Here is a 115,343-nt window from a genome sequence, read left to right as displayed (position 1 = left end):
AGTCATTCCATCTAAAATCTTTCCAGACTGAGGGTATGAGTGTTTCAGGATTTTCAGATTGAAGTAACTCAGACGTATTTTTCTTCTGAGCTATCTTCTGTCGATATTGCTCAGAGTAGTCCTGCCAGAATTTGGGCTCAAGAATTTGCAATAATGCTTCTGCTTCTTTACGGCGATCTATCAATGTCTTGATGAACGTTTTGACTTGGTTATTGTTGATTGCAGGTCTTTGCTTGGTGTTAGAGGCTAACCTATCTAGTAATGCAGTGACAGCGAAGTGGATAGCGAAAGTATCTCTGAGGTGCTTTTCAAGCGTGAGTTGATAATTGAGTTCGTAAAAGATAGTTTGCATCAAGCTAGACCATAAATCTGCCTTGGCATAGGTCCAGGAGTTGAAATAAATTTGATAGAGATGCCCTACATAGGGGCACTCTTCACCAAGAGTATTGTTATCCTTTAGCCCCCAGGCACGTTCAGCAGAAACAGACTTTTGGTAGATGGCCTTTAGTTGTTGACGCATTAAGTGCATCACAAACGACTTGCCGCTACCCCATCCTCCTAAAACTCCGACGGTCAATGGCGGATTAAGGGCTCTCATAGCCAATACTTCTGCCAAAGCATTGACCTCAGATTCAATACCAAGGAGATCTCTACCTTGGACCTCATCATTTCTAAAGCTTTGGGCAATGCGATTATTGCTGAGAGGTTTCTTGTTGAATATGTCTACCTTTTGCTGAGCTTGAATTTCTTCGATTAGCTCTGCTTCTAATGCCTGATCTGGTAATTCCCAGGTACGGGTTAAATTAATTGCTTCACCAAAGTTGGTACAGACCGGCGTTTGCAACTCCCCCTTCAATGCTTGGTTCACATAGTCCACCAGGGCAAAGGTGTCAATCCACCGTCCTGGCAACCGAGAAGGATTTAACCCCTCCAACAATGCTTTGGTCAGCACGCTGTACTCACTTGGTAGATCTTCCCAGGAAGTTTCAAAATCCCGAGACGACGCGACAAAACATCGATCTCGACTCTCACTATTTCCAGGATTCGCAGCACCAACATTGATAATTAGAGAGCCACTGTGACTGCAATCCAACCAAATGACTTGCTGCTTTACCTTGCTTTCCGATAATAACCACTGTAACCATCTTAACGACAGGCCAGTCCGAGGATTTGTTGGATTGGTATCACTCGCTGCTAAGTACCCCTTATCAAATCCATCTTTATCTGGAAGTCCATGACCAGAAAAATAGAACAACGCTGTTTCTGGTGCCTGTGAAAGCTCAGGACGAAATAGTTGCTGTAAGATATTCTCGAGATGTGATTGTGGGACCATATGGGTCGCTGATACTACGGGCTTATTGATATTTGCCTGACCATTTCTCTCTGGTACTCGCAGTACATTAAATTCCCCATCTTGTTCTAAACGCTGCGCAATTGCCTCAGCATTTGAAACTGAAGCCTTAAGTTTAGGCAGATATTGATAATTATTAATCCCGACGATCAGTGCATCGCGGCTCATAGAGGGCTGCTAATGATTAGATATAGTGCCAGCATAGTACCTAGCTGCTCATACAACAGCACCCGCCTTAGTCTTATTTTTACTCTTCTTTGTATGCCACACCTCAGTTAGCCCCATTCAACTCGAAGAAGGCACCGTATCTACATCGAAGTCCGCGAAACTGTCAACGCTCCCCCTACCACATCTGAAGGCCCTACCCGCATTCCCAGAGGTTCTGGCGATCAGGCCATCCGCAACTTCCAGACCATGCAGGACACCATCCGCACCTACACCGCCCACACCTTCAACGCCTTCAACGCCTTCAAAAGCATGGCCACCACCAACGTAGACAAACGTAGACAAAGTCACCCTAGAATTGGCATCAAAGTCGCTGGCGAAGGCGGTGTCCCCTACGTCACCAAAGGCAGTGCCGAGCGCAATCTCAAAATTACCGTTGAATGCTCCTTCCCCAATCAGGACTGATTTAAATTACTCACCTGATTAGCCCGTCGCCAAATCGCCTCATGCTGCAGCTGATTAATCGCAGCATGATACGTCTCCGCATGAACCGCGACACTATGTCCCATCCACCGAGCCGCAATACTATCCGGCACTCCCAGCACTGCTGACCGTATCGCCCAAGCATGACGCAACGCATAGGGAGTATGAGGAATCTTCTTGCGTAGATTGGCACTCATCCGCTGTCCCAACTGTTGGTTATCCCTACCCTCAAATCGGATATTCGGCATAACAATAGTCTTCAGATTGAACTGATGACGCCATACATCCGGCAGTGGCCACACATCTCGACGGCCCGTCTTAGAATTATCCTGGATCGTAATCTTGCCAGTCTCCGTAGCAATCCCCTTATGATTCACAATGGCAAAAGCCTCATGGGGACGTAGGCCATAGGTGGCAACCATTCCATACACCCACTCCCACCCAGACCCCTGCAGCGACTCCCAGATCTGAACAATCTCTTCATCAGAGGGCAAATCACTCGACCTTACTGGCTTAGGGCTGTATCCCTTGCCCAAGTCACTCAGATTAATAGACAGGCCCGCAAACTTGCACAGGGCACTGAACACCATCACATCATTCTTGCGGGTCCAGCTACCTGGCTCACTACGGTCCAGGATATGCGCCCGGAGCATATCTTCTGTTAATGGTTTGTCTGGCAATGACTCCAATGGAAACTGGTAGTTGCCCCGGTAGGAACTAGCTTTAATACTGGCCTGTTTCTGCTTGGCAAACTTACGGGCAATGGCAACCGCTGATTGAGCACTGCCGTCGCCGCCACTTTCTCACTCAGACCAGTTCCAACGCTCCAAGTTAAGTTCACTTTCTGCCTTCTGTGCCCGTGCAAAAGCCACCTTTACCCCATCAGGGTTGGCATAGACACCCAGGGCAATAGTCTGTTGTCGGTTACCTCGCCCCTTGCCTGGCTTCTTGGGGAACGAAGCTCGGATCGTCAGCTTGCGATCGCGACGCATAATAACCACCCGATTCAACTGGCGGTTAGCATCCTTAATCAGCTGATCCACTCTCTCAAACTCCACGCTTCCCCCTTACACACACCAGGTGGATCAAAACCACTCAAAACTCCTTGAAATAGAGGGTTAGAAGGTGGATCAACTATTAGATCCACCCCGGATCAAGCAATATTTTCATACTTGATAGATCAGAGTGTCACACTCTAACTGGCACAATAAACACCCTGAAATCCTGATCTAATTTTGATCTAATTTTTGCGTTAAATACAGCATTTTTGCCATAAAAAGCTGCCCTATCTGACAGGTCAGATAGCAACTCAAACAACGCTGTAATGCCTGAAATAACTAACGGAGAGGGAGGGATTCGAACCCTCGGAACCTTGCGGCTCACTCGATTTCAAGTCGAGCGCAATCGACCACTCTGCCACCTCTCCAGGTAAGATAGCTTGCTGACAAGCGCCAGAAGCATCAGCTAGCCATGCTAGCCCAAATTCATCACTAAGTCTAGAGGGGGGGTAGTTTTTGATGTAGAGCCATAGAGATATTCTTCAGATACGATGGTGTCTATGTTATTGACCCAAACCAAACGGACCGTCTGGACAATACCGTGTTGCAGTGTCACCAGAGTAAAGCTGCGATGCCGGCCACTGTTGATTTCAATCACCCGAGGCACCTGGGCTCCGTTGATATACACCGTGCCGTAGTCGTCTACTACTAGACGCTCTCGCAGTCGGGTTTTATCATGCCTGAGTTCGTGGTGCATATGGCCAAAGGTAACCAGGGCTACATGCCGGTTAGATTGCTGTGCATGGGCGATCGCATCTGCAAAATCCGGATCGCCATAGTCACCGCCGCTACGTTTCCAATCTCGGCCACAGATATTATGAGCCTGGCTGCCAAAACCGGCTGGACCGTTGTGCCCCAAAAAGATGAGCGTGTCTTGTCGTGCTGCATCTACTGATGCACAGATTTTAGCCGTTGAGTCGGCAAAACTTGAAATGTTGTATCGTTCTCGATAAAACCGTTTGTAACGCCAGTTCGCACCGCCCCAGCTAAATGGACGTGCACCGACTACAGTCAGATTGCATTGGGGCACCTCCAATTTGCCAAAGCCGACATGGGAGCCACCCAAAGCGTCTAGCTGCTGTTGGACACGGTCCTCTTTGGTGTGATCATAAGGACTTTTTTTGCGGTTTTGCCGACTGGCTGTGTACCAGGCGTCGTGATTACCCAGAATGACAGCCTTAGGCACTGAGACAGCGGCTATCTGGCGGACAATGTCGATCGCTTCATTGCCAAAGTCACCGACAAACAGGGCCAGGTCTACGTTCAAAGCTTGCAAAGCATGGGCATCTGCATCGTTCCATTGGTCATGGACATCGCCGATGATAGCGATGGTTGTGGGATTTGAGATCGCGCCAGCTTTATTTGCCTCTATCGGCGTCATAAATCATTGTTTAATCTAAACATGTTCTGATTGGTCCAAGGTGCTTTTAATTCCGATGACCCAGCTGATTATTTTTACCGACCTCGACGGCACACTACTCAACAGCGAGACCTATGATTACGCTGCGACCGTACCTATTATCCAGCAATTAAAGTCATTAAAGATCCCGGTGGTACCGGTCACCAGCAAAACGCGAGCTGAGGTCTCTACGCTCCGTAAAGATGTGGGGCTGACGGATCCATTTGTGACGGAGAATGGCAGTGGTATTTTTGTTGAAGTTAATCATAATCCCTTCCCTGAACCGCCAGGAGAACAGGAGGCAGACTATTATGTAGTGGAGTTGGGCTGTCCCTATGTCCAAGCGAGAGCTGGTTTACGGGTAATTGCGAATGAGTTACGTCATTCCTTACTGGGATTTGGCGATATGACGATTACCCGATTGCAGAAGTATACGGGGCTTTCGGCTAACGATGCGCAAGAGGCTAAGGCACGCGAATTCAGTGAGCCCTTTATCACCCCTAAAGCCCTGACCGCAGGACAAATCGTTGAGGCGGTTGAATCCATGGGGTTCAAGGTCGTGGTTGGTGACCGATTTTCCCATTTGATTGGACCTGAAGCTGGTAAAGGGAATGCTGTGAAGCGTTTGGTAGCACTTTACCAAAGTATCTTGCCACCTGAGGAAACCATCGTCACCATTGGCTTAGGTAATAGCCCGAATGACTTAGATATGTTAGAGCACGTGGACCATCCAATTGTGCTGCCAGGGGTTCAAGGACCCCATCCTCAACTAGGAAATCGTAGTTGGGAAATTGCGCCATCACCGGCCCCCCAAGGGTGGGTAGAGGCTGTGACATCCATATGCCAGCAGTTTGATGTGGTTTTGAAAAATTAGGGAATGCACACTTAAGCTGGGACATCTTCTGGGTTATGCGGGGGGCAGTAGTCAGTGAGGCACTGTTCTCTGGCCTCGACTGACACCTGATCCCTACTAACTCCTGATCTCTGCTCCCTATAAAACAATTGCTCTATCTTGAAACCAACTACCTATTGAGGGCTATTTAATTAAGACATACAAAAGACCCTGCTGACATTTATGGTTAAAATAACTATAATTAAGTCACGTTGCAATTAAAATCAAACTAAAACTAGGCACGAGTTTATCTCTATGTTCACAATCGCATCAGCATCGGCCACGTTACCTAAGGATCTGTTTAGGGCCATTGAAGACTTGAAAAAAGAACTCAATGCCATTGTGTTGGCCCATTACTACCAAGAGCCTGACATCCAAGATATTGCTGACTATATTGGGGATTCGCTGGGGCTATCTCAGAAAGCGGCGGCCACTGATGCCGAGGTGATTGTGTTTGCTGGGGTGCACTTTATGGCGGAGACGGCCAAAATATTGAACCCTGACAAGTTAGTGCTGTTGCCAGATTTAGATGCAGGTTGTTCACTGGCGGATAGCTGTCCGCCGACAGAGTTTTCCAAATTTAAGGCCGCCCACCCTGATCATATTGTGGTGTCCTACATTAATTGCACCGCTGAAATTAAGGCCATGAGCGACATTATTTGTACCAGCTCAAATGCCGTAAAACTTGTGAACCAGATTCCACCGGAGCAGCCAATTATTTTTGCGCCTGACCGTAACCTAGGGCGCTACGTTGCAGCTCAAACTGGACGCGATCTAGTGTTATGGCAAGGCAGCTGCATTGTGCACGAGACCTTTTCAGAGAAGAAAATGCTGCAGCTCAAAATGGAATATCCCAATGCCGAAATTGTGGCTCACCCTGAGTGTGAAGAGGCCATTTTGCACCACGCCCACTATATTGGTTCAACCACGGCTCTGCTCAAGTATGTAGAAAGCAGCGAGATTGAGCAGTTTATTGTGGTCACAGAGGCTGGCATTATCCACCAGATGGAAAAGCAGGTGCCTCATAAGTTATTTATCCCTGCCCCACCCGATGCTAATTGCCAGTGCAACGAGTGCCCCCACATGCGTCTAAATACCTTGGAAAAGCTCTACTTAGCGATGAAAAATCGCACCCCTGAAATTACGCTGCCTGCGGACATTCAGAAAAAAGCGTTGGTGCCTATTCAACGTATGTTAACGATGAGTGCTTAGCCATGGATGTTGAGGTTTAGCCCTTCAAATGTTCTCGCAGCTGGTACGTTAGCAGATCAACCACATTACTACCCTGGGCTTGATTTTGACCAAGGGCTATTTGGGCTGATTGCTCAATCCGCTGAACGGTGCCACTCGGCAGCCCTAGCAAGTCTACTAACTTTTCATAGGTGGCTTGTTCGTCTTGGTTGATCAGATCTTCATCTGGTGTTCGAGCACTAGCACTGATCACCTCATAGCCCAGGCGTAGGACAAATTCCTTTTCTGCCTGAGTTGTGATGTTGGGGACTACCTCTTCTAGGGGAATATCCTGTACTAAATAACCTTGGAGTTCCTGTTTAACGGCCTCTTGAGCTTCAGGTGTATTGGCAAAAACCTGACTAAAGTTAGTGAGCATGACATCAGCCTCTTCTTTGGCTAAGTTGCCATCAGCCCATGCCAGTGCTAGCACGATGCGGAGCAGATTCATTTGACGAGGGGTAATAGACGGAGGCAGTTGAGTACCCATGAAGCTTCACTGTGTGGCACGGCATCTTAAGTATCTGCCTAACTTTAAGAACACCTCCGTGGGGCAAGATTTTTTTCAATATGTCGCAATAATTTGTAATCAGACTGATGCATCAGGGGGCATCAATTTGAGCTGGGAGATCTTGGTTAGTTAGGGCTCAGAAATCAGAAATCAGAAGCCAGTACCCTCCTGACTCCTGACCCCTGATGGCTATTTTGTTGGGAGCTGTCCTGATGTGAGTTGATACCCTATAACTACTTCTGTGCCAGCTGAGTCAGATGATTAAACCCTTTTAACTGAAGTGTCTGGCCATTATCACTGATGACAACCCAATCCTTTTCATGCAGCTTTTCCATAATCTTGGTTGCGTCATCTTTAGGAATATTGGCAATGGCGGCTAGATCATCAATCGTCAGGTTGAAAATTTCTGGAGCAGCGTTTGTCTTGTCGCCATAGGCTTCGGCTAGGGCGACAAGGGTATGGGCTAGCTTTACCGCCATGGGCTTGCGTCGCCGCTGAAAATGACTATTGGTATGGCGTAGTCGCTGTACCATCATCTGTAGCATGCGATGATGCAGGTGATGATCTTGAAAAAGGGTGTCGATGAAGTGCTGAGCTGGAATGCTTAGTAACTTAACCGGCGACAGAGCGACGACGTCCGTGGAGCGGGGGGACTCATCCAGGATGGCCATTTCCCCAAAGAAATCGCCTTTACCTAAAACGGCTAATGTAACGTAATCGCCACCGGTGTCATGGCGTACTTTAATCCAGCCAGCCACAATCAGGTAGATAGCATTACCCCAGGAGTCTTCCATGAGGACAGTGCGACCGGCTGGATACGTAAGTTCGGTGGATGCAGATAAAAGACCCGTTAAGGTTTCAGGATTTGCGGCATTAAAGAGTGGAAATAGTTCACTTAGGAGATCGGGCCGCATGGACTTTTTCAGGGTAAGTGTAGTCATATAGTAGATCTACGCGTGAGCAGCAATGCCACAAAAAGCAGGGTGGATGTATTTTCTTAGATACTCTCTGTGTTTGTTAAAAAATCGATAAAGTTGAACAAATAACTAGGTAGGGTTACGGAAATAGCTGTTGGACATCAACGAGCGATATTCGTAATTTTCATTACAGAGGTTAGGAAATGTGACATCCCATAGTCTACCCAGCTTAAGTGCGTTATACACGTTATCTAGGGGGAGGGGTCACAGCCTCAATGGGTGAGGGCCAATTGGTGGGTATGCTAAAAAAAATACATCCTGGTTTGGTTGCTGTCAGTGTATTTAAGGATTTTATTAGCCAGTTGGAATAAACGAACCGCCAATGGCTATTCCTTGCTCAGAATTTCTAATTTACAGCAAACGCTATCCCTAAAAAAATCCCAATGAGCTAATCGGCTCATTGGGAATATAGATGACACAAACGTGTCAGAGGATTAAAAAAGGGAACACAAACCAGCCAAGTGTCAAGCAAAAAATCGATAAGATTAACTGCAAACTTGCTTGTTGTATTTATATGTCCTTAGTTTAGTCGGATAAATTAAGGGGTGTTTACGCAATATAGCTGAAGTTTTCTTGATAAAACGGCTGAAATGTTGAGTTCGAGAACAGACAATGGGATGCCAATGCTGACGACGCTACTTAAAGCCTTGCCTAGTGGGCATATTCACTCACGTAGCTGTGCTGGGTGCATTTCTAAATCAGCAACGGCAAAGTTTGCCTAGCTGCTAACTGGCAAACTCCTTTATAGATGCTTTTCTAGGGTTGCACTAAACTCGCTGTAGGGCTTGGCTCCGATGACGGTGTCTATCTGTTCCCCTTGTTTGAAGAATAGAACGGCGGGAATACTTTTGATGCCAAATCGCTTAGCAACGGGCTTATTGGCATCAATATCAAGTTTGGCAACTGTAATTTTCTCACCGTACTCTTCTGCAAGCTGATCCATTAATGGGCCAACGAGTTTACATGGACCACACCAAGAGGCTGTGAAGTCTATGACAACTAGAGGCTTACTGGTAATGAGATTGTCGAGAGCGGCTTCATCGGGGATGTAGTCGGTGGCCATGGTGGAAATGCTCCAAAGGTGCAGAATATTGCGATCGCAACTCCTATCATAACCATAGATGGTTACATTCACCTAATCACAGCTACTTTCAGCTATTCCTTGTAACATCCCTCGATGAAACCGTTTAACTGCAAGGGCTTAAACAGCCACGAAGTTCACCAATTTACCTGGCACCACAATTACCTTTTTAATCTCCTTGCCTGCAAGATGTTTTTGGGCAATGTCCGATGCGCGGGCATACTGCTCTAGCTCATCCTTGCTAGCACTGGCAGGAACGGCAATGGTGCCTCGGGTTTTACCCTTAATTTGGATCACTAGGGTAATCTCATCGGCTACCAAGGCACTTTCCTCAAAGGTAGGCCAGCTTTGGCGGTGAACCGACTCGCTAAAGCCCAACTTTTGCCACAGCTCTTCGGCAATGTGGGGCGCAAAGGGGGCCAAAAGAAGTACTAAGGTTTGCACACCCTCAGCATAGACATCACTGTCTTGTTGTTTGGCATCTTTGAGAGCGTTGCTCAGCTTCATCAGCTCAGACACGGCTGTGTTGAACTGGTAGCCTTCCTCAACATCTTCTGAGACTTCCTTAATAGCCGTATGAATAGCCCGCCGCAAGTCTTTGTCAGCCTTGTTGAGACTGCTTTGATCCACATTGGTAATCCGTCTTTTGCTGCCATGGGTCTCTGCAAAGCCGTTTACCAACAGCCATACTCGATTCAAAAAACGGAACTGACCTTCCACATCGGCATCATCCCATTCCAAATCTTTCTCAGGTGGTGCTTTAAAGAGGATAAACATGCGGGCGGTGTCGGCCCCATACTTGCCGAGCACCACACGGGGTTCCACGCCGTTATACTTCGACTTGGACATTTTTTCGTAGAACACCTGCAGTGGGTCGTCGGTTTCAGGATCTTTGGGCTCGTTTAGATCGGCGATGTCGCCAGGGGCGATGTACTTACCAGTGGTGGGGTTTTTGTAGGTGATGGCCTGCACCATACCCTGGGTCAACAGTCGCTGGAAGGGTTCGTCAATGGAGACGAGGTTGCGATCTCGCAACACCTTGGTAAAGAACCGGGAATACAACAGGTGCAAAATGGCATGCTCAATACCGCCCACATATTGATCTACTGCGAGCCAGTCATTCGCCTTGTTTTTTGCAAAGGGCAACTCTTCATTCTTGGCATCGGCATAGCGCAAGAAATACCAGGACGAATCGATAAACGTATCCATCGTGTCCGTTTCTCGCTTGGCATCTGCGCCACAGCTGGGGCACTGGCAATTAATCCAGTCGGTCATCTTAGCTAACGGTGAACCACCGCGAGCACTAAATTCCACATCCTCAGGCAAGACCACGGGGAGCTGATCGGCAGGTACGGGCACCGTGCCGCAACTATCGCAGTAGATCATGGGGATGGGCACACCCCAATAGCGCTGGCGAGAAATCAACCAGTCTCGCAGACGATAGTTGGCTGTGCCTTCCCCCTTATTGTTATCCTCTAACCACTTAATTGCGGCAGGAACACTCTGGCCTTCCCCTTTACCCGCAGGAATCCCGTCCAGAGGACCCGAGTTAACCATCACGCCATCGTGGGAATAGGCTTCCTCCATGGAGTTCGACTCCAAGGCTTCTCCCTCGGGTTGCACCACCACATGGATCGGTAAATCAAACTTACGAGCAAACTCAAAGTCTCGCTGGTCATGGGCAGGCACTGCCATAATTGCACCAGTACCATAATCCATCAACACATAGTCAGCAATCCAAATGGGAATTTTCTGGTGGTTAACTGGATTGATGGCATAGCTTCCAGTCCACACGCCAGTTTTCTCACGGTTTTCAGCAGTGCGATCCATCTCACTCATGCCTGCTGCCGTATCTTGGTAGGCCTTAATGGCATCTGTCTGGTCAACTGTAGTGAGTTTTTCCACCAGCGGATGCTCCGGAGACAGCACCATAAAGGATGCACCCCAAAGCGTATCTGGGCGAGTGGTGTAAATTTTGATATCGTCACCGTCCTCAGTGGTAAATACCACGTGGGCTCCAGTGGACTTACCAATCCAGTTGGCCTGCATAAGCTTGACTCGTTCGGGCCAGCCATCAAGCTGATCGAGATCGCTCAACAACTGGTCAGCGTAGTCCGTAATTTTGAGGAACCACTGACGCAACAACTTACGCTCCACCTTTGCACCCGAGCGCCAGGATCGGCCTTCACTATCAACCTGTTCATTTGCCAATACAGTCTGGTCGATGGGGTCCCAGTTAACAGCGGCTTCCTTTTGGTAAGCCAAGCCCGCTTCGTAAAACTGCAAGAAGATCCACTGGGTCCAGCGGTAATAGTCTGGCGAGCAAGTAGCCACTTCCCGTTCCCAGTCATAGGAAAGACCCAACTCTTTAAGCTGCTCTCGCATTTGGCCAATATTCTGATACGTCCATTTGGCCGGAGGAATGCCACGGTCAATAGCCGCGTTTTCTGCGGGTAGACCAAACGCATCCCAACCCATGGGATGAAGCACGTTATAGCCCTGCATGCGACGCACACGAGCAATGACATCCGTAATCGTGTAGTTACGCACATGCCCCATGTGCAGGTTGCCAGAAGGATAGGGGAACATGGATAGGGCATAGAATTTTTTCTGCCCTGGGTTCGCAGGTGTCTTATCTAGCCCCTGCTCTACCCAATGCTGCTGCCATTTTTTCTCGATGTCTGCTGGATTGTATCGAGACTCCACGTTTGGTTTCCCCTTCCTAATAAATGTTTTCCGTTAGATACATCTGCGGATGCCCACTTTCGGCAACCTTGCAGAATTGCATAATCAATTCTAGTCGTCTGGTGACCATCTGGATGGAATTGGAACTGCATCGAGCAAAAAAGTTTTGAGTGGTTTGGCAAGTAGTCGTTGAATGTAGGCGTTATCAGAAATGATACGTATCGGTGAGCTAAAGGCTAAAAATTGGCTTATCAGCTATATAAATGGAGGTTGTTGCCGATCCAAATCATGATTCCATCCGGCAAATTTTAAGTAGATACGTTTCAAGTAGATACGTATATGACGGGAGTGGATGATGCCAATGCGTTCACCGCCGCAATTCTGTTTTAAGGTATGCGCAATGGGAACCTTCGTTGAATCTAGGCAAGATTGGATTAATTCTATAGATGGGATAAATGGTTGAGGGTACTCATCTCCTAGAGAGAAGGGTTTAGGATGAGAGTCAAGTCAAGATTCAGATTATCTTTCAAGTAATAATCTTCTGGATTTACATGCACGATACCTTCTAAACATAAGAATGCCTTACAACCAAAATCTACATTAATTGCTCGGCTGGTTAGCCTTTATTCCTGTTACTTAGCTTTGGCCTCGTTTCCTATCTATCTATCTATGTCAGTCAGCATCAACGATCCGATCTCTAAAGTTACTTCTAATTTAGTACCCGACTACATTCAGGAGCGGCGTGCTGTAGTCTTTCTAGTCTTATCAGGCTTATTCCTTGGCACCTTGGGAATGCTGAATATTCTTGGAATTAGCCGGTTTGTCAACATTTTCACTTGGAATGATTTTGCCATTACTGTGGCCGTAGGAGCACTACCCTATCCGCTTACATTTTTATGTACTGACCTAATTTCTGAACTATATGGTCGTAATCGGGCCAATCAGGTAGTTTGGGTAGGACTGTTGCTTAACCTATGGGTTGTATTTATTGTTTGGCTGGGGGGGGTTTTACCAGGGTTTGAAGCAGTTGATCCCACCACAGGGGAATTGGTAAAGGATGCAGCTGAACGTCTTCCCATTTTCTTCGAGATTCGGAATCTTACCTTTGGCACAGTAACAGCCTCAATGATCGCATACCTAACGGCTCAGTTTGTGGATGTGCAGCTGTTTCATTTTTGGAAAGAGTTAACCCAGGGAAAATATTTGTGGTTACGAAACAATGGCTCCACATTGATCAGTCAGTTGGTGGATACGGCGGCGGTGGTGCTGATTACTCATTTTTTTGCTGGTGTCTTGCCAATTGATCCGACCCAGGATCTTTGGACTCAGCTACTGCTGTTTATTGGTTATGGCTATGTATTTAAACTGGTAGCAGCCCTATTGGATACGGGGCCATTTTATCTGTGCGTGTATTGGTTATCGAACTACCTGCAATTAGAGTCTCCGGTCTTTAGAAAATCATTTAAGTGAACAGCAACTAGTGATCCCAAGTTCACCTAGAAGACACCTGATCAGGCATCTAAATTCTTGGAGATTTCAAAGCAATCAAACGCATCACTCACCAGGGGACTCGAATATGACGATACCAGGCCATAGGGAGATTGGCGCAACGTTGGGAGTGGCAGAGTTTGAGGTGATTTTTGAGAGACCATAGACACTTAACTCACATTTTGCTAAAAAGCCCACGTAGATGGCTTGAGTGTCTATATCTATCTATGGTTACTCAAGCATATTTGAACAGATTGCTTATTAAGGGGCTGCTATTACCAGGTTTGCGCTCTTAAATGAGAAACATTAAAGCCCATCAGAAACTTTGATGAAGCTATTCTTACCTTTGACCTAAATATGCCGTCAAGCAACCATCTGCAGAGGCTTTCATAAGCACACCATCTCGGTGAATTAGATTATTGAAGAATCTCAGAGATTTGAAGAAACGCTAGGATAGCAACTAAAAAGTAAGTATCACCCTTTCGAGGATTTATCTAGCCAATTAGTTCGCATGAACTACTTCTCATTTGTCAATCAATTGTCGATCAAAGAAAATTATGGGAAAAGCTGCTCACTGAAGCGGATTATGAGGTTTTTACTGGCCTCGATCTCACTGATTTTGATCTATTGTCGTTGGAGGAAGCTACACATTTTATATAGGTTTAGCATCTAAAATATTGCCAAAAGTCAAATGGCTGTAGAGAATAAGAAGTAGGATAGAAGCCCTAACCTACTTACGAAAAGCAATCTGTGGTTAAAAAAGCATTGAAATTTATTCGCCTTCGAGATTCAACTGTTTGTAGAGAAAAAGAGAGATCAGGGAAAACTTTAATCTGTCAGTATTTTGGTGATTAGTGTTTTGAAGTGCTGAGATTGCGGTATGCTTGATTACTCTCCAAAGTCACACATTAAGACGTCAATTGACTTCATCTTTGAACTTTAGACCCCATAGAGGAAACGTAACATGTCAGTAACTGTGCTTCCTCAGCTTGTAGAAGCTGAGTCCCTTTTGTCTTCGCAAGAAGCTGCATTAATGCAACAACTTGCTGAAATTCAGGAGCAACGTAAAGGCTTACAGACAGTCATTGCAATGTTTGACTCATCAGCCGATAACGGTCAACTTGCTGCCGTGGTAGCTCCTGTTATTAAAGAAGCCATTGCATCTACTAAAGCCGAAGCTGCTGAAGAGACTGTGGCTGCGAAGCTCGCCAGGGTGACAAAATCAAAGATTGCCGCTGATGAACCAAAGCCCACCAAAGCACGGCAAACAAGCACTGTGAAAAAATCTGCTCCAACCAAAAAGGCAGATGGTCGATCAGCGCGGTGGCAACGGTATGTACTTGAGAAGTATCGCCAGCAACGGTTGCCTGATGTTGTGACTGATGTCTTAAAGACTAAGCCTAAGGATAGCTTTAAGATTACCGATGTGATGTTGAGTATTTTTGAAGAGGATATGCCAAAGCCTCAGTACTTAAAGGCACGTAGCCGCGTTTCGAATATCCTGTCGGCAGGTGCTCGTGATGGTGACTGGTATCGTGGCCGTGGCGGTACTTATAGCCTGTCTAAAAAGGCAGTTAAGACTAGATAGAGCCCCACACGCTCTCTGAATAATAGGAAACGTGCTGTCGAAGGATTTACCATCGGCAGCACGTTTCCTGTTGTAGCGGTGTATGTTTGAGTGACGTGAGAAATAGTATCTCTTTCCTCAATCCATACGTTACTTAATAATGATTGGAGAACTCATGGAAGAGGCAGTACCACTCCTTGGACTCAATGTATACGGCTACTGTGCTGTTAAAGGTAGATTTTCCAGATGGGAACCATTGATGTTTTTGTTTACGGTACGCTCAAGCCGGAAGGCATCTATTATCAGCAATATTGCGCCGCTTATTTAAAGCAATCTCAGCCTGCCCAGGTGCAGGGTCTGCTCTACGACTTACCGCATCTAGGCTACCCAACTATGACAATGGGAGATGGTTGGGTTAAAGGGTATTTATTGACCCTAGATGCAACCGCCATGGCAAGACTGGACTATTTAGAAGGTTATAATCCCGATGAGTATCAGAATATGAGCATTGATGATATTGAGGAAGAATATACACGTCAACGGACAATGGTTTTTAATTTAGCTGGTCAGCCTATTGGTGAAGCTTGGATATATTTAATGGATAAACCACCTGTAGGGGCGGTTTGGGTAGCGTCAGGAGAGTGGGAAGCGTACGCTAAATAAAGAAAATTTAACTTCTACAAATCATGATTACTAGTAACGCATCAAATTCAAAATTTGCGTTAGGGCAGTGAATCGTGGGTAATGATTAGTGATGTGTTCTTTTTATGTCATCCGCAGTCTGAGATTTTAAATTAATTCGTAAATTATGGGTAAAACAGAATGGGAAAAGATGTTAGCAAATGAGCCCTATCTGTCGACCGATCCAGAGTTGGTATCTATGCGACATAAGACACAGGGTCTTTTGCATGTATTAAACATGACCCCTCCTGATAATTTGAGGGAGCGCCAGAAAATCATTCAATCACCTTTTAGTGATCTTGGACCTGGGTTTGAAATAAATCCACCTTTTTACTGTGACTATGGCCACCATATTCGGGCTGGCAAAAATCTTTACATCAATTTCAACTGCACTATTCTCGATTGTAATTGGGTGACCATTGGTGATGATGTCTTAATGGCTCCGAACGTACAGATTTATACAGCCTATCATCCGACTGATCCGGCAGTGCGGATGACGGGTGTAGAGATGGCTGCGCCTATTACCATTGGCAATAATGTGTGGCTTGGTGGTGGAGCAATTATTTGCCCCGGTGTCACTATTGGAGATAACAGCAGTATTGGTGCAGGTAGTGTTGTTACTAAAAACATTCCGGCCAATAGTGTAGCTGTGGGTAATCCTTGCCGCGTGATTCGACTTTTGCACAGAGAGCCCTAGGGCACTGAGCAGCACTGAACTAACACCTAGCCATTGGATAGCATGCGTTTGTGTTATTGAGCAGGGGCAGGATAACGATAAGTTGCCTGATAATGGTTACTCATGAGCTCTAAATCAGGCAATGTTTGTTGACAGTGCTCAATTTCCTGTTAGAGACTAGTCTTTTAGAGCTTCCGACGCAAAAATGTTGCTGCGATTGAATGATTCAACAGCTACACGAATATAGGCTGAGATAAACTTAAACCGATTGGCAGTTTGATCAGGCACAAAAGTCTTACTAAACAGAATAACTGCAAACAGCTCATTAGATGGCAACATACCGCCAAATCCCAGAACTGATTTTACCCGATAGGGGACAACAAACTTTTTCTGCGCAGGAATATAGGGACTATTTAGAGCAGTTGGTACATAAAAAACATTAAATGCTTTATGGGGACTTTTGGTAATTAAGGAAGAATTGGTATCAACTACTGTACTGACTTTTAATCCAAACTGCTGGATCAGTTGAAAAACCATTGGTGCCTGTCGTACAAAATCTTCGTCTATCAGAGGAATAGCCTGATGACCGTTAGATTTGTATCGAGAATTCCATTGAGGCTCATCACCTGCTGTGGCCATTAATGTCAGACATTTTGTCGAAGGAGGAACATATCGTTCTTGGGCGATTGATTGCGCTTCTCTCTGGAGTTGTGGATTCAGTTCTCTAAAAGGGTGAGTTTTAAAGAAGCGAACAAGGGCCAATTCCTGATCGCCAGTGCGTGAGTCAAGAAAACTGTCGTAAATATAACGCACAATGCGATTGGCAGCATCTTCCATATTCTGTGACTCGTACTCTAGGTTGCGAAGAGCAACAGCGCAATGGGAAACATCGGCATTTGTAAAGGTTTCAAGACTGTACATTGTTTAAATGACTAAATATTTTTTTGAATATGAGCGCTTGTCTATTGTTCTTATGAACAGATGTTAACCCGGAGATTTTTTTAGAAACTCAGAGGTAGACACTAGAAACTTGTTACTCAGAATACCTATATTTATCAAGCACCTAAGACATCTACCTATTTCTCACTGACGGACCGCATAGAGACTTTTAAAATAGATGCATGGAATTGATATGATGGCTCCACAGAATTGTATAATAGGCTACCGAAATAGATATTTAGATATCTCCATTAACTTGTTGCATCTCTATTCAAAACATAGAAGTATGTCTTTGTTGTGATACTTCTATGAATACTTTCGATAGAGCTATTAATAGACCTTTGATAGGCTACCGGCTAACCAACTGAATCGGCCATGGAAAGAGTTGCTTCAATGGTTAGCATTGCAGTTGTCCTGGGAGTCGGAGCCCATGGGCTCTGGGCTTAGCTTTGTTATGGTGGCTCAAATGGAACAATCCTGTCACTGCTAGGTGCGAACCTTATCTTCGAGGCGAATCCCCCATAAAGCTGGGTGGAGACTAAGGCTCGGTAACACCAGCAATAGCCATTTGGCGAATTTAAACAAAAACAACACCCAAACAGTTATCAAAACCATTTCTCTCATACCATGCGCTTAACTTAGAGATGTGTTGAAATCGGTTAAATAGCAACAACAGTGCTCCCATTAGCTTATTAGAGAAAATATTGATAACACAATTGAGTGCTGCTTTTGATTTGACGAGACAGATTCTTGTGATTCAGCTATGTTAACCTCCTCAGCCTTTACAGGCCTTTTTGATTTAATCTGTCAGGGGAACTTTCGCTCCACCCACAATATAGATCCCTTCACCAATAGGTTGGGACTGATGAGATGAAAGTTCACAGTTGTAAGTTGTAATATATAGCTTGGCACAGCCTCTCTTTTGGAAATATGCATTCAGCAGTTTGCTATACATCTCTCCGCAGAATATGTAAGCCTCTGGAATAACCTGGGTTTGCAAGTTTGGGTGAGACTATTTTTTCACAGAGGCATAATTGTTGTGAGCTGCTTTAAGTAAGTCTTTTATTGCTGGCAAAACAGCATCAGCCTAAACCTAAGGTTAAAGCTATAGAACTCAATCAATTAATCTTGCTACAGAGATTAGTCAGTCAGTGCAACATCACACTACAATTCCACAGCTAAGTTGTTGTTTTGATAGGTAAGTTTACTCACCAGTAGACAACATTGAACTGTTCTGTAGCAACGTCGCAATTTCTGTATGGCAAGTTTGGGTCAACCTTTTAACTTCAGTATTTGAACGACTATTTCGATAGCTCGCTCTATGTTTAGCGGTTATCCATAGAGGTTGTCCAATAATCACGTGGACCTGCCGATAATAAATGGCAGGGTGCTATCCAGGTCGATGGAATAAGGGTTCAGAGGGAGCTAACCATTGGAATAATTTAAATGGAGCAATGGGGGTAATGATTTCCTTGGTAGGTGCGATCGCAACCGGTATAATTGCCAAACGCTCCATAGAAGACTGTAGAGCCAGATGAGCAAATCCTCTATGGAAAGGTCCCACTTGCCGAGTTAGTAGGGGTTGAATCATCGGTCGGGCTCCTTCAGGAAAGAGACCCACAACCTCACCGGCCTGCAATAACGGCATCGCCTTTTGGAAAAGTGCCTTGGGATGTTGCCCCGGAGGAGCTAAGGGAAAACATCCCAAGGCATTTATCACTTGCTTGATGCCCTGGGTCTGTCCCATAAAATGATGACAGGCAAACCTCACTGGACGTCCCACAGCCGTCATCAACAACGGCACATCCAGCAAACTTCGGTGGTTGCTAATAATGATCAAGGCCCCCGTTGTCGGTATTCTCCGCTGATGGTGAATAGTTAGTTGAGAGCCAGCTAGCCTGAGCAGATTTCGCGACAAAGGTAGGAGCGTATCACCTGCCATAGTGGAGCTATTCAACTACACAGGTAACCTTGAAAATTTGTTCAGACGGCTTGCTAGCAATCACCGTTTCCCAATTGAGACCCGCTAAAAATTGCTCAGGCGATGTTGTCTCTACCACATCCACACCCCACTCACCGGTTTGCAATGATGTAGGCGAAGTACCCATGGCAGGTGTGGTTTTGACACCGCCTAGTAACATCACCGTGAAACTGTCAATGCTTTTTGCCGGGTCCGCCAAACGTTGAGAGCTAAGACTCTGAGCACAGAGTGTGGCCACCTCAGTGGGAGACGTTTGCTCTGCATCAAAAAGAACTTCCACCATCCAATGGGGGTTGTCAATTAGGCTGCATGTAATATCAGTATGCACCTGAAGCCCTTTAATGAATACACTGGCAAAGTCGTCACGACTAAGGCTAGATACTTGGCCATCAGGAAGTGTGCAATTGTGAGAGAGAAGCATCCGGGTAGTCGCTGCCATATCTGCTTGGTGAAAAAATGTTACGACGTTAAATAGGATATCAGTGGTAGGTCAATCAAACTATTGATGTGGTTGAATTAATATGGCTGATTTGCCTGTATTCACAATTTATATTGTCTGGGTTTTATATTGTCTGGGTGTATTTGAGACAGGCTGATATTGATAGCCGACTATGCCACTTCAAAATGCGGAATGTGGGTTGCGGGATTTATCTGCCCAGTGGTGTTGACACACTTAGTTCAGGACACCATTTATACCTGTGCCTGACTGGGGGCAAAGCCAAGTAATCTGCTTGAAATGATGACTATGCTTAATCAAGAACTGTCCGGTGATCATTACTCCATTACTTATAACGCTGACACAGCGACCGTAAAATTCAGGGGACAGTTGGTGCTCAGGGGATATGCGGAATATACACCGATTATGCACCTGTTGCTGAAGATAGCAGCGACTCAACCCGCTGCCATAACGCTGGATCTGAGGGATGTGTTATTTCTCAACAGCTCAGGCATTAACATGTTTTCCAAATTCTTGTTAAGCTTACGCACGCAAAAAAATATTGGATTAATTGTTATTGGAGATCGAGGGATTCCTTGGCAAGCTAAATCTCTCAAGAATATGCCTAAACTTTTACCCAGAGTACAGCTAATCCTTGATTGATTAATCTAAAGGTAACTTGCCTAAGCTGATTTCATTGGCTGAACAGTTTTTGACAGGGGAATTAAACGAGAGTTAACGTTGTCACCCTGTTAAAAGAAATGTTTTTAGACAACAAAGTTTTTAGCTGTTACGTCTGTAGCAGTCACGCTCTCTAATACAACAATGGGATTGACTGTCACAAACAGAGATCAAGAAAAGATGAACATCACGCTAAAGACTGAAGCTTTTTAGATGGGCTTCATGCTTTTTACTAATGCTTCATTAAGTCCTTACTATTTTTTAGGGATGTATTTCTTTAGGACGTGCCGCTGCATCGGAGTAAGCCGGTTTTCGTCGTTTGAGTGTTTCCACCAGTAATCCGATGGTTCCATCTCTTCACCGATACACTGATGGCTGGACATATCCATTGATTGGGTTTAATCATCCCTTAACCTGATGCTGAGACCTGAAAGTTCCGTGCATTTAGATATATCCGGGGAAAAAACAGATTTTGGCAATAAACTTATCAATTCTGGCTGGAATCTTTATGAAAGCCTAGGTAAGGCGTCGAAGCTTATGAAAAGGAGCGGTTTCAAAAAATGCGATCGCAAAAATGACGGAATTCAGCCAGCTATAATAAAATTATTAATTCTGATATTAGACTTTACAGGCGGTAGATCTCAGAGATGCTGCCTGATTTTAATATGCCGGCCGCTCCTATTCCCAAAAACGATGCTGACCGCCTAGCGGACCTAAGTTATTACAGGATTTTAGATACCCCTTCTGAAGCCTCCTTTGATCAACTGACTCGTCTGGCTGGCTATATTTGTCAAACCCCTGTAAGCTTAATCAGCCTGGTTGATAAGCATCGTCAGTGGTTTAAATCTGTTTGCGGTCTTGATATTAATCAAACGCCCAGGCAACAAGCATTCTGTGGATATACAGTTCTGGGCAAAGTTCCATTCATCGTTGAGGACGCCACGGCTGATGAGCGGGTTAAGGACAACCCCTTAGTATTGGGCAATCCAAAAATTCGCTTTTATGCAGGTATTCCGCTGGTTACACCTCGGGGCCATAACCTCGGCTCCCTATGCGTGATCGATTTTGTTCCTAGAAAATTGAACCAGCATCAAATTGATGGCCTCAAAACACTGGCATCGCAAGTGATGTACTTGCTAGAAGCCCGGTTATTTTCTGAGAAGATTACCCACTATACCTGTGTTCTAGAAGAGGCTCATTTTCAGGCGCTGGAGGCGAATCAGGCAAAATCCCAGTTTTTAGCCATGATTAGCCATGATATTCGCACGCCGCTCCACGGCATCATCGGGGCATTGGACCTGCTGTCCGATACCCAACTGTCGCTAGAGCAGCAGCAGTATGTGGATACGGCCAATACCTCTGCACAAATTTTGCAGGCTATTATCAGCGATGTTCTGGATTTCTCAAAAATTGAGGCTAACAAATTAACACTCAAACCGACCCCAACATCATTGAGCAATCTTTGCACAATCATCGAAGAGGTTTTGCAGGATGAGATTTTTCAAAAACAGCTGCAATTTTCAATTGACGTTGACCCGTCCATTCCAGAAAGGCTTTTAATCGATAAGAATAGGCTCTCCCAAATTTTGCTGAATTTATGCAGCAATGCGGTTAAATTTACACCTCGCTATGGGTTGATTAATCTGCGCTGTAGTTTACAGCACATGGCCTCTGATGTTGTAACTGTCAAAATTTGTGTGTCAGATACGGGTATTGGCATTGCCAACGATCAGCAGCAAGACATATTCTCACCGTTCGTCCAGGCTAGTAACCATAATCGGCAAGAACATGGCGGCACCGGCTTAGGGTTGGCGATTTCATCACGGCTGTTGGAGCTTATGAAGTCGAAACTACACCTGAAAAGTGAGTTGGGAGAGGGCTCAATTTTTTCGTTTACCTTGACGTGCCCAATTATTCAGGCTGCTGCAATTCAGGTATTGCCCGACAATCCTCTCAAGGATGTGCGGTTGCGGCTGCGTCGTTCAATTCGTGTTTTGGTGGCAGAGGATAATCCCATTAACCAGAAGCTTTTGGAACACCTGTTGCAGAAAAATGGCTGTATTGTAAGCTTGACTAACAACGGAAAAGAGGCATGTAAACAGTTTTTAGAACATTCTTTTGATCTGGTGCTAATGGATCTTGAAATGCCTATCATGGGAGGGGAAGAGGCTGCTCAAGAGATATTTAAGTACTGTCAGAAACAACAGATACAGGTGCCTGTTTTGATGGTTACAGCCCATGCGATCTCAGAAACCCAAGAGCGGTTAATAGCACAAGGGATCGATGGCTACTTGACTAAACCGATTCGGGCTCAGGAATTGCTGGGTGCGATCGCACAAGTACTGACTTAATTGCTTGTATTCAGACCGATCCTCAAACGATGTGTGTTGGGCCAGGGCCTACTCTAGGTTAGAGTTCTAAAGCCATTGTGGTATTGCATTTTAAACTGTTCAGGCAAAAAGTGTGGTGTTACATATGGGGCTCACCAAACAACACAATAGAACAGGTCAGTTCTCGGATTAATTGAGTCGTGACATCACTTACCATCAGTCCCCCTGCGGTCCGACGTCGCATGGAACGCAGAATAACCAAATCGAAGTTGTCTGCAAGCCGGAGCAGAGTTTGGGTAACATTATCGTGGGCAATGGTCTTGATGCGATCGACCGCTTTCAGTTCATCATGGGTAACGAATGGTGCCGCCACATGGGGCAAGCACAATGACCACATGGTTAATATCTCATGCCAGCTATACCGGTACATCAGCTTAGCCAGATAGGTTCCCAGAAACTTACTGATGACCACACCACTCACGATCGCGAAGGTAATACCTAGGGATGATGTGAGCGATGAGATAAAAACTGGCAAATCAACTAAAAGACCAACATGAACAAAAAAGAATGGGATAAATAAAACACTGCCAACAAATTCAACTTTCTCTTTGATAGAGAGAACTCTCCGGCATGGATAGAAACAGAAATTGCCAGGAGTAAAAGCCCCAGAATAGCGGTAAAAATGGTGGCACCAATGGTAACGGTAATGGCTTCATTACTCATTACCCCCAGCCGATTCACAATTGGATATCCCAACAATGTATGGGGGGCAGCTCCCATCAGTAGGGCCGTATTCCAGCCAAAGCCCAGCAAGCGTCCAACAAAAAGCCCAGCGGCTAGCGAGGATACAAAAATAAATAATCCAAAGCCTTATGTTGCATGAATAATGTTTGTATCACCTGACAAGGCTTGCCGTAATGTGCAAAAAAACAACGGGTGAAGCCCCTCAGAACCCCACCCGCTGCTTTTATCCAAAAGACGTCCGTAACCCTACTCGTCGTCGTCCTCATCCTCATCATCTTGAGGATACTCAAAACTATTGGACCGATTAGTCAATACCGACTTGCCAAGGCTCAAAGCCCGCTGAGCCTGTAATTCTGCTTTACGCTTCCAAACAGCGCGGTGCATGTTGCGCTTAGACTTGGAGCGTTTCTTCTTAGGAACCGCCATGGACCTGTTGGAAAATTAGACAACCTATTGATAATAGACCAAAGTTGTGCGCAGGGGCTAGTTTCTAGTGAGGAAATTTAGGGGCGTTGTAGGGGCTGGTCTTGTACCTGCCCTGGGATATCCCTAGTCATTAGCAGGCTGGTCTTGTACCTGCCCTGGGATATCCCTAGTCATTAGCAGGCTGGTCTCAAAAATTCCCTAAAACGACGATCCCGACGAAGACTCAAGTAACGTCTGAGCCCCCCGAAAATATGTCGCCCAATATTCAGTCATCGGCTGCTGACCCCACTCCTGACGGCTGACCCGTAGGTTCAAAATAGGCACGGCAATACCGTCGCTATTTTCCGCAGTCACACTAATCATCACTTCCGTGATTAGCAAATCTTGGTCAAAACTACGCTGTGCGCCTGCCCGAGCTGCCATATTGGCCCGCGTTACCAGACTGCTGTAAGGTTCACCGTCTTCCAACGTCAAAAATAAATTTAACCGAGACGTATAGGCATAGGATGCCTTAGGCATGATCAAAGCTTCGGTTAGCCACAAAGCTCCAGAGGTCCCCAGTAAGACCGCTAACCCAAGGGGGGCGCATGAGGCGCTGAGGTGTTGCGCTAGGGTGCGCTGGCGTCGCCGTCTGGAATAGGGTCGGTAGAGGGATGTCGTAGACATGTAGATTAACAAATGCTAGGAGTAATGCCGTCCGGGTAGAACTGTAATATAAACTGCGTTCATGTACAGAATTGCGGTTTCGGGAAAACTCAAGGGTTTACTCCGATATGACAGCTAAGTAAGACTATCGTCAAACTTTCCCACTTTTGTAGCTTGAATGAACAAGAATAGCAAAGCTGTGCAGGCCACAATTTTGACTGGATAAGGAAGTCACTCAGTGATTGATCTATAAGTTGATGCCGGATCCCAACGCAAACGGCTCAACTTGCAGTAATATATGGCGCTGAAAGCTTCTGTTCCCTTCAACGTCCAATCTGTATTTGGTGGTCTCTGATGTCGAATTGCTGGGCAATTATTATTGGAATCAATCAGTATCAGGGGTTTCAGCCGCTGATGCAAGCTCAAAATGATGCGGTGGGTATTCGCAGATATCTAATTGAAGATGCTGGTTTTGCGCCGGAAAACTGCATTTTGCTGAGTGATTTGTCCACCTCGACGGAACAGGAAGCGGTTGTCCCTGACCGGGTGGCTATTCATGATTGGTTAGAGACCATTTGCCAGGGCCGGGTGCAACAGGATGACACCCTTTGGTTTTATTTCAGTGGCTATGGGGCTCAAGCTGATAACAAAGACTATTTAATGCCTGTGGATGGTGATCCGGCCCAGGTGAAACAAACTGGGATTGCGCTACAGGATGTGGTGCAATATCTCAAACAAGCACCAACTGACAACATCATGATGGTGCTGGATATGAACCGTAGTCAGAGTGCGCTAGCGGGTCAAGCCATTGGTGAACAGGTGGCTAAGTTGGCTCAAAAGGCTCGGATTCCCTTAATTTTGTCCTGTCAGCCCAACGAGTTTTCCCACGAGACATTGGCGGTGCGCCATGGGTTATTTACGGCAGCCCTATTAGAGGGCCTGCGCTACGACGGTTGTGCCACCCTCAGTCACCTGGAGCGCTATTTGGTAGAACGGATTCCTGAGCTGTGTGAGCATCATTGGCGGCCCATTCAAAATCCGGTGGTGATACTCCCTGAAGAACAAAAGTTTCAGTTGCTTTGGCATCAACGGGAAACAATGGCGGCTCAGTCAGTGGAGTCTACGGCTGTTGCTGGAGCAGCAGGGTTGGCGGCGATGGTGGATGCTCCGAATGCGATCGCAAACGATGAATTCACAGATGAATTTACAGATGAATTTACAGAGGATGCGAGCACACCAATAGACACACCAGAATACATGCCGGAAGAACCGCCTTTGATTCCTGAAACGTCAGCCATGGATGCTGGAGCCATGGATGCGGGGCTTGTTCCCGACAATCCAGATGCCGGTGACGATGGCGATCTAATCCCAGAGCCTGTACCGGAGTTTGTACTGGAAGACGAACTACCGGAGGAGCCACCACGGGAGCCGTTTTCGCTGGATACCGACACCGATGATGAGGGCGATATCTATGGCAGCACAACGGTGGATAATCTGCCAGAGGATCCACCTGCTAAGAACCGCACGGGAGGCTGCCTGGGTGCGTTAGGTGTGCTGGGGGCTCTGTTGCTATTGACGGCGGTGCTATTTCGTGATCAGCCGTTGGTGCAAAGTACGCTGCAAGAGCGCGTGCCGCCGGAATGGTTGGCTCGCATCGGTATGGATCCGGAGGGGGCTGATGATCCGGACGGAACGGTGCTGGATGATCCGGATGCCGATCCTTCAGTGGGTATCCCTGATGGCACTGAGGTTCCTGATGGATCCGATGTTGCTGCTGACACTCCTGATGCGGAGGCTACAGCGGACCCAGAGGCCGAAACGTCTGACGACCCAGATCCTGAAAACCCTGACGACCCAGAGGCGACCACCGATGCGGAGGCAGGGGATACTGGGCCAGAGGTAGACGACCCAGATGCCGATGATACAGCGGATGAGCCCGATGATACGGCAGAGACTGAGACGCCGACGGCGGCTGCGCCCAATACTGTACCTGCGGCTGGCAATACGACAGGTGATGGGTCTGACAATGGTGCTGATACGGCTGCAATTTTGGAAGAGGCACGTCGGTCACTGCGCCCAAGTCAGGCATCTCGGTTTGCAAGTGCGATCGCAACCGCCCGCCAAATTCGTCCAGGCGATCCCAACTATGCTGAGGCCCAGGCTGACATCCAACGCTGGAGTCAGGTTATCCTCGACCTGGCTGAAGGTCGTGCTGCTGAGGCTGAACTCCAGGCTGCCATTGACGCAGCAAAGCTGATTCCCAGTGAGCCTGCCGATATTTATCAAGAGGCTCAGGAACGCCTTAGCCTATGGGAAAAACGAGCGGATGCCCGCGCCCTGATTCGCGAAGCCCAATCTATTCCACGCATAGGTCAGGCAAGCACGTATCAAAACGGCATTTTGAAGCTTCAGGAAATCCCAGAAGAGCTGTCGGTTGAGTACGCCGATGCCCAAAGGTTGATTGGCGACTGGACAGGCAAAATGTTGGCCATTGCCCAGACCCGTGCTGACCAAGGCCTCTTTTTTAGTGCCATTGAGGCTGCGGAGCTGATCCCCGAGGGCACTGAAAATTACGACCAGGCCCAAGCCGAAATTCGACGCTGGACAGGCGAATAGGAGACTCTACATACAGATGCTTTCTCGACGTATTCCACCTGGTCCAGGCCAGGAGTCTGTTTGGGACTATCCACGTCCGCCCGCATTAGTGGATAGCCCCAAGCACATTAAAATTGTCTTTAACGATCAGGTAATTGCTGAAAGTAATCAGACAAAACGAGTCTTAGAAACTAGTCACCCACCGGTCTACTATATTCCTCCTGGTGATATTGCCATGGAATATTTGACCGGGGCATCTGGCACCTCGTTTTGTGAATGGAAAGGACGCGCCCACTATTACTCGCTCACCGTTGGTGAACAAATAGCGGAGCGGGTGGCTTGGTACTATCCCACCCCTACGGAGCGATTCAAGTCAATTGCTAACTACGTGGCCTTTTACCCAAGTGCCATGGACGCTTGCTACGTCGATAACGAGCAAGTTCAAGCCCAGGCTGGGGATTTTTACGGCGGTTGGATTACCTCAGATATTGTGGGCCCTTTTAAGGGCGAAGCTAATACCTGGGGGTGGTGATTTTCAAACGTCGTGTAGGGGTGTTCCATGGAACACCCCTACACGACATTGGTATTAATCTGCCAATACCATTTGTATATCCCCTAAAAGCTCCACAATGGCCTGCAATTTTGCTTCAATGGCCTGCTTCTGCTTGATCAACTGGTTGAGCCGTCGATAGCGAGCAATGGCCATACTCAACACCGGCACTTGATCGGGTGGGCATTGTTCTGTTTGAATTTGCCCGCTACTGTTCAGCCGACATAGATAATACTGGCTAAGGTTACCGTTAGCCAATGAATTAGAGGGAGATTCTGCAGCCAAACATGTGTTTGCGTTAGCCACTGCGCCATTTTCTAGCATGGCACTTTCTAAGGCTGACAGATAGTTCATCAAATCATCCGCATCGCCATGGCGAAACAAAGCAACATCCATGGCCTCTAAGGAGCGGGATGGGCTAGCGTGATCCCTTGCATAGCAGGTTTGAGCATGCTCAGAACGATTTGAGTATTTAACTGCCGCATTTAAGCTGGCTTCCGAGGCCAACCAGCCAGATACCACGGGCCCTTCCGCATAGACCTGATGAATTTTATTGACTAGCTGTCTTAGTTGTATCTGATACTTCTGGACCTGCTTGTAGATATCGGTCAAAGTATTAAGGGCAATAGCCGGATTCACTTCATAGCGAACGCTATTAGTTTCGCCATTGTCTGTGGGTGGGAGCTTGGGGACTCTAGAAGTAGACATTACATGTTCTACCAAACCGCCAATGGAATAATCTGTAGGCTTTGCTGAAGATAAAAGAGATGCTAACCCTGGCGCGCTCTAATCTTAAAACAATCAGGACAAGACCGTCGGAACGCCGGAACACTTAACAGAATCTTTGAATATTTGGAGTTTTAGCAAATTTAATTGTGATGAAGGCTTCCTCGGTGTCGATTAAGACATCCTGTGTGACCCCATATCAAAACACTACTCCGGAGTTGAGTTCAGAGAAATAAAGTAGCCAATACATGCCACTCACCATCTTTGTAATCAGCTTGAGAAATTTAGCTAACTACTTTTTTCGTCCCGAAGGGAGCTTGCTAGAACATCCAAATGGATTCCTGCCCTAGTATACTCCTGCTTTATAGAAGCGCCACAGTGAACCCAATAAACCCTGTAATATTCACGGAGAATTTTTCCCATGACATATAATCTTTTACAAGCTAACCTTTAATCTTTTACAAGCTAACTTTTGTGCTTGTGCCACTGAAGCTATCGTTACGTTTCTAAAGGCAAGATTTTTTGATACGTGCCAGCATAAAGGTGGGTACTAAATCTCTTTAGAGCGTCTGTGTTCCTAGTTCATTGTCTGCTGATTTTTTAGCTGCCCACACGATTACCATCGTTATTGGGGTCATTGACTTATGCGATTACCTCCATCTGTTCGATACTTCCCATCTCGCTTACAGGTCCTCTTAAATCCATGGCTTTGGCTTGGCATTCTAGTGACCGGAGTTGTAGGTGTATATGCCTGGGAGTATCGTCAAAACCCAGGCCAGTTACCATGGCAAATTGGTTCTACGGGGCTAGGTAGTTCCGGTGATTCCACCTCTAGTGATGTGTTGCTAGAGTCTCTGACTCCTGAGGAACAGGCCGTAGCTGCGGAACTGGACAACATAGAACTGCTGCTGGCCCAACTAGATTCAGATGTATCTGCCTTGACGTCTGGTGGTGAGCTCAGCGCTGCAGCATCGCTGAATGAGGCATTGGGTAATGCTAGCGGCGTACCTAGTGAGACAGGTGTGGAGCGTTTAACTCGCTACATTGACGAATACAGTTTCCTTGGAACTCGGGCCAGGGGCTCTAATACTCAGTCGGACAAAGGGGCAGGGGCGATACCGGTACAGCGTCCTTCTGAATCTGTTTTGACATCACAGCCTAACGCTAATCAACCCACCACTGTTTTAGCTCCCAGTGCCTTAGCTGACGCCTTGGCTCGACAAGAGGCGGAACAAGCAGCTGCAACCACATCTGCTCAGACCCCTGAGGTAGATTCTAGAGGTCTGCCTGTTTTACCTGCGAGTGATGCTGCGGCAGCTACAGAACAGAGCAATGTCGACACGCAAACATTTTCCTTTGGACAGGTGGATACGGGGGTAGTGCCTGGTAGTTTGAATGGCCTTGATCGGTCCTTTATTCGCACGACTCCCAACATGTCTCCACCGCCAGGGACAACTGGCTACACCCCCCCGGCGTCACTTTCAACATTTAATGGTGCACGCCAAGGTGCTAATAGTGCCAATCCGTTCCCAGCAGCTCAGCCCGCAACGGGGGCCTTTGGTAATCAGCCGTCAATCAATGTACCTGACCGTTCCCAGGTGTTGCCATCGGCGGATACGTCAGTGGCTGCACCTCTAGAAGTACCTACTTTTGATGGCACTTCTCAAGACACGTCGAATCAACCGCGTAATGCGTGGGAAGCCTTCTGGGATTAGATTGTCCGAGCCAAACTTATGGGTATGCCATTAGGGCGAAAGCTTGCCCTGGGCCTTTGGATTCAACCCTTATGAAGGGTAGTTTAGAGTCATGTTGCCTAGGCTGTATGCTCTAGGTCTGGCTGGGTTGAATGTTTGGGTAGAAAGGAGCACCTTAGATGGCGAAACACAAGGGTAAAAAGACAGATCAGGCAACAAACCGGGTTGTGTATTCAGAATTTGGTCAAAACCCGGCTATGGCCAGGGCAGTGCCTGACCGCCCCCCGACAGAGCAAGACCTGCGGGTGCAGGTGAGTGGTAAAGGGCGTAAAGGCAAGAAAGTAACCATTATTAGTGGGTTTCAACATGCCCCTGAGACACTGACAAAGCTGGCTAAGACCCTCAAAGCTCAGTGCGGCTCTGGCGGAACAGTGAAGGATAACACCATTGAAATTCAAGGGGAGCATGCCCCTAAGTTGGTGGCACTGCTAATTGAAAAAGGCTATCGCGCCAAGCGCAGCGGAGGCTGAAGCAGGCGAATGTCTTTTTGGGGATCTTTTTTGCGAGCAAAATTCCTGTGCTATGGGATTTTGAGTTTTTTCATTTGTGCTTGGCTTGGGTGTTTCGGTTTGGGTGTGCGGGCTGCAGACTGGCGTCAACAGCCTTGTGTTGCCACCCTTGGCCAGCGCCAAATCTTAGATACTAGTGCGATACGCCAGTCGTTTCAATCGATTTCGCAGCAGACGTTTGCTTCGGCAGTATTGGTGACCTTTCCAGGTAAGTTTGCAGCCGCTAATGAGTCGTTGGGATTGACGTTTGAGGGGGATACCGAGGTCGAGCAACTGTTGGATGCAGCCCTGGGTGATGAGGCTAATGGACAGCGGGCACTTTTGCGATCGCAAGCCCTATCCATTCTCACCACCGGTGCGGCTTTACCCTATGAATCCCAGGCCACACAGCTATTAGACGCCACATTTCGTGACAGCGCCCTCATCGCTTACGAAAATCGTGAAGGTGTGGCAGCAGCGTTAGGCCAAGGGGTGATACCGACTGAGTCCTATGGCCGAGCCTCCCAGGAACGGGTTCGTTTTTACCCCAACCGCAGTGCCACCTATGGTATGGCCGCTAATCTGTTGTGTGCGGCGAGCCCAGATCAGACCGTGGCTGCGTTGGTTCCTGATCGAGTGCAACCGGGGACCATGGCTGATGCCCCCCTGCCCGCAAGAGAGATTCGCGGGGTGTGGATGACCAATGTTGATAGCCAGGTGTTATTTTCGCGGGATGCCCTAGAGACCAGTTTGCAGCGCCTAGCCGATCTCAACTTTAATACGGTATATCCAACGGTGTGGAATTGGGGATATACCCTGTATCCCAGCGATGTGGCCAAACGGACCTTTGGCTATCAACAAGGTCTGTACCCGGATGTGGATGATACTGGGGAGCGTAATGAAGCCCTGGAAGCTGCCCAGGGCGATCGCGACATGTTGCTGGAGCTGATCAGCTTGGCTCGTCCCTTAGGGTTGCGGGTGATTCCCTGGTTTGAATTCGGGTTTATGGCTCCAGCTGATTCGGCTTTAGCACGCAGCCACCCAGACTGGCTCACTCAAAAAGCTGACGGCAGCACGGTGAAAGCAGAAGGTACCCATAATCGAGTTTGGCTCAATCCGTTTCACCCTGAAGTGCAACAGTTTATGCTCGACATGGTGAGCGAGTTGGCAGCTAATTACCCCATCGATGGCTTCCAGGTGGATGATCATTTTGGGTTACCGGCGGTCTATGGCTATGACCCTTATACCGTTAACCTGTATCGCCAAGAACACAACGGTAAGGCTCCTCCAGCAGATATCCATGACCCAGAGTGGACTCGCTGGCGGGCTAACAAAATTACCGACTTTATGGGTCGCACCTTTGAAGTGGTGAAGGCCCAACAGCCCCAGGCAATTGTGTCAGTGTCTCCCAATCCCCAGGAGTTTGCCTACAAACACTTTTTGCAAGATTGGGATACCTGGGTGAATCGAGGCTACATTGAAGAACTCATTGTGCAGCTTTATCGCAGTGATTTAGGGCGATTCGTTTGGGAAATGAACCGTGATCCTGCTCAGGATGCGCGCCGTCACATTCCAACGGCGGTGGGTGTACTTAGTGGTTTACGAGGCCGCCCTGTGCCTATGGCGCGGATTCAAGAACAGGTGACAGCGGTGCGCGATCGCGCCTATGCTGGCGTTTCCTTTTTCTTCTATGAGTCTCTCTGGTGGTCAAATACTGAGACGTTAGAACAACGTCAAAACTCTCTTCTACAGATATTTCCTGAGAAAGTGATTGCGCCTCAAATATAACAAGGACAAATATAACAAGGACAGAGGAAAGTTGTTTCCTCTGTCCTCTTCTGCTTGGCCCATGCCTTACGTATCTGGCGTATCTGGCGTATCTATTGTTAGGTCCCTGGGGGTGCGTTCACCGGCGCTGTTTGTGCCGGTGGCTCCACAGGTGGCTCAGCGACAGCGTCTGGCAGACGGTCTATTTGGACCTCAGTCTCAGGCTGGGGGACCACCTCGATGGGGCTTTCCACAATATTTTCAACGTTGTTATCGGGGGGTATGACGGCTTCAGGCGCAATCGGTTCAATGGGGGGTGCAGGTTTGTCAGGAGGTGGAATCACCCCAGGGACAGTAGGTTCAGGGGTACCTACGATGACGGGAGTATCAATCACAGGTGGTGAAGGTGCCGGTTCAGGAACGCTCGGTTCAGGCGGTGTTTGAGGCGTTGGCGCAATCGGCTCAACACCTGGATTCGGCTGAGCAATCGGTTCTCTAGGCTCAGGGGTAACGGGGGCAGGAATATTTGGTGTTGGTTGGTTAGGGGGCTCAATCGGTAGATCAGGCTTGTCGCCGCCACCAGGTGTTGGGCCACCAGGGCCACCGGGGGTCGGGCCACCGATAGGATTGGTCGGCTCAACGGGTCTAGGTGCCACGGGTGGTTTAGGCGTTGTCGGTGGATTGGGTCTAGCGGGGGGCTGAGGATTAGGGCGATCTACCCCAGGTGGGTTAGGCCGTCGTGATTCTATATCCGGTTGATTCACCGTAGCATTAACCGTATTATCAAACCGCTCATTGATATTACGCTGTTGTAAAAAGTCAGCAGCGGGCGATAAGGAAAAGTCCGGTATGGTTGTGGACGACGCTATACGGCTAGATGAATTGGCCGAAAGGAAGGCTGGATTTTGAATGACATCGTCACCATCCTCAAAACTCTCTTCTTCCAGGGCCTCATGAATTTCTTGTCTGACCGCATCAATGGCCTCATCACCTGTGGATGCTTCCGGGTTATCCAATAGGAGGCCAGTGACTAAATCGCTGGTGGCATAGAACTCGTGGAGGTCAAAAGAAAAAAGCTCTAACCTGCCATCTTCATGCAGTACCGCCATCTCTCCAGCGTAGAGCGGCTGTTGGGCAGAACCATCCTCATTAAAGGCCATCATCGGACCTTCTGGATTGTTTGTCAGGGCACCAATAATCGTGGTGTTGGTGTCAGGGACAAAGCGCACAAACAGCGCTGATCCATGGATACCAGTGACAGCGTTAGGTGTTTGGATAGTCGTCCGCCCCTGGCCAGGTGGAATTAATAGCAGGACCGTACCGTTGGACAGCCGAAAATTACGGGTATTGGGGGTAAATTGAAACACCGCACTTTCGCCAATGCGGGCAAGGGAGCCATCATTAAAACGCAACTCTGCTCGTGCCCTGCGAGCCGTGCTCAAGGCGTCGCCAACGCCAAGCACATCGGAGACCCGTGCCCTACGAGATCGACCATCGGTAAATAGCTGTACCTGATTACGTGTAAGTTCTATTCTGGCCCACGTCAAAGCAGATTGAGCACTGGCAGACCCGGGCAGAGCCAACAGTATGCCCAAGGATGCGCAGACCAAGGACAACCAGCGGCCCGTTGCCGTCACATTCAGTTTTTCCATTACAGTCGGTTAGTGAACCCGCTAAACATTAAGGACTATTAATCAGCCATCTAAGTTCACACCAGAGCTAATGGGCTAGATCAAACCGGATCTGGCTATCTGGCTACAGGAACAATAAGACAGCATTAAACCCCCGAATATGTAAAGTTCTTGATACACCCTTGAACTTATGCTACTGGCCTTGTTTACAAAGATGGGCAAGATTTGATGAAGTGTCCGCAGTTAGTTTACGTTTTTTTTGAAGATTGTGTTTGCAAAGCTATTAATTTTCCGGTGTGGCTAATCCTCAGTCGGATTTTATGTCTCCAGTTTTGGTGGGTACGCAATTAGACTGATCGGTTTATTATCCTCTGAATCAACACCGGTAATTTCCCAGTTTAGAATTCCTCCAATAGAGGACCCAAGCGATTAAGTACCGGGTCATCGGTCACTGTCACCGCATCGGCTTCTTCGTCTGGGACTGTGGCCTGCTCTGCCGGAATCTCATGATGAGTTCCCCTGTTAGGATCCCCATGCTGACTATCTGGTGGGGGAAAGGCCGCTGCAAGGCTGCTGTTATCTTCGAGGGTGGCTACACGCACATTCAATTGGGCAATCTGATGCTGCAATTCCATAAACAGCATTACCGATTGCGTGGGTTCACGGCTTAATAGATATTGATGGAGTGCCTGCTTACAGAGATCGCTAAACGATTGAGCATGCTTAGACTGGTGGTTTGCGATCGCATCCAGCAAAACCCGATCCCCATCACTATCGTCAAAGGAAACACTCTTACGGATAGATTTGGCAGGCATGATCGAGCAGCGGCACAAATAACACTGCCCCTAATAACGCATAGCTGGGGGTTACCCGTCAATCTAAGGTTCGATTAACCTTTATTAGCTGGAAATTAAAATTACTTACCCAGAAAACTACCCAGCAGCAGCTTTTAGATTAGCTAGCTGGGCCTCACCGTAGATATACTGGCCTAACGCATTAGCCTGTCGTGAAGGCTTAGCCAAATGCCCCTTAAGTCTGGCCTCTTTTAATAAAGGACGCAGATCGCTCCAGAAAAATTCACCGCCACCACCCGTCACAATCACATCTGTAGCGCGCTCTGGCAACCAGCTTAGAAAACGTTGGGATAGCTCACGGGCAAAGCTCTTTCTTAAGCTAGGCAGAATTTCATCCAAATCCGTTGGCCGAGAAGCCCCCTTGGGACGATAAAAACGCTCCCCTTCGAGATTATGTACAGCCGTAATTAAGGAAAGGGATTGACTATCAGCTCCATCAATTTGCGCCGCCACCCGCTCATAAAACTGAGCCATCCCAAACGATTCACTTTGGGACGCCCCACGGGCAAACCGGAAACGATCAATGGCCAGAAAATCCGTCGTTTGATGGCCAATATCCACAATGGCGACCGATAGATTTGGGAAATCAGGACTGGAAGTGCGCTTATTTTGAGCCTCACTCCAAATTAGACTGCCGTACCCCTCTGGCATCACCCAAACCTTGTCTATATTTATTTCCATGGACTGGCCTCGATAAACCATGACATGGGGAGATGTCAGTAAACTGATAATTTCTGACTTTTCGCTATCAAACTGCTCCTGGGAGTGATAAGGCAAACCCAATACAACGCCCAGGTTGCCCTTGAGGCCAAAGTAACCTACACAGGCCAACGTTTTCACCAGGGCATCATCTACTTTAGATTGCCCCACACCTAGATCAGCCCCAAAGTCAGCAGCCAAATGCCCAACGGCATATCCCTTGCCCTGGTATTCCAACCACATATCAAGCAACGGATCGCTGGGTTGCGATTCAAAGCCACCCCGTCGAGCTTGCTCTACTGTCAGATGGGCAACATTCGAAGGAACTAGTACCACATCATTCTGATTTCGCTTAATACAGGTTTTCGTGGCTGTACGACCCAGATCAATGCTAAGGAGCTTCATCGTAGAAGTAGGCATAACGCAAGTTGGGAGCTAAAAAACTTTTGACAACGAATAACTAACTCAAACCGATACTAACTGTGAAGATACTGCTAAGTAAAACCCCATATCAAGGTCGGCAGCTCAAGTTCTGATACATCATGCCGTACCCCTGGATAACCATGGGTCGTCTTCGTGACAAAGCTGTCATTTCAATTAAAATTAGTACATATACAGACCCAATAGCCAGTTCAATTGTACTATAAGATGTAAATCACACTCAACCTCCCGAATAACCGAGGGTTTTAGTAGCAAATAAAACCTTGAATACAGGGTTATTACATGGAGTTTGAAGAAAACCTATGAGTCCGTCCATGTTTTAGAAAATTGTGTCTACGCTGGTACCCAATGACAGCGCCAATATTACATCGTAGACACTAGGAAACAGGTTATGGCACAAAGTTTTGGAGTAATTGGACTGGCGGTGATGGGGGAAAATCTAGCCCTCAATGTCGAACGCAACGGTTTTCCGATTTCTGTTTACAACCGATCGCGCGAAAAAACCGATGCCTTTATGGCAAATCGAGCAGTTGGTAAAAATGTTGTAGCTGCCTATTCCCTGGAGGAGTTCGTTGCTTCGCTAGAGCGCCCTCGTCAGATTTTACTGATGGTTAAGGCGGGTAAGCCAGTGGATGCTGTGATTGAGCAATTAATGCCATTGCTTGATCCCGATGACATGATCATCGACGGTGGTAACTCCCTATATGAAGACACCGAGCGTCGTGTAAAGACCCTGGAAGCGGCAGGTTTTCGCTTTATCGGCATGGGTGTAAGCGGCGGTGAAGAAGGAGCCCTGAATGGTCCCAGTTTGATGCCCGGTGGTACCCGTGCTGCCTATGAGTCCATCGAATCCATTGTCAGAAAAATTGCGGCCCAAGTGGATGATGGTCCCTGTGTCACCTACATTGGCCCCGGCGGTGCTGGCCACTACGTCAAGATGGTGCATAACGGCATCGAGTATGGCGACATGCAGCTAATTGCCGAAGCCTATGATCTGATGAAAAATGTCTTGGGTTTGGGACATCAGCAGCTCCATGAAATCTTTGCCCAGTGGAATACAACTGAGGAGTTGGATTCCTTTTTAATTGAGATTACGGCTGATATTTTCACCAAAACCGAAGGTGATACGGCTCTGGTAGAAAAAATCTTAGATGCTGCTGGTCAAAAAGGCACTGGTCGTTGGACAGTGATGAATGCCCTGGAAATGGGTGTGAGTATTCCCACCATCACAGCAGCGGTCAATGCGCGGATTATGTCTTCTCTTAAGGATGAGCGGGTGGCCGCATCTACCCAGATTAGCGGTCCCGATGGCACGATCACGGATAACACCACCCTGTGGATCAACAAGATTCGGGATGCGTTGTATTGTTCTAAAATTTGTTCCTATGCTCAAGGAATGGCCCTGTTGCGTAAGGCATCAGAGACCTATGATTATGACCTGGATCTAGGCGAATGTGCCCGCATTTGGAAAGGTGGCTGCATCATCCGCGCCAGATTCTTGAACAAGATTAAGCATGCATTTTCTGAGAATCCTGCACTGCCTAACTTGTTGTTGGCTCCTGAGTTTAAGCAGACAATTTTAGACCGCCAGTCTGCTTGGCGTGATGTGGTTGCCATGGCCGCCCAATATGGTGTGCCAGTGCCTGCCTTTAGTGCATCTTTAGATTACTTCGACAGCTACCGTCGGGCTCAGCTACCCCAGAACCTCACCCAGGCTCAGCGCGATTACTTCGGTGCTCACACCTACAAGCGTGTGGACCAAGAAGGTACCTTCCACACAGAGTGGACTAAGGAAACAGCCACGGTCTAACGCTTTACAGTTCATGTAATAGTCGAACAATCTATTTAGATAAAGGGACTCATTGGTTTTGGCAGTGAGTCCCTTTTGTTTTCTGATTTGAAAAGAGACTGAATCATTTGATACAGAACTCGATCTGAGAAAAGCATTCATCCTCAAAGGCTCGGATACACCTCAAGTCAATAGAGCTAGGCAAAATTAACGCATATTAAAGTCAGTAGAACCGTACATAGTGGTATGTAATCATAAATTCAGGGTGTTTAAGTACAAATCCTGAGCCCTAATTCGTAGCTATCTAACTCTCTGTAGCCATTGGTACATCTGCCATGAACGATAAGATTGAGTTGTTTATTTCTTATTCACATAAAGATGAAGAGCTTCGTGATCAGCTGGATACTAGCCTTGCTTCTCTAAAATGGAAAGGCATTGTAAGTACTTGGCATGATCGTCAGATACCAGCAGGTAGCGAATGGAGTGGCGATATAGATAAAAATTTGAAAAAAGCAGATATTATCTTGCTTTTGATTAGTCCCGATTTTATAGCCTCGAAATATTGTTACGAGATAGAACTTCAAGAGGCAATGAATAGGCATAAAAAAGGAGAAGCAATAGTTATTCCAATTATCCTAAGGCCAGCGGAGTGGACTGATATGTCTTTTGGTATGCTTCAAGCTTTTCCAAAGGATGCGAAACCTGTAACTACATGGCCTAACAGAGATGCGGCATTTAAGAACATAGCTGCGGGTATTAGAAAAGTTGTGAAGGAGCTACACAAGAAACGTCAAGAGCTAGCTGAACAGAAAGAGGCTAATAAATCACGGTACAAGCAAAAAGTCGAGGAGCTCTTGTTGCGAACAGGAGGAGAAATAGGAATTGTTGAAAGACGCACTTTAGATGAGCTTCGAGAAGAGCTTAAATTAACCCTTCAGGAGGCTCTAAAGATTGAGAGCGAGGCTTTTTTACCTATAGAGGAATATCGAAAGAATATTCTCCTTTATGAAGATACCTTACGCGATCTACTTGAGAATGGAGAGAGTTATCCTTTCAGCGAAAAAATCAGAAAAAGCTTAGAAGGACGACAACAGGATAAAGGGATTATGCCTGTAGATGCAGAAAGAGCAAAGTTTAAGGTACTTGAAGAGTTTAATATTGAACCTATTCAAGATCAGTCTACTGACTTTGAACTGGTTAAGAGTAAAGTAGCTACAGATGTAGCTACGGAGATAAAAATAAACAATGTAGATGGATCAGGAACCAAATTAGATGAAACTGACATTCCTGTTGAACCTACAGCTACTGAGACTAAAATTGCTGACGAGATATCATCTGTTAGAGCTGAGCTGGTGGGTGAGAGGGACAAGGAAGTTACGGTAAATGGTTCTTTTTCAGTAAATGAAAGAATCAAGAACTTTGGATTGAAATTCTTTTCCAATCCAAAGAAATTAACTGTGCTTGTTTTTGGCGGAGTGTTATTGGGCGTCTATGGTGTCTTAGCAGTCTTCTTAAGAGATGTAAGCCTTGATAAGGAAATCAAACAGAAGTTTTCATCGGAATTACTAGATAGGCTAAGTTTAGATGGAAATCGTCTTCTCAAAGATTTTGACGGGCCCGTCAATGTTAATCCTGAAGAGAAAATCCACACGCAAAATAAGAAACTTGCTAATAGAGAAATATGTAACGGTAAAAGCTACACTGTAGCTGTTCCAGTACCTACTAGTGGAAAGGAACCTGGCAAGGCCGCAGAAATGCTTCGTGGGTTTGCACAAGCTCAAAATAAGATAAATGAAGAATGTGCAATTAGAGGTGGAGGTTTAAGATTGTTAATTGTTGATGATGCTGACGATCCTGAAGTTGGAAGAAGAATCAGTGAGGAAATTCTTAAGCTCAATAATATCTTAGCTGTGGTGGGGCACTGGACAAGCAACGTTAGCCTAGAAGCAGCAAAAGTCTACAAGGATGAACTCGTACTCATTACGCCGATTAGTATATTAGATGATTTAGAAGGCTATGACTACGTCTTTCGCATGAATCCTGCCAGCAAGAGAGGTGCAGAAAAATTATCCCAATATCTTTCAGATAATGGCTATATCAAAACTTCAGTGGTTTATGCGTCAGAAAATGACTACGCCAATGAACTGACCATCAATTTCAGAAATGAGTTTGAGAAGCATGGAGAGGTTATACAAGAGATATCTTTCGACTCTCTAGTAAAAGATGATGATTCAGTTCAAAGTAATGTCACGGACCCTTTTTTGCAAGATGTTAATGGAGCAGCCAAAGCTCTAGTTTTATTTCCATCAATCAGGGCCACTAGTAAAGCAATTAAGCTACTTGAATATATAGATGACAACGATTTATCAGGCGATATTTCGGTTGTTGGAGATATGGCAAATCTTTACACTCCAGATGCCCTAAAACAAAAAGCAGCTTTAGATATGGTTCTTGCTATTCCTTGGCACTTTGATAGCGATCCTTCAGGTTTTGCTTGTGAAGCATACAATTTTTGGAATAAAAAAATAGTGAACCATGCTACTGCAATGTCTTACTTTGGATTGATAGCTGTTGCTGAAGCCATTAAGGAAACTAATTCTTCTATTCCATTCTTTAACTCTCCTAGTCGTTCTTCTATTTATATGGCTCTTAAATCGGGTACTGAAGTAGATTATAGCGACTCAAAAGCTCTGAAATTTGAGCAAAATGGCGTCTCTAACTTAGAACTGCAACTTGTGAAGGTTCAGGATACTTCTCTCAATCCAGAGAGAGCTTCAACATCTGGAGCTAATGTAGATTTTGACTTTGTACCAATTCATTCGGATGATTCAGAGATTCCCCAAAAAAACTGTCCAATCTAAAGAAATTTCCTGTTTGTTTGAAGGCTGGTATGGAATTGAATAAAATCCTGGAGATACCTCTGGTTTAAGCCTAACTCCAGCACGTCAAAATAGCTGGTCAATTGGTCCTGAATCTTCCTAAACTTTAAAATATTGTTTTAGTAGAAGTTCAGAAGGGATTAGTAACTGCTGAGCATGCAGCTTTTATCGAGTAGTTAAAAAATCAGCAGAAATTAGAGCTTTCCTAAAGGGTTCACCATGACAGTGATGGTGAACCCTTGCAATAAGAAGAATATGGATTGAGACTCTATGGTTGTTGCTCTGTTGGGTTTTGTGTGAGATGTACTGGATCTGTAATATCCACAACGGCCAGATACAAAAAGCCAGAGAATAGGCAAATACAGCTGAGGGTAAACCAGGACCATCGAATGCATGGCTGTTCGATGTTGGGGTCTTGAGGGTGTTGCATATGACCAGTATAGGCAGAGGTATAAAAAGACACATCTATCTCAAGCTAAACATGCCCACCTGGCTTCACTGACTATCGATAACAATATCGATTCACTAAAGTTTCAATTATTTCATTTTTAGGAGAGTTCATGGGTGTTTCTACTAAGCTGGTAAAATCTATCTATCCGCAATTATCCTGAGATTTCTCAGTCGATTAATGACAGCGGCGAGTTCATAGCGACGAAATTCACTGAGGTCGGCCATGGGATAAGGAGTGAGTGAGTCAAAGTCTCCTCGGTTTACCCAGTCCATGATGTCGTCTAAGAGACTTTTTAATGAGTGGGAACGATTTTGCTGTTGCCAGGTGAGAATGGCGTGGGCAATGGCTCTGGTTTGATTGGGCTCTATGAGTTGTTCAATGCCGCGTAGGTCGATATTTTCTTGGCCGATGGTTAGGGTGGTGAGACTTTGGGTTTTGACTTTAGCCGGTTTGCGATCGGTGTCAAATTTAGGTAGCTGAATGTGTCGTTGGGTGATGGTGCCAAAGTTCTGACCGCCTTCTATTTTGCGATCGCTAGGATACTCAGCCGCAATTGCCTTAGCCTCAGCAGTGACATCCTTAGCCCCATAGTTATCCAGGGCAATCACATGGTCAGCCACTTCAAAATAGTCACCGCTGCCGCCCATGACCAAAACTGTAGAAATACCGTGATCGGTGTAAAGCTGTCGGACCTTATCAATAAATGGGGTGATGGGTTCTTTATCCTTGGCGATGAGCGTTTGCATGTTGCGATCGCGAATCATCAAATTCGTCGCCGCCGTATCCTCATCAATCAACAATACCTGCACCCCAGCTTCAATCGCCTCTAAAATATTGGCGGCTTGGGATGTACTGCCGCTAGCGTTAGTGGTACTAAAAGACCGGGTGGATATTCCCTGGGGCAGCCGATCAATAAACGGCGAAATATCCACACCGGTCACACTGCGACCATCCTCTGCTCGAATCTTGACGGTGGCTGTATTGGCTACTACCTGTTCACGACCGTCACCAGGGATATGATTATAGGCCCCCTGGGCAATGGCTTTGAGTACTGTCGATTTGCCATGGTAGCCACCACCGACTATTAACGTTACCCCCTGGGGAATACCCAGACCTGTGACGGGTCCACCATGGGGGGTTGGTAGGGTAGTCTCTAAAGAACCTGGCGATTTAAACGGCATGGCTGTTGCTAGAGGTCGAGAATCGACACCGCTACGTCTGGGTAAAATTGAGCCATTGGCGATAAAAGCTACGAGGTTTTGAGCCGACAACTGCTGTCTGAGGGCATTGGCATCTTCGACGGTCGCAATATGCTGCTCCACAGCCTGACACCATTGGGGCTGATAGTGTAGAGCCGTAGCCACAAGATGCGGTAAATCTTGAATTAGCAAATCCCTGACAGCGTGACCTGCGATTCTGCGGCCAAAGGCAGGTAAACCCACCCCCAGGCGCAGCTCTATCCCCTCGGCAGTGACCTGCACAGCTGTGCGCGCCAAAACAGCCTGGCTAGTGTCTGCAATGATCAGTCGACCGCTTTTGCCGGAGCCCCGCCGTTGCTGAATTTTGGGGATGGCCTGATGAATTTGCCGATGCAGAAAATCGGCTAGCACGATGCGTCGCGTTTGGTCATGCCAGTAGGTTTGTGGCCATTGACTGTGTTGGTGACTGGTCCAGAGGCTGACCCGACTGGGGGCAGCAAAGGGATCTCCCTGAATATGGGCCAGGATGAGCTTAAACCCAGGGAAGTCATAGCTGCCCTTGAGGCGTTTGTAAGCAGAGTAGCTGCGTCCATCAAGCTGCTCTAGCTGTTGCCTAAGGGCATTGTGTGACGTCATGGGTGGGATGTGAACGGCATTTGCGTCAAGCAATCATGATTTTACGGTTAAAGCTGATCATTTTCACCGCGTTAGATCTGTATAAGTCTTGCAATACAAGCAATACAGTTCATTGTGACGTCAGTCACATGACCCAGTGTTAGACGTCATCAGCCATGTCTAGAGGTATCACTTAGCTAGCCCAAAAATTCATCAATACTAGTTACATAAGAGGTGTAATCACGTATCCCATGGCTTATTTGTCAGTTCACCCCCGTTGCCCGAAATTCGTCAAGTCTGCTCTCGTTTTCCTCGGTGCTACTTTGCTAAGCTCAGCTAGCGCTCTAGCCAGTCCTTTATCTAATGCCCCCCTGGTCGACGGTGTTTATCTATATGGTCAACAACCAGCAGCGGCTCAACCTGGGTCAGTTTATATGGTGTTTGAAGTAACTGGCGATCGCACGGTTGGTGCTTTTTACATGCCTAGCTCTTCATTCGACTGTTTCCATGGTGATATCTCTGCGACCCGTTTAGACTTAATGGTTGTGGACAGTTACGAGCAGACAAGCCATCCCTACTCTCTTGCAGTTGAGACTCAGCCGACGCTAGCTGCCGGTGGTGCCGCTCCTGAATTTGGTATTGATGGATTTACTCGTATCAATACCCTATCTGAGCTAGATGAAAGAATTTTAGAAACTTGTCATGCCGATCAAGCTGGCGTTATCTAGGGTGTCTCAAAAGTAGCTGACAGACTGCCACACAAAGACGGTTCATGATTGAGTTTCTAAACTAAAACTTTGTTAAAACATTTGACATGAACAGACCGTAGAAAGTTGTGTACGTGTAATGGATATATAACTGGGCGGTTTTGCCCTGAGTTTTTATTGCTAGGTCTGATAGTTTTTCCTCTTGATTGATTTTTTTAGGTTATTTTTTACGGCTGATAGAATATTGCACCGTACCACTCGCCCTCTTGATAAATTCTTTCTAGAATTCTTCTTTTAAGCTGAAAGAAAATAATCAATTTAAATAGATTCCGTCCGGATGCCCCCCTGCTGACCACGAGCAAACATCAGTGAGGGGGCGATTTCTTTATCAATTTTTTATCCACCCTGCATAGATATGGAGATTCGGTCTTCGTTGATTCATAGACCTATAAATTCCTTTATCCTTCGGGCAAACTGAAACCATATCTGTTGTCTACAGGGCTATACGGATTACCCCACTTTCTCAACTTCGGCTCTCCAGGCTGTCGAGATGCAACGAAGATGGGTATATTTTTATTACATAGTTAAAAAACTTAATGTCTGGAGTAATCTTGGTTAACACCGATTACTTAATGTCTTTTATAGGTTTCGACTCCATATCCTGGCAGAGGTCCACAAAATATGTTTGAACATTTCACCAATGCGGCAATTGCGGTGATCATGCAAGCTCAGGAAGAGGCAAGACGCCTGGGTCACAATTTCGTTGGTAGCGAGCAGTTACTACTTGGGATTGTGAAGGAAGGCTCTAGCATTGCCGCTCGAGTACTCAGTGATTTTGGAGTCAACCTGGCCAACTCTCGTGCTGAAGTGGAGTCTATTATTGGTCGTGGATCTGGTAACGGGCCTACTGAAATTCCTTTTACGCCTAAGGTTAAGCAAGTTTTTGAGCAGGCTTTCCAAGAGGCACGTAAGCTGGATCATCCCTACATCGAACCAGAGCATTTACTGCTGAGTCTGACTCAAAACGTAGAAAGCGTTGCTTATCGAGTCCTGACTAATTTAGGTGTAGATCCTACTCAGGTCCGTACACAGTTGATTCGCACCATTGGCGAGGTGTCGGCGGTGACGGCTGGTGGTCGTTCCCGTGATGGTGAGCGACCGGAACAGGCCTCTAAGCGCAACAGCGGTGTCCTGGCTGAATTTAGTACTGACTTAACGGAGCTAGCCGCCAATGGAAAGCTAGACCCAGTCATCGGTCGCTTTGAAGAAATTGAGCGGGTGGTGCAAATTCTGGGTCGGCGCACTAAGAATAACCCCGTGTTAGTAGGTGAACCGGGTGTAGGTAAAACTGCGATCGCAGAAGGTTTAGCCCAGCGCATCGTCAACCAAGATGTGCCTGAGGCGTTATTTGACCGTCGCGTTATCAGTCTTGACCTGGCAATGCTGGTTTCGGGTACCCGCTTCCGGGGTGACTTTGAAGAGCGTCTCAACCAGGTAATGTCTGAAGTACGGGAAGCTCAAAACATCATTCTAGTGATTGATGAAATTCATACCCTGGTCGGTGCCGGTTCGTTAGAAGGCAGCATGGATGCGGCTAACCTGCTAAAGCCCGCCCTGGCTCGCGGTGAACTTCAGTGCATTGGAGCGACGACCCTGGAAGAATACCGCAAGTACATCGAGAAGGATGCAGCCCTAGAGCGTCGTTTTCAGCGAGTGACTGTGGCACCGCCTTCCGTCGAAGATACGTTAGAAATTTTGGGCGGTATTCGGGGACGTTACGAACAGTTCCACCGGCTGACCATTACAGATGAAGCCCTTGAGGCCGCAGCGACGCTGGCAGATCGCTACATCAACGATCGTTACTTGCCTGATAAAGCTATCGACTTGATTGATGAAGCCGGCTCACGGGTGCGTTTGCGATACTCACAGAAAATTCCGGCTGGGGAGAAGCGCACGGAGCTGCGTCAGGTGCAGGGCAAAATTATGGAGCTTTTGGAAAGTCAGGCCTTCAATGATGTGGCAGCTTTAAGGGTTAAGGAACAGGGTCTATTGGCAGAGTTATTGCCCAATGGCACTCCCCATCCTGAGGTCACGAATGAAGACATTGCCGACATTGTGTCCTCCTGGACTGGCGTACCCGTTAACCGCTTGTCTGAGTCAGAATCTGCCATGATTCTGCATCTGGAAGATACGCTGCATGAACGTGTAATAGGCCAGAACGAAGCGGTCGAAGCGGTTGCTAAGGCGGTGCGACGTTCTCGTGTGGGCATGCGTAACCCCAATCGCCCCATTGCTAGCCTGATTTTCTCGGGTCCCACGGGTGTCGGTAAAACTGAGTTAGCTAAAGCGTTAGCAGCTTCTGTCTTTGGTGCAGAAGACGCCATGATTCGCGTCGATATGTCGGAATTTATGGAACCTCAATCGGTGTCTAAGCTGATTGGCTCTCCTCCGGGATATGTGGGCTATGACGAAGGCGGACAGCTAACCGAGGCCGTACGCCGTAAGCCTTACACCGTCATTTTGCTGGATGAAATTGAAAAGGCCCATCCCGATGTCTTTAACATTTTGCTACAGCTGTTGGATGATGGTCACCTAAATGATGCGAAGGGCCGCAAAGTTAGCTTCAAGAACACCTTGATCATCATGACTTCGAACATTGGTTCCAAGGTGATTGAGAAAGGTGGCGGTGGTTTGGGCTTTGAGCTCAGTACCGATGATGAGATGACGTCTCGCTATAACAATATTCGTAACTTGGTTAACGAAGAAATGAAGCAGTTCTTCCGCCCTGAGTTGTTGAACCGTATTGACGAGATTATCGTCTTCCGTCAGTTGATCAAGCAGGAGGTTGCTCAGATTGCCGATATCCTCCTTGCTCAGGTAACTGGACGCCTGGCTGAACGCAACATTACCTTTGAACTCACCGATGCCTTTAGGGAGCACCTGGTGAATGAAGGCTATGACCAAACCTATGGTGCTCGCCCCATGCGTCGAGCCATCTCTCGTTTGGTAGAAGATTACCTGGCTGAAGCCCTGCTGGCAGGAACGATCACAGATGGCGATACGGCTGTTTTTGATCTGGATGATGATGCTCGAGTTGTAGTTAGGTCTGCGAAACAGCCTGCGTTGGTGGGTGTTAGTCGTTAGCGACTTAGGTGCCTTAAGCCCTTAGGGCACCCCAATTTCTATGGGTGCCCATCTTTTCAGCTTTGAATTAGCGATTGCTCGGTCATCTATCCCAATGGCTGAACCCGACTGGGTGGCCAGTAGATTTTGTAGGCTGCCCCTAGAATGTTGGCTTCAGGAACATATCCCCAGACATGGGAATCCTGACTGTTGTTTCGGTTATCGCCCAATACAAAATAACTGTTTTCGGGCACGGTTTCCGGTCCCCACCCATAGGCAGATGTTGCTTGAGCGTAAGCTTCTGTAAGCGGGCGATTGCCGACATAAACACGACCCTCTTTAACGGTTATTTGCTGACCCGGTAAGCCAATCACGCGCTTTACATACAGTAGATTCTCGGCTGTCTCTGGCTCAGGAAGATCGAGCAGGGCCTCATCGGGTGGGGTAAATACAATAATGTCGCCAATGTTAGGGCGATACGTTTGATCACGCCGTACAAAAAGGCGATCGCCCACTTGCAGGGTCGGGGCCATGGACTCACTTGGGACAATACATTGCTCAACCGCCCGTTGAATCCAGCCTGGTATTGAACCTAAGCACAGTCGGATCACCAGGAGACCGATAACGAGGCGTGCGATCGCGTCAGCGCTGGCTTGGTAGTTTGCACCTGATTTACCCCTGGTTCGATGGGGAAAACTGGCATACACGTGATAACAACTCAGTGCCCAAATCAGCGGTGGAATAGGCACCAACTGGGGAATAGAATTCGCTAGCCAAGCCGTCAGCAGACCTGTACCAAGAAATAACCCACCAGCCAAAGCCTGCTGTAGATACAAATGGCCTAATCCAGGCAACAGCTGTGATAAAAAAACGGCATACCAAGGATCGGACCTGCCCTGAGGTACTGAAATCCGGCTGGCGTACCCCGGTTGAGTGCCACGATAGGCATCCAAAATACTAAAGCTATAGACCATGAGGAAGCAGCCTATCGTCCAAAATCCCCACATGGTTTGGCCATGGGCCCCAAAAATAGACCATGTGGCATAGCCGATCATGACAACTGCCATTAGCACCAAGCTGATTCCTTTCCACCAGAAAGCGCTGTATAACTGCCCCAGCCCTGGAAACACCAGCGAATAATTCACGGCTAGCCAAGGGTTCAGATGGGTTGACCGGCTTGACTGAAACGATAGTTTCATGCTTCAAGTATCAGTAAAAATTGACGATAACCTGTCAAGGAGCGCAAACGTATAGCAACCAGTTGTAGGCTAACAACGTACACGGTTAAACCTGTCGTTATTTAATAAATTTAGGCAACGGTGAGTCATCATAATGAACGATTTCTACGATCGCCTCGCGCCTTTTTATCACATTATTTATAAAGATTGGGATACAGCTGTTGAAACGCAAGCAACACAGCTATCCACCATTATGCATGACCATTGGGGTGAAAAGGCTCAGCATATTCTAGACGTATCCTGCGGCATTGGCACACAAACCCTCGGTCTAGCCGCCAAAGGTTATAGCGTTACAGCCTCCGATCTCTCACCTAAAGAGATTCAACGGGCAATAGAAGAAGCGCGATTACGTCACCTCAATATCAGCTTCTCTGTGTGCGATATGCGAGAGGCCTATAATCACCATCAAATCCGGTTCGACGTTGTTATTTCCTGCGATAACTCAATTCCCCACCTGCTCAGTGATGGGGAAATCCTCAAGGCACTTAAACAGATGTATGCCTGTACTTGTACTGGCGGTGGTTGTCTGCTGACCGTGCGAGATTATGACAAAGAAGAAAGAGGTCAAGGTCTTGTCAAACCTTATGGAGTTCGTGAAGATGCTGGCAAACGCTACTTTGTCTTCCAAGTATGGGACTTTGAAGGCGATATTTATGACGTGTCAATGTACTTCATTGAAGAAAATCGACAATCTGATATCGCTAACACCCACGTTATGCGCTCTCGCTACTATGCAATCACCCCCACCCGCCTTATGCAGCTAATGGAAGCAGCAGGCTACACGTCAGTCACTCGGCTGGATGAACCATTTTTCCAACCCGTTTTAGTCGGCACAAGATCAGCATAACCCTTGGATAGAGCTATTAAATATGACGACAAAAGACATTAGTAACATTCTTCGAGACCTTGCTGATCCTGTTATAGCAGAACATTCACAACGCTTCTTTAAGACAGGAAAAGGTGAATATGGCGAGGGTGACCAATTTCTCGGCATTCGTGTTCCTGCGCTTAGAAAACAGGTGAAAAAGCATCAGGCAACATCACTACCAGACGTCAAAAAACTGTTAATGTCCCCTTTTCATGAAGAACGCTTGTTTGCGTTGTTACTCCTGGTGCACAAATTTAGCCAAGGTAACGATGCCGAGAAAACAACGATTTATCAGCTATATTTGGACCATACTCAATACATCAACAATTGGGACTTGGTGGATAGCTCAGCTTACAAAATTGTGGGTGTTTACCTCGAAACAAGGGACCGACAAATTCTCTATCAATTAGCTCAATCCTGTAATCTCTGGGAAAGACGAATTGCAATCATGTCCACGTTTCAGTTTATTCGCAACGATCAGTTTGACGATACGCTACAGCTGTCAGAGTTGTTGCTAAATGATTCAGAAGACTTGATCCACAAAGCTGTGGGCTGGATGTTGCGAGAAATTGGCAAGCGGGATGTGGCAACTGAAAAAGCGTTCTTGAAAACCCATTACAAAACAATGCCTCGCACCATGCTGCGCTATGCCATCGAGAAATTTCCAAAGCAAGAACGGCAACAGTATTTGACCGGTGATTTGACCGGTGTAGTATGAAAATGAGAGTACATCCTTCACGCTATACCTACCGCTCCATGGCATCAATCTGCCTCACTGCGGTTAAGGCTGCATAGCTAACGCCAGCGGTTCCTTCCCCTGGATGCACACAGTCTCCTACCAGCCATAGCTTAGGAATCGGCGTCCGGGTGGCAAAGCCAAAGGGACCAAAGGTCGATAACCGCTGACCGATGCCGCCTACCATGCCCTGGTGTCGAGCTGTGTAGCGCTCAAAGGTGCGGGGAGTGCCCGATTCAGCGTGGATAATGTGCTGTGGGTCCAGGTTGAAGTATTGGTTTAGTTTTGCGATCGCATCCCGTTCATACTCAGCCTTCAAAGCCCCATAGTCATCACACTTTTGCCATGCCTGCACATCCGTAAATGACGACGCCACGATCGTTGCCTTGCCTTCAGGGGCACGACCATCTCCCGATCGACTGACTGACACAAACAGCGAGTTATTCTCCCCAATTGGGCCATCATAGTCATAGAGAAACTGTAGATGCGGTGGGCAATTTTCAGGAATCGCCGCTTGATCGACACCGAGGTAAACCACAAACGCTCCCGATGACGGCATCAGCTTATCCACCCGCCGCTGATAGCCTTGGGGCGTTTGCTCACCCAGCAATGTGGTTAAATTCTGCACGGTCACATTAGCGACGATATGATCGGCAGACTCTAACCAGATGTCATCCGTTTTCTGATGGCGGACCTGGGCAAACCGGGGTCGATTATTCTCTAGCTGAATTTTCTCAACGGCATGTCCCAAAAAAACCTGACCGCCAAACTGTTTGATTGCGTTTACCAATGCAGTGCTCAACCCCTGCATACTGCCCTGTAGATGAAATAACCCCTGCGGCGCTTGGGATACGCCTAAGGCTGTTGCCGCATATAACAAAGCTGTTTCATCTGCACCCACCTGGGAATAGAGCTTGAGCTGTAGGTCCAAAAATGTTTTTAGTCGACGATTTTCATAGAGGCCATAGCCTTTAAGCAATTGGCCCACGGTTGAGAATGTGTAGGGCACTGTCAGCAGCGTGTCCGGTCGCAGTGCATTGCCCAGCTGCCAAGCATCCCAAAGATTGCGCGGTGGCAACACCGGCTGTCTGGCCTGAAATCGCCAGCTATAGCTAAATAGATCGCTCAGCTTTTGCCAAAACGGTTCACTACCTGGAAACTGCTGTTGACGCTCGGTTTTCCACCGCTGCGGATCCCGCCAAACATTGATCGGCGTCGTTTCTCCGGGTAAGAAAACGGCACAAGCCGGATCGCAATGCTCAGCTGCCGGTAGATCTATCCCTAATTCTGAAAAAATTTGATGGTGAATTCCCCCTGGTTCTAAGCCAGCAACCTGGGTCGCACCGACATCAAAGGTAAACCCCCGTCGTCGAAAGGTAGACGCACAGCCCCCCGGCACCAGGGCCTGTTCAAAAACACGAACCTGGTAACCCCGTTTGGCCAGTAAAGCTGCAGCTGTCAGCCCGCCAATACCCGCCCCGACGACAAGCACCTTGGATGGGCCATAGTGTGTGTGGGATTCTACCAATGGGGTCATGTTTACATTTGTTTACCTGACCCTAGTGTAACGGTCTGTGCTGACCACTAGATATCTAGATCAATGATGCGGTGCTTGTTATCGACAGCTAGAAAATGCATCTGACCAGCAAATACAATCGTCAGCGTATTGCCTTGAACATCGTCAATGACTAAAACGGTTTGATCGTCTACTTCAACATGCTCTGCCTTAAGGATGCGTTGGGGCTTTTTCTCCGGTTTAGGCAATGTCCCTTCAGATAGGGCGATACCCAGGGTTTTAGTGGCCTTAATCAGTAAAAAAATCGGTTCGTTCTGATTGGCTTGACGGGTGATGGCTTCGGGAAGCCACAATGAATCCCATAGTAAACAAAGAACAGTTTCACCATAGGTTTCTGCACTTTGATACGTTCCTAGCAAATAGGCATCGTGCAATGTGTAAACCTGGCTGAAATGACTGTAAGCCTGACATAGACCATGTTGCCAAGGTAGATTCCCTAACAAAATATTTTCGCAGAGCCAGCGTGGCAGGGTGGGTTTGGTGCTAACAAATACCATAGTCAAGACGTATGGACTAAAGAAACGGCAATAATATGAGTCCCCTAGATGCCTCCAAAGACCTTTGGCATAGAATCAATCTTGAGCCATTGCATTTATTGATCATGCAGCGGCTCAAGCCATATATCATCCATGGGTAAGAAAAAATCCTATGCCGTGTTTGTCCATAGAATTATTCCTACTAACTTTATGAATCCAGTAGCTTCTTAATGAAATCTTTTTGATAAAATTTCCTTCTACTAGTGAAATAAAGACTCGTATATCTCACATAGGTAAATTACTGTATTCAGCATCTGACAGGTATCACAGGTGCTTTAAGGAATATTAGCTTAATAATTTAAAATGTTGCTGCTCCGAACTATGATTCTATTCAGCCGGATCGGTAACAACATTTTATAATAAACCCATAATTGTGCTGATTGATGAGGCCAGTAAAAAAATAGGAACATTCCTACGCATGGGAGAATTAAGTGACACTAGATCCTCTTGCACAACAATAAGAAGTTATTCATAACTCTCTGTCCATAACAGTTTCAGCGGCATCAATTGAAGCTGGGATTTTTGGCTACTGACTTCTTTCTGGCTACTAACCTCTGAGTACCATGCTTAGGAAAACGTCTCGATTTGAGTTGATACCCCGTTTTCAGAGAATAAGATCTTTGCCATTGCTGATCCTTGGGAAGATTTAAGTGAAAAAACATTGATGTAGAGTGATCTTGCCAGATCGATCCATTTTCTAAATCAACAACGGTAAGTCTTGCTGATCTCATCTAAATTCAGTAGGACATTAGATGAGGTAATTGTTTCTCGTCAGCGATTTTACGTTGTGCCTTTTGTCACTTCGTTAGTGCTTACATCAACTCACAAAAGAGAATGTGATTGCTATTTCCACGTTGCGGTAGGTCTTCATCACTTGCAAAGTTCTCTAATAACTAAGGCTTTAAATATTTTTTAGCAAAAATGTTTTCTCGGCTGTCTAGTTATACAGACAATCAAAAACATAGGGTTCTATGTCAGTGATCATTGCAACGTACTCAATGTTATGCTAACCGCCATAAACTTCGTAAGACCTACTAATAATAATGTCGGTCATAACAGAGTAAAAAAACTGGCTTCGCTGATCCTCGGCATAATTTCATCCTTCAGGTTATGGATTGATATTCTAATAGATTGCTCAGTTTCTCCCCTAAATCAGCAACAGCAAAAACTCAATCTAGTTGGATGTTTTTTCGAATTGATAGACCGTTGATCCGTCAACTTGCCGGTTTTCCTGGTCAAAGCCTGATTAATTATTGGAGCCAGACTTCCCTGATATCAGGATTTTAGCTTGTGACACTAAAAAACTAACATGGCAATACTGAGTGAAGCCATGGCCGCCTAAATAACACTGAAAACATGTACCAAGATCATTGCAATTATTGTTTTTTGATGATAATGAAAAATGTTAAATAGGTAACTTTTTAGGCATTAGCATTAGCAAAATCTGACTTTACAGAAACTCCGCACAAAGAATATAAAGATACGTAGCTCATTTTTAAAATTTAGGTTATGTTAGACCCAGATATGCAGTTTAATTACTAACGCTTAGTGCTTCAGAATGTTTATCTGTTTTCATTTCTGAAAGCCCCTAAGAAAATTTTTCTTGTACGCATCTATGGTTAGATACAGTCAACAATGTCTATGTGAATCTAAAAGTCTTCTATTTTTGCTAGATACCTGATAATCGTCATTCATGCTCGTGGCTTTTAAGTTTTAAGCGTGGTTTCCCCATATGAGAACGCCTAAAAGCCAGAATGGCAAGCAAAATTTTGACTAGATGACATTTAAGTACTATGTTTACATCGACTCCGTTTCCCTTCTTGGGGTGAGTGCACAAGCAGATTGTGTCGGTAGTCCACGAGTCACTGTTTCCTGAATGGTTAGTTAAGGCTAGATCTTATTGTTGTCCTGTATGTAAGCTTACGAAGACTGGTTTTTCATCTATAGTGTGTGATCCCAAAAAATAAGAACTGTAGTAGACGGCAGAGTTTTAGTTAGATATCTGTAGGATACCTATGGGTATGTGGCTCTGTTGATTCTTAGCGTGCAGTTCTTGACGATTTTTTCAAGTTTCAATGTTATCACTGCCTAAATTCTCTAGCCCTGTGGTGGGAAGAGTCTTGCATGTGGTTTACATCTGTGATCAGTGATGATGCGATCGCTTTAGGCATCTAGATGTTTGTATTTATTGTTGGCAGTCATCATGAAAAAGCATTTTTCAACTAGAGGAATATTTCTGATTAAGCTGACTCTGATGTGCCTGGTTCTAGGAGAATCTGCAGGCCGCTATGCGGTTGCCCAGTCTACGACTCCAGCTGAACCGTCGTTACCCCCCTTGCCTGTCGAAACATCAAGTTCATCAGAGTTGGCGGCCCCTGATCCTACAGTAGGAGAATCCTACATCCTGGGTGTTGGTGATTACTTACGCGTAGATGTGTTTAACATCCCTGACTACAGTGGTGAATTTCGAGTATTGTCCAGTGGCAATCTAAATATTCCCATCGTCGGAGCCATTGATGTTGAAGGTCTTTCTCTCCAGCAAGCAAAAGTTCAGATTGAACAAACCCTTGAACCCTATGTTCAGCGTCCTGTGGTTACCCTGAGTGTGCTTGAGACGCGTCCTATTCAGATTGCCATCGCTGGTGAAGTCCATCGACCTGGCTCTTATCGAATCTCCGCGCAGAGCGGTACAAATGTTGCAGCTGAAGATATCCCCACCTTGACCCAGGCAATTGAGTTAGCAGGGGGAATCACCCAGTTAGCAGATATTCGCCAAATTGAAGTGCAACGTCGGCTGCCGCGCTCATCAGCTGCCTTAGTATCGAGTGCTACTTTATTAGCTGATCAACGTCATAAGGAAAATAAATCCCAAACAGTTGCCGTCAATTTGTGGAATCTCCTAAAAGAAGGTAATCTCAATGAAGACTTGCAGTTGCAAGATGGCGATCGCATTATCATTCCTACGGCTAGCAATCTGAATTCAGATGAAGCAGCTGAACTAGCCACGGCTAGCTTTTCACCTGATGAGATTTCCGTAAATGTTGTTGGGGAAGTAGAATCTCCTGGCAATATTCGGATCCCCCCCAATACACCGCTTAATCAAGCAATCTTAGCTGCAGGTGGGTTTAATAATCGGGCTCGAAAAGGAACCGTAAGACTTGTTCGCCTAAATCTCAACGGTACAGTATCCCAGAGCGATATCGACATTGATTTTGCTCAAGGGATTAATGAGGAAACTAACCCATCCTTACGCCCGAACGACACGGTTATTGTCCAACGTTCTGGAGTTGCTAGTGTAGGCGATGCATTCAGCTCGGTTTTATCACCTTTAAACTTTGTTTTGCGTTTGTTGGGCATTTAGGAAAGTGTGGGCATTGAGTCGACAAACAACGACCTTCAGTACCATAAATAGAGATTCTTCAAGGATCTTTGTTCCCTCTAGATTGTTACTAATTCAACATTGTGATTATTTCTAGAGATTGGTTTTAGTATGAAAATTGCATTGGTGCATGATTACCTTACCCAGAGAGGCGGCGCAGAGCGTGTATTTGAGCTTCTTTGCAGACGATTTCCAGACGCAGATATTTACACCTCATTATATAGTCCGAAAGATACGATTAATCTGGGTGACCGACCTGTTCACACGACTAAGCTTCAGGCGATCCCCGGAGCAAGTCAGAATTTTAGATTGCTGGCTCCCTTTTATTTCCCAGCTTTTGAAGCCTTAGATTTGCAACAATATGAGCTGATTATTAGCAGTACAACCAGCTTTGCAAAGTCAGTGATCAAGCGTCCTAATGCGTACCACATTTGTTTCTGTCATAATATCACTCGTTTTCTTTGGGATACGCGTACCTATATTGATCAATACAAAAATTATAAGACTTTGATGCCAATCATTCAGCCAATTTTCCAAAAGCTGAGAGAAGTGGACTTTGTACATGCCCAAAAACCAGACCTGTATATTTCTAACTCATCAATTGTCACTGAGCGCATTCAAGAAACCTATAAGCAACCGGCAGTTACCGTTAACTATCCAATTGATATCAGCCAGTTTGAATTTTCGGATCAGAAAGATGATTATTACCTGGTGTCATCTCGGTTATTGGGATATAAGCGTGTAGATGTAGTAGTAGAAGCCTTTAACTGGTTAGGGTGGCCACTGATTATTACGGGTGATGGCCCAGAGAGAGAGAGATTAGAAATGGCTGCTCTACCCAATATTTCTTTCTTGGGTCATGTCAGTGATGATCAGCGTAAAAGCTTGATGTCAAGAGCTAAAGCGGTAATTGTTACAGCCCTGGAGGATTATGGGTTGGTGCCTATTGAAGCAAATGTTAGCGGTACCCCTGTTGTTGCTTACGGTGCTGGAGGGGTGTTAGACACACAGTTGCCTGGGAAAACAGGCGTCTTTTTCTACCGCCAATCTCCAGAAGCTGTCCATCAGGCCTTGCTCAGAGCCGATACCATCGACTGGAATTATCGTCAGATTCGCGAGCATGTGCTCAAGAATTTTACTGAGAAAGTTTTTTTTGAACGGGTGCTGAAAATTATTGAAGAAGCTTACGCGAAACATAAAGCCGTTGCTCCAGTTTTAACTCCATCTGCATAGTGGCCACGATAGTTAGCGCAGCTCGATAAATCTGATGGCGAATAACAACACAGATATGCGAACATCACAATTTTCCTCCTCCTCAGATAAAACAGAGATTGGCTATGGTCAGCTTCTGAATATACTGCTAAGACGCTTTGTCTGGTTTGGTGGAGCCGTTTTAGGGACGGTGGGGATTGCGATCGCATTAACTTTAAAAGAAGATCCTCTTTATCAAAGTTCAATGCAGTTATTAGTTGAGCCTAACTATCGTCAGACGGTTGATATCACCAACGGACAACAGCAAGGTCGACGTTCATCCTCTTCCCAAACAGACTATGCGACTCAGCTCAACCTGATGCGCAGTAAGTCCTTTGTTGAAAAAACGGTTGAGCAGCTTCAGCCTGAGTATCCAGAGCTATGTGATGCGTCAGCCCCACTATCAGAATGTGCTGATGGTTTTCAAAAGGCGTTGACCCTATCCCAGGTGGCTGAAGGCGATGCCAAAACTGGTATTTTCAAAGCAACCTTTACTGGTAAGGATCCAGAAGTTGTTCAAAGGTTTTTAGAAAAATTAGGCGATGTCTATTTAAGCTATAACAAAGATCAGCAAGAGCAGCGCCTTAAGCGAGGATTAGCCCTGGTTAATCAGCAAATAGAAAGCGTGCAAGAAAATCTTGCTGTGTCTCGTCAGGCCTTAAAAGAGTTTCGCGAATCAGAGAACCTGATTGATCCAGAGCAGCAATCACTGACGGTTGCTGAATCCCTCAGACAGATTGAGCAATCGAAAGTGGATGTCGAGACTGAATTTTTAGATGCTCAGGCTAAATATAATTCCCTGCAAGATCAACTGGCTGCCGATCCTCAATCAGCGATGATTGCTTCACGTTTAAGTCAGTCATCGCGTTATCAGCAGCTTTTAAATGCATTGCAGGCAACCGAGCTAGAGTTAGAGGAACGGCGATCACTTTATGCAGAAGCTGATCCCGGAGTGCAGGATCTGGTAAGTCGACGGGAGGGAAATATTTCTCTGTTGCAATCAGAGGTTGAACGGGTATTAGGTGATATTCCACAACAGATTAATCTGGATGAAACGGCGTTGTTAACCGAAGGGCAGTTGGGTGAAATTGAACTGGGATTGGCCGCTGAGCTGGTGCAGGCTACGATTAGCTTACAGCGTTTTAAAGCACGAAAAAATGGTTTAGAACAGGCTGCGCAACAATTAAAATCTGAACTCTCTAAATTCCCTAGCTTAATTGCAGAATACGACCGCATTCAACCCGAAGCTCAAATACAACAGCAATCGTTGGAACAACTGTTACAACTACGCCAAGAACTAAGTAATGAATTAGCTCAGGGTGGTTTTAGTTGGGATATTGTTGAACCTTCGCAGCTAGGTGAACAAATTTCACCTCAACCCAAGCAAAACATACTGTTGGGTGTAGTGGCTGGTATATTCATTGGCGGTGGGTTAGCCTTTGGTCGAGAAGCGATAGACACGGTGGTACGTACATCGGATGAGCTGAAAAAACAAGCTGCCTTGCCTCTCTTAGGGGTGATTCCTGAAATACCCACCCGCAAAGCCGATGCCTTGCTGACCATTCTGGATGCTGAGCGGGCTCCTGCGGATTCTCCTGCCCTCAGTCAAAGTCAGCCATTTCGAGACGCTGTCGATCTGATTTATAAGACTATTCAGCTGACCAATTCTCAGTCATTGTCTTCTTTACTCGTCACATCGGCTCTGATGGGAGAAGGGAAAACAACATTATCCATTGGCTTAGCGCTTAGTGCAGCCCGATCTCACCAACGGGTGTTGTTGATTGATGCTAATTTCCGTAATCCATCGTTGCATCAATATCTGGGTCTATTAAATGTTCAGGGTTTATCAACCCTGTTGCATCCAAATTTGGCACGGTGGAATAAAACAAAAATTTCTCCTGTTTCTCTGTCTCATTCCGGCACCAGTGTTGATGTTCTGCTGGCAGGAGCGGTACCTGAAGACCCCATGAGGCTTCTAAGCTCACAACAAATGCGACAGGTGTTAGAAAAAGCTGAAGCAAATTATGATCTTGTGATTGTTGATGCCCCTGCTATTTCAGGCCTGGCTGATGGACTACAGCTGGCATCCATGTGTAACGCATCCATTATTGTCAGCCGCCTAGATCGCATTACTCAGGCTGATTTAACCCATACCACTACCATGCTGGATCAAGTAAATACCATTGGTATTGTCGCCAATGGTCACCGCGAGAGTATGCGACCTATGAAACATTATGAGCGAAATGGCTCTTCAAAACTCTCCAAAGAGCCCGTAATGCTCTGGCGCAGCTAGACTTTACTCTACTAGTTCAGTCACTGAATTGACACAATTGTAGTTAATCGGACATCCCAAATGGAGATTTATTTGCTATAAGTTTATCTAAGACAAGTTTTTAGGCAACAGGCTTAACTTGAATCAGGCTTTCTATTAAGAGACTCTTCAGACGTATGACAACTTCTACAGTTTTGTTAAAGGCTCCCATTGTTTTTCAAGTGCCACCTACCAAGAGAACACCACCTGCATTTGAAAACTGTACATTGATTTGGGAAAAAGATGCATTAATCGTAAAGCCTCGCTCGTCTAAATTAGAACCCGAGATTCCTGCTCTCAGCAATAAAGTGTGGTTGCGAGACTGTCTGCGCCGCTCACCTGTCAAGCGAGTATATCTTGACCCACAGTTAGAATCATCGAAGTTTACTGCCTGGGCAGATATTTGTAGCGCTACTAAAAAGCAGGTCTATTTGAGAGTACCTTTGGCTCCCGATTTACCCCAGGCTCGACAACCCATCCTCTGGCGAGTAAAACGGTTGGCAGATTGGTTAGTTGCATCTTTCCTATGTATTCTACTCAGCCCATTAATGGGGCTATTGGCTTTATGGGTTCGATTAGATTCTCCTGGGCCTATCTTATTTCGTCAGTGGAGAGTGGGTTACCAAGGCAGACTGTTTCAGATTTGCAAGTTCCGCAGTATGAAGACAGATGCCGAAGCACAGCACCATAAGGTTATGAGGAATCAGACCGGCCTACATAAACTGGAAAAAGATCCACGGGTAACAGGGGTGGGTCGTTGGCTACGAAAATTTAGCTTAGATGAGCTGCCTCAGCTGGTTAACGTGTTGCGCGGTGAGATGAGCTTAGTAGGACCAAGACCTTGGGCTCTATATGATGCGGTACGGATTGAGCCAGTATTGCGGAGACGATTGAGAGCGTTACCTGGTATGACCGGCATGTGGCAGGTAACGACCCGCTCTCAAGGATGCGATCTGACATCGGTCAATCGAATGGATTTGGATTACCTTCGACAGTGGACATTCCAGGAAGATTTAAAACTGTTGCTAATGACAGTCCCTAAAGTCATGACAGGATTTGGTGCGTTCTAACGTATTGCTTACTTACCTTGTTTCTTTTCTTAGATGTGAGTAGTTTCTTATGAGTTTGCGACAGAAAGCAATTCAAGGGGCAATGTGGTCCGCTATAGAAAAATGGGGGGCTCAGCTTGTCTCAACTGCAATTTTTCTGTTGCTAGCTCGGCTGCTCGGTGCTGAAGCCTTTGGTTTAGTAGCTCTGGCAAATGTATTTATGTATTTTATGCAGATCTTTTTGGATCAGGGCTTTGCTCAAGCCATTATTCAAAAAGATAAGCTGGAGCCGGAGCATCTAGATACAGCTTTTTGGACCAGTGTATTGATGGGGGCATTGTTCCTCTTAGCTGTTTTAGCTGGAGCTGGAGCTGTTGCAAACTTTTATAGTGAGCCAGAGCTAGCACCGATTATTCGGTGGATGTCCATCAGTTTTCTATTTGCAGGGCTAAGTAGCGTGCAGTCTGCAATCTTGCAACGCAATATGCAGTTTAAGGTTTTTGCAGCACGTTCTTTAGTGGCAACGGCAGCCTGTGGGGTAGCGGGCATTGGGGCTGCCCTTATGGGGTTAGGGGTTTGGAGTCTGGTTATTAAAGAAATAGTATTTGGCTCAACGGGAGCCTTAATGTTGTGGAGTTCGAGCGACTGGCGGCCAGGATTTAGGTTTTCTCCTCAACATTTTAGAGAACTCTTTGCGTTTGGCATCAATATCATTGGCTTTAACTTTCTCGATTTCTTTAACCGACGCTCAGATGATTTATTGATTGGTTATTTTTTAGGAGCCGTTGCCCTAGGCTATTACAACGTAGCCTATCGATTGCTGCTGATTATGATTAAGCTATTGACCAGTGTGACTACTCAAGTAGCACTCCCTACGTTTTCGAAACTGCAAAAACAGCCAGCAAGAATGAGAGATGCTTTTTATAGGGTTACGCGGTATACCAGCTTAGTTTCATTTCCTGCATTTTTAGGCGTCGTTGTTCTTGCACCAGAGTTAATACAGACTTTGTTTGGAGAAGAATGGCTGCCTAGCGTTCCAGTTATGCGTATTCTTGCACTAATCGGTATTCTTCAATCGGTGCAATACTTTGCTGGAACGGTTCTCTTAGCTATGAATAAACCTCTATGGCGATTACGGGTTGTCTTTTTAATTACCCTTTGTAATATTGCTGGTTTCTTTGTAGCGGTTCGGTGGGGAATAACTGCGGTCGCCTTATCTTATGCCATCTGTGTTTACTCCTTCTCACCTATATTCTTAGGTATGGTGAGAAAATTAATACAGATAGACTTCAAAAAATATTTTCTGCAATATACGACTCCACTGATCAGCAGCTTGTTAATGGTGATCTTCATCTTGGGAGCTAAACAGATATTGCGTGGCTGGACTAACTCATATGTAGTGCTTGGCATATACCTAGCAATAGGAGTGCTTGCATATCTATCTGGAGTAATGCTTTTATCTCCTAACTTGTTTAATCAAACCTATAAATTAGCCTTGTCTTCACTGCCAAGATCAACACAGAAACGGGATTGAAGTATGCCTCACCTTAAAACTGTATAAATCTGAATCGATCGTCATCAGCTGTATAAGGAACTTTTGATTATGAAGTCACCGATAAGCTCGCTAGATACCGATAAACTATCTTTCTACAGAACAAAACATCATTTTGAAAAATATGGTGAATTTCATACTGTAGATGAGTTCATTCAATATTGTCAGTGGGCTCAACAGCGTGACGTGCCCTTGTATGTTTTAGGGAATGGTTCCAATGTACTCTTTAAGTCAAGGAAAATATCGTCTCTAGTATTAAAAAATAAACTCAATAAGGATATTAAGCCTTTAGGGGAAGGGCGATTTGAGATCTCCTCCTCTACGCAGGTGATAGATGTACTAAGATACTGCTATGCTCAATCCCTAGAATCTTTCTACTATTTATCATCGGTGCCAGCCACTATTGGTGGTGCTTTGGCAATGAATGCTGGTCGCGGTCGGCAACAAAACATGACAGTTTATGACTTTGTAGAGAGCGTTACCTTCTTTGACTTTGAGCAAAATCAAATAAAGACTCTGCTGCCCAATGAGATTGTTCAAGGATATCGGCAAACTACTTTTACAGGAATTCAGAAGAAGCTAATTCTCAAGGCGATATTCAAATTTGAATCCATCAGTTTTCAGTCTGATCCAATATTAGAAAGGAAAAAATGGTCAAAAGAGTTTCAGGACTATTCAGCCCCAAATTGTGGATCGGTTTTTAAGCAGGCTGACTACCGAATCTTGAGAAAACTAGAAGGGTTATCCATTGGGCAATCTGCGTTCTCTAAGAAAACGACCAACTGGATTTTAAATAAGTCAAAAAGTAGCTTGCCCATTAGATTTTTAATTTCAATGGCTCAGATTTTACATGCTTTTCTCGGTAAAAAAATTGAGCTAGAAGTCATCGTTATTGAATAGTAGAAAATTTAGATAAAAAGTCGTATCACTTTTTTATAAGTAACACTATGAAGATTGGCATTATCACCTTTCATCACACAACTAACTACGGCGCTACCTTGCAAGCCTATGCGTTGTCAAAAACGCTAGCTTCGTGGGGACATACTGTAGAAGTTATTGACTATAGACCTAAAGGAGCAGTTGCTTTTTACCTAAGACAGCTGCTGCCTGTTCGCAATAGAAAGCTTGATTGGAATCTAAACTTTCATAAGCATATTTTGAAGGCGCTTCAGATGCGTAAGTTCTTAGTCTCTTCGTTGAGTCTAAGTAAATTGAAGTGTTACTCAAGCGATAAACTGCGGGAAATTTTTGAAGGGTCTAACTACGATGCAGTGATTACTGGCAGTGATCAGGTGTGGTGCCTAGACACAAAATTCCGTGGTTTTGATGCTTCCTATTTTCTTGATTTTTTTGGCAAGACTGACAATTGCCTCAAAGTGAGCTATGCCCCTAGTGTCGGCGGGACACAATCATTTAAGAACAATAGAGAACAGGTATCGAAGCTGCTTGCGGAATTTGATCATGTGTCAGTTCGGGACTATCACAGTGCAAGGGTGATCCAGGAAGAATGCGGTATAGCACCCACTAAAGTTCTAGATCCTACATTTTTAGTTGATTATGAAGATGTTTTAGTGCCACCTAAAGCGAAAAATCCATATCTGTTGGTTTATAACCATAAAGAGTTGGGGCATATACAGAAGAAAGCCATTCAAGGGATTGCTGAATCAAAGAATCTTAAGGTGATTTCCATTGGTGATGCTTGGGATGTTGCCGATGATAGCTTCATCTCTGTTCATCCACGTGAATGGATAGGCTATTTCAAACATGCATCATATATTTTTACAAATACATTTCATGGCACTATTTTCTCACTTCTCTTTCGGAAGGATTTTACAGTTTTTGTAGGTAAAGGAAAACGTAATAAGGTATTCGATCTGCTCACTCCATTGGATCTGAAAGGACGAATTATTACTGAACTGACAGGCGATTATAAGGTTGATGGATCGCAGATTGATTATGACTTTGTCTATAAAAAACTTAGTCCTCAAATTGATAACTCAAAAGCCTTCTTGGCGAAAGCTTTAAATCGTGTCTGTTTGCCTGTCTAAGGAGGCTTGAAGTCATGGGTGATTTTCACAAAAAGATTTTATCAATATCCCAGAAGTTTCCGCCAGAAACGACCCCTACTGCCATTCGCTCTAGTAAAACACTAAAGTATCTGCCAGATGCTTGGCAGGTTCATGTTTTATCTGGCAACCAAAATGCGACCCTAGAGGGGGCGCAGACTCACTTTGCTCGATCTTGGCTGCCTGAAAAACTGCTTAATTTTATTAGATCGATTAAGTTTGGCAAATTCCTAGATTGGTTTGTCTGGCCTGATGAAGATATTTTTTGGTTGTTGCCTGCTGTTTTCAAAGGCATAAACGTTATCAAAACCTATGATATTGATTTAATCATTGTCTTCCTCAAACCCTATTCTGCAGGCCTCATTGGTATTTTGCTGAAATGGCTAACGGGTAAACCTCTGGTTATTAATGTCTGTGAACCTTCAACCTGTGATGATCTCTATGCGGTTTTTCCAACTAAACTTCACTACTATCTCAACCGTTGGCTCGAAGACATTTATGTTAGACAGTCTGATGCTATTGTTTATGTATCACAACTAAGTTTAGAACAGGTATGTTCTAGGCAGACTAAAGAGCAACATTCTAAATTTCACCTTATCCGTGGCGGGGCTGATCCTCAAGATTTTCAAGGGATTATTGGCAGTAACGCTGTCTCAAATGATTTTAAAATTGTCTTCACAGGTGGTATGACAGGCTGGGAAGAATTTTTGAACTTCCCGAATCAGAGCGTTATTAAGAAGCTACGTCACGCATGGATGAACTGGGGACGGTACTTTAATGTCAATGTTAACCCTGCTAGCTCAAGCCCTATTTTTATTGGTCATGCTATTAAACAGGTTGTTGCTCAGAATCCTGATTGGGCAGGTAAGATCAAATTAAAGATCTACGGCAATAAATTTGAATCAGCATCAGCCGTTTTAAAGGATCAGGACCTATCTGATGTGGTGACTGTAACCGGACCGGTGCCATATAGTGACGCACTCCAGAAACTGCAATCGGCAAATTTGTTATTTATGCCTTTACCCGATCGTCTTGACGGAACTCCTGGCGATCGCATATCGCTCAAAACCTACGAGTATTTGATGACTGACCGCCCCATTTTGGCCGCTGTGCCACCCGGTGAGAATCGCAACTATTTGAGTGATAAGCCAGGTGTGCATTTAGTTAATCCCTTTGATGTGAAGGCGATGGCTCAGGTGCTTGAGCAGCTAATGGCTAAACATATGGTAGGCGAAACGTTAGTGGTCGATAGGGTCGAGACGCAGAGAAAGATTAGTTATTCTAGGCGAGGAGATGAATTAGCAACGCTAATTCTTGATGTTTTGCATAAGGCAGATGATGGCAAGTCCTTGACAGGGCCACTAGTCATGGGGACGACAAATATTTCTGGGCAGAGATGAATCCTTTTCCAGGCATAGGTTAGAGAACTATTTAGCGTATTATTACATCGATGGAATCTAGTCCTAAAAAGCTACTCATGATTTTCCCCTCCACATTACGTGGAGGTGTGGAGCAATATAACCTCACAGTTTCCGGAGGGGCTGTAAGGCATGGATGGGATGTGCATGCTGCGTTTCCCAATGTGCATGGGACGGCTTCACTAATTCAAGATTTTGTGGAAAGCGGTGTAACCTATCACCCACTCTCCATTGCTGAAGATAGAAACTGGCTGCCGGGCATTGCTCGACATGTGCCTCGTTTTTTTAGAACATTACGGTTGTTGATGACGCTTAAACCTGATGTTGTTCAAATCACCTTGCCTGCTCCAGAATATTGTTTTGCCAGTATCCTTGCCTGTGGACTGTTGAAGATTCCAACGGTTGTACGATTTGGATTGGTTTTGCCACTGGAGATACCGGTTAATCAATGGCGAGTTAAGCTTTATAACTGGGTTAGAACTCGTCAGCAACAGTGGGTGGTGATTTCACAAAATAATAGACGTTTACTATCTAATCTGTTTCAAATTCCTGAAAGCGAACTTACGTGTATCTATAACGGTGCTAACTCAGATGCGTCTCTTCCATTAACGGCTGCTCAGCAGCAAACATGTCGTCGGCAAATTCTCGACGAGCTGACGTTACCTGATACGACCAAGTTACTGATCACCGTTGGTCGGTTGAATTTTCAAAAGGGCCATTGTGATTTAATCCCAGCGATTTCGCACATTATTCGAGATTTTCCCGATGTGCGATTCATTTGGGTTGGTGATGGCGATTTGCGAGGGACTCTAGAGAGTCAACTAAATGAGTATCAGGTTACAGATAAAGTCTTTCTTTTAGGCTATCGTTCAGATGTGTCCCAATTGTTACAAGCATCTGACTTATTTGTATTTCCCACTCATTTTGAAGGGGGACAATCATTTGCTATAGCAGAGGCGATGGCGTCTGGCTTACCGATTATTACCTCCAATGCCAGTGGCATTCCAGAAGTGATCCACCATCAAATCCATGGGCTTGTTTTTAGAACAGGGGATAGCTGTGATTTGCTGGAGTCTGTTCGCTGGGCGCTTAAACATCCTGACGAGATGAAGCAGATGGCAAATAATGCCTGCGATCGCGCTCAGAACTTTACTGAAGAAAAAATGCTCCAGAACTATATAGAGATTTGGCAAAACCTTTGCCGGGCTGTCCCTAGTTCTGCCCAAACGTTGTCGCCGTTGCTCAATACCGATCGTGCTTAGTTCCATGAGAATCTTACTTATTTCCTGCCGATTTCCTACGGATCTTAAACGAGATGTTCAGGGCACCTTTAGGCGGTTTAATTTATTTCTGGATGCGTTGAAGGCGATGGCACAGCTTGACGTCCTGTTTTATGTGCCAGCGGATGTCGATTGTTCTGTGGATGCGATCGCAACTCACCAAAAAGCCCTATCAGAACATTGGGGAGCACCCATTAACCTGTTCCTATGCCCGCAACACACAGCTGATAATTCAAGACCCAAATGGCAGCGACAGTTTGCCCCCATCTTTGACTATCGTGCCCAGGGGAATTTTGTGGCAACTAGCGCGGCTAAACAGGTAAAGGCTTTAGAGACTTGCTTAGAACGGCAGCCCGATGCAATTTTCTGCCATCGCCTAGAATCAATGACGCCTATTTTGCAAACTCAGAAAACCCTGCCGCCATTGTTCTTTGACCTGGATGATGTTGAACATATTTCGTTTGCCCGTCAGATTCGTCAGCCGCCTACTCGATTGATAACAAAGCTTTATTACTTGCAAATTCCTGCCCTCTGGTGGGGAGAACGGCGCAGCGTGCAAACAGCTCTACGCACATTTGTTTGTTCTCAGTTAGATCAGCAATATTTGACTCAGCAAGGACGACTAAAGGGAGTAGTGAGCGTGCCCAATGCAGTGGCAATTCCCAAGCCACAATCCCTCTGCCCTGAACCTACCATCATGTTTCTCGGCGGCTATTACTATTACCCTAATCTCAATGCCGCTAACTTTTTGATTGAGCAAGTCTGGCCCCAGATTACCAAGGTCAGATCCGATGCTAAGTTAATCATTGCTGGCACCCATCCTGAGAATATTCGCAGCTATCACTCAAGAATTCCGGGAGTGGAGTTTACTGGCTTTGTTGAAAATTTGGATGAGCTCTATGCCCGTAGCCGAATAGTCTGCTGCCCAATTTTGTCGGGTAGCGGCACCCGTGTCAAAATTATTGAGGCCGCAGCCTATGGCAAACCCATTGTCTCCACTTCCATTGGCGCTGAAGGATTATCTCTCAATGACGGTGACGATGTACTGATTAGAACGTCAGCCCAGGGGATGGCGCAAGCCTGCATTGACTTGTTGAGCAACGATCATCTCTGTCAACGTCTGGGCTCTGCTGCCCACCAACAAGCGTCTCAGCAGTACGATCGCGCCAACGTTATTCAGCTGATTCAAAACCATGTGCGAGCTGCTTTGGCACCAGATTCAACAGTTAACGTGCCTTCATTAGCCACCTCTTAGTTCAATACTCTTTTGATGATGGATAATCCTTTAGAAAAAACGCATAATTCAGAACTGCCACTGATTAGTGTGATTATTCCCACCTATAATCGCCCGGCTTATTTAAAAGAAGCGATCGCAAGTGTCGTTAATCAAACCTATGCCAATCTTGAGATCATTGTTTCGGATGACTGTAGCGATCACAGTCCGGAAGACATGGTTAATTCATTTCAAGACCCCCGCCTGCGCCTCAGACGTAATTCTAGAAATCTGGGTGTTGGCTTAAACACGAGCTATGCTTTTGCTGAGTCTAATGGCAAATATGTGGCCAGTCTCAACGATGACGATCGCTGGGCCAGCGACTTTCTAGAAACACTGGTGCAGCCGCTGGAAGAAAATTCAGAATTAGTGCTGGCGTTCTGTGACTATTACGTGATTGATGACAATGGTATTGTCCAATGGTCAGCCAGTAAAAAACAGACTCAAAAAGAAAAACGTCATCACCTACAAGAAGGTGTTTATCAGCCTTTCTGGAAGATTGGTTTAGTTGATCAGGCGGTCTTTACCGCATCCGCTGCATTAATTCGTAGGGCTGCTGTACCTTGGGAGCAGCTATTTAAGGCAGGGGTGTTTTGGGATTACTACATCGCTTATCTAGCCTGCCGTTCAGGGAAAGGGGCCTACTACTGCGATGAGCGCTTGGCCTATTATCGGGTGCATGCTCAGTCTGAAAACATGGTTAGTGGAAACCGTAATATTCAGGCAAAAATCCGTAAGGGCAAAGCTGCTACATTTTGTCATCAACAGTTTATGGAGGATGAAAATCTCCAAGACTATCGGCCTTATTTTCAACGGGAATTGGCCCACGCCAGTACTACCTTAGGAATTGGTTTTCTGCGGCTTGGGCAGCTTGACGATGCCCGTTTTCATCTGAAACAAGCCTTACGGCATCAGACTTTCAATTTGCGTACGCTGGTGGCACTTAGCGCCAGCTACCTACCACAGTCCATGGCCTACTCCTTAGCCCATATGCGCAGTCCTGGACTGTTCACAAGATTCCGATAGCAGACAGCGCCGGCTATTTATTTTCTGATGCTAATAATTCCAAGACAGATTTCTGAGATAGACCTCTAACGCCATTAGATGATCTTGCAAGAGCAACAACCAGGCAATTATTTCCCGAGCCATGGCACGTTTTCATGGCTGCGTTTTCGGCCTGCGTTAGCCTGGACCGGTATTCTGAGCTTGGTGCTAATCACAGGCCTGGGCACGGTTGCTGGAGCAGGCAGCCTGTTACGGCTGTTATTTCCATTGATGGCCACTGCCGTCGGTGTTTTGTTGTATGTGCGTTATCCCTTACTCTACATAGGATTTACCTGGTGGATTTGGTTTTTAACGCCCCTGGTACGTCGGTTAATTGATCAGCGCAGTGGTTGGCAAGATCCTAGCATTGTCTTATTGGCACCCCCTTTGGTGACCTTAATCTCTGCTGCCACACTGGTGCGCTATTTGCCGAAGATTCATCGTCAGGGGGGACTGCCCTTTATTCTCTGTTTTGTCAGCGTCTTTTATGGATTTCTGATGGGCCTAGTGCAAAACTCGGTAGCAGGCACCCTTGTTGCATTGTTAAACTGGCTGCCCCCACTCCTATTTGGCTTTCACCTATTTGTTAACTGGCGTCAATATCCTGTGTGTCGTCAAACAATCCAGCGCACCTTCCTCTGGGGGACTTTGGTGATGGGGGGCTACGGCGTATGGCAGTATCTAACAGCTCCGGAATGGGATCGCTTTTGGTTAAGCAATGCGGTGGATACAAATGTGTTTGGTTATCCAGAACCCTTAGGGATTCGGGTATGGAGCACGATGAATTCTCCTCAGCCGTTTGCAGCTGTGATTATGGCAGGGCTGATTTTGCTGTTGAGTAATCGCGAAAGCATAAAGTTTGTTGCCACTGGCGTCGGATATCTCTCCTTTTTACTGACCCTGGCTCGCTCAGGGTGGCTGAGCTGGGTGGCTGCGCTAATGCTTTATCTGCCCTCACTTAAATCACACTTGCAAGTTAGGTTGCTCATTACTCTAATGAGTATGGCTTTATTGGTGGTTCCATTAGCCTCCGTAGAGCCCCTGGCCAGCGAGATTGCTCCTCGATTAGAATCTCTGTCAAACACCCAAGAGGATGGTAGTTATCAAGCCCGTTTGGATGGCTATAACGAGTTGCTCGGGCAGGCTCTTACTGAAGGTGTGGGTCGCGGTTTGGGAACGGTGGTAGAAAGTAGCCGTTTAGGAAGCCAGGACAGCGGTATTTTGACATTGTTATTTTCTTTGGGGTGGATGGGAACAATTCCTTACATTACCGGAGTATTTTTGATCTTCTTCAAGCTGTTTGAGGGAACCGAAGCGAGTTTTGATACATTTGCCAGTGCATCGCGTGCGATCGCATTTGGCATTTTTGCTCAGATGGGTCTCAATGTCTCCATGGTGGGTGTTGTTGGCATGGTGCTGTGGGGCTTTTTAGGCATTGGCCTAGCGGCATCCCGCTATCATGCCAAATCCAAATTTGAGCGTTATGAAATTTGGGACCAAAATTAACTCCATAATCTAAACAGTTAAAATCATGATTGCTAAAGGCCTGATTAAAAATACAAAATATCGAACAGGACACATCATGGGACGCCATGAAATCCTGTTTCAGTTCCTTCCTTTTTCTGAAAAAAACCGATGGAAGAAAATATCACCTGATAAAGATATTTGTATAGAAGGGTTCCCCCGCTCGGCGAACTCTTTTTTTGCGAAGATGTTTCGGTTGTATAATCCGACTGCTAAAGCCGCGCACCATATGCACGCGCCATTGCAGGTCATTAAAGCTGTCAACTATGGCATTCCCTGTGTTGTGTTGATTCGCAATCCCATTGATGCTATCGCTTCTGTTTTGGTGGTTGATCGTACTCTGTCTACACGTTTTTCCATTCAAAGCTACATCAATTTTTACGAGAAGATTTGGCCCGTTCGCGATGATGTCACCATTTCAGACTTCAAAGATACAACCCAACGCCCTCAGTATGTGGTGGAAAGAATCAACCAGCGCTATGGCACTTCATTTCATATGGAGCCCATTACCCCTGAAACCCGAGATACGATTTTTAATCAGCTACAGGAAACTCAAAAACAACTGAAACAACCTGAGCATTTAGTTGCTATTCCAACTGTAGCTAAGGCTCGAATTAAACAGGATGTGCTTCAAGAACTGAAAGAACATCCGCTCTTACCCACCGCTAATTCGCTCTATCGGAGATTTTTGGAAATCTAAACCTATGAAATCGTTGTTGTCACCCTGGATTCAGCGTCGTCAGTATTTGCTTGTGTTATTGGTGAGCACTGTATTTGCCTGTAGTACGGTGCTGCCAGGTCAATCCCAGAACCCATCCGAAACGGCTCACGCGGCTAGCTCATTTATTGATTCACTGGGTGTTGTTGTCCATCTAAACAGATCCAATAGTGCCTACCGTAATTACGATTCCATTATTAAGCCGAGATTACAAGAACTGGGTGTGCGTCATATTCGAGACGGCGTTCGGCTAGATGATCGAGAAACCCAGCAAAAATTTGTGGATCTTGCCACCGTCGGTATCAAGTCCACGTTAGTAATAGATCCCAGAGATCAGCAAGATGCCTCCGTTGCCGTTGATATTGTGAAGGCAATACCCACAGCGGTCGAGGCGGTTGAAGGTCCGAATGAGTGGGATGTTTGGCCTGATTTATCCTACAAAGGACAGCCCTTTCCCCAGGGAGTAAGATTGTTTCAGTTTGAACTTTTCAATGCTGTCAAGCAAGATCCAGCCACCGCCAGACTTGACGTACTGAGCCCGACGGTGGCCCTTTGGCATAATGCCACATCGCTGGGTAAAGTTGTTTGTGATTATGGAGCGATGCATAGCTACCCCGGCGGCCAGCCTCCGACAGCGGGCTTAGATTGGCACTGGATTCCATCTACACGACAAATCTGTCCTGATAAGCCTCTGATCGCAACAGAGACTGGCTGGCATAATGCAGTTGCAGCTGAATCTGGTCAGCCAGGCATTTCAGAAGCAGCGGCTGGAAAGTATGTCCCTCGCCTTTGGCTGGAATATTTTAATCGCGATATTCAGCGAGTATATATCAATGAGTTCATCGACAAGTGGCAGACGGCTGATAAGGAGGGGAATTTTGGTATTCTGCGGCAAAATGGCACCCCTAAACCAGCGTTTACTGCGCTACAGAACCTAATAGCGCTATTGCGAGATGGGGAAGGTGTATTCTCGCCAGGTGCTCTCAGCTACACTATGGTTGGAGCAACAACAAATGTGCATCACACCTTGCTACAAAAACGGGATGGACGCTTTTATCTGATTCTCTGGCAAGAGGTGCCAAGCTTTGATGTATCCAACAAGCGAGATATTTCAGTGCCAACCCAGGCAGTGACAGTGAGATTAACCACGGCCATTAGATCCGCCAGCCTCTATCAACCCCTAAGGTCAACGGATGCTACGGCCAGGTATAACAATCCTCGGTCACTGGTCTTAAATGTTGCTGATGAACCCTTGGTGGTGGAGCTTACTCCAGCGTAGATGCAATATAGCTTGTGCTCTCTACGGCTTAACGAGTAGCGATTGATGCCAGAGATTTTGTATTCGATCTTTAAGAGTCAAAATGCCAAAACCATTTATTAGTTTATTTATTCCCAATCTTGATGGCGGCGGGGCGGAGCGAGTCATGCTCCACCTGGCGGAAGGATTTGCTGAGCGAGGATTTGCTGTTGATCTAGTGGTTGCCAAGGCTGAGGGAGCCTATCTATCGAATATTCCAGACAATATCCGGCTGATAAATTTAGAGGCCAAATCACCTGTACTTCTGTTTAAGACATTGGCCCTAAAACAGTATCTGAAGCAGGAACAGCCTGCTTTCTTAATCTCAACGCTGGATATTTTTAGCTCTGCTACTTGGGCAAAACTTTTAGCGGGGGTGAACACGCGGGTGGTGATGTGTGTTCAAACCAATCTGTCCCAACAGTTTCAAGATCGCCACGCCATGCTGATGCAAAAGATTAAGTGGGCGGTGGTCAAGCGGTTTTATCCATGGGCCGATGCCATTGTGACCGCATCAGAGGGGGTGGCCCGTGATTTGGAGCAACATACCCAAATCTCAATGCAGCAGATGACGGTTATCCATAACCCCGTGGTTACCTCAGACTTTACTCAGAAAGCGCAGGAAACCATTGCTCATCCATGGTTTGAAGAAGGTCAACCGCCTGTGTTGTTGGGGGTGGGACGGATTGTTAAACAAAAGAGTTTTGCCACCCTTGTACAGGCGTTTGCCCTTGTGCGTAAACAACATCCGGCACGGCTAATGATTTTGGGAGATGTAGATCCGCGAGAGCCTGAGGTTAAGCCTGAGTTGGATGCCTTAATTGAAAAGTTTGGATTACAGGACGATGTGTTGTTTCTGGGCTTTGTGGAGAATCCCTATGCCTATATGGCGAGAGCCAATGTCTTTGTGTTGTCGTCTATCTATGAGGGCTTTGGCAATGTGGTGGCAGAAGCGATCGCAGCTGGCACCTCGGTGGTATCCACTGACTGTGAGAGCGGTCCGGCGGAAATTTTAAACAAGGGTCAGTACGGTGCACTGGTGCCGGTGGGTAACTATGAAGCGATGGCTAATGCTATCGTCTCGACCCTGAAAGACCCCATGGATACCACGGTGCTGAAGGCGCGATCGCAAGCCTTCACCATAGACTGCATCGTGCGCCAATATCTAGACGTCTTGAACAGTTTACAGGCTATGCAACAAACCACTGCTGGAGCCATATAATGCGAGTCCTACACATCCTCAACCATATTCAAAAAGTAGGGAATGGGATTGTCAACGTTGCGGTGGATTTGGCTTGCCTTCAGGCTCAAGCTGGATATGAGGTCAGTGTTATCTCTGGTGGCGGTGAATATGAAGCATTGTTGGACCAATATCAGGTGACCCATTTTCGGTTAAACCAAACCCGAACCTGGCGTAATTTGATGCATGCAGCGTCCCAGTATCGTACAATCGTGCGTCAGGTAAAGCCTGACATTGTCCATGCCCACATGATGACAGGGGCTGTCCTGGCTCGCGGTTTAAAGCTTTGGAGTAAATACGGTTTAGTAGCAACCGTTCACAACGAATTTCAAGAAAGCGCCAAGTTCATGGGTCTGGCCGATCGCGTCATTGCCGTGAGCCAGGCGGTGTCTAAATCGATGCAGCAGCGAGGTATTCCCACACGCAAGCTGCGAGTTGTCACCAACGGCACCCTTGAAAGTCCTCGGGTAGGTGCCTTAACAGAGTGCTCTCCTGCCTATTTACAGCGCCCAGCAATTACCACAGTGGCTGGCATGAACTCTCGCAAGGGAATTTCTGAGCTGATTGCGGCATTTGAACGAGTGGCTTCAGATTTTCCAGAGGCCCATCTGTACCTGGTGGGCCATGGTCCGGAAAAAGAGCAATTTCAGTCCCAGGCCCGCCAAACCCGTGTAGCACATCGCATTCATTTTGAAGGGTTTCAGTCTGATCCTCGCGCCTATCTATTATCGACAGATGTTTTTGTTCTAGCCTCCCATCGAGAACCCTTTGGATTGGCTATCTCAGAAGCCCGAGAAGTTGGTTGTGCCATCGTCGCTAGTCACGTTGACGGCATCCCAGAAGTATTGGAGCATGGCAAAGCCGGGTTGTTAGTGCCACCAGGCGACAGTCAGGCCCTGGCCACAACCATAGCCGATCTGCTGAAGCATTCTACCAAACTCAATTATTGGAAAGAACAGGCTCAAAAAAATCTTGACTGGCTTAATGCTACCCGTGTTGCCACCGAAACTCTCGGAGTATATGACGAGCTCAAACCCAATTGACTGATATAAAAAACTACTCCCTATTACCTATTACCCCACTCCCTACTCCCCAACTTAAAGCAATACCAGGGATCTATGACGTACGCCAATAAGATGATAAAACAATCCCCTCAAAAGTTGGAGCTTTTAGAAAGTCTCAGAGGGATAGCGGCTCTACTTATTGTTGCCTTTCATGCAGCGGAGTTATTTGCTCTCAAATTTGATCAACCCTTTTTACTATCTTTATTTGATTTTGGAGATTCGGGCGTTGATTTCTTTTTTGTCTTGAGTGGCTTCTTCTTAGCACTGTCGAGCTTTAAATATATGGGTCATCGGCATACGGCAAAAGCTTTTCTAATCAAGCGCTGTGTTCGTATTTATCCCCTCTATTGGTTGCTGAGCCTCTGCGTAATTCCAGTTTACTTTTTAGTTCCATCCTTTGGAAAAGGTCATGAGCAAGATATTGGTGTCATTATCAAGTCATTGCTACTTATTCCCCAGGAGCATCCGCCCATACTTTCCGTAGCCTGGTTCCTAAGCCATTTAGTATTATTCTACTTAGCGTTTACTGCTGTTATTCTGTTGCCTAAAGTGGCATCTAAACTTATTCTTGCTGGTTTGTCAGTGTCAGCAGTTTTTATGTTAACTGATATACTCTCAGGTTTTCAGCTTCGGAACAACAATCACTTTCTGCTAAATTTTATTTTCTCTTACTATAATTTTGAATTTGCAGGCGGATGGTTAATTGGTATTTTCTTTAGACGAATCCAACTGAAAAAGTCGGTCAGTTTATGGATATTATTAACGGGCTGCTGCACCTTTATGATGTCAGGATTATTAGATGTGTATATTCTCCAGACAAGTGCTAATAACTCGGGCTTTGCTCACTATTATGAATTTGTAGCCTATGGCCTATCGTCAATCTTAATTGTAGGAGGTGCTGCTTTTCTAGAAAAGGATCATAAGCTGTCGGTTAGTAAAGGATTCGTGGTTTTAGGAACAGCTTCTTTTTCCATTTATCTCACCCACTATCTGATCTTGTCCATATTCACCAAAGTGATTCAGGTCATAGGTATCAACAGTATTGGTTTTTATACAATAGGGATGATGTTGGCCTGTGTGGCAACGGTTTTGATTGGGTGTATTATCCACTTTTATGTTGAAAAGAGACTCGCGTCAATATTTAAAAATCGTCTAGCGTATAAACGAGCATGAAGATTCTGTTTCTAGACCAGAGTGGCAAGCTAGGAGGTGCTGAACTTTGTTTAGCCGATATTGCGCAGCAGTTTTCTACAACTAGCCTGGTGAGTGTGTTTAATGAGGGAACATTCCCGGAGCACCTACGCCAAAACAATATTCCGATCAAAATTCTTGCTGACCAAGCTTTGCAGGTACAAAAGGCAAGTGGTCTGCTGGCAGGACTCAAGAGTCTCAACCGGTTAATCCCTTTGATTATTAGGGTAGCCCAACTCAGCAAGCAATATGATGTGATCTATGCCAACACCCAAAAAGCTTTAGTGGTTGGAGCCTTTGCCAGTGTTTTAAGTGGTCGTCCTTTTGTTTATCATTTGCACGACATTGTTTCCCCTGACCACTTTAGTTCGGTCAATCGTCGCATTATTATTACATTGGCCAACCGAGCGGCTTTAGTGATCGCTAATTCTCACGCTAGTTGTGAAGCATTTATTCAAGCAGGCGGACGAGCAGATCGAGTGCATGTTGTTTATAACGGGTTTCGCCTGGAAGACTACGCTGATTGTAGTAGCCAGCAAGAGTTTTTAAAAGGAGAAATAGTCTCCGAACTATCTGATCTCACAGAGGGTATTTCTCCATTTGTGGTTGGACATTTTAGTCGTCTTTCTCCTTGGAAAGGTCAGCATGTGCTGATTGAAGCTCTGCAATATTGTCCAGAGAATGTTATGGCCGTATTTGTGGGTGATGCCTTGTTTGGTGAGCAAGAGTACGTGCAACACCTACATCAACAGATTCAGGGCCTTAATCTGGAGCATCGAGTAAAGTTTCTGGGGTTTCGGTCTAATGTTCCTCAATTGATGGCAGCCTGTGATTTAGTCACCCATACATCTACAGCCCCTGAGCCCTTTGGGCGGGTGATTGTGGAAGCGATGTTGTGCGGCACCCCAGTGGTGGCTGCCGCAGCCGGAGGGGCTGTGGAGTTGATTAACCATGGGCAAACAGGCTGGTTAACGCCTCCTGGAGATGCTGAAAAGTTGGCGGATATTATCAGTACCTGTCAGGATCAGTCTAGTCAATCGGAAGCCCTTGCACAAAAGGCACAGGTGCAAGCTGGTCAAAGGTTTAATTTAGAAACTACTAACGGTCAAATTTCACAGTTACTCAGTGAGATGATCAAGGTTTAGCTTTGAGCCACTTAAACCTTACCGCATAAATACTTGTGCATAGACTCTCTAAAGAACTAGAGACTCTCTAAAGAATTAGAGCATTATGCTACTTCACCTGCAGCTTTAACCAGCTTAAATTGAAACTGAATGGACGGTACTGGGCTCGAACCAGTGACATCCTGCTTGTAAGGCAGGCGCTCTACCAACTGAGCTAACCGTCCGCAATTGCCTGTGCCAACAGGACTTAAGTGACTTACCTATAGGGTAAGTATGGACGGTACTGGGCTCGAACCAGTGACATCCTGCTTGTAAGGCAGGCGCTCTACCAACTGAGCTAACCGTCCGTAAACTGCGTGTTTGCACAGGAATAGATATTAACAGATGACAGCGACTAAAGGCGAACTTTTTTTCAAAGAAAATGTAATTCAGGTGACAGCGGTCAAAGGTAATCTTTTTTCAAAACAGCGGTAATTCATTTGTATTATTAAAACCCGAGGAACGGGCGCTGTGCTGTTGAGGACCTATGCCATCTGGAAAACATCATGACCGAATTACGCTGTGGCTATTACCTCTGGTGCTGATAGGCGCTTTTTTCATAACCCTTGATATGCCGCTAACCGTTATTGTCGGTCTCAGCTTTTTGCTCAGTGGCTTGATGATGGGTCCCGATCTAGATATTCAGTCAGTGCAATATCGCCGATGGGGTCTGATGCACTGGATTTGGTATCCCTATCAGGTGGCTATCAAACACCGTTCTAGGTGGTCCCACGGCCCTCTGATTGGCACGATAGTTCGGGTGCTTTATCTAGGTGTTTGGATTGCGCTGTTTACAACTGTAGGGGTACTTGCAATCAATCATTTCTGGCAGGCCCAGCTATCTTGGCAAAGGCTCGAACCCATCTTAGTCAGCCTGTTTGTTCAATACTGGAGGGAGTGGCTAGCGTTGCTAGTGGGCCTTGAACTCGGGGCACTGAGTCATTACACCAGCGACTGGCTAGTCTCCGCATATAAGAAAAAGCGGCGTCATCAGGGCCGTCGTAAACGATAGGCTGAGCTTAGTCACAACCTGCCTCTATTGCTAAAATCCATGACCATAAACCTGCAATCTAAAACATTAGAATCCCTCCAGCGTCTGATTGATGTCGTGGCTCAGCTGCGTAACCCTGAAGGCGGCTGCCCGTGGGATCTGGCCCAGACGCCTGAGAGTCTGACTCCCTACGTGCTGGAGGAAGCCTATGAGGTGGTCGATGCAATTCAACAAGGTGACCGTGATCATATGGCTGAGGAGCTAGGGGACTTGTTGCTGCAGGTGGTGTTGCAGTCGCAAATCTTTAGTGAGACAGATGCGTTTGACCTTGGAGATGTGGCTCAAGGCATTGCGGAAAAACTGATTCGACGTCATCCCCATGTATTTGGTGACAGCCAAGCGGCAACCCCCGAAGAGGTGCATGTTACTTGGGAAGCTATCAAAGCGGCAGAGAAGGGCAATCAAGATGAGCAGACCTTAACCTCTAAGCTGGCTCGTTATGGCCGTACGTTGCCTCCAATGACTGCCACCATGAAAATTTCTAAGAAAGCGGCTAAGGCTGGGTTTGAGTGGGAAACCCTGGATGGTGTGTGGGAAAAGGTGGAGGAGGAACTGGGAGAATTTCGCCATGCTCTGGCCCATGAAAGTGCCGAGAACCAGGCAGCTGAGTTTGGTGATGTGCTATTTAGTTTAATGCAGGTGGCCCGCTGGTGTGACATTGACCCGGTGGCGGCTCTACAGGGGACAAATCGTCGCTTTGTGCAACGGTTTGGACTGCTGGAGCAGTCAGCGGAAAAGCCTTTGGATGATCACAGCATTGAGGAACTAGAGGCGCTCTGGCAGCGCGCAAAACGGAAGATTGCGGGGGAAGGTTGAGGACGCATAGGACGCGTTATTCTAGGTAACCTAGATGAAATGAGTAAACATCCCACGGAACCCCATGTCTGTATCTTCGGCTGCTGTTGAGAATTCTTTGGTTGCGATCGCAACCAGCACACGTCAAGCAGCCCGCACCCTGGCCAGTCTGTCCACCCAGCAAAAAAACGAGGCCATTGAGGCCATTGCCCAGGCGTTAGAAGCGGCGGCGGCAGATATCACAGTCGCCAATGAAGCTGATTTGCAGGCGGCGTTAGCCGATAACCTGGCGAAGCCCCTTTACGGACGGCTAAAGCTGGATGCTGTGAAGCTAAATGGAGCGATTAAGGGTGTCCGGGATGTGGCTAAGCTGCCCGACCCAGCTGGTGCAGTCCAGATTCATCGGGAATTGGACGATGGCCTAGAGCTCAAGCGGATAGCCTGTCCGCTGGGAGTACTAGGGATTATTTTTGAGTCCCGCCCCGATGCTGTCATGCAGATTTCCACACTGGCTGTGAAATCTGGTAACGGTGTCATCCTTAAAGGGGGGAAAGAGGCTGTACGTTCCTGCCAGGCTCTGGTTAAGGCCATTCGTCAGGGATTGACCAATGCAGGGGTGGACCCCAATGCGGTGCAGCTGTTGACTACGCGGGAAGAGACGCGGGCGCTGCTGGAGCTAGACAGCTATGTGGACCTGATTATTCCTCGCGGATCTAATGCCTTTGTCCGTTTTGTTCAAGAGAATACTCGCATTCCTGTGCTTGGCCATGCGGATGGTATCTGTCATCTCTATGTGGATGTGGCAGCCGACTTAGAAAAGACGGCCAAAATTGCTGTGGATGCCAAAGTGGGCTATCCATCGGCCTGTAATGCCATTGAGACGTTGCTAGTTCATAAAGATATTGCAGTTCAGGCCTTGCCCGTTCTAGCTGAGGCTCTAGGGAAAGAAGGGGTGAAACTGCTAGGGGATGATGCTACACGACAGGTTTTAACTGATATTCAGGCAGCAACGGAGAGCGACTGGTCCACTGAATACAGTGATTTGATTTTGGCGATTCGAGTGGTGGATTCAGTGGATGCGGCGATTGACCACATTAATACCTATGGGTCACGGCATACGGATGCGATCGCAACCGAAGACCAAGCCACTGCCGATCGATTTATGGCCCAGGTGGATGCCGCAGGCGTTTATCACAACTGCTCTACCCGCTTTGCCGACGGTTTTCGCTATGGCTTTGGCGCTGAAGTAGGCATCAGCACCCAAAAGATGCCTCCCCGTGGCCCGGTTGGGTTAGAGGGTTTGGTGACCTATAAATATCAGGTAGTCGGCAACGGTCATGTTGTTGCCACCTACTCAGGAGAAAACGCTAAACCATTTACCCATCGCGATTTAGCCTGATTGTTAATGGATGTTGTTAATCGACAGCTGGATTATGGGGATAGCATCAGCCTTTCTATAGACCATTTAAGCCCCTTCATGACTTTAGTCACTAGATTGTGGCCACCTATGGCCAACCCCATATTGTGTCGCCTAGAATGAAACGTCCCCACAACAGAACAACAAAAAGACTTTCATGATTGCACTGATTGGCACGGCTTTCCTGTTGATAGGAGCTGTCAATATGGCCTGGTTTCTCCTATGGTTTCTATTGGCATGGAGTAGCACGCTTGGGGCAAAGGTTTCCAAAAAAGTTGGCACCGACAATGAAAGTACAGATAGCAATATTCAACTAGGAGAGGCTTTTAAAAGAGAAGCATTACAAAAATTCGCCATTAGTACAGCTCTTTTGATAGTGGGTTCGGTACTTTCCCATATTGGCAGCTGATTTTAGTGGCCGCTGACTGTAGCGGGTTCAGTCAGCGGCAAGACTAGGACCCATAGAGGTTCACCCGGCAGTGGAGATTCCTTGATTGGAAATAGTTTAGATAACTGTTAAATGGCTGATCGTATTAATGTGACCGGCATCCGTGCCTATGGCTACATTGGGGCCCTGCCCGAAGAGAATGTTTTAGGTCAATGGTTTGAGATAGATCTGACGCTGTGGATGGACTTGTCGGTGGCGGGCAAATCCGACAGTCTGACAGATACCCATAACTATGCCGATATTATCCAGCAGACACAGCAGATTATTCAGACGGAAAAATTTAAACTCATTGAGCGGCTAGGAGATGCGATCGCAACCCAAGCCCTTGCCAACGATGAACGTCTAGAAAAAATTCAAGTGACAGTCACTAAACTGACTGCTCCAGTGCCTAATTTTGATGGACGAGTGGCCATAACAATGGTGAGAACCCGTTCTTAATCTGGAGTGAATCGGCTACCATGCTGGGGGCACCATTAGCGAGAGCAAACCATTGCCTAAGCTGAGGCTAAATCAACAACACCCTTTAGCGCTGATTTTATTACTGGCAGCGCTCCTGCGATTGTGGCGTCTAGCGGCTAAGCCCCTTTGGGTGGATGAGCTTTACACCACGTTCTATAGTCTTGGGAAGAATCTGAATGAGATTCCCATGAATACGTTACTGCCGCCGGAACGTTACTGGGCGCTATTAGATACTCCCGGTTCTACCCTACAGGCCGCCCAGGCATTAACCACCTATAGCAACCATCCACCGCTGTTTTTTATGGCGATGAATGTTTGGTTACACGGACTGGGAATATCCATTTGGACGCTACGAGCCTTTGCCGTGCTCTGGGGGATTGTGGCTGTCGCTGGCGCATTTTACCTGGGACGTCGATTGGCGGGAGAACGCGTCGGCACCATAGCCGCCCTGCTGATGGCAGTGTCGCCCTACGGCATCTACCTATCCCAGGAAGCGCGGCATTATAGTTTGGCCGTTGCGATCGCACTGTTTGCCCTCACCAATTGGATGGCCTTACTCCAGGGTGATCGGTCTCCCTGGCGCTGGTTGAGCTGGGTTGGCTTAAATGCAGTAGGTATTTACGTTCACTACTTCTATAGCTTTAGCATTATTGCCCAATGGTTGATCACCGCTAGCCGCATCCTCTGGCGTCGAGACCGACGCTCTGAAGCCTTGCCTTGGTTGCTAGCGATGGCAGGTACAGCGCTGTTGTATGTGCCATGGTTGCCCACCGCCTTCATCCATTTTCACAGAGAAGGCGGCACTGGTTGGCTGAGTCAGTCGGCCCCCCTTTGGGAAACCCTGATATTGCCCTGGCTACAGTCCCTGGTGACCGGGCTGTTTATGCTGATTTTGCTGCCTGTAGAGCAGGTGCCGCAATGGGTCACCATTGGGTCAGCCCTAATTATGCTGGTGGTTTTTGGCATTGTGCTGCGTCCGTTAATTAGGGGGTGGCATTTGGAACCGCAGCTGGATTTAGGCGCTCCACTTGTAGGCTATGGTGTGGCCGTATTTGCCATCATGATTGCCATTACCTATGGTTTGGGCAAAGATCTCACCCTGGCCCCCCGCTACTTTTTTATGCTGTATCCAGCGGTAACGGTGATGGCAGCCATGGCAATGGCTCGATGTAAACCCTGGGTATTGGGGGTTGCAATCGCAGCTGGTGTCCTCAGCCAGGTTTTGATCAGCTACGATATCGCTTTACTCAAACCCTACCTGCCCGGTCAAATTGGTCGACGTATAGGGGCAGATCCTGAAGCTACGGTTGTTTTGGTAGCCCCCCAGCGAGACGGCTATCGTGCCCGTGCCTTAAGCTATGTGTTAGCTATTCCCCAGCGTGAAAATATCCAAGTTGCCTTTACGGGGTCGGCTGATGTCAAAACTTGGCAGCCCAGCCTGAACAATAGCGCAGCCATACCAACCAATAATTTCACCCTTTGGTTAGTAGAACCACAACGTCAGGGGCCATTTCCACCCACTGTTAGCCTGTCTCAACACAGGTGTTTTCAGATAGGCAAACGGGTTAAAACAGAAGGCACTCGTCAACAGCAATATCAGTGTCATACAACGACTTAAGGGGCGCAGTTAGCAACGCCTCACACTATGACAGCTTAAAGAGTTTCATAGATTACCAGTAGTTTATGAATCAAGTCGCTATACTCATTTCTTGAAAGCGCCCATGCAAGCGCTGCCATCGTTCACAGCGCCCACTTCATTAGGATAGGCACCATGACGTTTCGAGTTTTGAATTTTTTTAATCGTCCCAAACGCTCTTTAAAGTTCTTCGGGGCGCTAATGGCCGCAACACTGACCATAACGACGTCTCCGGCGTTAGCTGGCGACCCATTTCGCGCTGGTGACGAGCGCAATATTGGTCCCCATGCCGAAGAGGCCTTTGAAGCCTTCTTTAAAGAAGGTGACTATGTGGGAGCCCGGACTGCTTTGGAATTGGCAAAGGATTCTGAAGCAGGCGAACCTTTGGTACATAGCATGGCGGCATCCATGGCCTATCTTGATGAAGACTGGGACAAACTAGAGGAAGAAGTGGCATTAACCAGATCCACCGCTGAAACTCTGTTGGAAACGGATCCATTACGAGGACATATTTACTCGGCAGTAGGTATTTTTATGGAAGGGGCTCACATGATGAGCACTCAGGGTGTGGCCCGTAGTACACCGGCTGCATTGGCAATGTTACAACAGGTTTTTGGCCATATTGGTGAAGCAGAAAAGATTGATAGCACTGACCCAGAACTTAACCTGGTCAAAGGGTTTATGGATTTAATGTTGGCTGTTAATTTACCTTTCTCCAATCCTGAGGACGCCATTGAGCGCCTGTCACAGTATGGCAACCCTAGTTATCTAGCCTACCGTGGTATTGCGCTGGGCTATCGCGATTTGGGTCAGATGCCCGATGCCATGGAAGCTGTAGAACAAGCGTTAGAAACAGCCCCAGAAAACCCAGAACTGTTTTATCTCAAGGCACAACTCCATCGACGCCAGGAAGAGACTGATGACAGTGTTGCCATGTTTGATAAGGCACTGGAGTATGCGGCGCAGCTACCCCCTAGCCTTACTCGCAAAATATATAAGGAAAAATGTCGCACTTTAGGTGGCTCCCATGAGACCTGTGGCAAAGAAGCAAGTGACTTTGTTGCGGAACTAGGTAAGTCTGAATAATCACCTAAAAACCGTTACTGATTTAGAATGAGACGCGGAGAAGAGGAGATATGGAGACGCGAAACGTTTAAGCAATCAATGTCTCCGCGTCTCTCCCTCCCCGTGTCTCCGTGTCAGCCCTACCCAAAATTTTGACTTTGACAGACTACTAGTTTCTGGTTAAACCCGGATTTCAATAGTTTAAATAAAAATCCATGGTTGATATTGATCTATCTAAATCAATTAGGAATAAAAAACTACCATTTCAATTTATAAAGAAATAAGAAATAACGTAAAAATCAATACTGAATTAGCTTTAAAAAAGTAGCAGCCCTGTCGATAAATTAGCCGATACGGGCTTCAACAGGGCTGGAGACGCAGTTAGGAGGTATCTTGGTTACTACCATAACCGTCGTAATAGTGATTGCTCCCTAACTTAACAAGTTCTTAACCGTCACCAGATAAAAACCATCGGCATTTGTTTGGAATTGTTTAAAAAAGTAAATAATCAATGCAGAAACTGCTTTTCTGAAGACGGAAATTGTCACATTTGTCACATTAGAGATACCTTCTGGGTTTGGGTTGGGTAAGCCAGCTGATGGAAAATGTGCAGTGTATCCGACCTTGACTGTTTTGCTACATCTGACCCACCCAATGGATGATGGCCTAGACCTAGGCCAGATGAGAAGACCTACGGGAGGTCCGCGATGGCAATTCAAAGTATTAACCCGGCCACTGGTAAAGTTTATAAAACCTATTCTCCTCTGACATTAGACGAGATAGAGCAAAAATTAGCAGCAGGAGAAGCACAATATCAGCACTATCGATGGACATCATTTAGCGATCGCAGCACTTGGCTACAGGCTGCTGCTGATTATTTAGAAGACCATGCTGAGGTGCTGGGTCGCATCATGACCCAGGAAATGGGTAAGCCCATCGGGGCTGCGATCGCAGAAGTAAAAAAGTGTGCCTGGGTTTGTCGTCACTATGCTGAGCATGGGGCAGATTATTTAGCAGATGAGCGCTCAGCCATAGGCTACGTCCGCTATCAGCCCCTAGGGATTATTTTGGCGGTGATGCCGTGGAATTTTCCCCTATGGCAGGTGTTTCGGTTAGCTGCACCCGCTCTGATGGCCGGTAACGTGGTCGTACTGAAGCATGCCTCCAACGTCCCTAAATGTGCTCTATCCATAGAACAAATTTTTCGCAAGGCTGGTTTTCCTGAGGGTGCATTTCAAACGTTGCTAATTACGGCTGAGCAAACGGCTACAGTGATTGCCGATGAGCGCGTCCGTGGCGTTAGCCTCACTGGCAGTGGCCCTGCTGGCTCCCAGGTGGCTGCCACCGCTGGACAGCATTTGAAGAAAGTAGTGTTGGAGCTGGGGGGAAGCGATCCCTTTATTGTCCTACCCAGTGCTGACTTAGATCAGGCGGTGGAGACCGCTGTTATGGCCCGTTTGCAAAACAATGGCCAATCTTGCATTGCGGCTAAGCGGTTTATCTTGGTTAGCACCATTGCGGATGAGTTTGAGACACGCTTAGTGGATAAGTTTAATGCCTTGAAAGTAGGCGATCCCATGCAGTCTGAAACAGACATTGGTCCATTGGCAACACCGTCTATCTTGCAGGACATTCACAAACAGGTCCACGATTGTCTGATTTCAGGGGCCAAGGCTCTAGTGGGAGGTAATCTAGAAAAACTAAAAGCCACATTACCCCCTGAGTTAGAGCTGGGTAATTTTTACCCACCGACGATTTTGAGCCATATCCCCCCCGGCACCCCGGCTGATCAAGAAGAGTTTTTTGGTCCTGTGGCCCTGATTTTCCGGGTCCAGGATCTAGACGAGGCGATTCAGTTAGCTAACGCTACTGCCTTTGGCTTGGGTGCTAGCGGTTGGACGCAAGATTCAGCGGAACAACAACGTTTGGTCAATGAGATTGAAGCCGGTGCTGTATTTATAAACAGCATGGTAAAATCCGACCCACGTTTGCCCTTTGGCGGCATTAAACAGTCAGGTATTGGCCGTGAACTTGGCAGACATGGCATTTTAGAGTTTGTCAATGCCAAGACGGTTTGTGTGAGTTAGGGCATTTTGTTGTTTTGTAGGGGCGTTCCATGGAACGCCGCCACCTATGGAACGCCCCTACAACTGAAATTTTGACGTTGCATTACCCATTTCCTAGGTATCTTTTATGAACACTGCAGAACTCCTTGTCCGTTGTCTCGAAAATGAAGGAGTGGAGTACATTTTTGGTGTGCCCGGAGAAGAGAATCTCCAAGTACTTCAGGCGTTGAAACAGTCTTCTATACAGTTTGTCACTACTCGTCACGAGCAAGGGGCGGCGTTTATGGCCGATGTCTATGGTCGGCTAACGGGCAAGGCGGGGGTGTGTTTATCCACACTGGGGCCAGGGGCAACCAATTTAATCACAGGGGTGGCCGATGCCAATCTAGATCGTGCTCCATTAGTAGCTATCACCGGTCAGGTGGGGACTGACCGCATGCACATTGAGTCTCACCAATATTTAGATTTGGTGGCGATGTTTGCCCCCGTGACTAAATGGAACACTCAAATTGTGCGACCTAGTAATACAACGGAAATTGTGCGTAAAGCTTTCAAGTTAGCGCAAACGGGCAATCCAGGGGCTGTGCATATTGACTTACCCGAAAATATTGCCGATATGGAAGCGGAGGGAAAACCGCTGACCTGCGATCGCAACGGTAAAACCTTTGCGGCCTTTGACACCATTCAGAAAGCGGCGGACGCGATCTCTCGGGCAGAACGACCGCTAATTTTAGTGGGTAATGGGGCTATTCGAGCGCGGGCTAGTGGAGCGATCACTAAACTAGTGGATGAATTGCAGATTCCTGTTACCAATACCTTTATGGGTAAGGGAGTCATTCCATATCAGCATCCCCTGGCCCTTTGGACTGTTGGTCTGCAGCAGCGAGATTTTATTTCCTGCGCCATTGATAAAAGTGATTTAGTCATCGCCGTGGGCTATGACTTAGTAGAATATCCACCGAAAAAGTGGAACCCCCATGGACAAATTCCCATTGTGCATGTGAGCTTGACCCCCGCAGAAATTGACAGTAGCTATGTCCCCATGGTGGAAGTGATTGGGGATATTGAAGATTCCCTTGAACAGATTTTGAAACGGGTGGAACGTAATGCAAAATCAAGCTATCCATTCCAAGCGGTGCGGGATGAGATGCGGGCTGACTATGAACAATATTGTGACGATCTGGCATTTCCCATTAAGCCCCAGAAACTACTCTACGATCTGCGTCAGGTAGTAGGACCCGATGACATTGTGCTCTCAGATGTAGGAGCCCACAAAATGTGGATTGCCCGCAACTACCATTGTGAGCAACCGAATACCTGTCTGATTTCCAATGGGTTTGCCTCCATGGGTATTGCCATACCAGGTGCGATCGCAGCTAAACTTGTCTATCCCAACCGTAAGATTGTTGCGGTCACAGGTGATGGCGGCTTTATGATGAACTGCCAGGAGCTAGAAACAGCGCTACGTTTAGGGACTCCCTTTGTCACCATTATCTTTAACGATGGTGGCTATGGTCTAATTGAGTGGAAACAACATAATTACTATGGTGAATCTGCGTTTATCAAATTTACCAATCCTGATTTTGTTGCCCTGGCCAAGAGCTTTGGTCTCCAGGGTTATCGAGTAACGTCGACAGAAGACTTTATCCCCACATTAAAAGCAGCTCTGGAAGCTGATGTACCCGCTGTTATTGACTGCCCCATTGACTATGGTGAAAATCTTCTATTCACTGAAAAGTCACGGGAACTGGCCTGTATTATTTGATAGCTAGAGTACAGTCCCCATACCCAAGTCCATACCAATGGTGTATTTAAAGTTGCCCTCACCAACGCTTTCTCTGAGTTTGGCAATAATTTTATCTGGATTGTCATAGGGGCCAGCAAAGTAATAGGGCTTACCGTTTTTACCAAATTCATGGCGAGGCAGATTATCCATGCGAGGGCCGAGATTATGCTTGGCCCGTTCGAAGTCTTCATGGGGGTCAAGGCCTAGACGTTTAGCATAGTCCACAGCACCGTAGATAACTGATTGAGCCTGTTCCAGAGATATCGTTCTATAGCTATCATCCATGGTGTGGGCATAAGCATTCTCTCGCATTAACGGATAGTCAGTGGTTTTAACTTTGCGAGGTCCCATGGCATCTTTTACCCCCAGACACCATGCATCAATAAGAAAAGTGGTGACCAGATAATGGGTGCCATCGGCACGGGTCACCATAATCTGGGACAGCCCTTTACGATCTTTGCGAGTATTTCGGCTACCAAAAAAGCGATCAAATCCTTGGGAATCAACTAAGCACTCTTTAAGCTTAGAGTGCTTTTTAGGCTGACTATGGTTTTCAGGATTCGCGCTTAACTGGGTTTGGATAATATTGTTGACCTCGGCGGGTCGTAGACCTAGCTTACGGGCGATTTGTTTGGGACCTACTTTGCGATCGCGTAGCGCTAAAACTTCTTGGATTTGCTCGGGAGTAGCTGCCATGGATACAGGTTTCAGATGTGCTCATCGTAGTGCCCATTCTTGCGCAGGTCTTGAGACATTGTACAAATGGTTTGCAAGTTTTTACCTAACCGGTTTATCACTTCAGATGTAGTTGCGAGGAACCCAGGATAAGAATCCCGAGGGGTTTTGAATGCTTGATCAGTCTGCAAATGCTAGCATTCATTGCCATATTGCCATCATCGCCCTATTGCCATGAATTATAAAGTCATTCCGTAAGTCTACTGAAATTGTCAGAAACTGTATGTAACTTAAGATGTAGTAAATTAGCGTAATTTAGCGGCTTAATATGTATTTAGCCCGTTGCTTTACTTTAAGCTCATTGGTCTTTTCGATAGCCTTTGGCACAGCGTCGATTGTGCTATTGGATACCATCGGGCCAAAGTTGGTAAGGGCACAAACAGATTTGAATCGTCAGGCCGATAGACTTTTCGATGAAAGTATCGAATACTATCAAACGGAGCAGTGGAAATCAGCCCTAGAAAAACTGCAAAAAGCTCTGGAACTCTATCAGCGAACAAATAATCTGATAAAAGTAGCTCATGTATTGGAGTACATTGGCGTCTTTTATCAACGCCTTGGCAATTATCCCGAAGCCCTTCAGTACCATGAGGAGAGTTTAGAGCTCTCCCGTAGATTAGGTAATCGTTTAAATGAAGCCATCACCCTAGGTAACATTGGCGTTGTTTACGAGAAGCTAGGCAATTATTCAGAAGCGTTACGATACTATGAGGAGAGTTTAAGCCTCAAACGAGAACTAGGTCATCGGACAGGCGAAGCCACTACTTTGGCAAATATTGGCAATATCGCATATCAACATGGAAACAATTTCGAAGCATTGCAATATTATCGAGAGAGCTTGACGATCTCTCGTGAGATGAATAACCGTGCAGGTGAAGTTAATGCATTATCAAATCTTGGGACAATCCTATCCAATATTGGTATTGCTGCCCATCAAAGTGGAAAAATCTCAGAGGCACTTCAATACTATGAAGAAAGCTTAGCGATCGCTCGTGAGGTGGGCGATCGCATAGGCGAAGCAGTCACTTTAGGTAATATCGGCAATATTTCTCGACGGCTTGGAAATCATTCAGAAGCATTACAAAATTATGAAGAAAGTCTGGCCCTTAACAGGGAACTTGGCAACCGTTCAGGTGAAGCCAATAACTTAAGTAATATTGGTTATTTGTTTGAAAAGCAGATTAAACCGGAACTAGCAATTATCTTTTTTAAGCAAGCTATCAACATCTATGAGTCCATTCGAGAAAACAATCAAGCTCTTGAGCCAGAACTTCAATCATCTTTTACAGCTACAGTTGAAGATGAGTATCGTCATCTAGCTGATTTACTCCTCCAACAAGATCGTATTCTCGAAGCTCAGCAGGTAATGGATTTGCTAAGAGTCCAGGAACTTGACAACTATGTCCGTGGCATACGAAGTGATTCAAGCATACAATCTGGTATTGCCATTCGTCCTGATGAACAGGCTATTATTGAGCGTTACAAAGCCAGTCAAGACAAACTGATTGCTTTGGGACAAGAGCGAGCGAGTTTAGCTAAAATCTCTCCTGATCAGCGCACACCTCAACAACGAGATCGTCTGATAGAGTTACGCCAGTTAGAGCAGACAGCTTTACTTTCCTTTCAAGCATTTTTTGAGCAACCTGAGATTGTCACACTAGTCAATCGTCTGCGGACTACCGTAGGCGCTGTTAATGTTGAGTTAACAGAGCTAAATGCTCTACGAGATAACTTATTAGCCCTCAAGGACACCCATAACCAAAACGTGGTTATGCTTTATCCCTTGGTTCTGGATGACCGATTAGAGCTAGTGTTGGTTACCCCTAATACCGCCCCGATCAGAAAAACGGTACCCATAACACGAACAGAACTGAACCGCATCATTGGTAAACTACGTTATGCTCTTGAATACCCAAGCAGCAACGCTATTACTCCTGCACAACAGTTATACAATTGGCTGATTCGCCCAATTGAAAATGATTTAGAGCAAGCTCAAGCTGATACCATTATCTATTCTCCTGATTTGCGATTGCGCTACATACCCTTGGCAGCGTTACATGATGGCAATAACTGGCTGATTCAAAATTATCGCGTCAACAATATTACTGCTGCCAGTCTTGCAGATTTCGACAATCTTCCTTCCAGGGAGAACGTTAATGTGTTAGCCGCAGCGTTTACCGAAGGAAATCATGTTGTTCAGCTAGGTGATACCACGATTTCCCATGCTGGTTTGCCGTTTGCTGCGCCTGAAGTTGAAGCCCTGTCTAACCTTATTCCTGGGACTGTCAAACGGCTTAATGAAGAGTTTACCCCAGACATTATTTTTGAAATGGATGACTACCGCATCGTCCATTTAGCTACCCATGCAGCTTTCAACCCTGGTTCGCTGGAAAACTCCTATATTCTATTTGGCAACGGTGACTTAGTTACTCTAGCTGATGTCAAGGGTTGGAGTTTTCCCAATGTAGAACTAGTAGTACTCAGTGCTTGTGAAACCGCAGTAGGAGATGTTCTCTTGGCAGAGGAAAGCCTTGCCCAAGGAGAGCTCTCTGAATCGATTACTGGAGATGAGATTCTTGGGTTTGGCTATTTAATGCAGAGGGCTGGGGCTGAAGCAGCCATGGGCTCTCTCTGGCAAGTAGACGACGGGGGAACCCAAATTCTTATGAATGCGTTTTATGATGCTCTGAGTCGAGGAGGAGTGTCAAAAGCTGAAGCACTACAGCATGCTCAACGTCGCTTAATTAGTATGGCTGACGACAGCAGTCGAGCAGCACTGCTGACACTTTCAATTGATGGGAATCTTCCAATCGATGCGACAGATCTAAGCCATCCCTACTATTGGGCACCCTTCATCTTGATTGGTAATGGCCTCTGAGGCTATGTTTTTTCTAGTTTACAACAACAATTCGAGTGCCATATCGGGTGTGGCTAGCCTCAATGCTTTCGAGCATGCCATGGAACGAATGTTGCCGTTGGGATAATGGTCTACTTCTGTTGTGTAATTTCTTAATTAGAGTTCAACACGGCCATCAGCATATACTTTAACTTTAGTTCCTGGCACATTGCAAAGGTGCCAAGTAGATTTCCTGCATTATCTACATACAGGGGCTGAGAGTCCGGTCTTCTTAACATCTGCAGACAGTTATGGTCAGCCCTGCCACCTTATCCAATTTTGATAGCCAAAGACTGTTAATAGCGTTAGCGCTTTTTGAGCAAACCTACGGTAAGGCCAGGTCCGACCTGGAATGCCAGGCTATTCTGGCAGCGTTAATCATAGTGATGGACATCACAGGCCAGGAATCGGGCCAGGAATTGGGCATCTCAATTTACAAACTGCATCATGATTACCGTCAGAATTACCGACAGATAGACTGGCTAGAGCGTTTGGATAAGTACAGTGATGCAAACGGAGACGCTGTTCTTGCAGCCGCTGTTCATCAAGTAAAAGCTCGTTTAGATGATGCAGCAAAAACGCTCATCTTCTTAATTCGCACCTATCTACAGCGGATTTCATCAAAACTATCGGCATTAGACTTTGTCAACTTGACTAAGGCTGCGATCGCGATACTCAATAACGCTCAACCAGAGCCAAAATTGAGCCTGCCTGAGAAAAAACGCCTCCTATATATTGCCCTGCAAACGTTTGGTACTCAGTTATCCCAACCCATTCCTCCCCTAGGCACAAAAATTCCAACACAAATTACGGCATTAGTGACTCAGCTGGTGCAGCATCAAAAAATAATGCTTACCGATGGCGTAAAAGCTTTCTGCGCCAATTTTATTGCCCAACTTCCAAACAATCAGTCCCATCCACCAAGCGTCAGATTTATCCGCACTGCCCTGAGAAACAGCAACGTCAAAATTTCCAAAACATTGGATACCCAAGAAAATCTATACGCCTTAGCCAGTATTCTTTTTTTCGAAAAACAGCTGCAAATCCAATCCCCCAAAGCCCCTAAGTCTGAGCAAGAAATTATCCACCAAATAAATCAAGCAATTGCCCAATTCAGAGCGAATTACCAATCTCTAGCACAGATCAGTCAGCCCCAGTGGGATAACGAACTATCAGTCAGCAGCCAACTATTTACGGCCAATAATTTTGAAACCGCTGACCAAGACTTGACCTGGTTCCCCCAGAATCACATTGCGAACATTTCAAAAGACGAAACAAATCCTTAGCATTCTGTTTTATTTATTTTCAAATAAAACATTCTTAACATTATGCTGAGTGATAACTGTCGAATATTCTTTAGCCAGATCCACATCAGCCATGGGTAAGTCTAACTGAACCCAGTATTCATTCCCCAGTCAAAATGGATCTCCACTGTAGGGGCTGTGCGTCGTGCCAGCCCTACAAAAGCTGAGGATAATGAAGTGTCTTATCAAACTAAATCTTAGGGCACTCCCAAGGGAAGACTCTACGGAATAGGTTCAAACAACCAGACATCTTTTAGCCTGAAACACCCTTTGAAATGGATTTATTCAGGTCTATATAAAACGACAAAAGTCTTTTAGGAGAAGGAGATAGAAGCATTTCAAAAATTTGCTTTTTGATCCATATTTTATTTAATTAGACCCTAAAAATAATATTAGTGGCCCAAATATCCTTTTTCTAAGATTAGAAAGTCTGGGGTGATTATTTTGAAATAAATTCTGATTCAGAAAGCATTTTTGGTAGTCATCCATTTTCTTGAACCCTATCCAATCAGCCGCTGATTACCCACAATGACCCACAGACATGGTCGCTTAGACCAACCCACCAGAAGGAGACAACGAGCGTGAAACTCTCGGTCTATGGAAAAGGCGGCATTGGCAAATCCACCACCAGCTGCAACATCTCTGTCGCACTTGCTAAACGCGGCAAAAAGGTCCTGCAAATCGGTTGTGACCCTAAACACGACAGCACCTTTACCCTAACGGGCTTTTTAATCCCCACCATTATTGACACGCTACAGGAACGGGATTATCACTACGAAGATATTTGGCCCGAAGATGTTATCTACCAAGGCTATGGGGGTGTGAGCTGCGTAGAAGCGGGCGGTCCCCCCGCAGGTGCTGGCTGTGGCGGCTATGTGGTCGGCGAAACCGTCAAACTCCTTAAGGAGCTCAACGCCTTTGACGAATACGATGTCATTCTATTTGACGTCTTGGGGGACGTGGTCTGTGGTGGCTTTGCCGCACCGCTTAATTATTCTGACTATTGCATGATCGTCACTGACAATGGCTTTGATGCCCTGTTTGCCGCTAATCGCATTGCGGCATCCGTCAGGGAAAAAGCCCGCACTCACCCGCTGAAGCTGGCTGGGCTCATCGGTAACCGTACATCTAAACGGGATCTGATTGACAAGTATATCGAAGCGGTGCCGATGCCGGTGCTAGAAATTTTGCCCCTGATTGAAGATATTCGTGTTTCACGGGTCAAGGGCAAAACCATGTTTGAAATGGCTGAATCTGATCCATCATTGGAGCCAGTGTGCCAGTACTATCTGAACATTGCCGATCAGCTCATTGCTCGTCCTGAAGGTGTGGTACCTAAAGATGCTGCCGACCGTGAGCTCTTCTCACTGCTGTCAGACTTCTATCTCAACCCCCCTGAAAACGCCCCTGTTCAGAAAAATGAAATGGATCTAATGATGGTTTAGCCCAACATTCACGGGTTAATCCGATAGGTTGCTAGTCATTTATTTGCTTTGAGTTTCTCAAAAGACTGGCCATTCTGACGCTGAGGTGCTAAATTGCTGCGTGCCCGCTGATTTAAAATCTCAAGATATGGCCTTTTTTGAGAATTTCACCACCGCTATCCGCGACAAGTGGTTGAACTATGTGCAAGACAATCGCGCCTGGTTAGAGCTACAGATGAACAACGTCTCCGTTAGAACGCCTGACGGTGGACGGCGGCCATCTTCGCTCCTGATTTTAGGGGTGATCAATGCCATAGAACCTAAGCTATCAAATTTGATGGTGCCGTTCTATAAGCTCAACTCTGACGAAGATGCACTAGTCGAAGTGTTAGGTCTTAATTTTGATCCAGAGATGGCCTTAAATGGCACAGGTGAAGATGGTCCAACACTGGATGCTTCATCTGGTGACGATCCTCCTCTTTTAGAAGGTTTGGAAGGACTCTAAAGCGCCATCTCAGTCACAACCTATCGGATTATTGCCCGGTGAACCATCGCTACAGAGACTCAGTTACCCCCCTTTTCACCGTTCCTCTTTAGCGAGAGTTATTACTGCTCTAAGGACGATAATCACGATGACAACACCTGCTAACACTCCCTCTCTTGAATTTGACTGCGATACGGGCAACTACCATACGTTTTGCCCGATTAGTTGTGTTGCGTGGCTTTACCAAAAGATTGAGGATAGTTTCTTTTTGGTCATTGGTACAAAAACCTGTGGTTATTTTTTGCAAAATGCCATGGGTGTCATGATCTTCGCTGAGCCACGCTATGCCATGGCTGAGTTGGAAGAAGGGGATATTTCTGCCAAGTTGAATGACTATGAAGAACTGAAGCGGTTGTGTTTGCAAATAAAGCGCGATCGCAACCCCAGCGTAATCGTTTGGATCGGCACCTGCACCACCGAAATCATCAAAACCGACCTCGAGGGCATTGCCCCCATCCTAGAAGATGAAATCGGCGTTCCCATCGTCGTCGCCCGTGCCAATGGCCTTGACTATGCCTTTACCCAGGGTGAAGACACCGTACTCGCTGCCATGGCCCAGCGCTGTCCCACTGCAGAGCCCGCGACTAAAGCCATCGAACCAGAAAAGCAAGAACGCAATGGTCTTGGCAAGCTATTATCCCTAGGTCGCAAAAACGAAGCCGTCGCTCCGGACGAAGCCCCTGCTGCAGGTGAGTATTACGACCACAGCCCCCTGATCCTATTTGGTTCGGTCCCTAACCCAGTGGTCACCCAGCTTAATTTAGAACTTAAGAAGCAAGGCATTAAGGTATCTGGCTGGTTACCAGAAAACCGCTACACCGATCTGCCCGTAATCAAAGAAGGCTACTTTGCATCTGGCGTAAACCCCTTCTTATCTCGCACTGCATCTACTCTAATGCGACGGAAAAAGGCAAAGGTCATCGGTGCCCCCTTCCCCATCGGTCCTGATGGTACCCGTGCCTGGGTTGAGAAAATCTGCTCAGTCTTAGGCGTTGAACCCAAGGGGTTAGCCGAACGAGAAACCAAGATTTGGGAATCCGTAGAAGATTATGTCAGCCTTATCCGTGGCAAATCTGTTTACTTCATGGGTGACAATCTCCTGGAGATTGCTATGGCCCGCTTCTTGATCCGCTGTGGCATGACTGTACCGGAGATTGGTATTCCCTACATGGACAAACGCTTCCAGGGAGCTGAGCTACAGTTTCTAGAGCGTACCTGCGAGGAAATGGGTGTACCCAAGCCCAAGATTACGGAGAAACCAGACAACTACAACCAGATTCAACGCATTCTAGAAATTGAACCCGACCTGGTGATTACAGGGATGGCCCACGCCAATCCCTTAGAGGCCAGAGGCATCAATACCAAGTGGTCAGTAGAATTCACCTTTGCCCAAATTCACGGCTTTGGCAACACTCGCGACATTCTTGAGTTAGTGACTCGGCCCCTACGCCGCAATAGCAATCTCAAAGATTTAGGTTGGAATAAGCTAGTGAGAGAAGAAGCAAATGCCTAGCGACTAAGCTTTAAGATACATTTCACCGGCTGCTGTTTGAGGACAATTGCCGGTGAAGAAGAAAATCTCAAACGATACAAAAGCTTAAGTCAGGCTAAAGGGTTGGCCTATATACAACTTCAACTGTTATTATTCAACTCCAGTGCGGATGTAGTTCAGTGGTAGAACGTCAGGCAACTTCAGAGGTGCTGAAATTAAAGGGTTTCAAGCTTATTTAGATGGACTTCCTTAAAATTCACATTAAAACGATTCCACTATCATTTAGAGAGAGAATTTGAACTGTTAAGCCGATAATGTGTGTTGCTTGAGAATACGATCGCACCACTCCTGAGCAAGTCGTGCCACCTCCTGACATTTTTGCTCATCACCCCACCAATCCGAGCAATTTAACTTCCAGCGACTCAGCAACCGTTGCAGGTCAGCTAACTCAACAGCTTGGTCCAGACCAGTCTCTAAATCAATACCTGGCACTATCCACTCAATAAAAAACTGACTTTCCCTAATAAGGTGTTTAACCACTGATTCACCCGTAACGCTGTCAGCAAAAAACTGAATGCGAGTTAAATTCAACGCAAGACTTTCCAGCTGAGCTGTTTGGTCAGCCTGTAGGAATCGTTTTTTGAGAATGTCCCAATTCACTTTTAGCCCAAATAGTACTGGCGCTATGATGACATCTCCATGGCAAAAAAGCAGAGGACCATAGCCCCATCTACATGCCGTATTTCAAGGATGACTCTATCGTATGGTTAGGTTGGCTATGAAATGCCTTCAATGCATCCAAATCGTTTCAAGACCAGCAGTGTTTCAATCGTGATCACACCACTCCAATCTTGATGGGCCTGTTGCCATGCATCTGGGAACATATCTCCCCAAGACCATGTGGGTAACCAGGCACCATCTTTACTTTTAGTAGCAACCTCGTAAGTTAAATTTGCCGCCACAGCGTCTTCCATTCCAGCCATAAAGGGAGAGTCGGGAGCATCGATTACTTGTAATGGTCGCAAGCAATAGCCTTCCCACTTTGCGGGATCTTGTTCAATGGTTCCATCAAGCTGATGGACCAATGCTTGATGAATCTGTTCACGGAATTCATTGGGTAGTGTTTTTGTCTTCATTAGACGTAGGCAACACAACAGGTCATGCATCTCTATCTCATTTGCAGGTGATAAGGCACCCATAACCCGCTCTGATACCTGAGAGATAATGGTTTCCGGAACAAGATGTTGATAGTCATACAGATACCCCAGAATCTCAGCGGTGGGGTTAAGAGAGAATGACTCCGGTTCATCGTCATCATCTGATTGGTCCCACCAAGGAGCGTGGGGGCTCTGCTGAGCTGATTTAGGAATGATCGGCCAGTGCCATTCTTTTTGATCCAGTGTTTTTAGCAGATAAGAGATCGCAACTGAGACTAACTCATGATCTGAGGTGCCGTTAATAGAGCGGAGTACTTGAAAGGCTATGGATGTGCAAAGTGCCGAGCTATCGTTTGTGCGCAAATCAGGTTCTAGTCCATGACCGAAACCGCCATCTGGATTCTGGAATTCCTTCAGTGCAGCAACTACTGAGTCGGATGATGCTCCGTTAAAGGCATAGTGGAATCTAGCGATTTCTAATGGCCGTCCCTTTTGTTCAATAAACTGTCGTGAGGCATCCAAGGCTGTCCTGGTTAGAATTGGCTTGGTCATTATGCAGCCCCTCTCAATTTAATTAGTTTATTTGTACTATTTTAGAGGCTTTCAGTTATGCTGGCTAAAACGCTGTGATTGCTTGAGTGAATTCAGCACTCTGTCCGCAATAGGTATCTCAGTAATACTTAAACGTTAATTTATTTAGCAATCCATCAGCATTTATAGGTGCAAGCGCTAGGCTTTGGTCAAATAGTTTCCTGAACATGCTGATCCATGCCTCGTAAACCCAGCAATGACGATCCAGATAAGCCCACTAAGTCTCGGGTGCGCTTTATTTTTGAGCCAGACCGCAGTTCTCTCAATGGTGTCACTTATAGCTGGCTGATTCATCGTACTTACAAGGGCAAAGAAAAGGCTGCTACTGCGGCTCGGGCTTTCTGGTTGCCCTTTGCTTATAAGGATACTGGTAAGCATTCGGAGGCAGAGCTAAAGGACCTGGCCCGTCAGTCTATTATTCGCATGGAAGAACAAATTCAGCATTTGCGAGAAACGTTTGGGATTGAGCCTCCTCCAAGCGAATCTGACCAGTCTGAATTTCCAGCAATTAGCCCAATGGCGGTACCAACAGGAGAGATTTCTCTGTTGGCTCAAGATGATCTACTCAACGACTTTTCAGATGTGTTGTAGGGAGTAATCATGGCAAAGTCTCCTAAGGCTGACAAAGAAGCGACTTCAGAAGAGGCTCCATTACTGCCTCGGGAGCCTGATACGGAAAAGGGGCAGCAGGCGAGAGAACAGTATTTGGTGTTGGCAAAGGCTGCTCTAAGAGTAAATTTTGAGAATTATCAGGCGTTATTTCAGGCTTACGCGAGTGAGGCCCCTGAAGATCAACAGACGGCTCAACAGCTGGATCGTACGGTTGCTCAGGTGGCATTACAGGCGGGGCATTCTCCTCGGCAAGTGATTCAGTTTGTTGCGCAGGGACCCTATGTGCAGTGTGAGACGAGGGCGCAATCGCCAGATGAGAAGAAGGCGGCTCTCCCTAAGCTGCTGCATTATGCTAAGACGCAGGTGGATACGGCTCAGAAGCAGCGGTATACGGAATACGCAAATGCGGTTACTGGCAAGATTCAGAGCTACGCTGATTTGTATCGGGAGCATGTGAGTAGTGACCTGGCGGCAATTCAGCTGGACCAACAGGTGGTGGCTGCTGCGCTGAGGGCTGGGGAGTCGGCTGAGGCAGTGACTCATTTGTTATATCAGGGGCCGTATGCTCAGTTTCAGCAGGGGGTGAAGGGGATGGATGCTGGGGCGTTGGATCAGTATGCGAAAGGTACTGTGGCTCAGGTGCAATCGATTCAGTCGTTGCAGATATCGGGAGATAGTGGTGGAAGGCGTAAGAGATCGCAATCCCTGGATCGATAATACAAATCAAGTGCGATCGCCTCGCCAGATTGATTACCCACCCGGTGCGAAACCTACCTTATATCAGGAGCTTGTTGAGTATTCAGTACATATGCATTATTGTTTGATATCCGTCTATAATGACGCGGTGTTGCACTTTTAGAACAAAAATAGGTCTTGAGTCTGATACAAACAATTGAATTGAGCCTAGGGAACAGTGGGGAATTAATCAGTGCTGATCTCGTTAACCTCAGCGACAAACATGTAGAGGATTATGAGCAGCATTGGCAACCACGGTTACAAGAATTTTCTCAAGAGGATCAGGACCTTAGCTGGCGATTTAAAGAGCAGCTTGCTAATCGACAGGCGAATTATGAAAGTTATGCTGTTGAGTACGATGGCATGACCCAGGGGATGATGTTGCTTGAAACGCAATATCATTGGTCTATGTTTACGCCAGGTCAGCGATTGGTCTATGTCGAAACCGTAGTGTCAGCTCCCTGGAACCGCGTTTATATTCAACGTCCACCCCACATTAATGGCGTTGGGCGAGAGCTAATAGAATTTGCACGGCAAAAAAGCCGGGCACTGGGTTATAACGGACTTGTTGGGTTACATTCCTTGCCTGGGGCTGTTCAATTTTATGAAAGGCTTGGCATGATGCGTTTAGAGCTAGATCCACAAGAAATTGTGGATGCTGACGAGGATATACCCTATTTTGAATACATGGGCCAGACTCAAGAGCAGGAGAGCCGTGATGAGTAACCTTAACCCTATATCCCAGTCTATGGCTGACATTTTGGATGCGGAAGCCGAAGTTACAGCGCCTATGCTAGCTGGTGTAGGACAGGTTGGTTGGATGAAAACCTGGCCTCAGCTTGCTACCTACTCCCACTATGCTCAGCTTAAGTCGCTGGTACTAAGGGGACTAGCGGCTGTGCTCAAAGACTGTAATTTGGGGGCAGGTTATGATGCGGCTTTGGATTGTGCTAAACCGCTGATCATGAAACGACTTAGCCAGCCATCAACCGATATCCAAAACCGTCTCTTAAAGTTGGTTGAAGGAGAAGCCCTTGGTCCCAGGGTTGAGTTAACGACAGAACGACTTACCCAACTAAAGGTGATCTTTAAGGAAACATTGTTGTCAGAAGATTGGCAGGCAATTGCCAAAGCTGCAGCTGCAGAGGTTCAGCATCAGGTCCTGGATTTAATGGTGGCTTAATGAGCGCTGGCCACTCAAGGTAAAGACTTTTGAGTTTACTTGGTTTACTAAGTAAGCAACATCTTAAGGCAAGCTTCCCAGCAAACATTACTTGATTTTTTGTTTTTACAGACTTTAGAATTACCCAAAGCGCCTGTTCTACAAAACATTAAATTGAGTAGAACCTGGAGAAATTTGTAGTGCAGATTATTGGTCACGGCATAGATATTGTAGAAATCGCCAGGTTCAAGGCAACATTAGCCAGACAGCAGAGTCAGTTTGAACTCAACTGCTTTACCGTCTTAGAGCGCCAGATTGCTGGCGAAGCAGGTGTAAATCGAGTTTCTTGTCTTGCAGGACGCTTTGCTGCTAAAGAAGCAGTACTAAAAGCTCTTGGCACCGGATGGAGTCAAGGCATTACTTGGACAGATGTAGAGATTCAGAGATTAGCAACGGGATGTCCTAGTGTTAACTTGCACGCAAAAGCCGCTCAGGTAGCTAATCAGCTTAGTATTACGAACTGGCTTTTGAGTATAAGCCATGAGGAATCATATGCGGTGGCCAGTGCAATCGCTATTAGTTCTGATTAGATGTCACAGGAGTAAGTTTCTAAAATCAAGAGTTTGAATGACTTAAGCAATGAATGAATTGCATGCGGTCATAACTCTGTTGTTCGGTTAGCCAGTATCTACAGTGGGTAATAGTAAGGTTTTGCAAAACTGATCGTGAGTTGACATTTCCTTTTGAAATCGGTAAGATTTTATTACCGAATACAGATTGATTTTCTTACCAACAAGGAGGTGAAAATCCTTTTGGCAAGGGGCGTAAGATTTTCTTACCAATATTGGTACAAATATACTATACTAATGTTAGGCTATGGATCTTAAAACAGTGAAGTCTGCCCTTATAAATGTTGTGAAAGACATTCAAAGATTTAGTGGTCAGGATGAGTCTAAAGTTTCAGGAGTTACATGCCCAGTGAAAGAGCTTTCAAACTTTGATAGCCAGATTTGTATTGAGGCCATGAGTATGCTCTCAACTGCATTAGACATAGAAATTCCAGTTGACAGAAATATCTTTGCCACTGAAGACAAGAGGCGACTTCTCACGCTTGATGAAGCATCGGCTGTAGTCTACGAAGGCTTAACTAAAGGAGAAAAATGATGTCTGAAACACCTGATGTTAGGGCAATCATTGCTAAACGAATTCGTAAAGCACGCGAAATGGCAGGCTTGTCTCAAGGACAGGCAGCTAAATTACTTGGACTTCATCGTCCCTCAATTACAGAGGCAGAGGCCGGTAATCGCAAAGTATCTGCTGAGGAAATTACTAAGTTTGCGGAACTATACAAAGTGGAGATGTCTTGGTTGTTGGGTGAAGGTGAAGACCAAATAGACCCTCAGGACAGTAAGCTACAACTTGCCGCGCGAAAAATGAAAAAACTAAAGCCAGACGAGCTTGATCTTGTTTTAGCGCTTATAGCGTCTATGCGTGGAGGAAAACAATAGATATGAAGATATCTAGGGAAGATCTTGCCAGACAGGCACTTGGTAAGGCTTTAGAAATCAGACGGAAATTGAGAATTCCACCAAATTATCCCGTAGATGTATATGAAGTTTGCGACAAATTAAATATAACAGTTCAATTTGTTGACATGCCAAGCATCGAAGGGATGTACTTGAGTGAAAGAAATGAGGAAAGAATTTTAATTTCAGCTTATCGCCCTCTTCCACGAAAAGCTTTTACATGTGGGCATGAGTTGGGGCACCATCTTTTTGACCATGGCTCCACGTTGGATGAACTAGGGGAGACTGCAGAAAATAGCCAGTTTGAACCACAAGAATTTTTAGTTGATTGTTTTTCCGGTTACTTGCTAATGCCTAAATTGGCTGTCCAAAATGCATTTAATCAACGAGAATGGTCGCCAGCATCAGCCACACCACTTCAATTTTTTACTGTTGCCTGTAGTTTTGGAGTTGGCTATGACACTCTTATCAAACACATGGCGTACTCGTTAAAAATGATTACTGTAGCCAAAGCTAAGGAGTTGCGCAAATTAAGCCCGAAAGTTATTCGTGAGCAATTACTTGGAGATTTATCAACAGGGCCTCTCATGATTATAGATGAGAAATGCTTACTAAAAGCTATTAATGTTGAAGTTGGCTATCAACTACTATTACCTAAAACAATACAGGTTGAGGACTCAGCTGTTAACCTTCAAACGCAGCTTAAGGAAGGCAATCTCTTTTCTGCTAATTCTCAAAATATTGCTCGTTTATACTCTTCTGAAAACGATTGGGCTGCATTTATAAAAGTCACTAATCCTGAATACACTGGATTCAGTAAGTTTCGAAATCTTGAGGAATGTCATGAGTAATAATGCACCTTTACTAATCGAATCTGAAAATCTTTCTCATGCTTGGGCTAACTTGTTTCTGAAGATACTCGAAGCTCCAAAGAAGGAGGTCTCTACAGTATTAATAAGCTTGACAAATTTTGAAGATAATAAAGTCCCTGAAGCCTTAGCTATTCGTGAATCTTTAGATAACTGCTTAACCACGATTGATGAGCAATCAGTGCATACAGTCTCGAATACAATTTTTCCTGAAAATCTTTGGAGGCTAACTGGTCTAAATCGTCATAGTCTCTTTGAAAAATATATTCATAACTTCCCTCGAATAAAAGCCTTAGCTGCATGCAAAAATAATCGAGGAACCTACTTTAAACGGTTAATTGAATTTGATAATTCGTCAATCCATACAAATCAACTTGAACATATTATTTCTGAGTACAACTCTCGTCCAGGTGTTAGACGTGCTATGTTTCAAGCTTCAATTTTTGATCCACGTCGTGATCACACACGCTCTGCACGGCTTGGGTTTCCCTGTCTTCAACATCTTCAATTTACGCCTAATACACAGGATAAGAAATTAACCGTCAACGCTTATTATGCGACCCAGCAAATTCTTGAAAAAGCATATGGTAATTATTTGGGAATATGCCGATTGGGCCATTTTATGGCGCATGAAATGCATCTTTCCCTAGATAGAGTCAATTTTTTTATTGGTGTTGCTAAGCTACGTAGCAATAAAAAAGACTCTTTTATTATAGATCTGCAAGAAAGGGTTAGAGATGCGACAACCGTGTCAAATGGGAGATGAAATGGGGAAAACTAAGATTTCTAAGCAAGAAAAACAGTACGGTAAGCTCATTGTTTTTGAAGGTCCTGATGGGGTAGGAAAAACAACAATTGCACAGAAAATAGCCCAGTGTCTCAATGATTCTGATGAGAAGTGTAAGCTTATGGCTTTCCCAGGCAAAGAGCCCGGTACACTTGGGGACTTAGTTTATAAACTACATCATGATCCATCAAAATATAATGTTGAAGATTTTACGTCAGCCAGTAAACAAGTTCTTCATATTGCTGCTCACTTAGACGCAATTGAGCGTGTTATTTTGCCAACCTTATCAAGTGGCTGCCATGTCATTTTGGATAGATTTTGGTGGTCTACTTGGGTTTATGGTGTAGTTTCCAATATTAATCGCAATGTCCTTGAAAAAATCATTGACATAGAGAGGGAGTTCTGGGGGGATCTCAAACCGACAATAACAATTCTTCTGCGTAGACCTGCTCCCATAAATCGTAAAGTCTCTCTTCAATATTGGAGAAGTCTGAGTTATGAGTATGATGCCCTTTCAGAAAAAGAGAAATTCTATTATCCAGTAACCACTCTTACTAATGATCTAGAGTTAGAGGTTATTACTCGAAAAATTCAAGAGTATATTGTCGATGCGATGAATGGCTCTGACATAGTATCTGGACATGTAGCTTCTTCTGAACAAGAACAGTTAGATCTCAATTTTGGACAAGATGAAATTGTGAACAGTTCCAGTCCTACTGTGATTTCGCATATTCTACCTGCAAAACCTACAGTAGTATTTGATACCTACTGGCGTTTTGCGACTGAAAGGCAAGACATTTTCTTTCGTAAACTTAAAGGTCAGAAAGCTCCATGGACAGACGATCCTATTCTTTCAACATTTAAGTTTACGAATGCTTATCGAGCATCCGATAGAGTAAGTCAGTATTTGATTCGTCATGTCATCTATCGACAAGATTTACCTACAACAATAGAAGAGGTGTTTTTTCGGATTATTCTATTCAAACTTTTCAACAAGATAGAAACTTGGCAGCTTTTAGAAGCATCAGTTGGAGAAATTACTTATAGTGAATATTCTTTTGATAAGTATGATCAAGCTTTAACACAGGCAATGGAAGCAGGTAAATCGATTTATTCTGCTGCTTATATCATGCCTTCAGGTGGACGAAAGTTTGGGTACTCTACTAAACATCGTAACCATCTGAAATTAATTGAACAGATGATTGATGATGAATTGCCTAAAAGATTAGCCGATGCTCCTAATATGAATCAGGCTTTCCTGCTGATTCGTGCATATCCAACAATTGGTAATTTTCTTGCATATCAGTTTGTTACCGACGTTAATTATAGCGAAATCACGAATTTCAGCGAAATGGATTTTGTGGTTCCAGGGCCAGGTGCATTAGATGGAATTCGCAAATGTTTTGCTGATCAAGGAGGGCTTAATGAGCCGGAAATTATCAAGTTTATGACTGACCGGCAAGAAGAGGAATTTAATCGATTAGGCCTAAATTTTCAGTCTCTTTGGGGCCGACCATTGCAACTCATCGATTGTCAAAATCTTTTTTGTGAGGTTGATAAGTACTCAAGGGTATATCACCCAACTGTCACTGGTATTTCTGGTCGCACTCGAATTAAGCAGAAGTATTCTGCAGTTCCCCAACCAATTAATTATTGGTATCCACCTAAGTGGGAAATCAATCAGTTTATAGAATCAGGGGCTACTGAATTTAAGAGGCAGGAAAAAATTTTCGAAACGTATATCAAAACAAACAAGAGTTAAAAGGAGAAAATGATGAATTTTCGAGAATATCAGGAACAAGCCACTCAAAAAGAATACTCTATTCAAGATGGAGACAGTATAGCTGATCCACTTCTTGGAGTAGTATCTGGGGCTGGTTCTTTATCTGGGGAATATAAAAAGTTTTTGAGAGATGGCCTAGGTCATCAATTGTTTACAGAAAAGGTTGCAGAAGAACTTGGTGATATTCTTTGGTATCTTGCTGTGTTTGCGAATAAGTTAGGGCTTGATCTAAACTTGATTGCTGAACAAAACCTTGAAAAGTGCCGTAATCGTTGGGGATGGCTCCGTACTCAGGAGTGTAGCTTGGTCGTATCTGACTTTGATAGTGGTTTTTCCAAAAAAGAACGTATACCCAGAAAGTTTGAAGTTGAGATTAAGGAGTTCATTGAAAATGACGTAGCCAGTGTAAGTACTTTTTTGAATGGAAAGCAAGTAGGTAATGATCTAACTGATAATGCCTACAAAAATGATGGTTATCGCTTTCATGATGTTTTTCATTTATCTTATGCCGCAGTTCTTGGGTGGTCTCCTGTTGTTCGAAAAATGTTGAGTTGCAAACGTAAAAGCCATCCTCAAATCGATGAAGTAGAGGATGGAGGGCGAGCAATAGCTGCTGAAGAAGCTATTTCTTTATTGGTATTTCAATATGCTAAAGAGCATAATTTTCTTGAAGGAATATCAGTATTAGATTGTGATTTATTAAAAAAAATTGGAAAATTGACTTCAGGTTTAGAAGTATTCCAATGTTCTCCATATGACTGGGAGAAAGCCATCTTCGCTGGGTATAGCGTTTGGCGTCAAGTCATCCAAAATAATGGTGGAATTGTTCAAGTTGATATAGATAATCGTTCTATCATCTATCGCCCTCATAAGGCTATTTCGCAGCGCAAAATGAAAAGTGAAAAACCTATTGAACATCCTACACTGTTTTATTTTAATCAAAAGTGTGGGTAACTTTCAGAAAACGAGAACAATGAAACTCTCATCCAAACCACCTTCAATTTATTCGGATGTGCAGGCAGATGAGATCGCATTAACAAAACCGCTCCAGAGAAGTATCGCACTCTCAAATTTGCGGTAACCCTATGATTTTTGCCAAGGTTAGTCTATAGGATGGGTAGTGGCATCATCCAGGTCGGACCTGAGCTGAGTCTGAGATCGCTAGGAAACCGAAAAGTTCAAAGCCTTTACCTATAACGAGCTAGTACAACGCGACAAAGCCAACCTCGATATCTTCTGGCTTCGTGACGAAAGTCTGGAAGACTCAGAGAATCTATCCGACCCAGATGTACTTGCCCTAGAAATAGCCGAAGACCTAGAAGCATCCCTGGAACTATTCTCTAGCATCACCGAACAGCTGGAGAAAGAATCATTACCCTCACCAAATTCCTAATTTGAATAAAACCAATTTCTAGCAAATCCTTGGCTAGACGCTAGCGTGATCAGGGGCATCATCACCTTCTCATAGGCATGGTACAGCTTGTCTACATCCAGCAGGTCGTCCTCACAGCCAATAGCCAAGTCATTGATATAGGGCTCTATCTGACGAGTCCATTTTCCATCAGAGAACGTTGCATGGGTGACCGTTAACCCAATATGCTGTAGTTCCACAAATTTTCTAAAATACTGGTCGGCAGGCAGATTATTCGACTTTGAAGAATTCACTTCCGGCAATGTGGGAACCAAGTTCCATACCTGGTCGTGGGCCACAAACGACCAGGGTAGGTAGTGATCCAATGAGAACTTACTGGTATCAATCAGGCGATCAGAATAAATGCAATGTAGCTGTTGAGACTTGAGGACCGTGCACCAGTAGGTAGTTTGCTTAGTCAGAGAATCGCGCTTAATCGGCATAAATAGCTTGCGGGAAATCGCAGGCGAGCAGGGATTACGTTGCTGCATGTAGATCAGCCATTCCCATGCGGCCCACCCACGAATTACTTTGTAATGTTGTTCAAGGTAGCTGGCCCAATCCGAATGAACAAGAATCCCATGACAATCTTTATGCTGGGTTGAGTCAAATCGATAAAGGGGTTTGCAGCTCTCAAAGCACCTTTCTGCAATGGCGGGAATGGCCATGTCGATTTGATTGCCTTTGCCACGACTAATGCCATCTAATTCTGTTTCCAGGAAGGGGATAATCAGGCGAAAGGGAACGTATCGGCGCAAGTGAGAGATAGTATCTTTCAGGTTTTGATCGGCAATGGTTTGTCTAAGCAGTTTTTTGTCTGGGTCCTGAAGCTGAAAGATTTTGTCTGTGATCACCAGGTCTAGAGAATCTAGCTTTTGGGCAATTTTGTCTTGGGTGCCAAAGGATAGTTTGAAAAAGGTGTGGGGGTACCAGGCATTGGCCAGCATCTCGATAATCAGCTCGTGAAAACTGATGGGGGCCTGGGCATCGAAATGACGTCTGAATAGGATATCTAACAGCGACAGGAAGAACAGGTATTTGTAAGAGTTGGTGGTATCTACAAAAAGCCTGGATAGGGCTGAAATATTTAGAGTTTCTGATAGTGGTAGGTTCAATGGCTGTGACTGCATTGATCGGTGGGGTGACTACCCCAAGCTACCCCCAAAACGTTAGGAAATATGCGATCGCACCCCCAACATCCCCCCACCCCCTTTCGATAATCCTATGATTTTCGCCAGGTTTAGTCTTTGGGATGGCGGGTGGCATCATCCACTCCTGCTTCACCATGAACATAGCTGGTCAATAGGAAAGGCTGAAGGGGGCTAAAAGCGAAAGGCTGAAGTGGAGACTGGAGGGGCTGAGGGCTGAAGGGTTTGCCCTACATTAGATTCCTGTCCTTAAAGAGTTCTATTAAGCTAGGGATAGCCTGTTTAACCCATGGCATCCCTGCTTTACACCGATGACTGCATCCTTAATCAACCGCCAGGAAAATCCACCTGCTGCTGAGCAGTACCTGACCCTCGAAGGAGTGACCTGGCAGCAGTACGACGCCCTGGTAGCCTTATTTATTGACCAATTCCCAGCCCTGCGGATGACCTATCTGGAGGGAGTCCTGGAACTTAGGACCGCATCTCCCGAACACGAGCGTCTTAAAAAAATTATTGCTCGGCTAATAGAAGCCTTTGTCGAGGAAGCAGACATTGACCTGAATGGCTACGGTTCTGCCACCTTTCGCCGCAAAGCCGCTGCCCGTGGCTTAGAACCTGACGAATGTTATAGCTTGGGAGAACTGGGGGAGTCCCCAGACATTGCCATTGAAATCGTTTTGACCAGTGGCGGCATTGATAAGTTAGCGGTCTACAAAGGCCTGGGCGTAAAGGAAGTATGGTTCTGGGAAAACCAAACATTTAGCTTATATGGTCTGATCGATTCTGAAACAGGCTATGAAACCTTGTCAGCCAGTCGCCTTTTACTTGGTCTGGACCTATACGTCCTAGCTCAGTTTATTGACTATCCCAGCCAAACTCAGGCTGTTAAGGCCTTCCGTAAAACACTCAGAGGCTAATGAAACCGCTTAAAGCCTATAAGTTTCGTTCAGTTGTAGCATTGAGTTTTCGATTGCGATCGCACCGTTCAAGTCAAAGAAATGTGCGATCACAACCCCAACATCCCCTACCCCCTTTTGGTAATCCTATGATTTTCGCCAGGGTTAGTCTGTGGGATGGGTGATGGCATCATCAAAGATTGGGTCTGAGCTGAGATCTGAAATCTCAGATACAAAAACTATGTCAAACCAATCGCGAAACATTGTAAATGTTCGGTTGGCAGGCCAGTCTGATATCCGTGTGTGCCATGCGTGGAGTTCAGCGTCGAAAATGGAATTGTAAATCTGTTCGAGTATTGTCCAGGCAGATGAATCATCGTTGTATTCAGGTATCAGGTATATTGTTGGGTCATCGTTTTGATCAGGCGTAATGTTGGAGTTGTCTAGCTGAGAGGCCCAATTTATGTATGGTTGTTTTGGGCAGATAATAACAGCACTTCTATTAATCATGAGATGGACTCACTTCATACAATTCGGTACGCTATAGGTTGTATAAGATTCCTCAGGAGTGGTCATTTTCAAGTGTGCACGGTTTACTGCGGAGGGGATTTATCCTTCTTATTGGGGGCAAGATAAGAACCCGGTAATCCCTCATGATGTTTGGGATAAAGCGTAGGGTGCTGTGAGCGAAGCGTAACGCACCCGATAAAGGGGGCTGGCACCAATGATATCCTTGCTACTGCTCGCTTACTGCTGCTGGTTTGGCCTTGATTTTCCCTAATAGTGGAAATAGAGTACTTATCAGTGTAATAGGGGAAAACGAATGACAAGGTTCTTAATTTTTTTGTGAGTCGATGCAATGCCTGACTCGAATGAATCTGATAAACTTGTGTCAGCTACTTGACAAGTAGAATTCAGAACAATGTCTACACTTACTATAAATTAAAGGCTATAGCTCGCAACGCGAGAAAAGAAGTCGCCACTGCCCGGTCCACCACATCTCCAAATCCCAACTAAACACACCAGGGAGGTATCCCATGGGTATGTGGTCAATAGGTATGTCGTAGGCTTTTGTTCCATCCACCAACTCTTCTGGCCATATCATTGACGGCAACAGCCACTCAATTCGCTCGTCGTGTGAACCAAGGAGCTCCTCAATATTCTCATTAATGCGATTCCAGCCTATTTCATGAGCGAATCTGATCCAAGATGCCTCACTAAATTGCGCTGAGATATTATTTGTTTCCTCGTAGATATCTTTCTGAACTCTGAAACTAAACCGACCGGCGGAATGTTCGAACCAGAGGGCATCTATCTCCTGCAAACTAGAACAAGCGACATTAGAGTACGCAAAACTCCCCCCCCATCGAATCGAGTATGCCGAAGCGACAAGTGCCTTAGTGGTTAGGCGATCAGCGTCTCGCCACTGATATTGCGCTAACACTTGCTCCAGCTCTCGAATTAATTGCTTTGACTGAAAGTCATAATGTTTCTTTAAAGTAGCAGCGAGTAATGTCTGGAATCGCACGCTCTTTGACTCATCAGATGAGAACGAATATCGTAAATTTTCGAAGGTATGTTCAACAGATTCTGAATTGAAGTATGGAGTTTCAGAAATATAGCGGAAGGCTTTTTCATAGGATGGATAAGCACTAGTTGGATCTTGCTTTTCTCGTAAGTAATCTTGCTCTTCCCGCAAATTCCCCTGAACCGCAAAGGTAAAGAAGGCGATCGCTCGTCCAGATACCGATGAATTAAATAAATCAGGATTAGCTTCGATTAACTGAATATTTTGCTTAATAAGTGTTTGCGCATCATTAACCTGCTTTTGTGATTCCTCATTGGCATCATTCGACGGGAACGGAATGAGATGGAGGTGAGCCAGAGCCGTACTGCTATTTAAGAGCACTTGCTTCAACTCAGAACTATTGCTTGTAAAGTCGGTAAACGATAAACCAATCAGTTCAATGGAATCCCTTGCTACTTCAGGCTTGTCAATGGCATAAAGGTCATCGATTAGCCCCGAGAGCGCTTTAGTCGTACTATTCAAGACGGCGATCTCTTGTTGCTCTTGATTGACTTTTTCTAGCTTTTGTTGCGCTACCACCAGATCATTTGCCACTTGATCAGCTTTTCGTTGAGCCTCTTGTTCTGCCTTTTTTGCTTGGGCAACGGCGACATCAGCATTAACTAAATCTTGCCTCAGCTGAGTCAGTAACGCTTGCTGTCCTTGTGTTGCTTGCTGGGCTTGTTTCAGTTTCTCATCTGCCTTCTGACGCTGCGTTTCGACAGCTTGTAAGTTCTCTTGAGATTGTGCCAGTTCTTTATTGGCCTGATCACGTTCCTTTTGTGTGGTTTTGACTTGTTTTTGAGCTTGTCTCAAGTCTTGATCGATTTGCTTTTTTTCATTTTGAGACTCTACAAGCTGATTATTCGCTTCACGAAATCGATTGCCTGCCCCTAATGCCAATCCTCCTAACACGAGGGCCACAGCTAGTGTACCCCCTAATACCAAACTCCCTCGACGAATTTTTCGTTGGGCCTCTCGGGTTGCCTTTGCCTGAATCTGTTCTGCTGCCTCTGCTGCTCCCCGTGCTGTCCTCTCTCGTTCAAGTTCCGCCACACGTTCTTTGATCGCAATTTCCTCTTCTCGCTGTTGAGCCCGACTAGCCGCAAGAAACTCACGATCCTCAGCACTCAGAGTCGTTTTCTCAGAGGCCCATTCCTCCGCTTCCGTTAGCGCCCCTCCTCGTAACAAACGAGAGTTGTCTGCCTTCCCAGAAACAACCCAGGCTCTAAAACTTTCCGCATAGGGCCGTAACTTTCTCAGCTCACCATCAATCCAGGTTTCATCAAAAACAGCCTTATAGATCGGGTTATAGACCCGTAACTTACCGTCTCGCTTTACAATTAAGCCCGACAATTGTAGCTCGCGCTCTTCAGGCTGATTATCAGCAACCAGTTCCCCTGCTTGTCGAATTTGCCGATATAGCTCCAGCAAGTATCCCGCTTTCTGCTCATTATCCAGCAATCGCTTACGAATTGTCTTTAGGTGCTCCTGATTATCTTGAGCCTCCCAATTATCAATCAATCGCGATTCAACCAATCTATCAATGGTGACAGCTTCACTCCCTGTTTCAATTACCTCATTTGAATCAACCACCAACTGACATAACCGCTGCGTCAAAAAAGGCTGTCCCCCCGTCCATTGCAAAATCTCTTGCAAAACCGTCTCTGGCTGTTCTGCTTTCCCCTGCAACCCGGCTACTAAAGGCAACGCCTCCTCAGGCGTAAACCCTTTCAAGTCAATGCTTTCACCTACGTTAAAGGGAGTTCGCTTAGCATCTCCAATTAACTCAGATGGGGCTGCCACCCCCAGCAAAGCAAACGTTAACCGCTGATAAGCAGAGTTCTGTGGCCGCTTATTAAAGCAAACCCGAATCAACGCAAAAAAGTCGTCGGTAAAGGGTAAACCGAGGGTACTATCGATTTCATCAATAAAGATAACAATCGGTTGTTCAATAGCTGGCAGCAGAACCGTTTCAATAAAATCTGCTAACCGCTCCACTGGCGCAATAAAATCTCGTTCCTTTAGCCAGGTCCGAAACGTTTGCCATTCAAGCAATTCAAACTGATTATTCAGCTGATTAATAATGCCGTTGTACCAACGATCTGGCCTATCAACCTGACTGTCCTTCCCAGAAAAATCAATAATACTCCCCACCCAGCCATCTGCCTCTAGCTTAGCCAGGGTTCTCACCATCAGGCTGGACTTTCCCATTTGCCGAGAGTTGAGCACATAGCAAAACTTCCCTGCTTTCAGTGTTTCATACAACTCAGTATCACTTTCCCGAGTCAAGTACGAAGGATCATCCTGCAATAACGGCCCGCCAACACTATAAAACGAGGAGTTTATGGGTAAACCACTCATACTGCCCTCCTTAACCGCGACCGAAAATAAGGCCGATACAGACATTCATGGCGCAGCACCACCCCATCACTCCGTAGGTTCACCAACCCCATACCATTGAGCTTAAACGCCAGCATCGAATTCAGCTCCACCGGATGTTCAGACACAATCACCTGCTCAAATGCCTGAGCCAACTCCGGGTGTTGTTGCAAATTCCATAGATGACGTCCCAAGTGTTCTCTGTAAATGCCAGCATCTGTGGGTGCTTCTTTTAGCAGTTGTTGTAACGTTAAATCCTGCTGAGCAATATGATACAACGCCAGTCGCACTAGATAGGGATGTCCCCCCACCATGGCCATTAGGTTATCTACCTCTGTTGCAGACCAATTCAGCCCATGGTTCGTCACCAGCTCCAGCACCTGTGCCGCCGTAAACTCCGGTAGCTCCACCGCCAGCCCCACGTTAAACGGCGACACATTGCTGTCTAAAACGATGTAAGATTCTGTCGAATGGGCAATGGCCAGCTTTAATTTGGACCATATCGGGTTCACCTTGGCTTTTCCATTCCAGGAACGTAACAACATTAGAAAATCCTTGGCGACCGTTTCATAGGGGAAAAGGCCATCCAGTTCATCTAGTCCCAAGAATAAAGGCGTCTCAATCTTGGAGAGAATATATTGTTCAAAATAGTCAGTGCAGTTTTCCTTGGGGCCAAACAACTCATCATCCCAAAATTCGTTCACCTGGCGAGGAGAGAATCCTAATTGTCTGCTAACCATCGCACAGAGGCGTTTCAAGAATATGCTGGAATCGGTAGCGGCTTGTTTATCGGGCACTAGAAGTTCCCACATAACCGTTTGATAGTTTAGTTCCTCTGCCCTAGCCTGAAGACGGGCCAGTAGTGAGGTTTTCCCCATCTGTCGAGGAGCCTTTATCCGTACCAGCCCACCGCGACGCTCAATTTCTTTCAGACAGCGCGTATCCCAGGGCTCCCGTCGAATATAAAATTCAGAATCTAGCAGTACTGTCCCACTGGGATACTCTAAATCCGCTACGGGCAAGGGCGGACGCTGGTGGGTAGGCGGTGTCAACGACCGTTGATCGTCTTCTGCTGCTGCGGGCACCTGCCCAGAAGCAATCAGCGTCAGAATATCTTGCACCAGATTGGGCGTATCCCCAGGCGTTTGCCAGCTCTTTTGTTGAATGGTCTGTAAACTGCTCCTCAACTCAGCGTTCAGCGGATCATCCATGGATAGGTTAATCCGAATGGGTAATATGGCAGGTTTGCCCGTTCGATTCTGCAGTTGCTTAGCCGTTTGCACCTCGCCTGCCACCATGTCACTGGTCACCGACTGCTCCGACAGCAGCAGCAAAAAATAATCACACCGTTTTAGCTCCTGATCGATTCGCTCAACCCAGTTCTCACCCCAGTCAATACTTTGCCCCGCCATAAACACGGAATGCCCTGCCGCCGTTAAAGCCTTATGCAGGTCCCCTGCCAGACTTAAATCCGGTTCTGCACTACGGTAGCTAATAAAAATCTGCTGGGCCTGCACGGCAGCAGGCTTTTTACGCAAAACCGGTGTCTGCTCCTCTGGAATATTCTCCAGCGCAATAGCATTACAGCCAAAGCCATAAGCATCCTCATAGGAACGTCCCGCCCCCAGTGCTCGATAGAACCCCGCCGCAAACTGAACAGCTGCTTTATCTCCAATCGCCTGCCCCATACCCACCACATAGTCAATGTGCTGATAAATCGCCGCTGCCTGGGTATCTGAATAGCAAGCATTGAGCACCACGCACTCAATCTGGTTAGCGAATAGCTCAAATAGCTGACTTAGGGCCTTAGTACTGACGAACTGATGCTCGCCCGCTTCATTTTCAAAGATTAAGCCATCCCCATCCCCACCATGACCAGCAAAGTGAACGATATGGGGTTCCACATCCAGCAATACCCGCTGGATATCCTTAGGCCGCACCGCCCAGTGGGACACAAACTCAAAGCGATCGCGCAGGTTAGCCCGTTGCAGCTCTTCCTGAATTTCTGCCACCTCTTTACCCAGCCGTAGCCGACTCGTATCCAATGGATTCGCTGCAAGGACTACGATCTTCCGCTTGGTCATAGACTGGGAGGCTAGAACTCAGGGACAGCTTGTTTAGCTATGCTACAGCCCCAAACAAGCAAATTACGTTCTTTAAAGGATCCCTTTGGTTCTAAACCACGTCCAAGTTGAAACCGATAGTTTCCTCTACGGCAAGACAACCGTTCTGGACGTAGACAAAGTTTAGTTACCAAAACAACCATCAACCTAGAGACAGAGATGACCAAACCTTACTCTTCTGCCGCTAAGATTTGGTCTACTGTCAGAGCCAAATCAGGGAATGTCTCACAAGGAACAACTTCTCCCTCTAAATACTCAGCCTTCTGATAAATCTCATCCGTGAGTTTCAGAACAACAACTTTTGGCCCCTTACCCCGTAAACAATATTTAGCTGGGATCTGTCCTCGATAATCTACTATCCAATATTCCTCAACCTTTAGAGCCTCATACTCTTCTTGTTTATCAACCAGATCCGTACTCCAGTTTCCAGACGCAATCTCCACAATAAATTTGGGAACAGTACGAATTCCTGGCTTACGATCCTCTCGTCGAGTAGGAGGCCGATCAATCACCGCCACATCAGGTCGTCGCCCTCGAACATTATCAATCATTAGCGCATTACGTTTACGCACTGAGTAGCTCAACTTATTTCGCCGATACTGGAGTTCAAACATAAACGACAAGAACTCAAGAATTTCCTCATGCCAATCATCGGGTTCAGGCATTAGCAGTAACCTACCACTGACTAACTCATATTCATGGAGTTCGTTGCCATCTTCAAAATCAACAAACTCCATAAACGATAAGGGGCGCGTAATGGCTTGGGTCATAGCAATCAAAGCCTCTAGCAATAGCCATGCGATAACCCTATCTTAGCCTTTAGAGCCAGCAGGAATCACCTACCCCAGATCGATCAATCCAGATGGCAAATCGCGGGTAACGTCGCAGTAATATCCATCCTCATAGCCCTGGCCAACCCGATAGAGTATGGCTTCCCTATCAGCCTCAAGTACAACCCTCAATCGCTCCCAGGTTTCAGGCTGAAACTGGCCTCGCTGCTCTCCACGC

General features: G+C 46.1%; 94 protein-coding genes, 3 tRNA genes and 2 pseudogenes (2 of these 99 cut by a window edge). 65 read left to right on the top strand and 34 right to left on the bottom strand.

Annotated features, from left to right (window positions below; translation table 11 throughout):
* Positions 1–1,519: the 5' portion of a caspase family protein gene (locus tag SPB21_RS02170; protein WP_499865259.1), read on the bottom strand. 2,114 nt of this gene lie to the left of the window's left edge; the window shows 1,519 of its 3,633 coding nt (coding positions 1–1,519); the start codon lies at positions 1,517–1,519; its stop codon lies off the left edge, out of view.
* 138 nt (positions 1,520–1,657) lie between these two features.
* Between SPB21_RS02170 and SPB21_RS02165 the strand changes: the two genes are divergently transcribed.
* Positions 1,658–1,981, top strand: a complete 324-nt coding sequence (locus SPB21_RS02165; protein ID WP_499868660.1) for a CU044_2847 family protein — start codon at positions 1,658–1,660, stop codon at positions 1,979–1,981.
* On the opposite strand, the gene SPB21_RS02160 is transcribed toward SPB21_RS02165, so the two are convergent.
* The 4 genes from SPB21_RS02160 to SPB21_RS02145 all read right to left on the bottom strand — a co-directional run bounded on the left by SPB21_RS02160 (position 1,972) and on the right by SPB21_RS02145 (position 4,438).
* The gene (locus SPB21_RS02160) at positions 1,972–2,763 is read right to left on the bottom strand and encodes a site-specific integrase (protein ID WP_499868658.1); all 792 of its coding nucleotides are present in this window, start codon (positions 2,761–2,763) and stop codon (positions 1,972–1,974) included. The two genes, SPB21_RS02165 and SPB21_RS02160, sit on opposite strands and share 10 nt — an antisense overlap.
* A 39-nt stretch (positions 2,764–2,802) precedes the next feature.
* Positions 2,803–3,057 carry a hypothetical protein gene (locus SPB21_RS02155; protein ID WP_499865258.1) on the bottom strand — a complete coding sequence of 85 codons (255 nt, stop codon included), beginning with the start codon at positions 3,055–3,057 and terminating at the stop codon, positions 2,803–2,805.
* Between the two features lie 283 nt (positions 3,058–3,340).
* Positions 3,341–3,425: transfer RNA gene (locus tag SPB21_RS02150), tRNA-Ser, on the bottom strand.
* A gap of 47 nt (positions 3,426–3,472) precedes the next feature.
* A complete protein-coding gene (locus SPB21_RS02145; protein WP_499865256.1) occupies positions 3,473–4,438 on the bottom strand; it encodes a TIGR04168 family protein in 966 nt (321 codons plus the stop codon).
* 55 nt (positions 4,439–4,493) lie between these two features.
* Between SPB21_RS02145 and SPB21_RS02140 the strand changes: the two genes are divergently transcribed.
* Positions 4,494–5,330, top strand: coding sequence for an HAD-IIB family hydrolase (locus SPB21_RS02140; protein WP_499865255.1), 837 nt, complete (start codon positions 4,494–4,496; stop codon positions 5,328–5,330).
* Positions 5,331–5,603: 273 nt separating this feature from the next.
* Positions 5,604–6,560, top strand: a complete 957-nt coding sequence (gene nadA, locus SPB21_RS02135) for a quinolinate synthase NadA (RefSeq protein WP_163670968.1) — start codon at positions 5,604–5,606, stop codon at positions 6,558–6,560.
* A 16-nt stretch (positions 6,561–6,576) separates the two neighbouring features.
* Here the strand turns inward: nadA and SPB21_RS02130 are convergent, their stop codons facing one another.
* The 4 genes from SPB21_RS02130 to leuS all read right to left on the bottom strand — a co-directional run bounded on the left by SPB21_RS02130 (position 6,577) and on the right by leuS (position 11,853).
* Entirely contained in the window at positions 6,577–7,068 is a 492-nt protein-coding gene (locus tag SPB21_RS02130; protein WP_163670966.1) for a tellurite resistance TerB family protein, read from the bottom strand.
* Positions 7,069–7,322: 254 nt separating this feature from the next.
* A complete protein-coding gene (locus SPB21_RS02125; protein WP_163671867.1) occupies positions 7,323–8,003 on the bottom strand; it encodes a Crp/Fnr family transcriptional regulator in 681 nt (226 codons plus the stop codon).
* 805 nt (positions 8,004–8,808) lie between these two features.
* A complete protein-coding gene (gene trxA / locus SPB21_RS02120; protein WP_163671866.1) occupies positions 8,809–9,129 on the bottom strand; it encodes a thioredoxin in 321 nt (106 codons plus the stop codon).
* Positions 9,130–9,267: 138 nt separating this feature from the next.
* The gene (gene leuS / locus SPB21_RS02115) at positions 9,268–11,853 is read right to left on the bottom strand and encodes a leucine--tRNA ligase (RefSeq protein ID WP_163670964.1); all 2,586 of its coding nucleotides are present in this window, start codon (positions 11,851–11,853) and stop codon (positions 9,268–9,270) included.
* Between the two features lie 648 nt (positions 11,854–12,501).
* Here leuS and SPB21_RS02110 point away from each other — a divergent pair.
* The 4 genes from SPB21_RS02110 (at position 12,502) to SPB21_RS02095 (ending at position 16,265) form a co-directional block, all read left to right on the top strand.
* On the top strand, positions 12,502–13,302 hold the full coding sequence (locus tag SPB21_RS02110; RefSeq protein WP_163670962.1) for a queuosine precursor transporter: 801 nt from the start codon (positions 12,502–12,504) through the stop codon (positions 13,300–13,302).
* Positions 13,303–14,284: 982 nt separating this feature from the next.
* Positions 14,285–14,908, top strand: coding sequence for a hypothetical protein (locus SPB21_RS02105; protein ID WP_163670960.1), 624 nt, complete (start codon positions 14,285–14,287; stop codon positions 14,906–14,908).
* A 225-nt stretch (positions 14,909–15,133) separates the two neighbouring features.
* Positions 15,134–15,550, top strand: coding sequence for a gamma-glutamylcyclotransferase family protein (locus SPB21_RS02100; RefSeq protein ID WP_499057335.1), 417 nt, complete (start codon positions 15,134–15,136; stop codon positions 15,548–15,550).
* A gap of 145 nt (positions 15,551–15,695) precedes the next feature.
* A complete protein-coding gene (locus SPB21_RS02095) occupies positions 15,696–16,265 on the top strand; it encodes a sugar O-acetyltransferase (protein ID WP_499865254.1) in 570 nt (189 codons plus the stop codon).
* A gap of 156 nt (positions 16,266–16,421) precedes the next feature.
* Here the strand turns inward: SPB21_RS02095 and SPB21_RS02090 are convergent, their stop codons facing one another.
* The 3 genes from SPB21_RS02090 to SPB21_RS02080 all read right to left on the bottom strand — a co-directional run bounded on the left by SPB21_RS02090 (position 16,422) and on the right by SPB21_RS02080 (position 19,603).
* Positions 16,422–17,165, bottom strand: a complete 744-nt coding sequence (locus SPB21_RS02090) for a hypothetical protein (protein WP_163700870.1) — start codon at positions 17,163–17,165, stop codon at positions 16,422–16,424.
* Positions 17,166–18,573: 1,408 nt separating this feature from the next.
* Positions 18,574–19,125 (bottom strand): lysophospholipid acyltransferase family protein, encoded by a 552-nt coding sequence (locus SPB21_RS02085; RefSeq protein WP_499865252.1) that lies wholly within the window; start codon positions 19,123–19,125, stop codon positions 18,574–18,576.
* A gap of 7 nt (positions 19,126–19,132) precedes the next feature.
* Positions 19,133–19,603 (bottom strand): DUF2656 family protein, encoded by a 471-nt coding sequence (locus tag SPB21_RS02080; RefSeq protein WP_499057329.1) that lies wholly within the window; start codon positions 19,601–19,603, stop codon positions 19,133–19,135.
* Positions 19,604–19,909: 306 nt separating this feature from the next.
* Between SPB21_RS02080 and SPB21_RS02075 the strand changes: the two genes are divergently transcribed.
* Together SPB21_RS02075 and SPB21_RS02070 are read left to right on the top strand one after the other, a co-directional pair.
* Positions 19,910–20,263 (top strand): slr1659 superfamily regulator, encoded by a 354-nt coding sequence (locus SPB21_RS02075; RefSeq protein WP_163670947.1) that lies wholly within the window; start codon positions 19,910–19,912, stop codon positions 20,261–20,263.
* Between the two features lie 683 nt (positions 20,264–20,946).
* The gene (locus tag SPB21_RS02070; protein WP_499865250.1) at positions 20,947–22,632 is read left to right on the top strand and encodes a GAF domain-containing hybrid sensor histidine kinase/response regulator; all 1,686 of its coding nucleotides are present in this window, start codon (positions 20,947–20,949) and stop codon (positions 22,630–22,632) included.
* 343 nt (positions 22,633–22,975) lie between these two features.
* Here the strand turns inward: SPB21_RS02070 and SPB21_RS02065 are convergent.
* The 3 genes and pseudogenes from SPB21_RS02065 to SPB21_RS02055 all read right to left on the bottom strand — a co-directional run.
* Positions 22,976–23,481: pseudogene (locus SPB21_RS02065) on the bottom strand (cation:proton antiporter domain-containing protein); the annotation flags it as partial.
* Positions 23,482–23,601: 120 nt separating this feature from the next.
* Positions 23,602–23,781, bottom strand: a complete 180-nt coding sequence (rpmF, locus tag SPB21_RS02060) for a 50S ribosomal protein L32 (RefSeq protein WP_006519493.1) — start codon at positions 23,779–23,781, stop codon at positions 23,602–23,604.
* Between the two features lie 198 nt (positions 23,782–23,979).
* Positions 23,980–24,447, bottom strand: coding sequence for a hypothetical protein (locus SPB21_RS02055; protein ID WP_499057323.1), 468 nt, complete (start codon positions 24,445–24,447; stop codon positions 23,980–23,982).
* A 333-nt stretch (positions 24,448–24,780) separates the two neighbouring features.
* Between SPB21_RS02055 and SPB21_RS02050 the strand changes: the two genes are divergently transcribed.
* Positions 24,781–27,042 carry a caspase family protein gene (locus tag SPB21_RS02050; RefSeq protein WP_499865249.1) on the top strand — a complete coding sequence of 754 codons (2,262 nt, stop codon included), beginning with the start codon at positions 24,781–24,783 and terminating at the stop codon, positions 27,040–27,042.
* Between the two features lie 16 nt (positions 27,043–27,058).
* Positions 27,059–27,553, top strand: coding sequence for a DUF427 domain-containing protein (locus SPB21_RS02045; RefSeq protein ID WP_163670939.1), 495 nt, complete (start codon positions 27,059–27,061; stop codon positions 27,551–27,553).
* Between the two features lie 54 nt (positions 27,554–27,607).
* Here the strand turns inward: SPB21_RS02045 and SPB21_RS02040 are convergent, their stop codons facing one another.
* A complete protein-coding gene (locus SPB21_RS02040) occupies positions 27,608–28,279 on the bottom strand; it encodes a hypothetical protein (protein WP_499865248.1) in 672 nt (223 codons plus the stop codon).
* Positions 28,280–28,941: 662 nt separating this feature from the next.
* On the opposite strand from SPB21_RS02040, the gene SPB21_RS02035 reads away from it, so the two are divergent.
* The 3 genes from SPB21_RS02035 to SPB21_RS02025 all read left to right on the top strand — a co-directional run bounded on the left by SPB21_RS02035 (position 28,942) and on the right by SPB21_RS02025 (position 32,327).
* On the top strand, positions 28,942–30,012 hold the full coding sequence (locus SPB21_RS02035) for a hypothetical protein (RefSeq protein WP_499865246.1): 1,071 nt from the start codon (positions 28,942–28,944) through the stop codon (positions 30,010–30,012).
* A 158-nt stretch (positions 30,013–30,170) separates the two neighbouring features.
* On the top strand, positions 30,171–30,521 hold the full coding sequence (locus SPB21_RS02030; RefSeq protein ID WP_163670928.1) for a translation initiation factor: 351 nt from the start codon (positions 30,171–30,173) through the stop codon (positions 30,519–30,521).
* A 105-nt stretch (positions 30,522–30,626) separates the two neighbouring features.
* Positions 30,627–32,327 carry a glycoside hydrolase family 10-like protein gene (locus SPB21_RS02025; RefSeq protein ID WP_499865245.1) on the top strand — a complete coding sequence of 567 codons (1,701 nt, stop codon included), beginning with the start codon at positions 30,627–30,629 and terminating at the stop codon, positions 32,325–32,327.
* Between the two features lie 98 nt (positions 32,328–32,425).
* Here the strand turns inward: SPB21_RS02025 and SPB21_RS02020 are convergent, their stop codons facing one another.
* From SPB21_RS02020 to fcmB, 3 genes are all read right to left on the bottom strand, one after another.
* Entirely contained in the window at positions 32,426–33,958 is a 1,533-nt protein-coding gene (locus SPB21_RS02020) for a FecR domain-containing protein (protein WP_499865243.1), read from the bottom strand.
* A gap of 377 nt (positions 33,959–34,335) precedes the next feature.
* Entirely contained in the window at positions 34,336–34,752 is a 417-nt protein-coding gene (gene fcmC, locus SPB21_RS02015; protein ID WP_163670923.1) for a filament morphology membrane protein FcmC, read from the bottom strand.
* Between the two features lie 117 nt (positions 34,753–34,869).
* Complete coding sequence (gene fcmB / locus SPB21_RS02010; RefSeq protein WP_163670921.1) at positions 34,870–35,910, bottom strand: filament morphology actin-like protein FcmB; 1,041 nt, start codon at positions 35,908–35,910, stop codon at positions 34,870–34,872.
* 412 nt (positions 35,911–36,322) lie between these two features.
* Between fcmB and gnd the strand changes: the two genes are divergently transcribed.
* Together gnd and SPB21_RS02000 are read left to right on the top strand one after the other, a co-directional pair.
* A complete protein-coding gene (gene gnd, locus SPB21_RS02005; protein ID WP_163670919.1) occupies positions 36,323–37,741 on the top strand; it encodes an NADP-dependent phosphogluconate dehydrogenase in 1,419 nt (472 codons plus the stop codon).
* A 314-nt stretch (positions 37,742–38,055) separates the two neighbouring features.
* On the top strand, positions 38,056–40,581 hold the full coding sequence (locus SPB21_RS02000; RefSeq protein ID WP_163670918.1) for a TIR domain-containing protein: 2,526 nt from the start codon (positions 38,056–38,058) through the stop codon (positions 40,579–40,581).
* 286 nt (positions 40,582–40,867) lie between these two features.
* Here SPB21_RS02000 and SPB21_RS01995 read toward each other — a convergent pair whose 3' ends face one another.
* Positions 40,868–41,062 (bottom strand): hypothetical protein, encoded by a 195-nt coding sequence (locus SPB21_RS01995; RefSeq protein WP_499865242.1) that lies wholly within the window; start codon positions 41,060–41,062, stop codon positions 40,868–40,870.
* Positions 41,063–41,187: 125 nt separating this feature from the next.
* Complete coding sequence (locus SPB21_RS01990; protein WP_163670914.1) at positions 41,188–42,885, bottom strand: ABC-ATPase domain-containing protein; 1,698 nt, start codon at positions 42,883–42,885, stop codon at positions 41,188–41,190.
* Positions 42,886–43,187: 302 nt separating this feature from the next.
* On the opposite strand from SPB21_RS01990, the gene SPB21_RS01985 reads away from it, so the two are divergent.
* Together SPB21_RS01985 and SPB21_RS01980 are read left to right on the top strand one after the other, a co-directional pair.
* Positions 43,188–43,592 carry a hypothetical protein gene (locus SPB21_RS01985; protein WP_163700838.1) on the top strand — a complete coding sequence of 135 codons (405 nt, stop codon included), beginning with the start codon at positions 43,188–43,190 and terminating at the stop codon, positions 43,590–43,592.
* Positions 43,593–44,252: 660 nt separating this feature from the next.
* Positions 44,253–46,715, top strand: a complete 2,463-nt coding sequence (locus SPB21_RS01980) for an ATP-dependent Clp protease ATP-binding subunit (protein ID WP_163670910.1) — start codon at positions 44,253–44,255, stop codon at positions 46,713–46,715.
* Positions 46,716–46,801: 86 nt separating this feature from the next.
* Here SPB21_RS01980 and lepB read toward each other — a convergent pair whose 3' ends face one another.
* A complete protein-coding gene (gene lepB, locus SPB21_RS01975; RefSeq protein WP_499865240.1) occupies positions 46,802–47,893 on the bottom strand; it encodes a signal peptidase I in 1,092 nt (363 codons plus the stop codon).
* Between the two features lie 133 nt (positions 47,894–48,026).
* On the opposite strand from lepB, the gene SPB21_RS01970 reads away from it, so the two are divergent.
* Positions 48,027–48,779 carry a class I SAM-dependent DNA methyltransferase gene (locus SPB21_RS01970; protein ID WP_499865238.1) on the top strand — a complete coding sequence of 251 codons (753 nt, stop codon included), beginning with the start codon at positions 48,027–48,029 and terminating at the stop codon, positions 48,777–48,779.
* A 22-nt stretch (positions 48,780–48,801) separates the two neighbouring features.
* A complete protein-coding gene (locus tag SPB21_RS01965) occupies positions 48,802–49,518 on the top strand; it encodes a DNA alkylation repair protein (RefSeq protein ID WP_163670904.1) in 717 nt (238 codons plus the stop codon).
* Between the two features lie 28 nt (positions 49,519–49,546).
* Here SPB21_RS01965 and crtD read toward each other — a convergent pair whose 3' ends face one another.
* Together crtD and SPB21_RS01955 are read right to left on the bottom strand one after the other, a co-directional pair.
* Entirely contained in the window at positions 49,547–51,073 is a 1,527-nt protein-coding gene (crtD, locus tag SPB21_RS01960) for a C-3',4' desaturase CrtD (RefSeq protein WP_163670902.1), read from the bottom strand.
* 47 nt (positions 51,074–51,120) lie between these two features.
* Positions 51,121–51,609 carry a hypothetical protein gene (locus SPB21_RS01955; RefSeq protein ID WP_006519472.1) on the bottom strand — a complete coding sequence of 163 codons (489 nt, stop codon included), beginning with the start codon at positions 51,607–51,609 and terminating at the stop codon, positions 51,121–51,123.
* 2,242 nt (positions 51,610–53,851) lie between these two features.
* Here SPB21_RS01955 and SPB21_RS01950 point away from each other — a divergent pair.
* The 18 genes from SPB21_RS01950 to SPB21_RS01865 all read left to right on the top strand — a co-directional run bounded on the left by SPB21_RS01950 (position 53,852) and on the right by SPB21_RS01865 (position 76,450).
* Positions 53,852–55,009, top strand: a complete 1,158-nt coding sequence (locus tag SPB21_RS01950) for an SLBB domain-containing protein (RefSeq protein WP_163670900.1) — start codon at positions 53,852–53,854, stop codon at positions 55,007–55,009.
* Positions 55,010–55,138: 129 nt separating this feature from the next.
* Positions 55,139–56,260, top strand: coding sequence for a glycosyltransferase (locus SPB21_RS01945; RefSeq protein ID WP_163700826.1), 1,122 nt, complete (start codon positions 55,139–55,141; stop codon positions 56,258–56,260).
* A gap of 55 nt (positions 56,261–56,315) precedes the next feature.
* Positions 56,316–58,571 carry a GumC family protein gene (locus SPB21_RS01940; RefSeq protein ID WP_499865237.1) on the top strand — a complete coding sequence of 752 codons (2,256 nt, stop codon included), beginning with the start codon at positions 56,316–56,318 and terminating at the stop codon, positions 58,569–58,571.
* Positions 58,572–58,726: 155 nt separating this feature from the next.
* Positions 58,727–59,659 (top strand): heterocyst development glycosyltransferase HepC, encoded by a 933-nt coding sequence (hepC, locus tag SPB21_RS01935; RefSeq protein ID WP_499865236.1) that lies wholly within the window; start codon positions 58,727–58,729, stop codon positions 59,657–59,659.
* A 49-nt stretch (positions 59,660–59,708) separates the two neighbouring features.
* On the top strand, positions 59,709–61,172 hold the full coding sequence (locus SPB21_RS01930; protein ID WP_163670892.1) for an MOP flippase family protein: 1,464 nt from the start codon (positions 59,709–59,711) through the stop codon (positions 61,170–61,172).
* A 69-nt stretch (positions 61,173–61,241) separates the two neighbouring features.
* Complete coding sequence (locus SPB21_RS01925; RefSeq protein WP_499057298.1) at positions 61,242–62,090, top strand: FAD-binding protein; 849 nt, start codon at positions 61,242–61,244, stop codon at positions 62,088–62,090.
* Between the two features lie 47 nt (positions 62,091–62,137).
* A complete protein-coding gene (locus tag SPB21_RS01920) occupies positions 62,138–63,238 on the top strand; it encodes a polysaccharide pyruvyl transferase family protein (RefSeq protein ID WP_499057296.1) in 1,101 nt (366 codons plus the stop codon).
* Positions 63,239–63,252: 14 nt separating this feature from the next.
* On the top strand, positions 63,253–64,656 hold the full coding sequence (locus tag SPB21_RS01915) for a glycosyltransferase (protein ID WP_499865235.1): 1,404 nt from the start codon (positions 63,253–63,255) through the stop codon (positions 64,654–64,656).
* Positions 64,657–64,706: 50 nt separating this feature from the next.
* Positions 64,707–65,936 (top strand): glycosyltransferase family 4 protein, encoded by a 1,230-nt coding sequence (locus SPB21_RS01910; RefSeq protein WP_499865233.1) that lies wholly within the window; start codon positions 64,707–64,709, stop codon positions 65,934–65,936.
* Between the two features lie 4 nt (positions 65,937–65,940).
* A complete protein-coding gene (locus SPB21_RS01905; RefSeq protein WP_499865232.1) occupies positions 65,941–67,209 on the top strand; it encodes a glycosyltransferase in 1,269 nt (422 codons plus the stop codon).
* Between the two features lie 15 nt (positions 67,210–67,224).
* Complete coding sequence (locus SPB21_RS01900; RefSeq protein ID WP_499865230.1) at positions 67,225–68,253, top strand: glycosyltransferase family 2 protein; 1,029 nt, start codon at positions 67,225–67,227, stop codon at positions 68,251–68,253.
* Between the two features lie 78 nt (positions 68,254–68,331).
* Positions 68,332–69,777, top strand: coding sequence for an O-antigen ligase domain-containing protein (locus SPB21_RS01895; protein WP_163670878.1), 1,446 nt, complete (start codon positions 68,332–68,334; stop codon positions 69,775–69,777).
* A 247-nt stretch (positions 69,778–70,024) separates the two neighbouring features.
* On the top strand, positions 70,025–70,495 hold the full coding sequence (locus SPB21_RS01890) for a hypothetical protein (RefSeq protein WP_163702756.1): 471 nt from the start codon (positions 70,025–70,027) through the stop codon (positions 70,493–70,495).
* A 4-nt stretch (positions 70,496–70,499) separates the two neighbouring features.
* Positions 70,500–71,792, top strand: coding sequence for a hypothetical protein (locus SPB21_RS01885; protein WP_499865229.1), 1,293 nt, complete (start codon positions 70,500–70,502; stop codon positions 71,790–71,792).
* Positions 71,793–71,874: 82 nt separating this feature from the next.
* Positions 71,875–73,032, top strand: a complete 1,158-nt coding sequence (locus SPB21_RS01880) for a glycosyltransferase (RefSeq protein WP_499865227.1) — start codon at positions 71,875–71,877, stop codon at positions 73,030–73,032.
* Entirely contained in the window at positions 73,032–74,093 is a 1,062-nt protein-coding gene (locus tag SPB21_RS01875; RefSeq protein ID WP_499865225.1) for a glycosyltransferase family 4 protein, read from the top strand. The genes SPB21_RS01880 and SPB21_RS01875 overlap by 1 nt, the downstream gene beginning before the upstream one ends.
* Before the next feature lie 75 nt (positions 74,094–74,168).
* Positions 74,169–75,287, top strand: a complete 1,119-nt coding sequence (locus tag SPB21_RS01870; RefSeq protein WP_499865223.1) for an acyltransferase family protein — start codon at positions 74,169–74,171, stop codon at positions 75,285–75,287.
* Positions 75,284–76,450, top strand: a complete 1,167-nt coding sequence (locus SPB21_RS01865) for a glycosyltransferase (RefSeq protein WP_499865222.1) — start codon at positions 75,284–75,286, stop codon at positions 76,448–76,450. Before SPB21_RS01870 ends, SPB21_RS01865 begins: the two co-directional genes overlap by 4 nt.
* Positions 76,451–76,580: 130 nt before the next feature.
* On the opposite strand, the gene SPB21_RS01860 is transcribed toward SPB21_RS01865, so the two are convergent.
* Both SPB21_RS01860 and SPB21_RS01855 read right to left on the bottom strand, forming a co-directional pair.
* Positions 76,581–76,653, bottom strand: a tRNA-Val gene (locus tag SPB21_RS01860).
* Between the two features lie 50 nt (positions 76,654–76,703).
* Positions 76,704–76,776: transfer RNA gene (locus tag SPB21_RS01855), tRNA-Val, on the bottom strand.
* A 179-nt stretch (positions 76,777–76,955) separates the two neighbouring features.
* Here SPB21_RS01855 and SPB21_RS01850 point away from each other — a divergent pair.
* The 9 genes from SPB21_RS01850 to SPB21_RS01810 all read left to right on the top strand — a co-directional run bounded on the left by SPB21_RS01850 (position 76,956) and on the right by SPB21_RS01810 (position 87,170).
* Positions 76,956–77,480: a metal-binding protein gene (locus tag SPB21_RS01850; RefSeq protein WP_499865221.1), complete on the top strand. Its 525-nt coding sequence runs from the start codon at positions 76,956–76,958 to the stop codon at positions 77,478–77,480.
* Between the two features lie 39 nt (positions 77,481–77,519).
* Positions 77,520–78,335 (top strand): nucleoside triphosphate pyrophosphohydrolase, encoded by an 816-nt coding sequence (gene mazG, locus SPB21_RS01845; RefSeq protein ID WP_499865219.1) that lies wholly within the window; start codon positions 77,520–77,522, stop codon positions 78,333–78,335.
* A gap of 64 nt (positions 78,336–78,399) precedes the next feature.
* The gene (locus SPB21_RS01840) at positions 78,400–79,713 is read left to right on the top strand and encodes a glutamate-5-semialdehyde dehydrogenase (protein WP_499865218.1); all 1,314 of its coding nucleotides are present in this window, start codon (positions 78,400–78,402) and stop codon (positions 79,711–79,713) included.
* Between the two features lie 175 nt (positions 79,714–79,888).
* Positions 79,889–80,140: a hypothetical protein gene (locus tag SPB21_RS01835; protein WP_163668935.1), complete on the top strand. Its 252-nt coding sequence runs from the start codon at positions 79,889–79,891 to the stop codon at positions 80,138–80,140.
* A 111-nt stretch (positions 80,141–80,251) separates the two neighbouring features.
* Positions 80,252–80,617, top strand: a complete 366-nt coding sequence (gene folB / locus SPB21_RS01830) for a dihydroneopterin aldolase (RefSeq protein WP_499061371.1) — start codon at positions 80,252–80,254, stop codon at positions 80,615–80,617.
* 52 nt (positions 80,618–80,669) lie between these two features.
* Entirely contained in the window at positions 80,670–82,256 is a 1,587-nt protein-coding gene (locus SPB21_RS01825) for a glycosyltransferase family 39 protein (protein ID WP_499865216.1), read from the top strand.
* Between the two features lie 153 nt (positions 82,257–82,409).
* Entirely contained in the window at positions 82,410–83,360 is a 951-nt protein-coding gene (locus SPB21_RS01820; RefSeq protein ID WP_163702747.1) for a Sll0314/Alr1548 family TPR repeat-containing protein, read from the top strand.
* Between the two features lie 686 nt (positions 83,361–84,046).
* Positions 84,047–85,426, top strand: a complete 1,380-nt coding sequence (locus tag SPB21_RS01815) for an NAD-dependent succinate-semialdehyde dehydrogenase (protein WP_163668927.1) — start codon at positions 84,047–84,049, stop codon at positions 85,424–85,426.
* A gap of 106 nt (positions 85,427–85,532) precedes the next feature.
* Positions 85,533–87,170: an acetolactate synthase large subunit gene (locus SPB21_RS01810; RefSeq protein ID WP_499865214.1), complete on the top strand. Its 1,638-nt coding sequence runs from the start codon at positions 85,533–85,535 to the stop codon at positions 87,168–87,170.
* A 3-nt stretch (positions 87,171–87,173) separates the two neighbouring features.
* Here SPB21_RS01810 and SPB21_RS01805 read toward each other — a convergent pair whose 3' ends face one another.
* A complete protein-coding gene (locus tag SPB21_RS01805; RefSeq protein ID WP_499865213.1) occupies positions 87,174–87,887 on the bottom strand; it encodes a DNA-binding response regulator in 714 nt (237 codons plus the stop codon).
* Positions 87,888–88,227: 340 nt separating this feature from the next.
* Here SPB21_RS01805 and SPB21_RS01800 point away from each other — a divergent pair, with 340 nt between their 5' ends.
* The 5 genes from SPB21_RS01800 (at position 88,228) to SPB21_RS01780 (ending at position 95,607) form a co-directional block, all read left to right on the top strand.
* A complete protein-coding gene (locus SPB21_RS01800) occupies positions 88,228–90,804 on the top strand; it encodes a CHAT domain-containing protein (protein ID WP_499865212.1) in 2,577 nt (858 codons plus the stop codon).
* Positions 90,805–91,073: 269 nt separating this feature from the next.
* The gene (locus tag SPB21_RS01795; RefSeq protein ID WP_499865210.1) at positions 91,074–92,108 is read left to right on the top strand and encodes a hypothetical protein; all 1,035 of its coding nucleotides are present in this window, start codon (positions 91,074–91,076) and stop codon (positions 92,106–92,108) included.
* Positions 92,109–92,707: 599 nt separating this feature from the next.
* Positions 92,708–93,571, top strand: coding sequence for a ferredoxin:protochlorophyllide reductase (ATP-dependent) iron-sulfur ATP-binding protein (bchL, locus tag SPB21_RS01790; RefSeq protein ID WP_499865208.1), 864 nt, complete (start codon positions 92,708–92,710; stop codon positions 93,569–93,571).
* A 127-nt stretch (positions 93,572–93,698) separates the two neighbouring features.
* Positions 93,699–94,055 (top strand): DUF5331 domain-containing protein, encoded by a 357-nt coding sequence (locus SPB21_RS01785; protein WP_163703670.1) that lies wholly within the window; start codon positions 93,699–93,701, stop codon positions 94,053–94,055.
* Positions 94,056–94,182: 127 nt separating this feature from the next.
* The gene (locus tag SPB21_RS01780; RefSeq protein WP_499865206.1) at positions 94,183–95,607 is read left to right on the top strand and encodes a ferredoxin:protochlorophyllide reductase (ATP-dependent) subunit N; all 1,425 of its coding nucleotides are present in this window, start codon (positions 94,183–94,185) and stop codon (positions 95,605–95,607) included.
* Between the two features lie 282 nt (positions 95,608–95,889).
* Here the strand turns inward: SPB21_RS01780 and SPB21_RS01775 are convergent, their stop codons facing one another.
* Together SPB21_RS01775 and SPB21_RS01770 are read right to left on the bottom strand one after the other, a co-directional pair.
* Positions 95,890–96,246: a hypothetical protein gene (locus SPB21_RS01775; protein WP_499865205.1), complete on the bottom strand. Its 357-nt coding sequence runs from the start codon at positions 96,244–96,246 to the stop codon at positions 95,890–95,892.
* Between the two features lie 116 nt (positions 96,247–96,362).
* Positions 96,363–97,295: a hypothetical protein gene (locus tag SPB21_RS01770; protein WP_499865204.1), complete on the bottom strand. Its 933-nt coding sequence runs from the start codon at positions 97,293–97,295 to the stop codon at positions 96,363–96,365.
* Positions 97,296–97,511: 216 nt separating this feature from the next.
* Between SPB21_RS01770 and SPB21_RS01765 the strand changes: the two genes are divergently transcribed.
* From SPB21_RS01765 to SPB21_RS01710, 12 genes and pseudogenes are all read left to right on the top strand, one after another.
* On the top strand, positions 97,512–97,925 hold the full coding sequence (locus SPB21_RS01765) for a hypothetical protein (RefSeq protein ID WP_499865202.1): 414 nt from the start codon (positions 97,512–97,514) through the stop codon (positions 97,923–97,925).
* Positions 97,926–97,934: 9 nt separating this feature from the next.
* Entirely contained in the window at positions 97,935–98,663 is a 729-nt protein-coding gene (locus SPB21_RS01760) for a hypothetical protein (protein WP_499865200.1), read from the top strand.
* A gap of 156 nt (positions 98,664–98,819) precedes the next feature.
* Positions 98,820–99,407, top strand: a complete 588-nt coding sequence (locus tag SPB21_RS01755) for a GNAT family N-acetyltransferase (protein WP_499865199.1) — start codon at positions 98,820–98,822, stop codon at positions 99,405–99,407.
* Entirely contained in the window at positions 99,400–99,864 is a 465-nt protein-coding gene (locus SPB21_RS01750; protein WP_499865198.1) for a hypothetical protein, read from the top strand. The genes SPB21_RS01755 and SPB21_RS01750 overlap by 8 nt, the downstream gene beginning before the upstream one ends.
* 179 nt (positions 99,865–100,043) lie before the next feature.
* Positions 100,044–100,433, top strand: a complete 390-nt coding sequence (acpS, locus tag SPB21_RS01745) for a holo-ACP synthase (protein WP_499865197.1) — start codon at positions 100,044–100,046, stop codon at positions 100,431–100,433.
* A gap of 286 nt (positions 100,434–100,719) precedes the next feature.
* On the top strand, positions 100,720–101,007 hold the full coding sequence (locus SPB21_RS01740; protein ID WP_006519440.1) for a hypothetical protein: 288 nt from the start codon (positions 100,720–100,722) through the stop codon (positions 101,005–101,007).
* Entirely contained in the window at positions 101,007–101,351 is a 345-nt protein-coding gene (locus SPB21_RS01735; RefSeq protein ID WP_006519441.1) for a helix-turn-helix domain-containing protein, read from the top strand. Before SPB21_RS01740 ends, SPB21_RS01735 begins: the two co-directional genes overlap by 1 nt.
* A gap of 2 nt (positions 101,352–101,353) precedes the next feature.
* Positions 101,354–102,220, top strand: a complete 867-nt coding sequence (locus SPB21_RS01730) for an ImmA/IrrE family metallo-endopeptidase (protein WP_499865195.1) — start codon at positions 101,354–101,356, stop codon at positions 102,218–102,220.
* Positions 102,213–103,004, top strand: coding sequence for a thymidylate synthase family protein (locus tag SPB21_RS01725; protein ID WP_499865193.1), 792 nt, complete (start codon positions 102,213–102,215; stop codon positions 103,002–103,004). The genes SPB21_RS01730 and SPB21_RS01725 overlap by 8 nt, the downstream gene beginning before the upstream one ends.
* Positions 102,994–104,787 carry a nucleotide kinase domain-containing protein gene (locus tag SPB21_RS01720; RefSeq protein ID WP_499865191.1) on the top strand — a complete coding sequence of 598 codons (1,794 nt, stop codon included), beginning with the start codon at positions 102,994–102,996 and terminating at the stop codon, positions 104,785–104,787. Before SPB21_RS01725 ends, SPB21_RS01720 begins: the two co-directional genes overlap by 11 nt.
* A gap of 9 nt (positions 104,788–104,796) precedes the next feature.
* Positions 104,797–105,762, top strand: a complete 966-nt coding sequence (locus SPB21_RS01715) for a nucleoside triphosphate pyrophosphohydrolase family protein (protein WP_499865190.1) — start codon at positions 104,797–104,799, stop codon at positions 105,760–105,762.
* Between the two features lie 211 nt (positions 105,763–105,973).
* Positions 105,974–106,201, top strand: a pseudogene (locus SPB21_RS01710) (SAM-dependent DNA methyltransferase); the annotation flags it as partial.
* Here SPB21_RS01710 and SPB21_RS01705 read toward each other — a convergent pair.
* Positions 106,198–107,349 (bottom strand): HNH endonuclease domain-containing protein, encoded by a 1,152-nt coding sequence (locus tag SPB21_RS01705; protein ID WP_499865189.1) that lies wholly within the window; start codon positions 107,347–107,349, stop codon positions 106,198–106,200. The pseudogene SPB21_RS01710 and the gene SPB21_RS01705 overlap by 4 nt on opposite strands.
* A 329-nt stretch (positions 107,350–107,678) precedes the next feature.
* Here SPB21_RS01705 and SPB21_RS01700 point away from each other — a divergent pair, with 329 nt between their 5' ends.
* Positions 107,679–108,284, top strand: a complete 606-nt coding sequence (locus SPB21_RS01700) for a Uma2 family endonuclease (protein ID WP_499865188.1) — start codon at positions 107,679–107,681, stop codon at positions 108,282–108,284.
* Positions 108,285–109,212: 928 nt separating this feature from the next.
* Here the strand turns inward: SPB21_RS01700 and SPB21_RS01695 are convergent.
* The 4 genes from SPB21_RS01695 to SPB21_RS01680 all read right to left on the bottom strand — a co-directional run.
* The gene (locus SPB21_RS01695) at positions 109,213–112,194 is read right to left on the bottom strand and encodes an AAA-like domain-containing protein (protein ID WP_499865187.1); all 2,982 of its coding nucleotides are present in this window, start codon (positions 112,192–112,194) and stop codon (positions 109,213–109,215) included.
* Entirely contained in the window at positions 112,191–114,296 is a 2,106-nt protein-coding gene (locus tag SPB21_RS01690) for an AAA-like domain-containing protein (RefSeq protein WP_499865186.1), read from the bottom strand. Before SPB21_RS01690 ends, SPB21_RS01695 begins: the two co-directional genes overlap by 4 nt.
* Before the next feature lie 209 nt (positions 114,297–114,505).
* The gene (locus tag SPB21_RS01685; RefSeq protein ID WP_499865184.1) at positions 114,506–115,105 is read right to left on the bottom strand and encodes a Uma2 family endonuclease; all 600 of its coding nucleotides are present in this window, start codon (positions 115,103–115,105) and stop codon (positions 114,506–114,508) included.
* Between the two features lie 69 nt (positions 115,106–115,174).
* Positions 115,175–115,343: the end of a hypothetical protein gene (locus SPB21_RS01680; RefSeq protein WP_499865182.1), read on the bottom strand. It continues 323 nt past the right edge of the window; 169 of the gene's 492 nt are visible here — the last part of the coding sequence; the start codon falls outside the window, past its right edge; it ends in the stop codon at positions 115,175–115,177.

This window comes from Leptothoe sp. ISB3NOV94-8A (assembly GCF_043421595.1).
Lineage (GTDB): Bacteria > Cyanobacteriota > Cyanobacteriia > Phormidesmidales > Phormidesmidaceae > Leptothoe > Leptothoe turfae.
The sequence above is the reverse complement of the archived record's forward strand: the minus strand, read 5'-3'. Positions and strand labels throughout refer to the sequence as shown.

What these genes read in the sequence shown, in the direction of transcription:
- SPB21_RS01840 (WP_499865218.1), top strand. Translation starts at nt 78,400, where the DNA reads ATGTCTGTATCTTCGGCTGCTGTTGAGAATTCTTTGGTTGCGATCGCA.
- SPB21_RS01695 (WP_499865187.1), bottom strand. Translation starts at nt 112,194, where the DNA reads ATGAGTGGTTTACCCATAAACTCCTCGTTTTATAGTGTTGGCGGGCCG.
- SPB21_RS02095 (WP_499865254.1), top strand. Translation starts at nt 15,696, where the DNA reads ATGGGTAAAACAGAATGGGAAAAGATGTTAGCAAATGAGCCCTATCTG.
- SPB21_RS02000 (WP_163670918.1), top strand. Translation starts at nt 38,056, where the DNA reads ATGAACGATAAGATTGAGTTGTTTATTTCTTATTCACATAAAGATGAA.
- trxA (WP_163671866.1), bottom strand. Translation starts at nt 9,129, where the DNA reads ATGGCCACCGACTACATCCCCGATGAAGCCGCTCTCGACAATCTCATT.
- SPB21_RS02045 (WP_163670939.1), top strand. Translation starts at nt 27,059, where the DNA reads ATGCTTTCTCGACGTATTCCACCTGGTCCAGGCCAGGAGTCTGTTTGG.
- SPB21_RS01905 (WP_499865232.1), top strand. Translation starts at nt 65,941, where the DNA reads ATGAGAATCTTACTTATTTCCTGCCGATTTCCTACGGATCTTAAACGA.
- SPB21_RS02050 (WP_499865249.1), top strand. Translation starts at nt 24,781, where the DNA reads ATGTCGAATTGCTGGGCAATTATTATTGGAATCAATCAGTATCAGGGG.
- SPB21_RS02080 (WP_499057329.1), bottom strand. Translation starts at nt 19,603, where the DNA reads ATGGCAGCGACTACCCGGATGCTTCTCTCTCACAATTGCACACTTCCT.
- SPB21_RS02100 (WP_499057335.1), top strand. Translation starts at nt 15,134, where the DNA reads ATGGGAACCATTGATGTTTTTGTTTACGGTACGCTCAAGCCGGAAGGC.
- SPB21_RS02030 (WP_163670928.1), top strand. Translation starts at nt 30,171, where the DNA reads ATGGCGAAACACAAGGGTAAAAAGACAGATCAGGCAACAAACCGGGTT.
- SPB21_RS01965 (WP_163670904.1), top strand. Translation starts at nt 48,802, where the DNA reads ATGACGACAAAAGACATTAGTAACATTCTTCGAGACCTTGCTGATCCT.
- SPB21_RS02085 (WP_499865252.1), bottom strand. Translation starts at nt 19,125, where the DNA reads ATGGCAGGTGATACGCTCCTACCTTTGTCGCGAAATCTGCTCAGGCTA.
- SPB21_RS02055 (WP_499057323.1), bottom strand. Translation starts at nt 24,447, where the DNA reads ATGTCTACGACATCCCTCTACCGACCCTATTCCAGACGGCGACGCCAG.
- SPB21_RS02035 (WP_499865246.1), top strand. Translation starts at nt 28,942, where the DNA reads ATGCGATTACCTCCATCTGTTCGATACTTCCCATCTCGCTTACAGGTC.
- lepB (WP_499865240.1), bottom strand. Translation starts at nt 47,893, where the DNA reads ATGAAACTATCGTTTCAGTCAAGCCGGTCAACCCATCTGAACCCTTGG.
- SPB21_RS01725 (WP_499865193.1), top strand. Translation starts at nt 102,213, where the DNA reads ATGAGTAATAATGCACCTTTACTAATCGAATCTGAAAATCTTTCTCAT.
- SPB21_RS01750 (WP_499865198.1), top strand. Translation starts at nt 99,400, where the DNA reads ATGAGTAACCTTAACCCTATATCCCAGTCTATGGCTGACATTTTGGAT.
- mazG (WP_499865219.1), top strand. Translation starts at nt 77,520, where the DNA reads ATGACCATAAACCTGCAATCTAAAACATTAGAATCCCTCCAGCGTCTG.
- nadA (WP_163670968.1), top strand. Translation starts at nt 5,604, where the DNA reads ATGTTCACAATCGCATCAGCATCGGCCACGTTACCTAAGGATCTGTTT.
- SPB21_RS01990 (WP_163670914.1), bottom strand. Translation starts at nt 42,885, where the DNA reads ATGACGTCACACAATGCCCTTAGGCAACAGCTAGAGCAGCTTGATGGA.
- SPB21_RS01780 (WP_499865206.1), top strand. Translation starts at nt 94,183, where the DNA reads ATGACAACACCTGCTAACACTCCCTCTCTTGAATTTGACTGCGATACG.
- SPB21_RS01785 (WP_163703670.1), top strand. Translation starts at nt 93,699, where the DNA reads ATGGCCTTTTTTGAGAATTTCACCACCGCTATCCGCGACAAGTGGTTG.
- SPB21_RS01920 (WP_499057296.1), top strand. Translation starts at nt 62,138, where the DNA reads ATGAAGATTGGCATTATCACCTTTCATCACACAACTAACTACGGCGCT.
- SPB21_RS02075 (WP_163670947.1), top strand. Translation starts at nt 19,910, where the DNA reads ATGCTTAATCAAGAACTGTCCGGTGATCATTACTCCATTACTTATAAC.
- SPB21_RS02070 (WP_499865250.1), top strand. Translation starts at nt 20,947, where the DNA reads ATGCCGGCCGCTCCTATTCCCAAAAACGATGCTGACCGCCTAGCGGAC.
- SPB21_RS01940 (WP_499865237.1), top strand. Translation starts at nt 56,316, where the DNA reads ATGCGAACATCACAATTTTCCTCCTCCTCAGATAAAACAGAGATTGGC.
- SPB21_RS01715 (WP_499865190.1), top strand. Translation starts at nt 104,797, where the DNA reads ATGATGAATTTTCGAGAATATCAGGAACAAGCCACTCAAAAAGAATAC.
- SPB21_RS01815 (WP_163668927.1), top strand. Translation starts at nt 84,047, where the DNA reads ATGGCAATTCAAAGTATTAACCCGGCCACTGGTAAAGTTTATAAAACC.
- SPB21_RS02110 (WP_163670962.1), top strand. Translation starts at nt 12,502, where the DNA reads ATGTCAGTCAGCATCAACGATCCGATCTCTAAAGTTACTTCTAATTTA.
- SPB21_RS02105 (WP_163670960.1), top strand. Translation starts at nt 14,285, where the DNA reads ATGTCAGTAACTGTGCTTCCTCAGCTTGTAGAAGCTGAGTCCCTTTTG.
- SPB21_RS01685 (WP_499865184.1), bottom strand. Translation starts at nt 115,105, where the DNA reads ATGACCCAAGCCATTACGCGCCCCTTATCGTTTATGGAGTTTGTTGAT.
- fcmC (WP_163670923.1), bottom strand. Translation starts at nt 34,752, where the DNA reads ATGCCTGCCAAATCTATCCGTAAGAGTGTTTCCTTTGACGATAGTGAT.
- SPB21_RS01880 (WP_499865227.1), top strand. Translation starts at nt 71,875, where the DNA reads ATGCCAAAACCATTTATTAGTTTATTTATTCCCAATCTTGATGGCGGC.
- SPB21_RS01895 (WP_163670878.1), top strand. Translation starts at nt 68,332, where the DNA reads ATGATCTTGCAAGAGCAACAACCAGGCAATTATTTCCCGAGCCATGGC.
- gnd (WP_163670919.1), top strand. Translation starts at nt 36,323, where the DNA reads ATGGCACAAAGTTTTGGAGTAATTGGACTGGCGGTGATGGGGGAAAAT.
- SPB21_RS01700 (WP_499865188.1), top strand. Translation starts at nt 107,679, where the DNA reads ATGACTGCATCCTTAATCAACCGCCAGGAAAATCCACCTGCTGCTGAG.
- SPB21_RS01765 (WP_499865202.1), top strand. Translation starts at nt 97,512, where the DNA reads ATGCCTCGTAAACCCAGCAATGACGATCCAGATAAGCCCACTAAGTCT.
- SPB21_RS01945 (WP_163700826.1), top strand. Translation starts at nt 55,139, where the DNA reads ATGAAAATTGCATTGGTGCATGATTACCTTACCCAGAGAGGCGGCGCA.
- SPB21_RS01885 (WP_499865229.1), top strand. Translation starts at nt 70,500, where the DNA reads ATGAAATCGTTGTTGTCACCCTGGATTCAGCGTCGTCAGTATTTGCTT.
- SPB21_RS01930 (WP_163670892.1), top strand. Translation starts at nt 59,709, where the DNA reads ATGAGTTTGCGACAGAAAGCAATTCAAGGGGCAATGTGGTCCGCTATA.
- SPB21_RS01870 (WP_499865223.1), top strand. Translation starts at nt 74,169, where the DNA reads ATGACGTACGCCAATAAGATGATAAAACAATCCCCTCAAAAGTTGGAG.
- SPB21_RS01795 (WP_499865210.1), top strand. Translation starts at nt 91,074, where the DNA reads ATGGTCAGCCCTGCCACCTTATCCAATTTTGATAGCCAAAGACTGTTA.
- SPB21_RS01705 (WP_499865189.1), bottom strand. Translation starts at nt 107,349, where the DNA reads ATGCAGTCACAGCCATTGAACCTACCACTATCAGAAACTCTAAATATT.
- folB (WP_499061371.1), top strand. Translation starts at nt 80,252, where the DNA reads ATGGCTGATCGTATTAATGTGACCGGCATCCGTGCCTATGGCTACATT.
- SPB21_RS02140 (WP_499865255.1), top strand. Translation starts at nt 4,494, where the DNA reads ATGACCCAGCTGATTATTTTTACCGACCTCGACGGCACACTACTCAAC.
- SPB21_RS01740 (WP_006519440.1), top strand. Translation starts at nt 100,720, where the DNA reads ATGGATCTTAAAACAGTGAAGTCTGCCCTTATAAATGTTGTGAAAGAC.
- SPB21_RS01810 (WP_499865214.1), top strand. Translation starts at nt 85,533, where the DNA reads ATGAACACTGCAGAACTCCTTGTCCGTTGTCTCGAAAATGAAGGAGTG.
- SPB21_RS01915 (WP_499865235.1), top strand. Translation starts at nt 63,253, where the DNA reads ATGGGTGATTTTCACAAAAAGATTTTATCAATATCCCAGAAGTTTCCG.
- SPB21_RS01770 (WP_499865204.1), bottom strand. Translation starts at nt 97,295, where the DNA reads ATGACCAAGCCAATTCTAACCAGGACAGCCTTGGATGCCTCACGACAG.
- SPB21_RS01690 (WP_499865186.1), bottom strand. Translation starts at nt 114,296, where the DNA reads ATGACCAAGCGGAAGATCGTAGTCCTTGCAGCGAATCCATTGGATACG.
- SPB21_RS01720 (WP_499865191.1), top strand. Translation starts at nt 102,994, where the DNA reads ATGGGAGATGAAATGGGGAAAACTAAGATTTCTAAGCAAGAAAAACAG.
- SPB21_RS01970 (WP_499865238.1), top strand. Translation starts at nt 48,027, where the DNA reads ATGAACGATTTCTACGATCGCCTCGCGCCTTTTTATCACATTATTTAT.
- SPB21_RS01850 (WP_499865221.1), top strand. Translation starts at nt 76,956, where the DNA reads ATGCCATCTGGAAAACATCATGACCGAATTACGCTGTGGCTATTACCT.
- SPB21_RS01730 (WP_499865195.1), top strand. Translation starts at nt 101,354, where the DNA reads ATGAAGATATCTAGGGAAGATCTTGCCAGACAGGCACTTGGTAAGGCT.
- SPB21_RS01820 (WP_163702747.1), top strand. Translation starts at nt 82,410, where the DNA reads ATGACGTTTCGAGTTTTGAATTTTTTTAATCGTCCCAAACGCTCTTTA.
- SPB21_RS01980 (WP_163670910.1), top strand. Translation starts at nt 44,253, where the DNA reads ATGTTTGAACATTTCACCAATGCGGCAATTGCGGTGATCATGCAAGCT.
- SPB21_RS01925 (WP_499057298.1), top strand. Translation starts at nt 61,242, where the DNA reads ATGAAGTCACCGATAAGCTCGCTAGATACCGATAAACTATCTTTCTAC.
- SPB21_RS02040 (WP_499865248.1), bottom strand. Translation starts at nt 28,279, where the DNA reads ATGTCTACTTCTAGAGTCCCCAAGCTCCCACCCACAGACAATGGCGAA.
- SPB21_RS02145 (WP_499865256.1), bottom strand. Translation starts at nt 4,438, where the DNA reads ATGACGCCGATAGAGGCAAATAAAGCTGGCGCGATCTCAAATCCCACA.
- SPB21_RS01910 (WP_499865233.1), top strand. Translation starts at nt 64,707, where the DNA reads ATGGAATCTAGTCCTAAAAAGCTACTCATGATTTTCCCCTCCACATTA.
- SPB21_RS01955 (WP_006519472.1), bottom strand. Translation starts at nt 51,609, where the DNA reads ATGGTATTTGTTAGCACCAAACCCACCCTGCCACGCTGGCTCTGCGAA.
- SPB21_RS02130 (WP_163670966.1), bottom strand. Translation starts at nt 7,068, where the DNA reads ATGGGTACTCAACTGCCTCCGTCTATTACCCCTCGTCAAATGAATCTG.
- rpmF (WP_006519493.1), bottom strand. Translation starts at nt 23,781, where the DNA reads ATGGCGGTTCCTAAGAAGAAACGCTCCAAGTCTAAGCGCAACATGCAC.
- SPB21_RS01890 (WP_163702756.1), top strand. Translation starts at nt 70,025, where the DNA reads ATGCACGCGCCATTGCAGGTCATTAAAGCTGTCAACTATGGCATTCCC.
- SPB21_RS01900 (WP_499865230.1), top strand. Translation starts at nt 67,225, where the DNA reads ATGATGGATAATCCTTTAGAAAAAACGCATAATTCAGAACTGCCACTG.
- fcmB (WP_163670921.1), bottom strand. Translation starts at nt 35,910, where the DNA reads ATGCCTACTTCTACGATGAAGCTCCTTAGCATTGATCTGGGTCGTACA.
- SPB21_RS02020 (WP_499865243.1), bottom strand. Translation starts at nt 33,958, where the DNA reads ATGGAAAAACTGAATGTGACGGCAACGGGCCGCTGGTTGTCCTTGGTC.
- SPB21_RS01805 (WP_499865213.1), bottom strand. Translation starts at nt 87,887, where the DNA reads ATGGCAGCTACTCCCGAGCAAATCCAAGAAGTTTTAGCGCTACGCGAT.
- hepC (WP_499865236.1), top strand. Translation starts at nt 58,727, where the DNA reads ATGACAACTTCTACAGTTTTGTTAAAGGCTCCCATTGTTTTTCAAGTG.
- crtD (WP_163670902.1), bottom strand. Translation starts at nt 51,073, where the DNA reads ATGACCCCATTGGTAGAATCCCACACACACTATGGCCCATCCAAGGTG.
- SPB21_RS01735 (WP_006519441.1), top strand. Translation starts at nt 101,007, where the DNA reads ATGTCTGAAACACCTGATGTTAGGGCAATCATTGCTAAACGAATTCGT.
- SPB21_RS01760 (WP_499865200.1), top strand. Translation starts at nt 97,935, where the DNA reads ATGGCAAAGTCTCCTAAGGCTGACAAAGAAGCGACTTCAGAAGAGGCT.
- SPB21_RS01865 (WP_499865222.1), top strand. Translation starts at nt 75,284, where the DNA reads ATGAAGATTCTGTTTCTAGACCAGAGTGGCAAGCTAGGAGGTGCTGAA.
- SPB21_RS01835 (WP_163668935.1), top strand. Translation starts at nt 79,889, where the DNA reads ATGATTGCACTGATTGGCACGGCTTTCCTGTTGATAGGAGCTGTCAAT.
- SPB21_RS02090 (WP_163700870.1), bottom strand. Translation starts at nt 17,165, where the DNA reads ATGTACAGTCTTGAAACCTTTACAAATGCCGATGTTTCCCATTGCGCT.
- SPB21_RS01875 (WP_499865225.1), top strand. Translation starts at nt 73,032, where the DNA reads ATGCGAGTCCTACACATCCTCAACCATATTCAAAAAGTAGGGAATGGG.
- SPB21_RS02125 (WP_163671867.1), bottom strand. Translation starts at nt 8,003, where the DNA reads ATGCGGCCCGATCTCCTAAGTGAACTATTTCCACTCTTTAATGCCGCA.
- SPB21_RS01950 (WP_163670900.1), top strand. Translation starts at nt 53,852, where the DNA reads ATGAAAAAGCATTTTTCAACTAGAGGAATATTTCTGATTAAGCTGACT.